91 protein-coding genes and 1 pseudogene (2 of these 92 cut by a window edge) are annotated in these 115,343 nt (G+C 36.8%); 80 read left to right on the plus strand and 12 right to left on the minus strand.

The genetic code is table 11. The features are described from left to right. The 20 genes and pseudogenes from MF646_RS03500 to MF646_RS03600 form a co-directional block, all read left to right on the plus strand. Nucleotides 1–121, plus strand: the end of a protein-coding gene (locus MF646_RS03500) for an alpha-glycosidase (protein ID WP_250095108.1). It extends 1,649 nt beyond the left edge of the window; only the last 121 of its 1,770 coding nucleotides appear in the window; the start codon falls outside the window, past its left edge; it ends in the stop codon at nt 119–121. Between the two features lie 17 nt (nt 122–138). Next, nucleotides 139–402: a hypothetical protein gene (locus MF646_RS03505; RefSeq protein ID WP_250095109.1), complete on the plus strand. Its 264-nt coding sequence runs from the start codon at nt 139–141 to the stop codon at nt 400–402. A 424-nt stretch (nt 403–826) separates the two neighbouring features. After that, nucleotides 827–2,614: a sensor histidine kinase gene (locus MF646_RS03510; RefSeq protein ID WP_250095110.1), complete on the plus strand. Its 1,788-nt coding sequence runs from the start codon at nt 827–829 to the stop codon at nt 2,612–2,614. Then, nucleotides 2,589–4,178, plus strand: a complete 1,590-nt coding sequence (locus tag MF646_RS03515) for a response regulator transcription factor (protein WP_250095111.1) — start codon at nt 2,589–2,591, stop codon at nt 4,176–4,178. Before MF646_RS03510 ends, MF646_RS03515 begins: the two co-directional genes overlap by 26 nt. Before the next feature lie 40 nt (nt 4,179–4,218). Further along, entirely contained in the window at nt 4,219–5,517 is a 1,299-nt protein-coding gene (locus MF646_RS03520; RefSeq protein WP_250095112.1) for an ABC transporter substrate-binding protein, read from the plus strand. A gap of 248 nt (nt 5,518–5,765) precedes the next feature. Continuing rightward, complete coding sequence (locus tag MF646_RS03525; RefSeq protein WP_250095113.1) at nt 5,766–6,395, plus strand: YesL family protein; 630 nt, start codon at nt 5,766–5,768, stop codon at nt 6,393–6,395. A 36-nt stretch (nt 6,396–6,431) separates the two neighbouring features. Next, nucleotides 6,432–6,647 carry a hypothetical protein gene (locus MF646_RS03530; protein WP_250095114.1) on the plus strand — a complete coding sequence of 72 codons (216 nt, stop codon included), beginning with the start codon at nt 6,432–6,434 and terminating at the stop codon, nt 6,645–6,647. A 134-nt stretch (nt 6,648–6,781) separates the two neighbouring features. Next, complete coding sequence (locus tag MF646_RS03535) at nt 6,782–7,648, plus strand: ABC transporter permease (RefSeq protein WP_250095323.1); 867 nt, start codon at nt 6,782–6,784, stop codon at nt 7,646–7,648. A gap of 15 nt (nt 7,649–7,663) precedes the next feature. After that, a complete protein-coding gene (locus MF646_RS03540) occupies nt 7,664–8,623 on the plus strand; it encodes a carbohydrate ABC transporter permease (protein WP_250095115.1) in 960 nt (319 codons plus the stop codon). A gap of 21 nt (nt 8,624–8,644) precedes the next feature. After that, the gene (locus tag MF646_RS03545) at nt 8,645–10,246 is read left to right on the plus strand and encodes an extracellular solute-binding protein (RefSeq protein WP_250095116.1); all 1,602 of its coding nucleotides are present in this window, start codon (nt 8,645–8,647) and stop codon (nt 10,244–10,246) included. Between the two features lie 17 nt (nt 10,247–10,263). Continuing rightward, on the plus strand, nt 10,264–11,709 hold the full coding sequence (locus tag MF646_RS03550; protein WP_250095117.1) for a glycoside hydrolase family 32 protein: 1,446 nt from the start codon (nt 10,264–10,266) through the stop codon (nt 11,707–11,709). 110 nt (nt 11,710–11,819) lie between these two features. After that, entirely contained in the window at nt 11,820–12,785 is a 966-nt protein-coding gene (locus MF646_RS03555; RefSeq protein ID WP_250095118.1) for a carbohydrate kinase family protein, read from the plus strand. A 69-nt stretch (nt 12,786–12,854) separates the two neighbouring features. Next, the gene (sda, locus tag MF646_RS03560; protein ID WP_250095119.1) at nt 12,855–13,022 is read left to right on the plus strand and encodes a sporulation histidine kinase inhibitor Sda; all 168 of its coding nucleotides are present in this window, start codon (nt 12,855–12,857) and stop codon (nt 13,020–13,022) included. Between the two features lie 68 nt (nt 13,023–13,090). Further along, nucleotides 13,091–16,705, plus strand: coding sequence for a GH32 C-terminal domain-containing protein (locus MF646_RS03570; RefSeq protein ID WP_420842475.1), 3,615 nt, complete (start codon nt 13,091–13,093; stop codon nt 16,703–16,705). Between the two features lie 567 nt (nt 16,706–17,272). Then, entirely contained in the window at nt 17,273–18,205 is a 933-nt protein-coding gene (locus tag MF646_RS03575; RefSeq protein WP_250095120.1) for a sugar ABC transporter substrate-binding protein, read from the plus strand. Between the two features lie 282 nt (nt 18,206–18,487). Further along, nucleotides 18,488–19,162: pseudogene (locus MF646_RS03580) on the plus strand (ABC transporter ATP-binding protein); the annotation flags it as partial. A gap of 1,226 nt (nt 19,163–20,388) precedes the next feature. Then, a complete protein-coding gene (locus tag MF646_RS03585; protein ID WP_250095121.1) occupies nt 20,389–21,684 on the plus strand; it encodes an ABC transporter substrate-binding protein in 1,296 nt (431 codons plus the stop codon). 93 nt (nt 21,685–21,777) lie between these two features. Next, on the plus strand, nt 21,778–22,710 hold the full coding sequence (locus MF646_RS03590) for a carbohydrate ABC transporter permease (RefSeq protein WP_250095122.1): 933 nt from the start codon (nt 21,778–21,780) through the stop codon (nt 22,708–22,710). Between the two features lie 20 nt (nt 22,711–22,730). Beyond that, a complete protein-coding gene (locus MF646_RS03595) occupies nt 22,731–23,567 on the plus strand; it encodes a carbohydrate ABC transporter permease (protein ID WP_250095123.1) in 837 nt (278 codons plus the stop codon). 141 nt (nt 23,568–23,708) lie between these two features. After that, complete coding sequence (locus MF646_RS03600; protein WP_250095124.1) at nt 23,709–24,323, plus strand: YesL family protein; 615 nt, start codon at nt 23,709–23,711, stop codon at nt 24,321–24,323. A 109-nt stretch (nt 24,324–24,432) separates the two neighbouring features. Here MF646_RS03600 and MF646_RS03605 read toward each other — a convergent pair whose 3' ends face one another. Continuing rightward, on the minus strand, nt 24,433–25,107 hold the full coding sequence (locus tag MF646_RS03605; RefSeq protein ID WP_250095125.1) for a YczE/YyaS/YitT family protein: 675 nt from the start codon (nt 25,105–25,107) through the stop codon (nt 24,433–24,435). A 330-nt stretch (nt 25,108–25,437) separates the two neighbouring features. Here MF646_RS03605 and MF646_RS03610 point away from each other — a divergent pair, with 330 nt between their 5' ends. Together MF646_RS03610 and MF646_RS03615 are read left to right on the plus strand one after the other, a co-directional pair. After that, a complete protein-coding gene (locus MF646_RS03610) occupies nt 25,438–26,286 on the plus strand; it encodes an AraC family transcriptional regulator (RefSeq protein WP_250095126.1) in 849 nt (282 codons plus the stop codon). Between the two features lie 335 nt (nt 26,287–26,621). Then, complete coding sequence (locus MF646_RS03615; protein WP_250095127.1) at nt 26,622–27,572, plus strand: sugar ABC transporter substrate-binding protein; 951 nt, start codon at nt 26,622–26,624, stop codon at nt 27,570–27,572. Between the two features lie 295 nt (nt 27,573–27,867). On the opposite strand, the gene MF646_RS03620 is transcribed toward MF646_RS03615, so the two are convergent. Further along, nucleotides 27,868–28,731, minus strand: a complete 864-nt coding sequence (locus tag MF646_RS03620; RefSeq protein WP_250095128.1) for an AraC family transcriptional regulator — start codon at nt 28,729–28,731, stop codon at nt 27,868–27,870. Nucleotides 28,732–29,117: 386 nt separating this feature from the next. On the opposite strand from MF646_RS03620, the gene MF646_RS03625 reads away from it, so the two are divergent. The 5 genes from MF646_RS03625 to iolG all read left to right on the plus strand — a co-directional run bounded on the left by MF646_RS03625 (nt 29,118) and on the right by iolG (nt 35,044). Beyond that, nucleotides 29,118–29,981 (plus strand): sugar phosphate isomerase/epimerase family protein, encoded by an 864-nt coding sequence (locus MF646_RS03625; protein ID WP_250095129.1) that lies wholly within the window; start codon nt 29,118–29,120, stop codon nt 29,979–29,981. Nucleotides 29,982–30,462: 481 nt separating this feature from the next. Continuing rightward, complete coding sequence (locus MF646_RS03630; RefSeq protein ID WP_250095130.1) at nt 30,463–31,905, plus strand: sugar porter family MFS transporter; 1,443 nt, start codon at nt 30,463–30,465, stop codon at nt 31,903–31,905. Nucleotides 31,906–31,992: 87 nt separating this feature from the next. Next, the gene (locus tag MF646_RS03635; RefSeq protein ID WP_250095131.1) at nt 31,993–32,856 is read left to right on the plus strand and encodes a sugar phosphate isomerase/epimerase family protein; all 864 of its coding nucleotides are present in this window, start codon (nt 31,993–31,995) and stop codon (nt 32,854–32,856) included. Nucleotides 32,857–33,094: 238 nt separating this feature from the next. Next, nucleotides 33,095–33,949 carry a sugar phosphate isomerase/epimerase family protein gene (locus MF646_RS03640; RefSeq protein ID WP_250095132.1) on the plus strand — a complete coding sequence of 285 codons (855 nt, stop codon included), beginning with the start codon at nt 33,095–33,097 and terminating at the stop codon, nt 33,947–33,949. 57 nt (nt 33,950–34,006) lie between these two features. Then, nucleotides 34,007–35,044, plus strand: coding sequence for a bifunctional inositol 2-dehydrogenase/D-chiro-inositol 1-dehydrogenase (iolG, locus tag MF646_RS03645; RefSeq protein WP_250095133.1), 1,038 nt, complete (start codon nt 34,007–34,009; stop codon nt 35,042–35,044). A 188-nt stretch (nt 35,045–35,232) separates the two neighbouring features. On the opposite strand, the gene MF646_RS03650 is transcribed toward iolG, so the two are convergent. Next, nucleotides 35,233–36,069 (minus strand): helix-turn-helix domain-containing protein, encoded by an 837-nt coding sequence (locus MF646_RS03650; RefSeq protein WP_250095134.1) that lies wholly within the window; start codon nt 36,067–36,069, stop codon nt 35,233–35,235. A gap of 215 nt (nt 36,070–36,284) precedes the next feature. Between MF646_RS03650 and MF646_RS03655 the strand changes: the two genes are divergently transcribed. The 11 genes from MF646_RS03655 (at nt 36,285) to MF646_RS03705 (ending at nt 50,838) form a co-directional block, all read left to right on the plus strand. Next, nucleotides 36,285–37,487, plus strand: a complete 1,203-nt coding sequence (locus MF646_RS03655; protein ID WP_250095135.1) for a Gfo/Idh/MocA family protein — start codon at nt 36,285–36,287, stop codon at nt 37,485–37,487. 837 nt (nt 37,488–38,324) lie between these two features. Next, the gene (locus tag MF646_RS03660; RefSeq protein ID WP_250095136.1) at nt 38,325–40,058 is read left to right on the plus strand and encodes a solute:sodium symporter family transporter; all 1,734 of its coding nucleotides are present in this window, start codon (nt 38,325–38,327) and stop codon (nt 40,056–40,058) included. Nucleotides 40,059–40,229: 171 nt separating this feature from the next. Further along, nucleotides 40,230–41,111 (plus strand): sugar phosphate isomerase/epimerase family protein, encoded by an 882-nt coding sequence (locus tag MF646_RS03665; RefSeq protein ID WP_250095137.1) that lies wholly within the window; start codon nt 40,230–40,232, stop codon nt 41,109–41,111. A gap of 268 nt (nt 41,112–41,379) precedes the next feature. Next, on the plus strand, nt 41,380–42,357 hold the full coding sequence (locus MF646_RS03670; protein WP_250095138.1) for a sugar ABC transporter substrate-binding protein: 978 nt from the start codon (nt 41,380–41,382) through the stop codon (nt 42,355–42,357). Nucleotides 42,358–42,511: 154 nt separating this feature from the next. Beyond that, nucleotides 42,512–43,375, plus strand: a complete 864-nt coding sequence (locus MF646_RS03675) for a helix-turn-helix domain-containing protein (RefSeq protein ID WP_250095139.1) — start codon at nt 42,512–42,514, stop codon at nt 43,373–43,375. Between the two features lie 233 nt (nt 43,376–43,608). Continuing rightward, entirely contained in the window at nt 43,609–44,532 is a 924-nt protein-coding gene (locus tag MF646_RS03680) for a sugar phosphate isomerase/epimerase family protein (RefSeq protein WP_250095140.1), read from the plus strand. Nucleotides 44,533–44,557: 25 nt separating this feature from the next. Next, complete coding sequence (locus tag MF646_RS03685) at nt 44,558–45,724, plus strand: Gfo/Idh/MocA family protein (protein ID WP_250095141.1); 1,167 nt, start codon at nt 44,558–44,560, stop codon at nt 45,722–45,724. Nucleotides 45,725–45,858: 134 nt separating this feature from the next. After that, a complete protein-coding gene (gene dcuS / locus MF646_RS03690) occupies nt 45,859–47,457 on the plus strand; it encodes a DcuS/MalK family sensor histidine kinase (RefSeq protein ID WP_338035468.1) in 1,599 nt (532 codons plus the stop codon). After that, the gene (locus MF646_RS03695) at nt 47,450–48,157 is read left to right on the plus strand and encodes a response regulator (protein WP_250095142.1); all 708 of its coding nucleotides are present in this window, start codon (nt 47,450–47,452) and stop codon (nt 48,155–48,157) included. The genes dcuS and MF646_RS03695 overlap by 8 nt, the downstream gene beginning before the upstream one ends. Nucleotides 48,158–48,283: 126 nt before the next feature. Beyond that, entirely contained in the window at nt 48,284–49,474 is a 1,191-nt protein-coding gene (locus MF646_RS03700) for an NAD(P)-dependent malic enzyme (RefSeq protein WP_250095143.1), read from the plus strand. 32 nt (nt 49,475–49,506) lie between these two features. Further along, nucleotides 49,507–50,838 (plus strand): 2-hydroxycarboxylate transporter family protein, encoded by a 1,332-nt coding sequence (locus tag MF646_RS03705; RefSeq protein ID WP_250095144.1) that lies wholly within the window; start codon nt 49,507–49,509, stop codon nt 50,836–50,838. A gap of 555 nt (nt 50,839–51,393) precedes the next feature. On the opposite strand, the gene MF646_RS03710 is transcribed toward MF646_RS03705, so the two are convergent. Both MF646_RS03710 and MF646_RS03715 read right to left on the minus strand, forming a co-directional pair. After that, the gene (locus MF646_RS03710) at nt 51,394–52,587 is read right to left on the minus strand and encodes a chromate transporter (protein ID WP_250095145.1); all 1,194 of its coding nucleotides are present in this window, start codon (nt 52,585–52,587) and stop codon (nt 51,394–51,396) included. 13 nt (nt 52,588–52,600) lie between these two features. After that, the gene (locus tag MF646_RS03715) at nt 52,601–52,909 is read right to left on the minus strand and encodes a PadR family transcriptional regulator (RefSeq protein WP_250095146.1); all 309 of its coding nucleotides are present in this window, start codon (nt 52,907–52,909) and stop codon (nt 52,601–52,603) included. Between the two features lie 354 nt (nt 52,910–53,263). Between MF646_RS03715 and MF646_RS03720 the strand changes: the two genes are divergently transcribed. The 9 genes from MF646_RS03720 (at nt 53,264) to MF646_RS03760 (ending at nt 65,230) form a co-directional block, all read left to right on the plus strand. Further along, nucleotides 53,264–54,844, plus strand: coding sequence for an ATP-binding protein (locus MF646_RS03720; RefSeq protein WP_250095147.1), 1,581 nt, complete (start codon nt 53,264–53,266; stop codon nt 54,842–54,844). Beyond that, the gene (locus MF646_RS03725; protein WP_250095148.1) at nt 54,841–55,500 is read left to right on the plus strand and encodes a response regulator; all 660 of its coding nucleotides are present in this window, start codon (nt 54,841–54,843) and stop codon (nt 55,498–55,500) included. Before MF646_RS03720 ends, MF646_RS03725 begins: the two co-directional genes overlap by 4 nt. A 188-nt stretch (nt 55,501–55,688) precedes the next feature. After that, complete coding sequence (locus tag MF646_RS03730) at nt 55,689–57,332, plus strand: SLC13 family permease (RefSeq protein ID WP_250095149.1); 1,644 nt, start codon at nt 55,689–55,691, stop codon at nt 57,330–57,332. Nucleotides 57,333–57,465: 133 nt separating this feature from the next. Continuing rightward, nucleotides 57,466–58,530: a tartrate dehydrogenase gene (locus MF646_RS03735; RefSeq protein WP_250095150.1), complete on the plus strand. Its 1,065-nt coding sequence runs from the start codon at nt 57,466–57,468 to the stop codon at nt 58,528–58,530. A gap of 246 nt (nt 58,531–58,776) precedes the next feature. Further along, nucleotides 58,777–59,667, plus strand: a complete 891-nt coding sequence (locus MF646_RS03740) for a carbohydrate ABC transporter permease (RefSeq protein ID WP_420842477.1) — start codon at nt 58,777–58,779, stop codon at nt 59,665–59,667. Then, the gene (locus MF646_RS03745; RefSeq protein ID WP_250095152.1) at nt 59,667–60,488 is read left to right on the plus strand and encodes a carbohydrate ABC transporter permease; all 822 of its coding nucleotides are present in this window, start codon (nt 59,667–59,669) and stop codon (nt 60,486–60,488) included. Before MF646_RS03740 ends, MF646_RS03745 begins: the two co-directional genes overlap by 1 nt. An 81-nt stretch (nt 60,489–60,569) precedes the next feature. Beyond that, entirely contained in the window at nt 60,570–61,862 is a 1,293-nt protein-coding gene (locus MF646_RS03750) for an ABC transporter substrate-binding protein (RefSeq protein WP_250095153.1), read from the plus strand. A gap of 100 nt (nt 61,863–61,962) precedes the next feature. Next, entirely contained in the window at nt 61,963–63,735 is a 1,773-nt protein-coding gene (locus MF646_RS03755) for a sensor histidine kinase (protein ID WP_250095154.1), read from the plus strand. Further along, nucleotides 63,713–65,230, plus strand: a complete 1,518-nt coding sequence (locus MF646_RS03760; RefSeq protein WP_250095155.1) for a response regulator transcription factor — start codon at nt 63,713–63,715, stop codon at nt 65,228–65,230. Before MF646_RS03755 ends, MF646_RS03760 begins: the two co-directional genes overlap by 23 nt. Before the next feature lie 306 nt (nt 65,231–65,536). Here MF646_RS03760 and MF646_RS03765 read toward each other — a convergent pair whose 3' ends face one another. Then, nucleotides 65,537–66,193 carry a hypothetical protein gene (locus MF646_RS03765; protein WP_250095156.1) on the minus strand — a complete coding sequence of 219 codons (657 nt, stop codon included), beginning with the start codon at nt 66,191–66,193 and terminating at the stop codon, nt 65,537–65,539. Further along, on the minus strand, nt 66,186–67,013 hold the full coding sequence (locus MF646_RS03770; protein WP_250095157.1) for an ABC transporter ATP-binding protein: 828 nt from the start codon (nt 67,011–67,013) through the stop codon (nt 66,186–66,188). The genes MF646_RS03765 and MF646_RS03770 overlap by 8 nt, the downstream gene beginning before the upstream one ends. A gap of 209 nt (nt 67,014–67,222) precedes the next feature. On the opposite strand from MF646_RS03770, the gene MF646_RS03775 reads away from it, so the two are divergent. From MF646_RS03775 to fba, 12 genes are all read left to right on the plus strand, one after another. Beyond that, on the plus strand, nt 67,223–68,230 hold the full coding sequence (locus tag MF646_RS03775; RefSeq protein WP_250095158.1) for an ABC transporter substrate-binding protein: 1,008 nt from the start codon (nt 67,223–67,225) through the stop codon (nt 68,228–68,230). Further along, on the plus strand, nt 68,230–70,191 hold the full coding sequence (locus MF646_RS03780; protein ID WP_250095159.1) for an iron ABC transporter permease: 1,962 nt from the start codon (nt 68,230–68,232) through the stop codon (nt 70,189–70,191). The genes MF646_RS03775 and MF646_RS03780 overlap by 1 nt, the downstream gene beginning before the upstream one ends. A gap of 51 nt (nt 70,192–70,242) precedes the next feature. Then, on the plus strand, nt 70,243–70,836 hold the full coding sequence (locus MF646_RS03785) for an MSMEG_1061 family FMN-dependent PPOX-type flavoprotein (protein ID WP_250095160.1): 594 nt from the start codon (nt 70,243–70,245) through the stop codon (nt 70,834–70,836). A gap of 415 nt (nt 70,837–71,251) precedes the next feature. After that, nucleotides 71,252–73,078: a UbiD family decarboxylase gene (locus MF646_RS03790; protein ID WP_250095161.1), complete on the plus strand. Its 1,827-nt coding sequence runs from the start codon at nt 71,252–71,254 to the stop codon at nt 73,076–73,078. A 691-nt stretch (nt 73,079–73,769) separates the two neighbouring features. Then, on the plus strand, nt 73,770–74,732 hold the full coding sequence (locus MF646_RS03795; protein ID WP_250095162.1) for a sugar ABC transporter substrate-binding protein: 963 nt from the start codon (nt 73,770–73,772) through the stop codon (nt 74,730–74,732). A gap of 83 nt (nt 74,733–74,815) precedes the next feature. After that, complete coding sequence (locus MF646_RS03800) at nt 74,816–76,363, plus strand: sugar ABC transporter ATP-binding protein (RefSeq protein ID WP_250095163.1); 1,548 nt, start codon at nt 74,816–74,818, stop codon at nt 76,361–76,363. Between the two features lie 55 nt (nt 76,364–76,418). Next, a complete protein-coding gene (locus tag MF646_RS03805; RefSeq protein ID WP_250095164.1) occupies nt 76,419–77,408 on the plus strand; it encodes an ABC transporter permease in 990 nt (329 codons plus the stop codon). A 564-nt stretch (nt 77,409–77,972) separates the two neighbouring features. Beyond that, entirely contained in the window at nt 77,973–78,788 is an 816-nt protein-coding gene (iolB, locus tag MF646_RS03810) for a 5-deoxy-glucuronate isomerase (protein ID WP_250095165.1), read from the plus strand. Between the two features lie 41 nt (nt 78,789–78,829). Next, nucleotides 78,830–79,825, plus strand: a complete 996-nt coding sequence (iolC, locus tag MF646_RS03815) for a 5-dehydro-2-deoxygluconokinase (protein WP_250095166.1) — start codon at nt 78,830–78,832, stop codon at nt 79,823–79,825. Between the two features lie 12 nt (nt 79,826–79,837). Next, entirely contained in the window at nt 79,838–81,751 is a 1,914-nt protein-coding gene (gene iolD / locus MF646_RS03820; RefSeq protein ID WP_250095167.1) for a 3D-(3,5/4)-trihydroxycyclohexane-1,2-dione acylhydrolase (decyclizing), read from the plus strand. A gap of 19 nt (nt 81,752–81,770) precedes the next feature. Continuing rightward, nucleotides 81,771–82,670, plus strand: coding sequence for a myo-inosose-2 dehydratase (gene iolE / locus MF646_RS03825; RefSeq protein ID WP_250095168.1), 900 nt, complete (start codon nt 81,771–81,773; stop codon nt 82,668–82,670). Nucleotides 82,671–82,744: 74 nt separating this feature from the next. Beyond that, nucleotides 82,745–83,617, plus strand: a complete 873-nt coding sequence (gene fba, locus MF646_RS03830; RefSeq protein WP_250095169.1) for a class II fructose-1,6-bisphosphate aldolase — start codon at nt 82,745–82,747, stop codon at nt 83,615–83,617. 81 nt (nt 83,618–83,698) lie between these two features. On the opposite strand, the gene MF646_RS03835 is transcribed toward fba, so the two are convergent. After that, nucleotides 83,699–84,454 carry a DeoR/GlpR family DNA-binding transcription regulator gene (locus tag MF646_RS03835; RefSeq protein WP_250095170.1) on the minus strand — a complete coding sequence of 252 codons (756 nt, stop codon included), beginning with the start codon at nt 84,452–84,454 and terminating at the stop codon, nt 83,699–83,701. Between the two features lie 365 nt (nt 84,455–84,819). Here MF646_RS03835 and MF646_RS03840 point away from each other — a divergent pair, with 365 nt between their 5' ends. From MF646_RS03840 to hpf, 5 genes are all read left to right on the plus strand, one after another. After that, nucleotides 84,820–85,812, plus strand: a complete 993-nt coding sequence (locus MF646_RS03840) for a LacI family DNA-binding transcriptional regulator (RefSeq protein WP_250095171.1) — start codon at nt 84,820–84,822, stop codon at nt 85,810–85,812. A gap of 590 nt (nt 85,813–86,402) precedes the next feature. Further along, entirely contained in the window at nt 86,403–87,425 is a 1,023-nt protein-coding gene (locus MF646_RS03845; RefSeq protein ID WP_250095172.1) for a LacI family DNA-binding transcriptional regulator, read from the plus strand. Between the two features lie 525 nt (nt 87,426–87,950). Continuing rightward, on the plus strand, nt 87,951–89,411 hold the full coding sequence (locus MF646_RS03850) for a CoA-acylating methylmalonate-semialdehyde dehydrogenase (RefSeq protein ID WP_250095173.1): 1,461 nt from the start codon (nt 87,951–87,953) through the stop codon (nt 89,409–89,411). A gap of 62 nt (nt 89,412–89,473) precedes the next feature. Beyond that, a complete protein-coding gene (locus tag MF646_RS03855) occupies nt 89,474–90,670 on the plus strand; it encodes an MFS transporter (protein ID WP_250095174.1) in 1,197 nt (398 codons plus the stop codon). Between the two features lie 170 nt (nt 90,671–90,840). Further along, complete coding sequence (gene hpf, locus MF646_RS03860; protein ID WP_250095175.1) at nt 90,841–91,398, plus strand: ribosome hibernation-promoting factor, HPF/YfiA family; 558 nt, start codon at nt 90,841–90,843, stop codon at nt 91,396–91,398. 79 nt (nt 91,399–91,477) lie between these two features. On the opposite strand, the gene MF646_RS03865 is transcribed toward hpf, so the two are convergent. Then, the gene (locus MF646_RS03865) at nt 91,478–91,681 is read right to left on the minus strand and encodes an alpha/beta-type small acid-soluble spore protein (protein WP_250095176.1); all 204 of its coding nucleotides are present in this window, start codon (nt 91,679–91,681) and stop codon (nt 91,478–91,480) included. A gap of 250 nt (nt 91,682–91,931) precedes the next feature. Between MF646_RS03865 and MF646_RS03870 the strand changes: the two genes are divergently transcribed. Then, on the plus strand, nt 91,932–92,321 hold the full coding sequence (locus tag MF646_RS03870; protein WP_250095177.1) for a hypothetical protein: 390 nt from the start codon (nt 91,932–91,934) through the stop codon (nt 92,319–92,321). Between the two features lie 62 nt (nt 92,322–92,383). Here the strand turns inward: MF646_RS03870 and MF646_RS03875 are convergent, their stop codons facing one another. Then, complete coding sequence (locus tag MF646_RS03875; RefSeq protein ID WP_250095178.1) at nt 92,384–93,760, minus strand: MATE family efflux transporter; 1,377 nt, start codon at nt 93,758–93,760, stop codon at nt 92,384–92,386. A gap of 545 nt (nt 93,761–94,305) precedes the next feature. Between MF646_RS03875 and MF646_RS03880 the strand changes: the two genes are divergently transcribed. From MF646_RS03880 to MF646_RS03950, 15 genes are all read left to right on the plus strand, one after another. Further along, nucleotides 94,306–95,595, plus strand: coding sequence for a sugar ABC transporter substrate-binding protein (locus MF646_RS03880; RefSeq protein WP_250095179.1), 1,290 nt, complete (start codon nt 94,306–94,308; stop codon nt 95,593–95,595). 115 nt (nt 95,596–95,710) lie between these two features. Next, nucleotides 95,711–97,036 (plus strand): carbohydrate ABC transporter permease, encoded by a 1,326-nt coding sequence (locus tag MF646_RS03885; RefSeq protein ID WP_250095326.1) that lies wholly within the window; start codon nt 95,711–95,713, stop codon nt 97,034–97,036. Between the two features lie 6 nt (nt 97,037–97,042). Next, nucleotides 97,043–97,888, plus strand: coding sequence for a sugar ABC transporter permease (locus MF646_RS03890; protein WP_250095180.1), 846 nt, complete (start codon nt 97,043–97,045; stop codon nt 97,886–97,888). 271 nt (nt 97,889–98,159) lie between these two features. Continuing rightward, on the plus strand, nt 98,160–99,176 hold the full coding sequence (locus MF646_RS03895) for a LacI family DNA-binding transcriptional regulator (protein WP_250095181.1): 1,017 nt from the start codon (nt 98,160–98,162) through the stop codon (nt 99,174–99,176). 300 nt (nt 99,177–99,476) lie between these two features. After that, nucleotides 99,477–101,135, plus strand: a complete 1,659-nt coding sequence (locus MF646_RS03900) for a glycoside hydrolase family 13 protein (RefSeq protein ID WP_250095182.1) — start codon at nt 99,477–99,479, stop codon at nt 101,133–101,135. A 218-nt stretch (nt 101,136–101,353) separates the two neighbouring features. Further along, nucleotides 101,354–103,021 carry a glycoside hydrolase family 13 protein gene (locus MF646_RS03905; protein ID WP_250095183.1) on the plus strand — a complete coding sequence of 556 codons (1,668 nt, stop codon included), beginning with the start codon at nt 101,354–101,356 and terminating at the stop codon, nt 103,019–103,021. Nucleotides 103,022–103,091: 70 nt separating this feature from the next. Continuing rightward, the gene (locus tag MF646_RS03910; protein WP_250095184.1) at nt 103,092–104,735 is read left to right on the plus strand and encodes a PTS transporter subunit IIBC; all 1,644 of its coding nucleotides are present in this window, start codon (nt 103,092–103,094) and stop codon (nt 104,733–104,735) included. Between the two features lie 3 nt (nt 104,736–104,738). Next, nucleotides 104,739–105,527, plus strand: coding sequence for an endonuclease/exonuclease/phosphatase family protein (locus tag MF646_RS03915; protein ID WP_250095185.1), 789 nt, complete (start codon nt 104,739–104,741; stop codon nt 105,525–105,527). A gap of 92 nt (nt 105,528–105,619) precedes the next feature. Beyond that, a complete protein-coding gene (locus MF646_RS03920; RefSeq protein WP_250095186.1) occupies nt 105,620–107,101 on the plus strand; it encodes a glycoside hydrolase family 32 protein in 1,482 nt (493 codons plus the stop codon). A 155-nt stretch (nt 107,102–107,256) separates the two neighbouring features. Next, the gene (locus MF646_RS03925; RefSeq protein ID WP_250095187.1) at nt 107,257–108,243 is read left to right on the plus strand and encodes a LacI family DNA-binding transcriptional regulator; all 987 of its coding nucleotides are present in this window, start codon (nt 107,257–107,259) and stop codon (nt 108,241–108,243) included. 311 nt (nt 108,244–108,554) lie between these two features. Further along, nucleotides 108,555–109,268 carry a ThuA domain-containing protein gene (locus MF646_RS03930; protein WP_250095188.1) on the plus strand — a complete coding sequence of 238 codons (714 nt, stop codon included), beginning with the start codon at nt 108,555–108,557 and terminating at the stop codon, nt 109,266–109,268. Between the two features lie 43 nt (nt 109,269–109,311). Next, nucleotides 109,312–110,337, plus strand: coding sequence for a Gfo/Idh/MocA family protein (locus tag MF646_RS03935; RefSeq protein ID WP_250095189.1), 1,026 nt, complete (start codon nt 109,312–109,314; stop codon nt 110,335–110,337). A 15-nt stretch (nt 110,338–110,352) separates the two neighbouring features. Beyond that, the gene (locus tag MF646_RS03940; RefSeq protein WP_250095190.1) at nt 110,353–111,411 is read left to right on the plus strand and encodes a Gfo/Idh/MocA family protein; all 1,059 of its coding nucleotides are present in this window, start codon (nt 110,353–110,355) and stop codon (nt 111,409–111,411) included. Continuing rightward, complete coding sequence (locus MF646_RS03945) at nt 111,408–112,376, plus strand: sugar phosphate isomerase/epimerase family protein (RefSeq protein ID WP_250095191.1); 969 nt, start codon at nt 111,408–111,410, stop codon at nt 112,374–112,376. The genes MF646_RS03940 and MF646_RS03945 overlap by 4 nt, the downstream gene beginning before the upstream one ends. Nucleotides 112,377–112,520: 144 nt before the next feature. Further along, nucleotides 112,521–113,489, plus strand: coding sequence for an ROK family glucokinase (locus MF646_RS03950; protein WP_250095192.1), 969 nt, complete (start codon nt 112,521–112,523; stop codon nt 113,487–113,489). 55 nt (nt 113,490–113,544) lie between these two features. On the opposite strand, the gene MF646_RS03955 is transcribed toward MF646_RS03950, so the two are convergent. Continuing rightward, complete coding sequence (locus MF646_RS03955; protein ID WP_250095193.1) at nt 113,545–114,645, minus strand: ABC transporter ATP-binding protein; 1,101 nt, start codon at nt 114,643–114,645, stop codon at nt 113,545–113,547. A 112-nt stretch (nt 114,646–114,757) separates the two neighbouring features. Continuing rightward, nucleotides 114,758–115,343, minus strand: partial view of a PucR family transcriptional regulator gene (locus tag MF646_RS03960; RefSeq protein WP_250095194.1) — the 3' portion only. 323 nt of this gene lie beyond the right edge of the window; 586 of the gene's 909 nt are visible here — the last part of the coding sequence; its start codon lies beyond the right edge, outside the window — the gene reads right to left on this strand; the stop codon is at nt 114,758–114,760.

Consider the following 115,343-nt stretch of genomic DNA (forward strand, 5'->3'; position numbering starts at 1 on the left):
TACAGATAAAAAAGGAATAGATCTATGGAGTAAAAAACAGATAAGAAGTTCCAAGGTAGAATTAGATCCATTTGGTTTTTCACTTATTCAAATTAAGGAACATAGACACATAATTCAGTAGTTGGTAGGTTGTTTCTAATGAACATCTGGATAGGAAAAATCAAAGGACATAATGCAGATGGGGAATATATTGGAACGTATCGAGCTGTCATTTCAAAAGAGGGTCATTTCCTGTTCAAAATGACCCTTCATTTTGATGGAACTAACAACTCTAGTAATAAGCCTTATAAAAAAGTAGAATTCATTAGTTCAAATGTTGATGTATTGAAGAGAAAGTTCAGGATGTCTTTGCCTACAAAAGAAAAAGAGAAAATACTTTGGATAAAGAAAAGTTTAAATTAATTTAGTCACTAGTTTTGATACGAGTAGAGATCATTATAACACAATGAGAAAAGTCCTTGGATAGAGGGCTTTTTTGTATTGGGTTAAAGAGTAGTATAGATAAGTGGATGGAAAGTTATATCGAAAAAATTTATCCTTTTAAATAATTAATGATTTTGAGCGTGGTTACTTTTCTGTTTTACATGAACACTGGCTCTCTAAAACTAATTAAGAACCACCTGCTAGCGGAGATTACTTTAAATTTCCAAGTGGTAAAATTGTGGGCGATATGCTAATGTTCTATACAAAGAATTTATAGGTAGGAAGACTTAATTTACTGATTGATCATTTAACACCGAATGAACTAGATTTATAGTGACGTATAAAATCTTAAGATAAAATGTAAGGGATTTCTTTTTTTATCTTATTGGGAAAGAAGGTTGAAATGTTTTTTACATTACGCAATCGTTTATTTCTTATTTTTACATGTTTGCTAACGATTCCATTTATTCTATTATCAATTATTATTCCAAGCTGGTTTACAACTATTATTAGAGATCAGGCACAAGATTTAACAATTGAAATGATGGATCAGTATTTGTTGTATGTTGACTCGATTACGACACAGGCCGAAGATTTAGGCAAGCAGGTGCTCATTAACGAAACGACTCAAGAGTGGTTAAGGCTTGAAAAAGAGAATAGTGCGGATGATGAGTCTTTGCTGGTGAAGAATGAACTAAGAAGATTGTTATCATCCATGATGGTGAACAATTCAAATTTTATGTCTATTTCGATACTTCTTTATGATGGTACTGGGATTTGGGGGAATAATCCAGACCTCGATGAGGAAGAGTGGTTCCAAGAATTTATTGAACATGAACAACAGTTTGCTAAGTCACATATTGACCAATTGCAGCCATATACAGGTGAAATAAACAGTTATATTTTGCCTCTCTTTGATACAAATACATTAGTTCCAAGCGGGGTTATCAAAGTTAATTTTCCATCTGACTTGCTAGAGATGGCTTTAAATAAAATTAAAATTGGACTAGAAGGTCGAGCCTATTTGATCGACCAAAAAGGGTCAAATGTTTTTGGAGGACAAGTCGATCTCCCTCATAATATTTTAAAACAAGGTTTGGCTGAAATAGAGAATGGTTATCAACAAAAAGGGTTAATCGAAGCGGACAATAATGGCGAAACTTACTTTATGTTTTTTCAAAAATTACCGGTAGGAGATTGGATTTTAATTAGTGAAGTGACTGAGTCTGACTTGTTTTCAAAAGTGAACAATTTGCAGCGCAACTTACTACTGACGAGTGTTGTTGTATTTATGCTAACAATTGTCGCTTCTTTTATGCTTTCTTCAACGATTACAAGACCACTTGGAAATTTGGCGAAAGCGATGGGATATATCGAACGTGGGGATTTTGCTGGGGCCAAACGCTTTATGCCGACAATAAAATCGCATAACGATGAAGTCGGTTATCTTATTAAAGTGTTCGATCGCACTATTGAACAATTAAAAAAGTTAATCGAAACAGAATACGAGACTAACCTGCGCCGGAAAGATGCTGAGTATAAAGCGTTATTACTGCAGATTAATCCACATTTTTTAAACAATACTCTAGAAATCATTGGGGGATTAGCCGTTCAAGGAAAAAATAGAGAGGTTATGAATGTCAGTGTTTATTTAGGCAGAATGATGAGGTATTCATTGAATACAAAAAGCAACGTCGTGAAGTTAGGTGAAGAAGTAAGTTATATTAAAAGTTACACAGACATCTTAAAGCTAAGATACGAGGATGCTATAAAAGTTGATATTGACGAGGACCTAGAAACAAAAAGATTCCCGATTATAAAATTTATTTTACAACCGCTCGTAGAAAATGCAGTGAAATATAGTTTTATTGAAAAATCGTCTGCACAAATCTATATAAAAACGGAAAAAGTTGGAAAAGACGTATACATTGTTGTTGAAGATAAAGGGATAGGAATGTCTGAGGAGGTTATTTCGAATTTAGCTAACGAAGAAATGGATGATGAAACGATGACTGTATTAGAGAGTAGGGGGAACAGTATTGGTCTTAAAAATGTAATTGGACGATTAAAGCTTTACTATGGAAAAGATTTTTCCTATCAAATAGAGTCTGAAAAGAATGTTGGGACACGCGTTACATTGTGTATTAATTTTAGGGGGGATATATGTGAGGAAGGTCATAATCACGGATGATGAGATTCAAGTTCGTAAAGGCTTACGGTTTAAAGTCGACTGGGAAGTAGAAGGCTTTGAAATTGTTGCCGAAGCTTCCAACGGTCAAGAAGCACTTGAATTACTAAAAAACATTGATGTGGATTTAATCATTACTGATATGAGAATGCCGATTATGGACGGAGTTGAATTAGCTAAACGATGTTACGAACAATATCCACATGTAAAGCTGATTGTTTTATCGGGATATTCTGATTTTGACTATGTACGCGGCTCAATGAAGGAAGGAGTTAGAGACTATTTATTAAAACCCGTTGCCCCTGATGAGTTAGAAGAAGCATTAAGAAGAATACGGAAAGAAATTGAGGAAGAGAAGAAAAGTCAAATTGAATCAGATCGGATGCGTCAGCTTGTCCATTCTCATCTTCAGCAAGTACAAGAACAATATTTTCTTCAATTAGTAAAAGGAGAATGGTTGCAACTTGGGATGGTGAAAGAGAGGCTTCTGCAGCTGCAGTTAGAGGAACTGGCAGATGAAAATGTAACAGTGCAGTTTGCAACGGTAGAAATTAGAGAATCGGAGGATAATCCGAATCGATTAAAGGAATTATGGCTTCCTTTTCAAATGTTATGTAAGGAAATAGCGAAAGAACATGAAGGAACGTACTCGTTTTACGATCCAAGTTATACGAATATGGTTCAATTCTTGCAGCTGCTCGATTCAAAAACTCCAGAGCAGACACCAAACTTAGTAAAGTCCATTCAAGAAAAGGTCAAGAAATACTTAAACTTAGAAACGGTCATAGGAATTGGAAATGTTGTAAAAGGTCTTGAAGAATTTAGAAATGGGTATATCTCTAGCTTGCTTTCTTGGAGTCAAAGTCAACTTGGCGGTCAATCACAAGTTATCGATGAGACGGCAGCGAGAGAGGCAGTTTTTGATTTTTCTCCTGATTTTGAACGAAAGTTAACAAATGCTATTGAAAATGTTGATATCGAGATGTTTAAAGAAAATCTTAACAATGTCCTTGGGGGAGCAAAGGCGCAATCTGTTTTATCTTTTACCTTTGTAGCCAACCGAGTACTCTTTCTATTAGGTTCATTGGTGAAGAAATACGATACCGAGACGAAAGATATCCAAAACACGATTTGGAATTGCCAACAAAGTATTTGGGAGCTAAATTCTCAAAATAGAGTAATCGAGTTTCTAATCCAATTAGCACAGTTAATTGTTGAAAAAGTACGATTAGCTCGTTTTTCAAACAGCAAATTAATTGAAAGTATACGACACTATTTGGACGAGCATTATGCTAATGAGATTTCGCTTACTTCATTATCTAAATTATTTCATATAAATAGTGCTTATTTATCAGAAACGTTTAAACATCAAGTTGGACAAAACTTTAGTGATTATCTCGTTCATTTACGAATGGAAAAAGCGAAGCACTTTCTTAAAGATCAACAGCTTAAAATCATTGATGTGGCTAATTTAGTTGGTTTTTCGAATTCAGGCTACTTTAGTACCGTTTTTAAAAAACATTTTGGGCAAACACCTGTGGAATTTCGTAAATCCGAATTGTCATAAATTGAATGCTTAAGGAAGGAAAATGAAAGGGGGAAACCAGGTGAGTAAAAGAGCTGTAATCGTCATTATTTTATGTTTACTTGCTGGGGTGTCATTCATTTATGTTGCCCCGTATTCTAGTGAGCGTGATGAAAAAAATGAGAAAGAACTAATTGAGCTTACGTTTTTACGTAATTTAGCGAACCCAGCGTCTAATCAGGCATATGAAGAGTTGGTTGCTGAGTTTGAAGAAGCTCATCCTCATATAAAGGTCAATATGCTTTCCATGCACTGGGCTAATGAATATGAACTCAGGCTCCGAACTGAGTTAGTTGCTGGAAACCATCCCGACATTATGTCCATTGATAGTCCTAACTTAGCTTTATATGCCAATGCCGGTACGCTATTATCGTTAGATCGATACATGAAAGAAGAAGGCAATATTGATGACATCTTTGAGCACACATTAAAAGGGTTAACCTATCAGGATGAAATTTATCTTGCCCCTATCGCCGAATCAAGTATTGCTTTATTTTATAATAAGCATCTATTAAATGAGGCTGGGATCCCTTTTCCGTCAAGTGAACAAGCGATGACATGGGACGAGGTACTCGAGATTGCCCAGAAAATTCATAATCCAGAACAGGGTATTTATGGGATCGACCCGGCTCAAGGCTTTGGTGAAGGAGAAGGCCCAGCTTATTTTAAATTGCCATTCCTGTGGCAGTTCGGAGCAGATGTATTAAGTCCAGATGCGACAACAGCTGATGGATATTTAAATTCTGAAGAAGCATTGGAAGCCCTTAAATTTTATCAAGATTTATATTTGAAGCATCGTGTAGCAACGGTCGAGTTGCCTCCAGCTCCATTTGAATCGAATCAGCTTGCTATGACGGTCATGGGATCTTGGCACTTAGTAGATTTTGAAAGTTATGGTTTGGTGTTAGGAGAAGACTTTGGGATCGCACCATTGCCAAAAGCTGATTACCAAGTTACACCAAATGGAGGTTGGGCTCTAGGGATTTCAGCAAAGTCTGAACATCCAGATGAAGCGTGGGAATTTATTAAATTTGCTACAAGCTATAACGCTGTCAAAAAGCATTCGGAGATCACAGGAGATATCCCTGCAAGATACTCCGTAGTCCAGGACCTGCCTGAGCTTAAAGAGTATCCAAAAAACATTTTTATTGAACAAGGACAAATCTATTCAAAGAACCGCCCAGTCACCCCAGCTTATCCAGTTATTAGTAACGCTATTAAGGAATTATTTGAGGACATTGTTCTCAACGAAAAAGACGTAAAAGAAGCTGCAGACGAAGCCGTAGAAAAAATTAATAACGCCCTCAACTCGACGCAATGAGCAAAGTTATATAGTTTTTAGCATCTCTAGCGGGCGAGCTTAGCCATTAGCAAGCTACGTTGACTAGAAAAACCCCTAGAATGATAGGGGTTTTTTTGTGGAGTCTTGCTAAGTATGCTGAGTGTGTTAGGACACCTGAATATTTTAAACATCCTTAACCAAAAATATTAAACTATTATCTTCAATGCTTTTGGTAAAGTAAAGAAGAGGTGGACAAACGAATGTTATCACAATGGAGGTGCACAAACATGTTTGAAAGGTCACCATGGTACATGCGAATAGGCACTTTGGCATTTAATTTAGTCTTATTAAACCTTTTATGGTTTATATTTTCTTTATTAGGTCTGTTTATAGTAGGTTTATTTCCAGCTACTGCAGCAATGTTTGCTGTTTTAAGACAATCGGTAATGGAGGATGAAGATATCTCTGTCATTAAACTATTTTGGAGCAAATTTAAATCTGAATTCATCATGTCCAACATTATTGGTTATCTTTTCTTACTTGTTGGCCTAATTCTATATATTGATTTAAGAGTATTACAATTATTAGATACCGGCCTTTTACAATTAACTCTAGCGAGCATCACAGTAGTTATTGGTTTTGTCTATTTATTAACGTTGCTTTTCATTTTTCCGCTATTTGTTCATTTCGATTTAAAGATTTGGCAATATCCAAAACATGCTTTAATTCTGGCTATTGCCAAACCGTTCCAAACGATTATGATGATTGGTGGGTTAGCGATCGTATTATATATATATATAAATTTCCCAGTATTAATCTTTATTTTTGGTATGAGTTTAATCAGTTTTGTGATGATGAAAATAGCATCGTACTCGTTGCCGAGAAAAGAGTTTACCTTGAATGAAGCAGTTGAATAAAGTGAAGTCCTCTAGTTAGCCACTAGAGGACTTTTTATGTCTAATTTGCAACCGTTTTCAAATGCCGAAAATATTAAACAAGTTAAACCAAAAATATTGAAATATAATCTTAAAACATTTTGCTATATTAAAGACAAGAAAGCGGTACCTTACTTTAAACACAAGGATTACAGCTTTTTTGAAACATTGATGCAAATCGAAAATGGTAGGAGGAATAAAAGTTTCCAAGATTCAAGAGTTAGCAAAAGATAAATCTATTTTAAGGAGGGGTTTTCATGGCTAAAGAGTTGGGCTCACCGGTTAAGGTTGCTGGTGTTTCTTCTAATAAGGTTCCTAATGTAACCAAAAAGAAACAAAGCCCTCTAAACTATATTAAGAATAATTATATGCTGTATGTATTTTTAGCACCTGCTGTCATCTTAGTATTTCTATTTAATTATATTCCCATGTATGGAGTGACAATTGCATTTAAGGATTTTAGTCCAACAAGAGGAATCATGGCAAGTGAATGGGTTGGTTTTGCACATTTTACGAATTTCTTACAATCACCCAACTTTCATCAAATTTTTGCAAATACGATAAAACTAAGTGCTTTTGAACTTCTCATCGGATTTCCTGTTCCAATTATATTAGCCCTTATGTTAAATCAGGTGAGAAGAGCAAATATCAAAAAGAACATTCAATTAATGATTTATGCACCACACTTTATATCAGCAGTTGTCATCGGCGGGATGATTTTTATCTTCCTATCACCAGCAGGACCTATTAATGCTATGTTATCGGTTTTCCTGGATCGCCCTATTTCGTTTATGTCTGATCCGGATTATTTTAGAACCATTTTCATTGCTTCTGGAATATGGCAAGGTGCGGGTTTTGCATCAATTATATATGTTGCTGCACTTTCAAATACGGATCCACAGTTACATGATGCAGCAACGATTGATGGGGCATCACTATTACAAAGAATTTGGCATATTGACGTCCAAGTATTAAAACCAACGATGGCTGTCCTTTTTATTCTTGCAGTTGGTGGAATCATGGGTGTTGGATTTGAAAAAGCATACCTTCTTCAAACGGACATGAACTTACCTGCTTCAGAAATCATTGATACCTATGTGTATAAACGTGGGTTACAAGCAGGGGACTGGTCATTTGGTGCAGCAGTTGGATTATTTAACTCAGTTGTAAGCTTGATGTTGCTTGTGTCTGTAAACTATATTGTCAAGCGATTTAATGGTGAATCACTTTACTAGAAAGGAGTTAGTAGGATGAGTAACTTAAAAAAAGAAGAACAAAGCAAAAGGACGAAAAAACGACTACTGCTTCAAAGTAACTCGAACCAAGATAGATTAATTAACAACTCTAAAACGGATCGTTTCATACTTCTTTTAAATAAAGTTGTACTAGGTTTAGTTGTATTAATTGTTATGATTCCTCTTTTATATGTGTTATTGGGTTCGTTTTTACAGCCTCATATTCTAGTAACTAGAGGAATCTCGTTTAATCCTGAACATTGGACAATAGACGGCTACGTTCGTATATTTACTGATGGTACCATCATGAGAGGCTTCCTAAATTCTATTTTATATGCTGGTGGATTTACTCTAATTTCGGTGGGGTTTTCGATTCTAGCAGGATATTCTTTATCTATTGATAATCTAGTTGGGAAAAAAGCTTTAATGATTTTCTTCCTTTTTACAATGTTCTTTAATGGGGGAATGATCCCAACCTATTTACTTGTAAGAGAGCTTGGGATGATTAATACACCTTGGGCAGTTATATTGCCCGGAGCTGTTACCGTTTGGAACATTATTTTAGCAAGAACTTATTTTAAAGCGTTACCAAATGAGTTGAAAGAAGCGGCAAGAATTGATGGTGCTTCTGACTTCAAAATATTCTTAAACATTATATTACCATTGGCTAAGCCTATTATTTTTGTACTCGCTCTATATGCTTTCATTGGGCAATGGAATTCATATTTTAACGCAATGATTTATCTGGAAGACAGGTCATTATATCCACTGCAGTTAATTATGCGTGACATCTTAATTCAAAACGAAGTACAGCCTGGAATGATTGCAGATCAACTTGCAAGAGCGGAGATGCAAAGGATAGCCGAGATGATCAAGTATTCGTCGATTGTTGTGGCAAGTTTACCGTTATTAATTATGTACCCATTCTTCCAAAAATACTTTGAAAAAGGTGTTATGGTCGGGTCATTAAAATAAAAAGAAAAGTGGGGGATTGTTATGAAAAAAATAGTTAAAACAGTGTCAGCAATGTTAATTGGAACGTCACTGCTCGTTGCATGTAGCGGCAATTCTGAAAAAACATGGTCTGAGGATTATGAGCTATCAGATATCTCATTTCCATTAGAAGAGGAAGTATCATTAAAATTTTTAACAGAAAGCTCACCGTTAGCACCTGAGGATCCAAATGATAAATTAATTTTTCAGCGCCTTGAAGAAGAAACAGGGGTTCATATTGAGTGGAGAAACTTTACAGGAGCACAATTTGGTGAAAGAAGAAACTTAGCGATGTCTAGTGGTGAAATGCCGGATGCAATACTTAATGCTGGCTATAGTGATTATGAATTATTAAATTTAGCAAAAGACGAAGCCATTATTCCTCTTAACGATTTAATTGATAATTATATGCCTAATTTACAAGCGGTGTTAGAGGAAGCACCACAGTATCGAGCAATGATGACGGCTCCAGACGGAAACATTTATGCTTTCCCTTGGATTGAAGAGCTCGGAGAAGGAAAAGAAAGTATTCACTCCGTTGACAATTTTCCTTGGATTAATGTGAAATGGTTAAATGAATTAGGATTAGAAATGCCAACAACAACTGAGGAATTAAAAGAAGTACTAATTGCATTTAGAGATCATGATCCAGCTGGTGACGGACAAACGATTCCAATGTCCTTTATCATTAATGATGGCGGACAAGATCCAGGATTCTTGTTTGGTTCCTTTGGTCTAGGTGATAACTGGGATCGTACAGTTGTAACAAATGATGGTGAAGTGAAACTAACAGCAGCAGATGAAGGATATAAAGATGCAATTAAATTCATGAATGAACTATATGAAGAAGATTTATTGGATATTGAAGGTTTCGAACAAGATTGGCCGAGATATGTTGCTAAAGGACAAGAAGGACGTTATGGTTTGTACTTTACGTGGGATAAAGGAAATATCTCAGGTATGAACGATGATTATGATTTAATGGCTCCACTAGCAGGTCCTGATGGTCACATAAATGTAACAAGAACAAATGGAATGGGCTTTGACCGTTCAAGAATGGTTATTACAAGTGCAAACCAAAATCTTGAATTAACAGCAAAATGGATTGATCAACTGTATGATCCGATTCAATCGGTACAAAACAACTGGGGTACGTATGGGGATGACTCGCAGCAAAACATTTTTGAATTCGATGAAAGCGCTCAAATGTTAAAGCACTTACCGTTAGACGGTACCGCACCTGTTGAATTGAGAGAGAGAACTTCTATTGGCGGCCCTTTAGCAATACTAGATAGCTATTATGGAACGGTTACAACGAAACCAGACGATGCTGCATGGAGACTAGGTTTAATGGAAGAAGTGATGGTTCCACATATGCAAGCAGAAAATATCTATCCTAGAGTCTTTCATAGCAGAGAGGAATTAGATCGACTTTCAACAATTGAAGCAGATTTAATGCCTTTCGTTAATAGAAAACGAGCAGAATGGATAACAAATGGAAAAGTAGAAGAAGAGTGGGAAGGTTATTTAGTAGAATTAGACCGACTTAATTTCCAAGAATGGTTAGAAATTAAACAAGCGGGTTATGATCGCGCAACAGAATAATAATGGAGGTTATGAAAATGACAATTAATTCCCTAGCAACATACAGACCTAAATTACACTTTGCTCCTAAAAAGAATTGGATGAATGATCCTAATGGTATGGTGTATTTCCAAGGAGAATACCATCTATTCTTTCAATATCATCCGGATGGAACAACGTGGGGGCCTATGCATTGGGGTCACGCGGTTAGTAAGGACATGATTACTTGGGAGGAGCTCGATATTGCATTATATCCAGATGAACATGGTACGATTTTCTCTGGTAGTGCTGTAGTAGATTGGAATAATACGTCTGGTTTTTTTCCAGACGAGCCAGGGTTAGTCGCAATTTTCACGCATCATTTAGATGGCACAGAAGAAAGGCCGCCAGTTCAAACACAAAGTTTAGCTTTCAGTCACGACAAAGGAAGAACTTGGACAAAGTACGAAGGGAATCCAGTTCTTGGTCCTGACACGAAAGTAGACTTCAGAGATCCGAAAGTGTTCTGGCATAAGGAAACAGAAAAATGGATTATGTCATTAGCAACAGGTCAAACGATCACATTTTATTCGTCACCAAACTTAATAGATTGGAAATTTGAAAGTGAATTTGGAGAGGGGATTGGTTCTCATGATGGCGTGTGGGAATGCCCGGATCTGTTTACATTAAAGATTGAAGATAGTGAGGAAGAGAAATGGGTTTTGATTGTGAGTATTGGAGACAATCCTGAATTTGACAGGGGATCCTTTACACAATATTTCACTGGCTCCTTTGATGGTTCCACCTTTACAGCAGAGCATGACTCGATCAAATTACTCGACGTTGGAAAAGACAATTATGCCGGAGTTAGCTTCTCTGATATTCCAGATGAGGATGGAAGACGCATTTATCTTGGCTGGATGAGTAACTGGAGATATGCCAACCAAGTTCCAACAGACGGATGGCGCAGTCAGATGACGTTACCAAGGGAGCTTGCCGTTCGTAAAGTTGGAGAAGACTATAAAGTTATTCAAAGATTGGTAGGAGAACTCAATTCTTATTTTTCTGAAAAGGTTGACATTGACGAGTGTATCGTAGAAGGAACAAAAACAATAAAAGTTGAAGAATCGTATGTTGATTTGACTTTAAATCTTGAGAGAGTGGATGCAGAACAGTTTGGCATCACTGTGCATCATACAAAAGAGCAACATACGACGATTACATTTGATTCAGCAAAGAACGTATTGGTGTTAGACCGTAAAAAGTCTGGACAAATTGATTTTTCGGATATGTTCTTACTCGATCAAGAGGTGAAGCTTGAGAATACAGACAATGTTCAACTGCGATTAGTTGTTGACTCTTCATCTTTAGAATTACTAGTTAATGGTGGGGAGTATTCTCTAACAAGTTTAGTGTATCCGGATAAGGCTTGTGAAGCGATCTCGATTCATACGTTTAATGGAACGATCAAAGCTGCTGGTTACGTCTCAATCCCTTGTAAATAAGTAGAGAAAAATGTAAGACATCAGGGAGGAAACGGTTATAGGAGGGTGAGTTATCCTCTCTATGTTTCCTCCTTTTTCTATCACATTAACGAAAACAGAGGTGAACAAGAATGAATTCAAACTCATCCGTCATTTGTATAGGAGAGTTATTAATAGATTTTTTCTGTACAGATATTGGAATTGATTTAGTCGGTGGGCAGAATTTTGAGAAACAGGCAGGTGGGGCCCCGGCTAATGTATGCGCGACGATTGTCAAACTTGGCGGTACGGCAATGTTTAGTGGGAAAGTTGGGAATGATCCGTTTGGTCACTTTTTAAAAAAGACACTAGATGACGTAAAGGTGGATACATCAATGCTTATGTTAGATGATGAAAATCCTACAACGTTAGCATTTGTCTCATTAAAGGAGAATGGAGAAAGAGATTTTGTTTTTAACCGAGGGGCTGATGCCTTTTTATCTGAAGAAGAGTTAGATCAAGACAGACTAAAAGAGGCGAGCATTTTGCACTTTGGCTCAGCGACAGCTCTATTAGAAGACCCGTTTCGTTCTACTTATTTGAACTCGATTCAATCGGCTAAAAAAGAAGGGCAGTTTATCTCATTTGACCCTAATTATCGCTCAGACCTCTGGAAAGGAAGAGAATCCATTTTTGTGGATCTCGTTAAGCAAGGAATCGCCCTAGCTGATTTTGTCAAAGTCAGTGATGAAGAACTGAGCATCATTTCTGGTGCTGACGAGTTAACAAAAGGTGTTCAAGTTCTCCATCAACTAGGAGCATGCTTAGTTGCTGTGACATTAGGGAAAAACGGAACACTGATTTCAAATGGAGAAAAGCAAGAGACCATTTCTAGTATAAAAGTTACTTCGATAGATTCTACAGGTGCAGGCGACGCCTTTGTCGGTGCTATGCTTTATCAATTAGCTAAGGAAGAAGAACCAAAGAAAACAATAGGGGACTTTGACCAAATCAAAAAGATCACGACACTTAGTAATAAGGTAGGAGCAATTGTTTGTACGAGAGTAGGAGCCATATCTGCGATACCAACAAATGAAGAGGTTTTTCAAAAAGGGTGACTCTCCCTTTTTGAAAAACCTCGACGAACTCCTAATGGTTTACTAAACATAAAAAGGAGACAATATTCGGTGTTAAATTATGTGGATGATGAAATCTTAATAGATGCATACAACAAAGCAATTGATAATGATATAAATGAAGATTTCATAAAGATCTTGGAAGAGGAGTTGTCAAAGAGGGTTTTTGTGAAAAAGCAATCTAGGAGTATAGAGAAAGTGTTAATTACGTGGGATTAACTTACAAATTCATACATCAGGTCAGACATAATTTTCCTAACTAAATTGAGATATTGGGAGGAGAATGTATGTTGTTTAAAAGATTTTTAGTGGTAGGGCTTGTGTTGTGTTTGCTTATAAGTTTACCGGTTAGTTCTGTAGCTGGTAGTGTAGATCCAGGTTATTACGATGAACCGTATCGGAATCAGTTTCATTTTTCACCTGAAGCGAATTGGATGAATGACCCGAATGGAATGGTCTATCATGACGGAGAATATCACCTGTTCTATCAATATTATCCATATGGACGCACGTGGGGACCTATGCACTGGGGGCACGCTGTCAGTGAGGATCTCGTTCGTTGGGAGCATTTGCCGCTGGCGCTAGCACCCGATGAGTACGGTGATATCTTTTCAGGTAGCGCTGTCATTGATCATGATAATACAGCTGGTTTTGGTAAGGATACGATGATCGCCATATTTACACACTCTGGTCCCGAGGGTCAAGTTCAAAGTATTGCTTACAGTCATGATAATGGACGTACATGGAGTAAGTATGAGGGCAACCCGGTCATGCCTGATCCACCTGTAGCTGATTGGCGAGATCCGAAAGTGTTCTGGCACGATGAAAGCGAACATTGGGTAATGGCCCTTGCTGCAGATGACCGCATTATGTTTTACACATCCCCGGATTTTAAAAAATGGGAAGATGCAAGTGAATTTGGTCCGGATGGTGGTATTCAAGCGAATGCATATCATGATGAGGAGATTTTCACATTATCTCCGCAGCGTGGTGGAGACTTCACCTATGAAGCCGATATCACTCTAGTCCTGAAAAATGGCCGTGAAGGTTCTGGTGGTCTTGTTTTCCGCTCCGACCAATATGGGGACAATGCGTATGTGGCGGAGTTAAATGCAAAAGAGAATGAAGTTAAGCTCATCAAAGTAAAGGAAGGTGAGAAACAAACACTTGCGAAAGAGTCATGGTCGCTGGAGACGTTTGAGACATATGCTTTACAAGTAAAGACGGAGAAGGATCAAATCCAAGTATTACTGGACGGGGAAACCATTATTGAGGAACAGGATGCTTCGTTTTTGAACGGGCAATTTGGTTTAATGGCATGGAATTCAACGGCAGAGTATCGGAACGTTCACTTTAATAACGAGACAAACTTTCTCACTAATTTGTCTGGTTTGCAAGAAGTAAGCGGGAATTGGGAAACGACGAATAAGGGTCTAGTGGCAGAGGACGATAAAGCTGCCTTATTAATGAGTGAGCAACAAGCAGATCAACTCTATTATGAAGTTGATGTGATCGTTGATAAAGGGACTGGTTCACTTGTTTTTCGAGCGGATGCTGATGCCAAGAACGGATATATGACTAGCTTGGATGCGGATGCGGATCAAGTTCGCATTGAAAAGATAGAGAATGGTGAAATTTCGGTCATTTCTAAACGAGATTTCTCAATTACAGATGGAGAATCATATCGTGTGAAAGTAAGTGCGGTGAATGATCAAATAAGTGTATCGATCAATAATGAGAAGTTGCTCGAGGTCGAGGATCAGGGCTTTGAAGCTGGGCATTTTGGATTACAAGTATCTAACGGTTCCGTAATATTTCAAAATGTGTACGAACGAAATTATATTAATACAGACTCAAGGGAAATAGAGAATAGTGATTTTGAAACAGGGGATTTAACGGGTTGGACCTCAGTTCGGGGAGATGCTTTTATGGATCATCATGTTACGGATGCAACCGAATGGTGGGGCGGAACATTTAATCATGAAGGAACTTACCATTACTGGGGTTACAATGGAGAGCACGGTGGGGACAGACCAACTGGCGTGATGCACTCATCGTATTTTACTCTTGACGGTTCTGGTGAAATCAACTTACTTATTGGTGGTGGATACAATCCTGATGATTTGTTTGTTTCGTTGATGCGGGCACCGGATGATCAAGAGTTATTACGACAGCCGAATACGAAATTTAATGGTGATGAAACGTATCGCCGTTATGTGTGGGACGCCTCTGAATTTTTAGGTGAAGTGTTGTATTTAAAAGTCGTTGATCGTGCAACAGGTGGCTGGGGTCACATTAATCTGGACGATGTGAATGTGTATAACATAGGTGATATTCCGAAAGAGGTAGATCAGGTTGCAAGTGAACCGGAACCATATATACACAGAACGGAAGGCCAGCTTACGGATTGGGATGCGCTTTCTGGTGACTGGGTCGATTCTACCTATGGAAATTACGGAGGCGTGTGGGAATGCCCTGCCTTGTTGGAGCTTCCAGTGGACGGTGACCCAAGTCAATCAAAATGGGTGCTGCAAGTAAGTGTGCAGGATGGCGCCATTGCAGGCGGTTCTGGAATGCAGTACTTTATCGGTGACTTTGATGGAACGACATTTACGAGCGATCACCCTCCAGAAGAAGTACTTTGGTCGGATTACGGATCAGATTACTATGCTGGAGTAGAGTGGAGTAATGTAGAAGGTGAAAACGGAGAACGCTATTGGCTCGCTTGGATGAGCAATTGGCAATATGCTAACGATACTCCAACGAGCAACTGGCGCAGTTCAATGAGTTTGGTGCGAAAGATGGAGTTGACTAATACAAAAGACGGTCTGCAATTACGCCAAACGCCGGTTGGCATGGAATCATTGAGAGAACAAAAGCAGCGCGTTAAATTGGATAATGAACGTATTTCGGGTGAAAGTGACTTGTTATCTGACTTCTCCGGTGATGCGTATGAGTTGATCGCGAAATTTGATGTCACGGACACAACAGCAACTGAGTTTGGTTTTCAAGTTCGAAAAGGAGATTCAAATGAGTATGCGCTCATCTCTTATGATGTTCTTGAAGAGAGTTTGTTTGTCGATCGTTCCAACTCGGGCGAATTTGATTTCGGGACAAATGTAAATGATCTTCAAGGTGCTCCAATGCAGGCTGATAATGGTACGGTCAAAATCCATGCATTTGTTGATCGATCTTCGATTGAAGTGTTTGGAAATGATGGTTTGCGCTCTATTACGAGTCAAATTTTCCCGCAAGAGGGAAGCGAAGGTTTGCAATTGTACAGTGAAGGTGGAGAGGTAACGCTAAAATCGCTTGAGCTCTACCCACTTAGATCAATTTGGGGCAAAAGTCCGGTGAAAACGAATTTGTCGAGTTGGAGTACTGTTAACGGTACATGGGCAGATACAATCAACGGAAAACAAGGTCAGGATCCTGAAGAAGACGCATTTATCATGACAGATCATTCTGGAGCAAATATTGTCTTTGAAGCAAGAGTTGAACTTCCAGATTCTGATAAAGTTGATAATCCAATTGGTGCTGGGGCACTCGTGTTCCATTCTGATGAAAACGCAGAGAATGCGTATGTCGCCAATGTAGATGTACGTAACAATGCAGTGAAGTTGCTGAAACGAGAGAACGGAAATGCGACTGAGCTTGTCGTGTACGACGATAAAGGACGTTTGGAGCTAGAACCTAATAAAGAATACCGATTGCAAGTGGTGACATCAGGTGAACGGATTCAGGTCAAGTTAGATAATGAAATTGTGATTGATACAATGGATGATACATTTACAAAAGGGTATGTCGGTTTAGGTGTGTCTAATACGACCGCGTTTTTCAATCATATTCAGATGCGTGATTATAAAGTAAATGGACGAGTGAATCGAAACAAAAATAATTAGGTCGCGACCCTATCAAGGAAGGATGCCGAACCAATCGGCATCCTTTTGTACTAAGAAGGAAACTGCCTCATCACTGTTATAAACGAATGCTGGAGGTATTTTTTCGTGAAAGTAAATATACATGATCATTTTTCCTTATCAAAAGTAGTAATCGGATGTATGCGAATGCATGAGTGGGATTTTCGATCCGGAACAAAGAATTGAATTTGTTGAATGGTGCATTGAACAAGGAATTACGGTAGAAGAAATAAGGCAGCCATAAGGAATTACTCTAGTTACGCAACTAGGGGATATTTTTTAGGCTTACGTGGTGCTGCGAGCATAGAGAAAGGGTCTTTCCTCTAAATTTATAATCGATTTTAACTCCCGAATATTTTAAATGTTTACATCTAAATAAATAGAAGTCTCCTCTCTAGCATTTTTGTTATAGTGAAAAACAAGACAAGAATAGAACTTAAGCGTTATCTTTTTTTAAATTAATTAACAGGTAAAGGTGTTTATGGTTATAATTTATTTCCTTATTAATGAAATAGCATTGCCTAGAAATATGAAATGACGGGGTATCATATGGTAAAAAGGTTATTCGTTCTGCCTCTAGTTATCGTTGCATTGTCTTTTATTCTTAATTCAATTGATGAAAAACCTACAGTAGTCGTTGTATTAAAAGATTTAGATTCGGAATATTGGAGGATTATTGAAGCGGGTTTGAGAAAAGGATTTGAGGATTTTGATATAGAGGGTGAAATTATTGCTCCCACTAACTTATCATTTTTAGAGCAGGTTGATATGTTAGAGCGTGTTCTAATAGAAAAACCTGATATCTTAATAATCTCCCCTATGTATCCAAATTATAGTATTCCTACTTTAGAACGGTTTATTGAAAAGGATATTCCTGTTTTTTTATTAGATACCGATCATCAATGGGATAATAAAACAACCTATATCGGTACGGATAATGTTGCTTTAGGTAGAAGAGCAGGAGCGTTACTTGGTTCACAGTTGCAGCCTGGAAATAAAGTAGCATTAATAGGAGTAGATTTATATAGTCCGGTTGCATCGGAACGGATGCAAGGAGCTACTTTAAGTTTAGAAGATGCAGGAATTGAAATTGTTGCGAAAAAAGTAAATGTATACTCTGAACCATTGAAAATTAAAGAGGAGATTGAAAAAATTATAGAAACCCATCCTAAAGTGAAAGGGATTATCGCTATCAATGACACATTGTCATTAACTGCTTTTGAGGTGATCGAAGCGTATGGGCTGAACATGCCAATTATAGGAACAGATGGAACGAACGATATGATTAAATTGATAGAAGAAGGAGAGCTACCTGGGACCGTAGCACAGAATCCTTATGATATGGGCTATTTAAGCGTTGAAGCCGTAAAGAAAGTGATAAATGGTGAAAATGTTGACAAACATATTGATAGTGGAGTCGACATCATCATTAAAGGCAATGCGAAACAAAGATTAGAATTCCAGAAAAGAATGTTGAAATGAAAGAGGCTATTGAAATTGTTAGTTTTCACCTTTCTCACTAATCTCTCTTGTTAAGAGGGATCTCTTTTGTGAAGACCTAGAGCTTGAATTTAACTGGTTGCAAAAAGAACTCAGTTCAAGTTCTAAAAGAAAAGTAGTTTCCAAAAGGCAGTCAATAGCAGCAGGGGATTCTAAATCAGTCATTCGAAAACTGGATAATTTGTTGATGTAAGAGTATATTTGAAAGTCGAAGGATAGATTTTATTTATACAATTAGACAATGACTACAACAACTACTATCACATCAATTTTAAGGTGAATCCAGGAGATACGATTGCGCTTGTTGGTGCAACCGGTTCGGGAAAAACAACGATTGTCAATCTAATTAGCCGCTTTTATGACGTGAAAAGCGGACAAATCAAAATAGACGGGACCGATATTAAAACGGTTACGCTTGCCTCTTTGAGAGAGAAAATGGGGATTATGCTTCAGGATCCATTTATTTTTTCTGGTACGATCATGGATAACATTCGTTATGGTCGACTCGGTGCAACGGATGAAGAAGTGATTCGGGCAGCTAAGGCTGTGCAGGCCCATGACTTTATCGATGGTTTAGAGGATGGGTATTTTACAGAAGTAAATGAAAGAGGCACAAGGCTTTCTTCTGGGCAAAGGCAGCTGATCTCCTTTGCAAGAGCATTACTCGCTGACCCGAAAATTTTGATTTTGGATGAAGCAACATCAAGCATCGATACGGAAACGGAGCTTGCCTTACAAAAAGGATTGGAGTCGTTGCTTTCTGGAAGAACATCCTTTATTATTGCACACCGTCTCTCTACTATTAAGAACGCTACCAAAATTTTTTATATTGAAAATGGTAGAATTATTGAAAAGGGGACTCATAATGAGTTAATGGAAAAGAAGGATCATTATTGGAAACTGTCTAATTCCCAAGGTCATTCTATAGAAGCTGGGTAAGTGTTCGATTATGGAAAGAGGGAAGACTTTGACATTTGTGTGTCATCGTTATTTTTCGGTAACTTGACAGGAGCTAAGACGATTGGCAAATGTCCCCAATGAACTAAGTCCTTAATTTTCACATGCCCGCAATGTATAGGACCCTTGCAAAAGTTCAGGCTGTCTTTGCCTACAAAAGAAAAAAGAGGAAATACTATGGATAAAGAAAACTTTTAATTAATTTGTCCAAACTGCTCTATTTTCAAAGGGTTACTTTTAATAAGCTAATATTGACACGTCTTGCACGTTTTGAGAGGCGTTTTTTTAGCTATAAATTTAACGAAAAACAGAGTAAACTCACTCTTGAACAATACCTGACGAGAATTATAGAATAAGAATTCAATTTTGAATAAAAAGCTGAATGAAATATCCAGAAGTGAAGGCCACAAAAACGGTCGCCATTTCAGTCGGATCATCCTATAAAAATGCAAGAGTGAGTGATTTTAAGTAATGAATAGCACGAATCCGTACAGTGAAAGAAGGAACCGCCATTACAGAGGTGGTTCCTTCTTTTGCTGTCTACATTAAAAGAGCAGATCAGAAACGTATGTTAAAAATACAAATTCATAATGGTGCCCATCCTTGTCACCACTATTGAAAAAAAATTAAAAAAACTTCGTTGATCCGATAGACAAACTAAGTTAATAGTGATACAATAATTTTGTAAACGAAAAACAATCAAATTAATGTAAGGTTTACTAGACTAACGTTGCAATACATAAAGATTGGTCTATTAAAAAGTTATATTTAATATGAAAGCGTTAACAATTAAAGGTTTGAAGGAGACTGCTATCAATTGCTGCATCGTTAAGGTGAATGGCGGGGTGTCTCAAAGCGGCTTATTCATTGGTGTTAGTTAGCCTTGCTAATTAATATAAAAAAAAGAAAAAACAGGAGGTCGATTGTGTTGTTTAAAAGGGAGGCTTACGTTGCTTCCACCTTAGCTTTATCGCTTGGCCTTATTGCTTGTTCATCTTCTAATGAATCAGGAGGGGCTGAAACTACTACTGATAGTTAAGAATTATCTTTAATATGAAAGCGCTACCAATTAGGGTCTAAAGGAGACTGCTATCAATTGCTGCATCGTTAAGGTGAATGGCGGGTTGTCTCAAAGCAAGTTATTCATTGGTGTTAGTTAGCCTTGCTAATTAATATAAAAAAACAGAAAAAACAGGAGGTCGATTGTGTTGTTTAAAAGGATTGCTTACGTTGCTTCAACCTTAGCTTTATCGCTTGGCCTTATTGCTTGTTCATCTTCTAATGAATCAGGGGGAACGGAATCTACTACTGATAGTTCAAACGCTTCTTCTGGTGAAAACGTCGAATTGACGATGTGGGCATTCCCTGGTATGGGTTTAGATGAACAAATTAAAAAATACCAAGAGGAAAATTCAAATGTAACGATTAAATTACAAGAAACTCCTTACGGTGACCATCACCAAAATCTAGTAACAGCTCTAGCAGCAGGTTCTGGAGCTCCAGATGTAGCGGTAATTGAGTCAGAATATATTGAAAGGTTAAAAGAAAATCAAAATCAGTTTCATAACTTAAAAGATTATGGTGCAGATGACATTGCAGGTGATTACCTAGAGTGGAGATGGAGAGAAGCATCTTCTGTTGATGGATCTTTTGTACTAGGTATCCCAACAGATGTAGGTCCAATGGCAATGGCTTATCGTGTTGATATTTTTGAAGAGGCAGGACTTCCAACTGATCCAGATGAAGTAAGTGAAGCTCTTAGCACATGGGAAGAGTATATTGAAGCTGGACGTCAGATAAAAGAAGCGACTGGTGGATATATGTTTAACTTCGCTTCTGATATGTTCCGCGTTGTGCGTGATCAAGGTCAAGAGCAGTACTTTGATATGGAAGGGAACTTTATCCTTGAAGAATCAGAACAAATCAAAAGAGCATGGGATCTAGCAGTAGAAGCACAAGATATTTCTGCAAATATCGAGCGTGAATCTACAGAGTGGGGTGCAGCGGTAGCACGCGGCGACTTTGCTACAGTATTCCTGCCACCTTGGATGTTACAACAAATTAAAGATAATGCACCTGAAACAGAAGGTTTATGGAATGTTACACAAATTCCTGAAGCATCAGGTAACTGGGGTGGATCACTATTATCGATACCAGCTCAAAGCAAGAATGCTGAAGCGGCATATGAATTCATTGCGTGGTTAAATGCACCAGAACAACAACTAGAAATCTTTAAAGAAAGAGGGAACTTCCCATCAACGCCAAGTGTTTATGACAATGAGGAATTACAATCTTTCTCTGATCCATTCTTCACTCGTGACGACTTAGGAAGCATGTTAGCAGAAGCTGCCGAGCGTGTTGAATACGTGTACAGATCTCCTGAAACAAGAGCCCTCAATATAATCATGCGTGATGCTGTAGCATCCATTGAAGATGGAACAGCAACAGCTGAGCAAGCATGGAATACAGCTGTAGAAGAAGCAAAGAGACAAATATCTCGTTAATGAAATTGTTCTAAATAGTAAATATAAGAAGCTGAGTTTACACAGCTTCTTATATTTTTAAAGAAATTTTGTCTAAAAAAGGAGGTTTTTGCTGTGGCAACAAAGAGCGCATTAGAGACAAGTACTACTAAACCGGTATCCGTTACGAAAAAGAAAAACCCTAAACTTTTTGATCAGCTCGCTGGCTATGCGTTTATATCACCTTTTTTTATCATATTTGCAATATTTGGTGTCTATCCTCTTTTTTTTACCGCGTATCTTTCTCTACATAGATGGGATATTTTAGGTGAGAAGGTATTTGTAGGTTTTGATAACTATATCGCTTTGTTCACGAATGATCCGTTGTTCTGGAAAGCGGTTGGAAATACATTTAGCATTTGGTTTATTTCAACGGTACCTCAGCTTATTCTTGCATTAGTGTTAGCCTTTTTATTAAATCAAGCGTTTTTAAAAGGAAAAGGACTATTTCGATTGGCAGTCTTTATGCCGAATATTACGTCTGTTGTAGCCGTTGCCATTATCTTCTCCGCGATGTTTGGAACGAATTATGGTGTCATCAACTATGTCGTGACTCTTTTCGGATTCGATCCTATCAATTGGAGCGGCTCTTATCTTGGAACACATGTTGCCATTTCTGCAATGGTTATGTGGCGTTGGGTAGGGTATAACACCATTATTTATCTTGCTGGTTTACAAGGGATTTCAAAAGATATGTATGAAGCGGCAACGATCGATGGAGCTAACAAAACACAGCAATTTTTCTTTATTACGATCCCACTAATGAAACCGATTATTTTATTTACAGTGATCTTATCAACAATCGGGGGAATGCAAATCTTCGCAGAGCCTTTCCTATTTGGACGCGGTGCAAGTAACCAAGGCTTAACGATGACTCTCTACCTCTATGAAGAAGCGTTTACTCGTTTTGCATTTGGATATGCATCAGCGATTGCATGGGTGTTATTCTTAATCATTATCATCTTCTCACTCATTAATCTGTTTATCACTCAACGGATTAAATCTTAGTCATTAGGGAGGGACAAACAATGAACGAAGCAGGACAAAGAAAGTTACCTAAAATAGCTCTTTATCTTTTTTTAGGCTTTACATCGATTTTGTCAGTATTTCCGTTTTACTGGATGTTTGTAATCGGATCGAATACGAATTCGGAAGTAAATAAAATTCCTCCAGTGCTACTTCCTGGGGAGCAATTTATGACAAATGTGGCGAAAGTGTTTGAGCGGATCGACTTTTTCGGAGCGCTTTGGAATTCGTTTGTGATTTCAACCGCCATTACATTTTTTGTACTATTCTTTAGTTCATTAGCAGGGTATGCTTTTGCCAAAATAGAGTTTAAAGGGAAGAAGTTCTTTTTTATCTTTTTGCTGGCAACGATGATGGTTCCACCGCAATTAGGTTTGATCCCATCGTTTATGATTATTAGTTCATTAGGATGGGTCGATACGCTACAAGCTGTAATCGTACCAGGTATGGTAAGTGCCTTTGGCGTGTTTTTCATGAGACAGTATGTTGCGTCATCGATACCGAACGATTTAATTGAAGCGGCAAAAATAGATGGTTGTAACCACTTACGAATCTATTGGAATATAATTGTACCTGCAATCAAGCCGGCATTTGCTACGCTAGGCATTATTACGTATATGAATGCATGGAACGACTTCTTATGGCCATTAATTGTTTTAAAAGACTCCAGCGTTCATACCATTCAAATCGCGTTACGAACATTAAACGATGCCTATACGACCGACTATCCAATGGTATTAGCAGGGACGTTTTTAGCAACGATTCCAATATTGATTGTCTTCTTAATTTTTAACAGACAATTTATTGCAGGAATTACAGAGGGTGCTGTTAAAAGTTAAGTGAAATGTAAAGATAGAAAGGGGATGCTAGACAGAAGAAAGAATCTAGCATCTTCCTTTCCTTTCCCTGTGATAGGCTATGCAAGGGATTGTTCTTTACGTTTAGGTATCCGTTTTTAATAGTTGAGAGGGGAATTTTCAATGTTTAAATTTACGACTTATGTTGAATGGCTGTGGGAAGTAATCAAGCTCCATATTCTATGGATTGGCTATTTGGTTAGAGGAGCGGTTGTACTTGGCTTCTTTCCTGCGACAACAGCCGTCTATGCGGTTGCTCGCTACTGGCTGAAACATGGAGATACGGAAAGGGTAAGCGTCTTATTTAAAAAGTTTTATAAAGAAAACTTTAAAACATCTAATTATCTAGGCTGGATTGTCTTGTTTGCGAGTTTCATTGTTTGTTTGAATTGGTTTTACATCCCGTATGTGGAGCAAATGTTGCTTAAATTCGTTATGTATGGGATTGTTATTACCTTTACCTTCTTGTTGATCCTAACAAGTTTGTATGTATTCCCTGTGATCGCAAACTATCAGCTTCAGCTCGTTCATTACGTCATTATTGGAGTAAAGATTGGTCTTACCTATTTCCCATATACCATTTTACAAGTCGTGCTGATAACAGGTTTAACGATGATGTATGTCAGGTTTCCACAGTTGACGCTCATCTTTGGAATTGTCCCTATTACATTCGTACAAATGTATATATGTAACCATGTGTTTAGAAGATTGAATCATGAGCAAATAAGTACGACGTAATAAAGAGAGGTAAGAGTGCCAGCGGTAATTCTCTGGGGGGGAACCCATATAGGTGGAGAAGCTGGATTATTTACATCTTGTGTTTAATAAGCTAGTAATGACACGCCTCTCACGTTTTGAGAGGCGTACTTTTTTTAGGTCTAAGTTTAACGAAAAACAGAGTAAATTCACTTTTAAACAACACCTGACGAGTATTATTGAATAAGAATTCAAATTTTGGATAAAAAAACTGAATGAAATATCCCGTAGTGAAGGCTACAAGCAAGGTCGCCATTCCCATCGCGCCATCGAAGAAAAATGCAAGAGTGAGTGCAAAACTTTCTGCAATTAATTTTGCGATTCTTAAACTAAAACCGAACCTTTCATGGATAACCTCCATCAAACGATCCATTGGGTTCGCAGGAAATTTTGCCTGCAGGTAGGTTGAAACTCCCATCCCTAAAATCATGATACCTGTCAACACGACCATAATTTGAACAATGAGATTTTGAGGATCAAAGTTTTTTAGACCGATTAACAGCCAAAAATCGATTAGAGATCCGGTCAAAAATATCGTTAAAACAGAAAGTATTTCTGGTTTTTTCTTTAATATTAAGGAATTAATTAATATAACAAAAACTCCATTAATCACCGCGCATGTACCGATTGTTAAATTCCATAATTGTGATTGCCCAATCGCAAGAGCTTCCCAAGGTGATGCCCCTAAACTCGCTTTTATAATTAACGAACACCCTAAGGTTAAAATAAATTGACCTATAAAAAAGAACATGATCCTTCTTAACAACATGGTAATCCCCTCTAATCTTCTAGTTATTTTATATGAAACATCTTGCTTTTCTTTCCGACTGTTTAATTACTCCGATAAACATTTATATCTTCTTCAGGATGAACGAAGTGATTGATTTAATCAGTTCAAGCCTCTTTAAAACGGTAATTGAGGAGGTTGAAAGTCGCTTTAAACTGAAATAATCATAAAAGGATTGAAGGAACAAAACAATTAAACATCTTGTTATTATGATTAAAATTGTTCCATATCTTGCTTTAATTTATAGAAAGGGTTTTCATAAAAGATGATACAATAGAGAGAGATTTAGGAACGAAAGAGGGGATTTACATGGAAAATAAAATGATTACTCAACCCCCTATCCTGGCATATATCGGGAAAATAAGTGATAAACCTAATTGGAGTTTCCCAAGCCACAAGCATGATGATCTTAGTGAAATCATTTATATATTTGGTGGAGAAGGAGAGTTCCGGATAGACGGTAAGCCATTTACTGCCCAAAAAGGGGATATGCTGATTTATAACAAAGGGGTACTTCATGAAGAAAGGTCTTCATCTGTGCAACCTTTAAAGGCTTTTTATTGTGGTGTTTCAAATTTAAAAATAGAAGGTTTTCCCGACTGTTTTGTTCTCCCAACCGGAGTGTCCCCGCATATTGAAAGAAACAAATACTCAGATAAGGTAGAGACCCTGTTTTCGATGATATTTGAAGAATCAACGATTCAGGCCCAAGGACACAAAGCGATTAGCGAAAACTTTTTAACTTCGATCATTCTTCTCATTCAAAGAATGGTTCAGCTGGATAACATTAATCCTACAAAAAGTGATACGGCCGTACTTGCGCTGCAAATTAAAGAATACTTGGATAAGAATTATCATAAACATTTGACCTTGAATGAAATAGCACGCGAATTTCATATGAACCCATATTATCTATCGCATGTATTTAATGACATGTACAACGATTCGCCTATTAACTACTTGATTTCTCGAAGAATGGGCGAAGGGAAAAGACTATTAATTAACACCAATATGAAAGTACGGGAGATCGCTAGTCTGCTAGGCTATGAAAACCCAAACTATTTCACAAGAATTTTCACAAAAACAATGGGTGAATCCCCTCTTCAGTTTAAAAGAAGTGAAACAAACGAACGTTTGGATATGAATGGAAAAACATAATAGGGAATGGTTTGATTTTCTTTGATCCCAAATTGGATTAAATATAAATATTCTTCGAAGGAACAGGCTTATGCTTGTTCTATTTTTTTACTCTGTCAAACCAAATATTCAAAATGAATATCCGTGACTTCATCTGCACTGTCTAAGACGTGACATTATACTAATTGACGGAAAAGGGTTTTCATATTAATATTATCAAAAATAACCAAAAGTTAATCAAAACATAACTATAATTCAATCATTTTTGTGGCTGATGTTATATTCTTCGGCTGAGCATGATATAGCCGGTTACAAATTCTATATCTACAAGTATCTAAAGAGAGTAGGGGGAAGAATTGAAGAAACGGTCGATATTTTTACTTATAACCTTCATTTTTACTGTTATTATAGTTAGCTTTATTTCGTTTAAAGAAGAAAAAGAAAAAACGAACGTTGTTGTTGTTGTAAAAGAGTTAAACTCACAGTATTTTCAAATTATCAAAGCTGGTGCTGAGAAGGGATTTCAAGACTTAGGATTAGGAGGGATTGTAATTGCTCCTATAGATGGTACTGTTGAAGAACAGGTGGAAATGTTAGAGAACGTTTTGAAAGAAAAACCGGATATACTAATTGTCTCTCCTATCTCTCCAGATCCGATAATACCAATTTTAGACCGATTTGCTGACCAAAATATACCAGTCCTTCTTTTGGATACGGATGACCCTTGGGAAAATAAGACGGCCTACATTGGTACCGATAACTATGATTTAGGTAGAAAAGCAGGGATGTTATTAGCATCCGAACTACAGCCTGGTGATAAAGTTGCCATGATAGGAGGAGATAATCCAGTTATATCAGGTAGACGTATGAATGGTGCAAAAATTAGTTTAGAGGCGGTAGGAATCCATATTGCATCAGAAAAGACGAGTATATCTGAATTATCCAATGATCCAATTCAAATAAAAGAAACAATAGAAGAAATTTTACAGAACCACCCTGATTTAGCTGGGGTTATAGCCGTCAATGATATCATTGCTATCCATGTATTGGAGACGCTAAAAGCAAATGGTTTAAACATACCGGTTATTGGAGCGGATGGAATTGTTGACATGCTTGAATTAATCGAAAAAGGCACGTTACAAGGTACTGTCGTACAAAACCCATATGATATGGGGTACTTAAGTGTTCTAACTGCATTAAAAGTAACGAATGGAGATATGATCGAAATGCATGTTGACAGTGGCGTTGATTTAATTGTTAAGGAAAATGCAAGGCGAAGGATAGACTTTTTAAAGAAATTGCTCTGATTTAGGCAGACAAAGTAATTTGCATCATCAAGTGATAACCAGCTAGAGCCCCTTAAAATGTTCTAGGGACGAGTCCCACAGGAAATGAGCCTCGGCACCTTCCCGCGGAAAGCGAGTGACTGAAGCGCAATGGCACGAACATGTGAAGGAAAACAACAAATTATGCGAAAACAGCCTTTAAAAATAAACAAAAGAAAGGGATGTCTCAAAGGTAAATAAACTTTTGAGACATCCCCCTTTTAGTTATTATTCAAAATTAAATTTACAAAAAACAAACTGCTTTAAAGAACGGTAATTAAAAGCAAACTTTTCTGAACTTCCCTGGAGTCATCCCCCCCGTAGATTTAGAGAATGCTTTAATAAAATGACCTATCCCATAAAATCCACAATCCTCACTTATTTGCTCTACGGAAAGATTGGTTTGCACTAATAAATTCTTAGCCTGAATTAAGCGATAATTTAGTATATATTGGTAAGGGCTAGTTCCCATATATTTTTTAAACGTTCGGCAAAAATGAGAAGTACTTAAGTTCGATATTTCGCTAAGCTTCTCGATCGTAATTTTAGATGAGAAATTTTCATTTATATGAGTCAGAGCTGCTTGAATTTCCGGTGGAACTTTGGCCATGTTTGCATCTCTACTTTCAAAAGTGTTACGTGTACTTTCTAATAAATTCCCTAACAACTCATAAATTTCTAAGGAAATGTTAAAGTCAATTTCTTGGTTTGATGCCAAGAGCGATAAAATATTAGGAAGATTGTTTTTATCGGAAGGTAGTGTAAATAGACAACCTTGTCTTTGGTATATCTCATTATATAAATCTTGTGTACCTTTTCCTGAAAAATGAATAAATTGGAACTCGGCTTCTTCTGTTACATGATAATTGTTTTTTTCTTTGCAATCTAATAGGACGATATCACCTTGTTTTGCAACAAATGATTGATCAAGATAATGAAAATGCATCGATCCTCTTTTAATAAAAAAAATGAGAAAAGAGTCCATATAATCACGCCTAATGCTGTAAGGCGCATCCACGATATATTCCCCACCCCATAGTACATAAAAATACAATTTTTTCGTTAATTCCGAAGGTTCATAAAAATATAATCCCTTTTTTGTCTTGAGTCCTGGTTCTACATTTGGAATGTAATAATTCATTTTTATCACCCTTAGAAATAAGTAAATTTCAAAATAATCATGTGTTCATTTAGTATATTTCATCAATAAAAGAATGTAAAACGCTATAGACAACTAAAAATAAAATAATCAAAAAGCAAGAATATACATTTTTCGAGCAAGGATTTACAGGGTAGTTAACGGAAATATAGATTAAACTAAAGTTGTAATTGCTGATGAGCACAAGAAAATGCATCTATTGAAATCGATTACACATCAAAGGGAGCTAAGGGCTTAATTAGAATTAAAGAATGAGACCTGTAATGATTATCGCTTTTATATGTTAAGTGTTTACATCAACAGATGAAAGTTAATTTTGGATTTTTTTATGGTGTGGATATTTTCCCACAAAGAAAGGAGTAGTTTACATGCGTTTAGCTTATGATCCGTCACATTATCGTGATAACACCAATTTAAAAGATACGATCGATGCCGTAGCTCGGCTAGGGTATGAATATGTAGAATTATCACCGCGTAAAGATTTTATTTGGTTTTATGAATATCCAAAGGTAGATAAGCAGCTAATCAAAGATCTAAAAAAATATTGTTCAGATGCTGGTGTGAAAATCTCTTCAGTCCTTCCTGTTCAACAATGGTCTTCTCCAAATGAAGAAGAACGTCAAGCTGCCGTGCGAAATTGGAAGCGTTGTATTGAAATCACTTCTGAATTAGGAGTCGATTTAATGAACAGTGAATTTGCCGGTGACATAAGCCGTCCGGTTGAAAGTGAAGCTGCTTTTGTAAAATCAATGTATGAATTAATGCCGCTTTTTGAAAAAGAAGGGATTAGACTTAATTTACAATCGCATCCGAATGACTTTATTGAGTTGAATACCGAAGCGATTCGAATGATTCGTGCGCTCGATAAAGATTGGATTAAGTTGGTTTATTCTGTTGCCCATGCGTTCTTCTATGATGATGGAATTGGTGATGTAGAGAAACACTTAGAAGAAGCAGGAGATTTATTAGATCACGTTCTCATTGCCGACACGCTTAATCATAAAGCGGCATTTGGATTGCGTTACATTGTGAATCCACCTGATGCAAAAGTTACGATTCACCAGCACTTAAATCCTGGTGAAGGAGAAGTAAACTTTGATGCATTATATCGCAAACTACGCGAAATGAAATTTGATGGAATTGTAACAAATTCAGTCTTCGCTTACCCTGATCGACCAGAATGGTCAAATGAGCTAACGCTGAAATCCATTAAAGAGGGATTAAACATTTAAGTAAGAATGTAATTGTATAGTATGATTTTATAAGATTAATGAAATTAAATATGGAGGAACACACTCCTTTCAAGTTTTTTGTAAATTAGCAAATTTATTGCTTCAGGGGTGTGCCAAAAGGACTGTTGTTAACCTTTTGGTACACTTTTCTTTATTAGTAGATATGATATTATATTTCATGTTCTAAAAATAAAGATAAAAAGCTATTAGAAAAGAAATTCTATATTTTTTATTCTATTAACGGAAAACGTTTTCATTAATTGAGAGGCTTTTTAGCAGAATTAAGGCTTCAGCCACTAACATAATAAATAATAATTTTGTTAATAATGGATATATTTGATAACGATTTCATTTAGTTTTAAGAGTTAGTTTGAAGCAAAACAACGGAATGAATTAATTGAAAAAAAAGTCTGTAAAAGTTACAAGAGATTTGGCAATTTGAAAATAAATAAAGGGGGGAGAAGGATTATCCTTCACTTTTATGATTAATAACAAACGATATTATATTTTATTTGTAGCCGCAGTGGCTTCTTTAGGTGGACTTCTTTTTGGTTACGATACAGCAGTTATTGCAGGCGCAGAACAATCCATACAATTATATTTAGTAGACAGTTTAGGGTTAAGTTCGTTTATTCATGGGCTTACTGTATCTAGTGCATTGATCGGATGTATTATCGGAGCAGTCATTTCTGGGATATTGTCCAATAGAATAGGACGACGCAATACTCTCGTTATTGCAGCTGCGTTATTTTTTCTATCGGCACTAGGCTCAGCATACCCAGAGATTCTATTCTTTACTGCAGGTGAACCTAGTCTTGCATTGTTAGTTACTTTTAATATTTATAGAATCATAGGTGGTATTGGGGTAGGTTTAGCTTCAGCCATCGCACCAATTTACATTAGTGAAATGAGTCCTCAAAATATTAGAGGGAAAATGGTTGTTTTATACAGTATGTCTGTTGTTTTTGGCCAAACGATTGTATACGTTGTCAACTGGCAAATAGCCTTAGGTAGGACCACTGAGTGGATCAATGACATTGGATGGAGATTAATGTTTGCTTCAGAATTAATCCCAGCCGCATTATTTTTCTTCCTGCTGTTATTTATTCCGGAAACGCCAAGATACTTGGCTCTTAAAAAGGAATATGATAAAGCATACAACTTATTAGAAAAGGTCAATGGATCTAAACAAGTAGCAAGTGAAACTTTACAACAGATCAAACAATCTTTAAATACAAAAACAGAAAAAGTCAGCTTGTTTTATTATGGAAAGTTAGTTTTGATCGTAGGTATGACTTTGGCAGTATTACAACAATTTATCGGCATAAATGTTATTTTATATTATGCTCCTCGGATCTTTGAAAACCTTGGTGCTGATCAGTCAACATCGATGTTCCAAACGATTTTTGTTGGAGCCATAGGAGTTCTTGTTTCATTCATATCTTTCAAACTCATTGATAAAAAAGGAAGAAAGTTCTTACTTCTTTTCGGTTCTGCAGGATGTGCCATTTGTTTAACTGCAGTAGCAGCACTTTTCTTTGCAGGTATTCAAGGGATTCTTACACTATTATTTATTTTAGGGTTTGTAGCTGTCTTCCAGATGACTTGGGGACCTGTTACATGGGTTATCCTCTCGGAGCTATTCCCTAATAAGATTAGAGGCCAGGCTGTTGCAATTGCTGTAACATTAGTATGGGGAGCGAATTTAGCTGCTTCTTCTACATTCCCGCCATTAAATGAAGCTTTAGGCACAGGAGTTTTCCTTATTTACGGCCTTATTAGTACGTTCGCCTTTTTCTTTGTACTGAAATTCGTTCCTGAAACGAAGAATAAATCACTTGAAGAAATTGAAGAGACTTGGCTCGCTGAAAAAAAAATTGAACTAGAAACAACAGATATGGCTCCTGATAGAAAAGCAAATTAGTCAAGATGTGCAAACACATTGTAATCAAATTAAATTAATTTTTGTAATGGGAATGTTTTTCCCACAAGTGAAAGGAGAATTTTAATAATGCGTTTAGCTTATGATCCATCACATTATCGTGATAATACCAATTTAAAAGATACAATCGATGCCGTAGCCAGATTAGGGTATGAATATGTAGAATTATCACCGCGTAAAGATTTTATTTGGTTTTATGAATACCCAAAGGTAGATAAGCAGTTGATCAAAGATCTTAAAAAATATTGTTCAGATGCTGGGGTGAAAATCTCTTCAGTCCTTCCTGTTCAACAATGGTCTTCTCCAAATGAAGAAGAACGTCAAGCTGCCGTGCGAAATTGGAAGCGTTGTATTGAAATCACTTCTGAATTAGGAGTCGATTTAATGAACAGTGAATTTGCCGGTGACATAAGCCGTCCGGTTGAAAGTGAAGCTGCTTTTGTAAAATCAATGTATGAATTAATGCCGCTTTTTGAAAAAGAAGGGATTAGACTTAATTTACAATCGCATCCGAATGACTTTATTGAGTTGAATACCGAAGCGATTCGAATGATTCGTGCGCTTGATAAAGATTGGATTAAATTGGTTTATTCTGTTGCCCATGCGTTCTTCTATGATGATGGAATTGGCGATGTAGAGAAACACTTAGAAGAAGCAGGAGATTTATTGGATCACGTTCTCATTGCCGACACGCTTAATCATAAAGCAGCATTTGGGTTACGTTATATTGTGAATCCACCTGATGCAAAAGTTACGATTCACCAGCACCTAAATCCTGGTGAAGGCGAAGTAAACTTTGATGCATTATATCGTAAGCTACGAGAAATGAAATTTGATGGAATTGTAACAAATTCAGTCTTTGCTTATCCTGATCGACCAGAATGGTCAAATGAGCTAACGCTGAAATCTATTAAAGAGGGATTATATATCTAAGTAAAAAATATAACTGTATAGTATGTTCCTTTACATTACCTTATTGTAAGCAGCTAGAGACAAACTCTAGCTGCTTTTAGCAGGTTGCAATAAATCAAAAGTTATCCAAAAAATAATCAAAAAAGCACTATTCTACAGTTTTCGAGCAAGATTTTATAGAGTGGAAACGAAGAATATGCATTAAACTAAAGCCAGATACAAAAACAATAAGCCTTATTATCGTGAGGGGGAGCTACCAATGAAATTAGCATTCAACGAAGGGACAACTTGGGAAAGTGCATCACTTCAACAAAATCTAGAGTATTGTGAAAAACATGGTTATGATTATATTGAAATTCGTGCTATTGACCAGTTAATTGACTATTTAAAAGAAAATACATTAGATGATTTAAAAGAATACTTTGACAGCCATAAAATTAAACCGCTTTCTTTAAACGCATTATGCTTCTTTAATAATCGTACAAAAGAAGACGAGGAAAAAATTATTGAAGAATTCAAAGACTATTTAGAGATTTGTAAAAAAATAAATTGTGAATATATCGCTGTCGTTCCTTCAAATATTGATGTAACGGAAAAAGGAAAAACATTAACAGAAGAAGTTAATGCAAGTTGTGTTCGAGTATTAACACAACTATCTGATTTAGCAGAGCCTTATGGAGTAAAGATTGCATTGGAGTTTATTGGAATTCCAGAAAATACGGTAAACACTTTTGGACAAGCATATAGCATTGTAAAAGAAATTGATAGAGATAATGTTGGCCTTGTGTATGATACGTTCCAATTCACTGGAATGGGATCAAGATTTGAGGATGTAACAGAAGAAACTGCAGAAAAAATATTTATTTTCCACATTAATGACGTAGATGGTTTTCCGGTTGGGCAAATGCGTGATACAGATCGTGTATGGCCAGGTCATGGTGTAATTGATTTAGAAGCTCATTTGAATAAATTGAAAGAATTAAACTATGATTTTGTAGCATCTGTTGAGTTATTCAGACCAGAATATTATCAAATGGATCCTGAAGAAGTGATTAAAAAGGCAAAAGAAACTACGTTGGAAGTATTGGAAAAGTATAATTACTCTCACGCATAAGTAAAGATTTTTACGATAAAAATGAAATCGTTTTAAATTATTAGGAGGAATATCATTATGACGGTAAAATTTGGTGTAGTAGGTACTGGTGCAATTGGAAGAGAACATATTAATCGAATTACAAACTCTTTATCTGGTGGAAAAATTGTAGCTGTAACAGATGTTAATCAAGATTCGGCAAAACAAACGGTTGAACAATACCAATTAGATGCTGTTGTATATCCGAATGATTTAGCATTAATTGCAGACGAGAATGTCGATGTAGTTGTTGTAACAAGCTGGGGACCTGCTCATGAAGCAACTGTATTAGCAGCTGTTGAAGCTGGAAAATATGTATTCTGTGAAAAACCTTTAGCAACAACTGCAGAAGGATGCTTACGAATTGTTGAAGCAGAAATGAAACAAGGCAAAAAACTAGTTCAAGTTGGATTCATGCGCCGTTATGACAGCGGATATGTACAATTAAAAGAAGCGATTGATAAAGGAGAAATTGGCCAGCCTCTAATGGTTCGTGCTGTGCATCGTAACCCAGAAGTAGGTGAGTCTTACGTGACAGAAATGGCTGTAGTAGATACATTAATTCACGAGATTGATGCATTACACTGGTTAGTGAATGATGATTATAAATCAGTACAAGTTGTATTTCCTAGAAAAACAAAATACGCCCATGATAAAGTACAAGACCCACAGCTATTTACAATTGAAACAAACAGTGGAATTGTAATGAATGTCGAAGTGTTTGTAAATTGTAAGTATGGCTACGATATTCAATGTGAAGTCATTGGTGAAGACGGTGTGGTTTATTTACCAGAATTCCCAAGTGTCGTTACGCGTAAAAACGGTAAATTAAGCTCTGGCATCTTGCAAGATTGGAAATACCGTTTTATGGATGCATACGATGTGGAAATCCAAGACTTTATCGATTCTGTTGTAAAGAAAGGTGAGCCTCAAGGTCCAACATCATGGGATGGCTATATCGCAGCTGTAACAGCTGACGCATGCGTGAAAGCACAGAAAACAGGTGAAAAAGAGTCTATTTCACTTCAAGAAAAACCTGCATTTTACAGTGGAAATGCTGTTTGTGAAACACTTTAATTAATAAAGCTATTTAATCTAAAAAGTATATTACGTTAGATCGTTTGTTGGCATGAGCCCGGTATTGTACTGGGCTCATGCCTTTTAAGTTTGAAGGTGTTTTTTAGAGGTCAGTTATATGAATTCTAGAGTCTGTTCAAAAAGGAAAGATCACCCCTTTTTAACAACCTTCTATTAAAGAGTAGATATTAAATGGTAAGATTCCGGAATTCCGTTGGAGTAAAACCGACCTTTTTATAAAAGATATTTATAAAGCCTGAGCTGCTGCTGTATCCTACTTGGTAAGCTATATCAGCTATAGCAAGCTTAGAAGTTTTTAATAGAGTTTTGGCCGTATCAATTCGGTTTTTTGTAGCAAATTCAATAGGAGCATATCCCGTTTCTAATTTAAAAATATGCGAGAAATAATAAGGGCTTAAATTGACATAGGTAGCAATCTCTTTTAATGTGATCTGTCTATCTATATTTTCTTTAATATAGTGAATCGCTTCGTCAACGGGTGATCTTTCATTTTTTTGTTTTTCGGGTTTTATCGTGAGACTATTAATCATTGTATAAATCAAACATGTAGAATCAGAGATGGACATTTCCTGATCATGATAATAGGTGTAGATCATTTGATAAAGTTGTTTTCCTACCTCTATATTGCGTTTATTTTGAAAGAAAAATCCGTGCTGCTTAACAATATAGCTACATAATTCATGTGAATTCGGCCCATCAAAGTGTATATAGATAAATTCCAGTCCATCAGTACCGTAATAATGGTGAGGTTCACGACAGTCAAGTAACAAGATATCCCCTTTTTTCGCCGTTACTGATTTATCTTGATAGTTTACATGAAGGTCTCCATTTCGAATATAGACTAATAAAAAGTAAGGGAAATAATCTCGTTTAATATTGTAGTCAGCATTACAATAATAATGACCGCAGCAGATCAAATGATAATAATACTTTTTGATTGTTTCAGATGGTGTAAAAAAATAATAATGGGAGCCATCTAGTACTCCGGGTTCATTTAGCAGCATTTTTTTCTCCTTTCGAACGTCTTTGAACTCATTATATGATTGCGTTTTCAGAAAAGCAAGAATGGTGAACGGAAAAGCAACTTCAAGTATTTTTGTTTCCGGTGATTATAGATATACTAAGATCAGTAATAGAACATCACTGCATATTTCATTAGGTTCCTTTAAGTTACAAAAAGCAATATTAAGATATTTATATGTGAAAGTGAGGAATTGGTATGTTGAATGGAGAGAAGAAAATTGCAAGACCTTTACGTTGGGCAATGATAGGTGGGGGAAGACTTAGCCAAGTAGGTTATAAACACCGTACCGGAGCACTTAGAGACAATACAGCTTTTCAATTAGTAGCAGGTGCATTCGATATCGATCCTGAAAGAGGAAGAGATTTCGGCGTGAATATTGGTGTTAAGGAAGACCGCTGCTATTCAGATTATAAAACGATGTTCACCGAGGAAAAGAAACGAGAAGATGGAATTGAAGTTGTTTCTATCGCGACACCAAATGGTACACATTATGAAATTTGTAAGGCAGCACTAGAGGCTGATCTTCATGTTATTTGTGAGAAACCTTTATTTTTCACTAGTGATGAGGTATTAGAAATTAAGAAACTCGCAGAAGAAAAAGGTAAAATAGTTGGTGTTACATATGGGTTCTCAGGTAATCAAATGCTGCTTCAAATGCGAGCGATGATTGAAAAGGGTGATATTGGAGAAATTCGTATGGTAGAGCTTCAATATACACATGGTTTTAATGCTACAGATGAAGCAGACAAATACAGTGCCGCACAGAAGTGGCGTGTTGATCCGAAGATTGCTGGTTCGAGTTTTGTTTTAGGTGATCTTTCCACTCACACTTATTATATGTCCCAATTAATTATGCCTAATATGAAAATTAGTAAATTGCTTTGTGACCGTCAAAGCTTTATCGAAAGTCGTGCACCACTTGAAGATAATGCCTATGTACTAATGCACTACGAGAATGGTGCAGTAGGAAGACTGTGGACGTCATCGGTTAATGCAGGGTGTATGGATGGCCATCGAATTCGTATTGTCGGATCAAAAGCTAGTTTAGAATGGTGGGACAGCAAGCCTGGTGAATTATCCTATGAAATCCAGGGCCAGCCAGCTCAAACGTTAATTCGCGCTATGCCTTATTTGGATGAAAGCTGCAATGCGGATGAAAGATTAGGAGCTTTGCATGTAGAAGGCCTATCTGATTCGTGGGCAAATATTTATCTTAAATTTGCAATTGCTATTGATGCTAAAAATCGCGGTGATCAAGAGGCGTTAGACTATCTTGTTTATCCTGATATTAACGCGGGGCTAGAAGGAGTTCGCTGGATTGAAAATTGTGTACGTTCAGCTGACCAAGGATCTACTTGGGTTGATTTTGAATATGAACAAAAAACGCAGTTAGTATAATAATCATTGCAAGCTAAAGAGAGGTATTCATCTCACGGAATATCACTTACTTAGCAGCAAACTATAATTTCAACTTGACTAAAAGACAAAGGAACAAAGGATAAAAAGCTATACCTATAAAGGTATAGCTTTTTTATACACTTATATTTAAGAATAATGGTCTTAGCCTCCCTATTTTACGTTAATAGCCGAAACTACATTTTAATAACAATTAAAATGTCCTTAAATTATAAAAGAAAGGCATTCACAGATAAATACAAGGAAAGAGAGTTCATGTATCTTTAATTTATTGAATCGCTTCAGAAATTATGGAGATTTATTAAGTACTTTGATTGCATGAAGAGATAATGTTACTGAGTATTAGGTTCAAGCACTTCTCCACATACAGTATATACTTCATATTGTAATCTGAATACCTTTTCAATTGCTACGTTTATGTCATTATTTCCCTAAAGAGTGGAGTAAGGAGTCATATATTCTAATCTTGAAAGGGAGTTTTAAATGGAGGGGGGACTAATCTTTTGTATATTTCGTAAAAAGTTTTTAAGAAATTTATTAGTAATTACTTAGGATAATATATGTAGGTTACATATTTGGATTATTGAAACGGTTTATTGTATGGATAATACAAATATTTCTAAATGAGATTTATATTATTAACTTTATAGCAGGTAGAAATTAATTTATAATATTATAAAATGAAATCGATTTCTTTAATAGATTTATCTATTTATATAGATAGGTACATAGTTCATTAAAGTAACTTAATATAACTTTAATTTGTACAGGAAACTATTTTCCGTTATTAAAAGACTAATAAAATGGAGGGTTTAAACAATGATTTGGGTAATATTTACTACATTTATGATTTATACCATCTTTGTTATGTGGTTTTCATGGTACAAAACGAAAGGTACTGACTTAAGTAGTCAAGATGGTTACTTTCTTGGAGGGCGAAGTTTACCCGGGTTAGTAATTGCGTGTTCCATTATTCTAACAAACTTATCGACAGAGCAAATCGTAGGGTTGAATGGTCAAGCCTTTGGCGAATCAATGGTTGTTATGGCTTGGGAAGTGTCTTCGCCGATTGCTTTAATTATTATGGCATTTGTCTTTTTGCCTCGTTACTTAAAAACGGGGATCACAACAATTCCAGACTTTTTAGAACAACGCTATGACTTAAGAACAAGACAAATCGTTTCAGTACTATTTATTGTAGGGTATGCAGTAGCTTACTTACCAACTGTCCTTTATTCTGGAGCATTAGTACTTGATAGTATTTTTTCAATAACAACAATTACTAGTATGTCGCCGTTTATGATTGTTTTGCTTATTTCAGTAGCAATTGGTTTAGTAGGGTGTGGATATGTCATTCTAGGTGGACTTAAAGCAACCGCAATGAGTGATACAATTAACGGTATTGGATTGATTGCTGGTGGCTTGCTTATCCCGATTCTTGGTCTCATTGCACTTGGTGGAGGGAATTTACAAGAAGGTGTTAATCATTTATTAACAGCGAATCCAACAAAGTTAAATGCAATTGGTGATCACAATGCTTCTGTTCCATGGGCTGTTTTATTAACAGGAATGTTATTTAATAATTTATTCTATTGGGCGACAAATCAATCAATTATTCAACGAAGCTTAGGGGCAAAAAACTTAGCAGAAGGGCAAAAAGGGGTACTTTTCGCTGGGATGTTTAAAGTGTTTGGGGTAACGTTCTTAGCGCTTCCAGGTATCATTGCCTTCTTTATGTATGGCAATACACTTGCTAATCCGGATCTTGCTTATCCTACACTAGTAGGAGATGTTATGCCGTTAGCACTTTCAGGTATTTTGGCAGCAATCTTATTCGGAGCGATCATGAGTTCATTTAATAATGCATTAAATGCCTCTATTACATTATTTACATTAGATATTTACAAGCCTATTTTTAAACCTCAAGCAAAAGATAAAGAGCTTGTAAAAGCAGGAAGGTTCTTTGCTGCAGGTTTGGCAGCAATTTCTGTTATCGTTGCACCATTTATTATTTTTGCACCACAAGGGTTATACGCTTATTTACAGGAAATGTTTGGATTTTATAGTATGCCTATTTTAGCAATGGTGCTTGTTGGATTCTTTAGTAAGCGCATTCCTGCTTTGGCTCCAAAGGTTGCAGTTGTAGTTCACGTTATTTTGTATGCAGCATCTAAAGTGGTTCTTGCAGATATCAACTTCCTATATGTACTATCTGTATTATTTCCACTTAACGTTCTAACGATGGTTATTGTTGGTAGGCTTAGACCGAGAGAAACACCGTTCGTATTACATGATGCGAATGTTGTTGACCTTAAACCGTGGAAATATGCGAAACCTTTCTCTATTTTTATGATCGTAGTAATGCTATCTGTATATACGTTCTTCTCCCCGGTTGGAGTAGCTGAAGTAAGTGTACCTTACTCACCTTGGTTATTTGTCTTCTTATTCGCTGTACTTGGATTAATTGCTGGTATTATTTGGTACTGGGTTAAGATGGAAAAGAGATATACTTGCTACAAAACCGATGAATCTAAGAAAGTTTCTTCTTTCTAGATTAATTTAAAGGAGTGAAAAAATGATAAAAAAATAAATTTAGGTACTCGAGTAAGTGTAATTAGACATTTACATGCTGGTTAAACTCTGGCTTGTTAAATTTGAAATTCATACTAAAAAAATTTTTACAGCGGGAATGCTTTTCCCACAGATGAGAGGAGAATTTTAATAATGCGTTTAGCTTATGATCCGTCACATTATCGTGATAACACCAATATAAAAGAGACGATCGATGCCGTAGCTCGGCTAGGGTATGAATATGTAGAATTATCGCCGCGTAAAGATTTTATTTGGTTTTATGAATATCCAAAGGTAGATAAGCAGTTGATCAAAGATCTTAAAAAATATTGCTCAGATGCTGGGGTGAAAATCTCTTCGGTCCTTCCTGTTCAACAATGGTCTTCTCCAAATGAAGAAGAGCGTCAAGCTGCCGTGCGAAATTGGAAGCGTTGTATTGAAATCACTTCTGAATTAGGAGTCGATTTAATGAACAGTGAATTTGCCGGTGACATAAGCCGTCCGGTTGAAAGTGAAGCTGCTTTTGTGAAATCAATGTATGAATTAATGCCGCTTTTTGAAAAAGAAGGGATGAGACTTAATTTACAATCGCATCCGAATGATTTTATTGAGCTGAATACCGAAGCGATTCGAATGATTCGTGCGCTTGATAAAGATTGGATTAAATTGGTTTATTCTGTTGCCCATGCGTTCTTCTATGATGATGGAATTGGCGATGTAGAGAAACACTTAGAAGAAGCAGGAGATTTATTGGATCACGTTCTCATTGCCGACACGCTTAATCATAAAGCAGCATTTGGGTTACGTTATATTGTGAATCCACCTGATGCAAAAGTTACGATTCACCAGCACCTAAATCCTGGTGAAGGCGAAGTAAACTTTGATGCATTATATCGCAAACTACGCGAAATGAAATTTGATGGAATTGTAACAAATTCAGTCTTTGCTTATCCTGATCGACCAGAATGGTCAAACGAGCTGACGTTGAAATCGATTAAAGAGGGATTATATATAAGTAAGAAATTAACTGTATAGTATGTTCCTTTAGATTACCGTAATGTAAGCAGCTAGAGAAGAAACTCTAGCTGCTTATTTCAGTTTCAAAACTCTATTAAGTAAATATGTCTTTAAATTATAAAAAAATGTCTTTCTAAGATAATTACAATGAAAGCGATTTCATTTAGAATAAATTTAATAGCTCGTAAATGTTTTAATAGTTAGGGAGGTGAGGACAATTAGGATTTGCTTTTGCTTATAAGAAGTTTGAATGTCAATTAAGTTTAAAAAGTAGGGGGAACATATTATGAACTTAAAAAAGAAATTACCTTTATTCATTAGTTTAATCTTTCTCGTATTAATTATCTCCGCTTGTTCAAATGAACAAGCAAATCAGAACGAAACGACTTCAGACAGTGGCGGAAATGGTGATAAAATCGTAATTGGAGCCTCTTTACCTACTTTTAGCGATGTTTGGTTAACATACCTGCATGATGGAATGAAAGACTATGCTGAGCAATTAGATGATGTGGAAGTAATTTATGTTGATGCCCAAAATGATGCATCACAGCAAGTGGCGCAAATTGAAACGTTCATCACACGTGGGGTAGATGCAATGGTAATTATGCCTGTTGATATTACTAGCGCACCGGATATGGTTGACCGAGCAAACGCAGCAGGTATACCAAATATTATTGTAAACCGTTATTTTGAAGGTGTAGAAGAGGCAACGGCATTTATCGGATCTGATTCTAAAACTTCTGGTCTTATGCAAATGGAAGAAGTAGCGAAACTCCTTGATGGAAAAGGGAATATTGCTATTATGAACGGAGAATTGGGGCAAGAAGCGGCGATTCAAAGAACAGATGGTAATAAAGAAATTATTGAACAATATCCAGAAATGGAAGTTATCCTTGAATCAACAGCAAAATGGGATCGTGCTGAAGCTATGAATTTGATGGAGAACTGGTTGAACTCTGGTAAACAAATTGATGCTGTTGTTGCTAATAATGATGAAATGGCAATTGGTGCTCTTATGGCAGCAGAGGCAGTAGGAAAGTTAGACGAAATTGTCTTTGCTGGAATTGATGCTACTCCGGAAGCATTAAAATACATCCAGGATGGCAAGCTGAGCGTATCAGTCTTCCAAAATGCCAAAGGTCAAGGTGCAGGAGGCATAGAAGCAGCGGTTAAAGCTGTGAGAGGAGAAGAGTTAGAAAAGGTTACTGATATTCCATTTGAGTTAGTAACAATAGATAATTTAGAAGAGTATATCCAAGAATAACTCAATTAGTCTATTAAAAGAGTCGTATATTTATTAATAAAAATTAAGTGACTGCCAATTACGCAGTCGCTTTCTGTTGTATTATAAAAAGTAGTTGAGCATGGTATGTTATTATAAACTTGGATTCCCACCCAGATTGGAGAGGAAGGATATTATGAATGTAAGTAAATCAGTTCGTAAACTGCAAGAGAGATGCATTCATCTTCCAGGAGAAAAAGTCTCTTTTCACATCTATTTTTGGGGAGCACATTCAAATCATTTAGATAATCCTTTACATAAACATTCTTTTTTTGAATTTTGTTATATAAACAGTGGAACGGGTCTTTACTTTGAGGATGGGCAAAACTATGAACTTAAGGAAGGAACCTTTATTTGTTCGCATCCTGGAAAGCTTCACAGAATCCACGAGGGTAAAAACCTTTCTATTTTTTGGGTTGGTTTTGAGGTCAATGAATCATCTTCAAAGAAAGAAGGGATTAGTCTCTTTAGACAATTAGCTAAGATAAATAAAAAAGTTATTCATAATGCTGAGTCCTCAGAGACAGCACAGTTATGGCATGTCTTAATGAAACATGGAGAAAACTCATATTCTCCAGAGTTGCTATGTTCTCTTGGTCATTCTTTATTGCTCTCGCTTCAAACATTATTTTGTGGATTTAATGAAATTGAAGATTTAGATAAATACGATTCTAGCAATAATGGTTTGATCGACCAAGCTCAATTGTTTATTAGGGATAATTTAACTATGCTACTTTCTCTAGAAGATGTAGCACAATACTTGAATGTATCTACAAGACATCTCTCTCGCTTGTTTAGTAATCATTTAGGATTGACGTTTACTGCTTTTTTACGGCGAGAAAGGATAGGAGCCTCGGTAGAAAAATTGCGAGACTCTGATCTTTCAATTAAAGCGATATCAGAACTTTATTGCTTTTCGTCTGTCCATTATTTTACTCGTGTATTTTCAGAAGAAACGAGTTTAACACCAGGTGAATATAGAAAACTGACCCGTGGATAAGGAGGAACCCTTTTTTGGGGTTCTTTTTATTTTCCAAACATTTTTTCATTTTGCGGCAGGATAAGAAAATGTCCTTAAATTATAAAAAGAGGGCATTCATAGATAAATACATAGTAGGTTAATTCTTGTAATCTTAAATTGTTGAAAACGCTTCAGTCAATGGAGGATGAATAAATCATCATGACGGAAGTCCTTTACAAGCTAGTACTTCAATGAAAACAGAGGTGATTTATATGAGTATAAAAATATCAGGAGCTCCTTGTTGTTGGGGGGTAGATGACCCAAAAAACCCTTATCTCCCACCATGGGAGAGGGTACTGCAAGAAGCATCTCAAGCAGGTTATAAAGGAATTGAGTTGGGACCTTATGGTTACATCCCAATGGACATAGAGAGAGTTCAAGAGGAACTTTCTAAAAATAATTTAACCATTATAGCTGGTACCATTTTTGATGATTTGGTGTCTGAATCGAATCTAGAAAACTTATTAAAACAAGTCGATGATATTTGTTCTCTTATTACAAAACTTCCACCAGCTCCACAGGAAGAAGGTCAGATCTTCCCTGCTCCGTATCTAGTAATCATTGATTGGGGACATGACGAACGAGATTACAAAGCCGGTCATCCAGATCAAGTTGAACGTTTACCTGCAGAAGATTGGAATAGGATGATGGATCATATTCGCGCTATTTCTGAGAAAGCATGGAAGCAATATGGAGTCCGCCCCGTTATTCATCCACATGCAGGAGGCTATATTGAGTTTGAAGATGAAATTAATAAACTTATGGAAGATATACCATATGAAACAGCAGGGCTTTGTTTAGATACAGGGCATTTATATTATTCAAAAATGGACCCGGCACAATGGCTGCGTGACTGTGCAGAACGAATTGATTACATTCATTTTAAAGATATAGATTTACAAATGTATGAAGAAGTAATGAACGAACACATTCGCTTTTTCGAAGCTTGTGGCAAAGGTGTGATGTGTCCGATTGGACAAGGAATCATTGATTATGATTCCATCCATCAATTACTTAAGGACATAAACTACCATGGCTACATCACGATTGAGCAAGAGCGTGACCCTAGAAATGCAGATACTAGTTTACAAGATGTTAGTCAAAGTTTGGCCTATCTAAAAAGTGTTGGTTATTAAGAAGAAAAGAAAAGGGGAATAGATTATGATTAATGGTGAAAAGAAAATTGAGAATCCTATCCGTTGGGCAATGGTAGGTGGTGGACGTGGAAGTCAAATTGGATATATCCATCGTTCTGCCGCTTTAAGAGATCATAATTTCCAATTGGTTGCCGGGGCGTTTGACATTAATGCTGAACGTGGGTTGGATTTTGGAGTTAATTTACATGTAGAACCAGAGCGTTGCTACCCTGATTATAAAAAGATGTTTGAAGAAGAAGCAAAGCGTGAAGATGGAATTCAAGCTGTATCTATTGCTACTCCAAATGGTACACACTATGAAATTTGCAAGGCAGCCTTAGAAGCTAATTTGCATGTAGTTTGTGAAAAGCCACTTTGCTTTACAACGGAAGAAGCGAAAGAATTAGAGGCGCTAGCTAAAGAAAAAAATCGTGTTGTTGGAATTACGTATGGATACTCAGGTCATCAGGCGATTGAGCAAGGACGTCAGATGATTGCAAATGGAGATTTAGGCGAAATAAGAATTATTAATATGCAGTTTGCTCACGGGTTTCATTCTGAAGCTGTTGAATTAGATAATCCAAGTACAAAATGGCGGGTTGATCCAAAGTTTGTTGGCCCAAGTTATGTATTAGGCGATTTAGGAACACATCCACTTTATTTATCTGAGGTTATGCTGCCAAACCTTAAAATTAAAAAGCTTATGTGCACTCGCCAAAGCTTTGTCAAAACACGTGCACCTTTAGAGGATAACGCTTATACGATTATGGAATACGATAATGGTGCGGTTGGAACAGTTTGGTCTTGTGCCGTGAATGCTGGTTCTATGCATAGCCAGAAAATCCGAGTTATCGGTTCAAAGGCAAGTATTGAATGGTGGGATGAACAACCGAATCAGCTTCGTTATGAAGTACAAGGGAAACCAGTACAAATCTTAGAACGTGGTATGAATTATCTTTATTCAGAAGCTTTAGCAGATGATCGTATTGGAGGAGGGCATCCTGAAGGGTTGTTTGAAGCATGGTCAAATCTGTATACGCGTTTTGCGCTGGCAATGGAAGCTGCTGATCAAGGAAGACAGTTAGAAGATATTTGGTACCCAGGAATAGAAGCTGGCGTAGAGGGCGTCAGATGGGTTGAAAATTGTGTCCGCTCTGCTGATAATGGGGCTGTTTGGGTGGAATACCAATAATTTAGGAAGAAGATTAAATATCGATTTTAAAGCCATACCCGATAAAAAAAGCGGTATGGCTATTTTTATTTATATTTGTATAAAACAAACCTATTGTTTATCATTATTTGTATAAAAAGGATAGGAGGACGCACTTGTTAATTAAAAAGTTTAAAATGCGCACGATCATCCTTTGGCTCGTTTGTATGGTTGTTCTTCTTTCCCTATTATTTACAGATCTTTTAGTAAGCAGATCGATTAATGATAATAGTGTACGTTATGAAGAAGAAAAAGCACTTACGGTCGCAAGGATTGTCGCACAATCAGAGATTGTCCAAAGTGGATTAGTAGAAGGAAGGGCTGAAGAGATTCAGCAATATGCTAATGACGTTCGTCAATCAGCCGACGTTCTTTTCGTTGTTGTTATGGATATGAGTGGGATACGGTATTCACATCCCAATCCTGAGTTAGTTGGACATCCCTTTGAAGGTGGAGACGAAGCTCAAGTTTTTGAAAATGAGGAGTATAGTTCGATATCTGAAGGGACTCTCACAACTTCATTACGTTCATTTTCTCCTGTTATGAATGAGAGGAATGAACAAATCGGTGCTGTTGCCGTAGGGATTTCATTAGAGCACATTCAAAAAATGATAAATCAAAACCACAAAAATATAATACTTGGATCACTTGTAGGGTTATTAGTAGGACTAATTGGTGCGCTACTCATTGTTAAATACATAAAGAAAACATTATATGGCTTAGAGCCTCCTGAAATAGCGAAGATATTAGAAGAAAGAAATGCAATGCTTCATTCCGTCCATGAAGGAATCATAGCAGTGGACAAAGACGGGAGAATTACACTCGTAAATAAATCTGCTTCAAAATTATTTGAAAAAGCTGGACTCCCACCCGAGCGAATAGGGATGAATGTAACGGAATATCTACCAATGAATGGTCTCGAGCGAGTATTAAAAACAGGAAAACAAGAGCTTGCAGAAGAAATTACGATTAATGATATCTCTATATTAGTGAACCGAGTTCCCCTCATTGTTGATAGTAAGGTTATTGGGGCAATTTCAACTTTGAGGGATAAGACTGAAGTCAATGAGCTTGCCGAACAGTTAACAGGTGTAAAGCTTTATGTAGATGCGCTAAGGGCGCAATCTCATGAGGTGAAAAATAACCTGCATGTCATCCTTGGAATGGTGCGAATCGGTGCATATGAACAACTAAAGACGTTTATTCTTGAATTAGTTAATCATAAAAATCATGAAATTGGGCAAGTGACAGATATTCAGGATGCCGTATTATCGGGATTTTTGTTAGGAAAATTGAGTTATGCTAGGGAATGTGGGGTTAAGCTTTCAGTAAAAAGTGAAAATGTTATTCCGAAACCGAAATCGGCTGATGTTAACCATGAAATCATTACGATTTTAGGTAATTTAATTAATAATTCAATTGAAGCAGTGGAAGATTGTACTTTTAAAAGAGTTGACGTCGTTCTAACATGTAAGGAATCCAAGTTAAAGCTGGAAGTGAAGGACACTGGTCCAGGGATTAAGACGGAGGAGTTAGAGGATATTTTTGAAAAAGGGTTTTCAACAAAAGGAGAAGAGCGTGGCTATGGTCTCGCTCTTGTAAAAGCAAGTATTGATGATCTTAATGGTAATATAACTATTGATACATTTACTGGTTTCGGGACAACCATTTCCGTTGAGATTCCATATGAAACAGAGGAGAATTCTATTGATTAAAGTATTAATTTTAGATGATGATCCAATGGTAGCTGAATTTAATAAACGGTACTTACAAGAAGTAGAAGGTTTTGAGTTAGTAGACATAGCTAAATCTTATAATGAAGCGTTGGAAGTAATCAATCATAAAGAAGTAGATTTACTGTTGTTGGATATTTATATGGCTGGGAAAAATGGATTAGAATTGCTTCAACAGATTCGAAAAAAAGACAAATGGAAGATCGATGTGATTCTTGTGACAGCAGCTGATGATGTGGACTCGATCCAGACGGCTTTACGGTACGGAGCGGTAGATTACATTATAAAGCCTTTTGAATTTGAACGGTTTAATCAAGCGTTAACGACCTATAGAGAAAAGAATCATTTGCTTAAAAAACAAAATTTTCTGAAACAGGAAGAACTAGACCGTAAAATTTTTCATCAAAATGAGAAGAAGCAGATGTCGTTACCAAAGGGGTTAACCGCCAATACTTTACAAGTCATTGTCAATGCGATACTGGAAAAGGAAGCCGAACCGTTTTCCACTGATGAAATTGCCGAACAAGTACAAGTATCGCGTGTCTCTGTCAGAAAGTATATAAAATACTTGAAGGAAATTGGTGTACTTGGAGAGAGGATGACGTACGGGGCGATTGGAAGGCCAGTCTATTTATATGTAAACAAAGATTTAACGAAATCAACATTTCAGAATCTATTTTAAGCAGCCATTGGCTGCTTTTTTTAATTACAAAAGGTTTCTTAAGTTTCATAAACTGTCACAAATTGTTCGAATTTATTAAACTAACTGTAGATTAGTTGGAAACGATTACAAGTAGGAGGAATTGAAATGAAGCATAATAACTTAAAAGAAAAAGCGATTCAATTACACCGAGATCATTCGGGAAAAATAGAAGTCGTAAGTAAAGTAGAAATAAATAGTGAAGCAGAGTTAAGTCTTGTCTATACACCTGGAGTTGGTGATGTATGTAAGGAAATTGAAAAGAAGCCTCATGAAATAAACAATCTAACTTCTAGAGGAAACATGGTAGCAGTAGTAACAGATGGAACGGCTGTACTAGGGTTAGGTGATATTGGCCCAGGAGCCGCGATGCCTGTAATGGAAGGGAAATGTATGCTGTTTAAGAACTTTGCTAATATAGACGCCTTCCCGATTTGTCTTGACACTAAAAATGTTGATGAAATTGTCGCAATAGTGAAAGCGCTACAACCAACATTCGCGGGTATTAATTTAGAAGACATTTCAGCTCCACGCTGTTTTGAAATTGAGGATAGATTGAAGAATGACCTTGATATTCCTGTATTTCATGATGATCAACACGGTACGGCGATTGTGGTGTTAGCTGGTTTACTAAACGGGCTAAAAGTAGTCGGGAAACAAATGAAAGCGGTCAAAATTGTCATAAATGGTGCAGGAGCTGCGGGCATTTCTATTGCTAAATTGCTTTTACATGCAGGCTTCACAAATATTACTCTTGTTAGTTTAGAAGGAGTTGTAAATAAAAGTGAAGATTGGTTAAACCCAAGCCAACAGCAAATTGCCATGGTGACCAATAAAGAAAATATTCAAGGTACACTAAAAGACGCAATTATAGAAGCAGATGTGTTTATTGGGGTTTCTGGACCAGCAGCACTAAAGACAGAACATGTAAAAAGTCTGGCTAAAGATCCGATTGTTTTTGCGATGGCGAACCCAATCCCAGAGATTTATCCTGAAGAAGCACTTGCAGCAGGAGCAAAAGTAGTTGGCACCGGACGATCCGACTATCCAAATCAAATTAATAATCTATTAGCATTCCCAGGTATTTTTAGAGGGGCGATTGACTCTGGTGCGTCAGATATCACGACAGAGATGAAAATTGCTGCTGCATATGCAATTGCAAACGTTATCCCGGAAAATGAGTTGAACTCATCTTATATTATTCCAAATGCACTGAACAAAGAAGTTCCAAAGGTCGTTGCAGAAGCTGTAGCAAAATCAGCGTTAAAAGAAGATCGAGTAACTGTTAAATCAAGTTAACTAGTAAATGAGATAGAGAGGAAGTGAGGAACATGGAACAGACAGCAAGAAAGCTTGAAAATAATGAAGTAACAAATCAAGAATCTAAAATATATGATCTTAATCCAAACAAACAAGTGAAAATAATGGGGCTGCCCATTTTATGGTTTGCTATCTTTTTGCTCATTACAATTGTAACCGTTTATACTGGGACATTGCCAACAGGAATGATTGGGAGTTTACTCGTAATGGTAGTGTTTGGTGAAGCGCTTGGTTGGATAGGTGACCGTCTGCCTATTATTAAGTCTTATTTAGGTGGAGGAGCGATTGTTGCAATCTTTGGTTCTGCTTATTTGGTCTATAGTGGTATCTTGCCTGAAAGTGTTTCGGCTGGTGTCGATGAGTTCATGACAACGGGCGGCTTCCTCGATTTCTATATTGCTGCATTAATTACCGGAAGCATTTTAGGAATGAATTCAAAAGTTCTCGTGAAAATTGGTGCACGTTATTTTGTTCCAATCATTGGAGCCGTATTCGGGGCGATGCTAATAGCTGGATTAGTTGGCTTATTAATTGGTTTTTCGGTCCAAGATGCTGTTTTAGTCATTGCCTTACCGATTTTAGGTGGTGGAATGGGGGCAGGTGCGATTCCAATGGCACAAGTATATTCGGAATTTTTAGGGAACCCGCCTAGTTATTACATCTCAATCCTAGTTCCAGCATTAGCACTTGGAAATGTCTTTGCTATTGTATTTGCAAGTCTTTTGAATAGTCTTGGTAATAAAGTTCCTTCGTTATCAGGAAATGGACAGCTTATTCCTGGGTTTAAATTGGAAGAGAAGAAGTCAACATTTGATATTTCTAAAATGGGAATTGGTTTGTTAGCTGCTTTGTTATTCTTTGCATGTGGACACTTACTAGGAGCTATTATTCCACTTCACCCTTATGCATTAATGATTATTTTGGTCGCCATTGCTAAAATTGCAAATCTGATTCCTGAAAACGTAGTAGAAGGAGCAAGTCAGTGGTATCAATTTGTCGCTAAAACGTGGACACTTGCGTTATTATTCGGAATTGGTGTAGCTTTTACTGACTTAAATGCTGTACTTGCTGCATTAAGTATCCAATATGTATTACTCGTAGCTGGTGTCGTATTCGGAGCTGTTTTAGGTGCAGCGCTACTAGGAAGGTTAGTAGGATTCTATCCAATTGAATCTGCTATTTCGGCAGGGCTGTGTATGGCAAACATGGGAGGTACAGGTGACGTTGCCGTATTATCAGCAGCAAAACGAATGCAGCTTATGCCATTTGCACAAATTGCTTCAAGGTTAGGTGGAGCTTTGATCTTGTTGCTTGCTGGTTTAATTATACCGTTATTTGTTTAAGTGATTTTAGAAGAAAAGATTTAAGCAACAACACGCTTTCCATTATGGGGGGCGTGTTGTTTTCAAATAATGATTTAATTATGGAGAACTATGTTATTTTCATGAACATTATGGGGAATAAGCAAAGTTCATACTCAGTTCACAATCATTTTTTATACTGAAAATGTACAAAGCTAGAAACAGTTTTGGAGGGTGATAAACCAATGAATTTTACTGATATGACCCATAGTGGTAATAGTGGAGTAAAAAGTACAATTGATAGCATTGTTAAATGCAAGCGAATGAAACCAGTAAAAGTAATTGTTGAAGAGCTGAAAAGTAAAGGGATAAATGTTGAATTGTGCAAAAGGATTTATTATGAGCTTTAGGAGCAGACGCTAAAATGCTAAGATCATCTTTTGTATGATGGTTATGGAGACCGTAAAAAAAACAAGCAGTGGAGTTAAATCCCAAAGCTTGTTTTGTTTGTAAAATGATCAATTATTTGTAGGGTATGCTAGCTCCATAGTACTAACTCTCACCAAATCAAATTTTATAAGTTTGTTTTTTATCGATTTAAAGTAAGGATAATAAAAAACCACCTAACGCACCAGTCACAACAATCACCCAAGGTGGCAGTTTCCAGAATACTAACATACTAAATAACAATGCTGCAAAAGCAAAGTCAACCGTTGACAAAATGGAGCTCGTCCAGATAGGTTGATAAAGGGCAGCAATTAAAATACCGACTACGGCAGCATTCACTCCCATTAAAGCTCCTTTGATTTTGGGGTTGCGGCGCAACGAGTTCCAAAACGGCAATGTCCCTAAAATGAGGAGAAACGCTGGCAAGAAAATAGCAACTGTTGCTAGCAATCCGCCTTGCCAACCATTTATGACTGCACCGATATAGGCTGCAAATGTAAATAAAGGTCCTGGAACTGCTTGGGCTGCACCGTATCCAGCAAGGAATTCTTCTGCACTTAGCCAACCATCTGGTACAAATTCACGCTCAAGTAATGGCAACACGACATGACCTCCACCAAATACAAGCGAACCAGCACGATAGAAACTATCAAACATTGCAATCCAATTTAGGTTCGTTGCTTCTCTTAGAAGTGGAAGGGCAATGAGCAATCCAAAAAATAAGGTTAAACAAATAACGGCAAAGCGATGAGAAATAGGGAAGTGACTCTCATCTGAGTGATCATCCATCGTATGATGCCTGTAAATGAGAAATCCAACCAATCCAGCTACAATAATAATCCCCACCTGTGTAAAGACAGTTTGCCATAGTAACGTGACGACAACAGCAAATAAGGCGATCGTTTTTCTTTTTACATCGGGTGTCAAATTTTTCGCCATACCTAAAATGGCATGAGCTACAACGACCACAGCAACAATTTTTAACCCGTGAATCCATCCTGCGTCAGTAAAACCAAAGCTGTGAAGCACTAAAGCAAAGATGATTAAAGCAAGGACAGACGGTAAGGTAAATCCTATAAATGAGACAATCCCGCCTAATATGCCAGCGCGCATTACTCCTATCCCAATCCCTACTTGACTGCTTGCAGGGCCAGGTAAAAACTGACATAGTGCTACCAAATCAGCATAACTTTTTTCATCCATCCACTTTCTTCGTCGAACGTATTCGTCATGAAAGTATCCTAAATGAGCAATTGGACCACCAAATGAAGTGAATCCAAGCCGAGTAGAAACAAGGAGTATTTCCAATAACCTTCTAACAATGTTTTCTTTCTGATCTTCCATTGTACCACCTCTTCTATTCTTTTATTTCTTTAAAAAGCTCAAATGCTTTTGCTCTAGCCTCGTTTAGAACAGTATCGCCTTTGGCTGTTGTTGAGTAATACTTTCTAATTTTCCCTTCAATTTTTCGCTCTTCTTTAACTAAAAGACCATCCGCTTCCATCTTGTGTAGGATCGGATACAATGTTCCAGCACTCATGTCATAGCCATGTTCCCTTAGTTCTTCAAGCATCCATAATCCAAAGATAGGATGTTCTTTGGCATGGTGTAATATATGTATTTGAATGAATCCAAGAAAAAGCTTACGTAATACTTTAGCTTCCAATTGATCACTCCTCTAACGAAATGTAATATCGAAAACCGATATTACAAACTTAACAAAGGTGAGAGTGATAGGCAATAAACTAAATGAAATTTAACAATATCTTTACAGTTTCATGCAATGAAGGAGTGGGTCCTCATGGCTTTGCTTTGTAAACCTATAGGACAACTCCAGGTAATCAATATTAGAAAGATTTTTCAACACAGAAGGTTCTCCGGAAATCTTGTTTGAATAACTACATCATTAAATCAGTTATTTCTTTACGAGAATTTCTTTATGAAAATTGGTCAATCCTTTATTATTTAAATAAGGTAACATAGTTTGGGCATTTTAATTAACCTATTAAGGATGAAATCAATGAAAATAAGCTTACGCATTAAAATGTTACTCATGTCTTTTGTCATTGTGATCACTTCTGTTATGACGATTGGCTGGAATATGATTCACAATATTACAGATGCATTTGAAAATGAAATTGGAGAGCGAGCCGTTGCTATTGCGAGGACTGTGGCGCAAATGCCTGATATCCGTCAGCATGTCGGGATAGAGGGAGGAGCAACGGTGATTCAACCAATCGCTGAGCGAACAAGAAAGGCAACGAATGTTGACTATATTGTCATAATTGATATGAATAGTATCCGTTACTCTCACCCTAATAAAGAGTTAATTGGCGAAATGTTTGTAGGTGGGGATGAACTAGAGGCATTAGCCAATCGTGAATATGTATCTATCGCAGTAGGAACTTTAGGCAATGCGACGAGAGCCTTTGTGCCAATTATGGATGAAGAAGAAGCTGAACAAGTAGGTGTAGCTGTAGTTGGTATATTAACGCCAACCCTTCAGGCAATCATTGCAACTTATAGTCAGGATATATTCACTGCACTTATTTGGGGGTTATTGATTGGTTTAGTTGGTTCTTATTTATTAGCTCGTAGCGTAAAAAAACAGACCTTTGGCCTTGAACCATACGAGATTGCAAAGTTAGTGGAAGAACGCTCAGCGGTCATGCAGGCTATGAACATCGGTATTATCGCATTGGATGAGCAGGGGCAAATTACTTTTATGAATCGCTTAGCGAAAAGATATATAAAAGGTGAGGAAAGAAACTTTCTATTGCATTTACAAGACGTGTTCCCGCAATCATGGGAAGCGAATGAGCCGATAGAACAAATGATTAACCGGAATGTTGTTTTTTTTGATAAGAACTATCTTATCTCAATATATCCTATCCATGTAAAAGCAACCTATGCAGGAACACTAGTAACGATGATTGATCGAACGGACGCGACACGTCTAGCAGAGGAACTAACTGGAGTTAAAGCTTTAGTTGATGCACTTAGAGCTCAAAATCATGAATATATGAATAAGCTCCATAGTATTGCTGGTCTTATCCAATTAGAACGGACGGAAGATGCTTTAGATATTATCATAGATGAAACAGTCGATGAGGAAAGTATTATCCTATTTCTAAAAGAACGTTTTACAGATTACTCAGTCTCAGGTCTTTTACTTGGAAAACGGTCAAGGGCAAAAGAACTTGGAATTACATTTTTAATAGATCAGAATAGCTATCTAACTGAAATATATGGTAGCCTAAGTTCAGGAGAGATAGTGACGGTTATAGGGAATTTAATTGAAAATGCTTTTGAATCCTTCGAAAATAGTGATGATGATAAAATAGTTGAATGTCTAATCGAAATAGACAAAAATCATTTAATGATAAGTGTAAGAGATAATGGGAGCGGTATGACAAAAGAAATACAAAAAAAGATTCTCACATATGGATTTAGCACGAAAGGAAAAGAAGGTCGAGGTATTGGACTGGCACTCGTTCAACAAATTGTATCGGCGCATAATGGGAAAATAACCATTGATTCAGAAGAAGGTTTGGGAACCGAGATGATTATTGAAGCTAGAAAAGAGGGGGGAAATGAATGATTAAAGTCTTTATTGTTGAAGATGATCCAATGGTATTGGAAGTGAATACTGGTTTTTTAGAAAAGGTTCCACCTTTTCGCTTATGCGGAACAGCTACAAATGGAGCAGATGCTGAAATTGGGATACTTGAAACGAAGCCAGATGTCGTGTTATTGGATATGTTTTTACCAGATAAATCAGGGCTTGATGTGTTAAAGTCTCTCCGAAGCCAAGAGCTCGAATGTGATGTCATTATGATAACAGCTGCTAGAGATGCAGCAACAATTCATGAAGTGTTTCGTTTAGGGGCCGTTGATTATTTAGTTAAGCCTTTTAGGTTTGATCGCTTTAAGACAGCTTTAGAAACATATCATAAGATGTGGTACAAGTTAAACAATACTCCTTCCTTAAGTCAATCAGACATTGATGAAATGAAACAGATTAAGCAACGCAATCAATCATTGCCAAAGGGGTTAAGTGAGACTACGATGAAACAAATTTTGTTGAAACTCGTTGATTTATCCGAACCTGTAACTGCTGAACAATTAGCTTCTGCTTTAGGTATGGCACGAGTCACTGTTAGAAGATACTTAGAACATCTAGAACAAATTGAAAAAATTCAAGTGCAAGTCAAATATGGAAGTGTAGGACGCCCAAGTCATTATTATTTTGTATAATGACTTGGGTGTTTTTTCTTAACTTTTTATTTGTAATTTAAGTAAGAACTTAAAGACCAAAAAGAGCAGTAAGGACTTTATATTGTTGTAATTTTGAAAGCGCTTTATAATCAGAATAATTAATCAACCGGGTGGTATGTTGCCAATTAGTTGATGATCTTGTTTTTTATAAGATAGGGGGAGTTTAAATGAAAGCAAGTATTTCTTCAGTTTGGAACCAACTATGGAATTCACATAACCAGTCAAAAAAATTACTTTTGTTTTCTTTGCCAATTAGATCAAACAAAAAAATGGAAGTTGTTGAGCAGGATCAAAATGAGTCTTATAAACCAAAGCCTCCTAGTTACAGACCATCACAAAAGGTTGGTTTAATACTAGGCCCATTGCTTTTCATGGCTGTTGTGCTCTTTTTCTTTCCTGAAGGATTAAGCTACGAAGGACGCATGGTCTTGGCAACGACTTTATGGGTTGCAACATGGTGGATTACAGAAGCGATCCCGATCCCAGCAACATCCCTTTTGCCAATTATTTTATTGCCGATTACCGGTGCACTAAATGGTGATACGGTTACGGCCGCTTATGGAAATCCGATTATTTTCTTATTCTTAGGAGGATTTTTGATTGCTCTTGCAATGGAGAAATGGAACCTTCATAAACGAATTGCCTTAAACATCATTTCATTTATTGGAACGAGCCCGTCGCGAATTGTTTTTGGTTTTATGGCAGCGACAGGTTTCCTATCGATGTGGGTCTCTAATACAGCAGCTGTTATGATGATGCTGCCAATCGGAACTGCGATTACGTATCAAGTAGCGGAAGCGCTAAAAAATAAAGAGAATCTAGCAAATGAAGAAGAAAAGTTTTCAAAGGTTTTAATCTTTGGTATTGGTTATGCTGGAACAATTGGTGGGCTAGGAACGTTAATTGGAACACCACCTAATATTATTCTAGCGGCAACTGTTCAAGAGCTGTTCGGTGTTCAAATTTCATTTGCTTCATGGCTATTCTTTGCAGCGCCGATTGTTATAATCTTGCTTATTAGCAGTTGGTTGTTTTTAACCAGAGTCGCTCATCCAATCAAGTTAAAAGAGTTACCTGGTGGAAAGGCGCTTATTGAAAATGAAAAGAAGAAGCTAGGAAAAATTAGTTTTGAAGAAACTGCTGTATTAGTAGTCTTTACATTTGCTGCTTTCATGTGGATTTCAAGAACGTTTTTATGGGAAGGCCAAATTATGACCATTCCAGGTCTTAATGATACGATGATTGCCATTTTTGCAGCTGCGTTATTGTTTTTAATTCCTTCTATTAATAAAGGAGGACGTATTCTAGATTGGAATGTATCTAGAGATGTTCCTTGGGGAATCTTGCTATTATTTGGTGGAGGTTTAGCGATTGCTGCTGGGTTCCGTGAATCAGGTTTGGCTGATTGGATCGGCGGGCAATTAACCGTTTTAGAAGGCGTGAACTTCATCTTAATTATTGCTCTTACGACAGCTCTTGTGTTGTTCTTAACTGAAATTACATCTAATACAGCAACGGCAACGATGATTTTACCAGTGTTAGCTGCTTTAGGATTAGCGCTTGGAATTCATCCATTTGCGTTAATGGTTCCAGCAGCAATTGCAGCAAACTGTGCGTTCATGTTACCAGTTGGAACCCCTCCAAATGCAATTATCTTTGCATCAGGGAAGTTGAAAATATTTGAGATGGTGAAAAACGGTTTCTGGATAAATATCTTATCCATCATATTAATAACACTTGCAGTCTATTTCTTACTTCCGTTGTTATGGGGGATTGACTTAACGGTTTATCCATCTGAGTTTAGGTCTTAAAGTATTCGTAAAAGTATAAAGGAATAACGATTAAAACATAGAAAGGGATAGAGTTTAGTTCTCATAGTATACAGTCTTGTATTATGAAAACTAGTATCTGTCCCTTTTATAAGTTATGGAGGAGAAAGTTAATATGTCAAAAATTAAAATTTCCGTAATTCCAGGAGATGGGATTGGTCAAGAAGTTGTCCCTGAGACGTTAAAAGTACTAGATACATTAGCAGAGATTCATGGAGGAGTATCCTTTCAATATGAAACTCACCCGTGGAGCTGTGAGTATTATCTTGAACACGGAATTATGATGCCAACTGATGGAATGGCTAGGCTTCATCAAACAGATGCGATTTATTTAGGGGCTGTCGGGAACCCGAAGCTAGTTCCTGATCATGTTTCACTATGGGGCCTCTTAATTAAGATTCGCCGTGAGTGTGAACAAGTGATTAACATTCGCCCTGCTCAGTATATTGAAGGAGTAACATCACCATTAGCAGAACCAAACAATTTTGATTTTATTGTTGTTCGTGAAAATAGTGAGGGAGAGTATAGTGAAGTAGGCGGTAGAATTCATAGTGGTGAAGACGCAATTGCTATTCAAAATGCAGTATTTACTAGGAAAGCAACAGAGAGAACGATTCGTTATGCATTTGAATTGGCACAGAAACGAAAAGGCCGGGTTACAAGTGCAACGAAATCAAATGGAATTGTTCATAGCATGCCATTTTGGGATGAAGTTTTTCAAGAGGTTGCAAATACTTATCCAGAGATTGAAACAGAAAGCAATCATATCGATGCTCTAGCAGCATTTTTCGTTTCAAAGCCGCAACATTTTGATGTGGTGGTGGCGAGTAACCTATTTGGAGATATTCTTACCGACTTAGGAGCAGCGATCATGGGGAGCATCGGCATTGCACCCGCTGCTAATATCAATCTGAATGGCAAATATCCGTCCATGTTTGAACCCGTACACGGCTCAGCACCAGATATTATTGGGAAAGGGATTGCCAATCCGATTGGTCAGCTTTGGACAGCCAAAATGATGCTTGATCATCTTGGCTTTGAAGAGTTAGGTTCAATGTTATTTAGAGCAATCAAAGAAACGATTGGAGAAGGGATCAAAACGAGGGATCTTGGAGGATCAGCCAATATGAAAGAAGTAATTGACCATATTATTGGAAAGCTACGATTATATTCTAAATAACGTTAGTAGCTTTGCTATCACGCGCCTCCTCAGTTCTTGAGGGGCGCGTTTTCGTCGTAAAAATTCAATTGTAGGCAATAGCTTATCATGTCACAAAAGTGCACCTTTTCCGTCAATATTGTTACTATTTTCTCTTATTCTTACAATCTATAATAAGAATTAAGAAAACGGTTACAAATTAAAAGGCGGTGATGGTTGTTGGAATCAACAGTAGCAACAAAAGTGAAAGCGGATACGAAGTTAAAAATTGGCTCTACTAGAAAACTGAAGCTAAAGAAATTATTATCTTATGCGGCTTTTGTGGGACCTGCACTTTTATTCTTTATTGTCATTCAAATCATTCCATTTTTGATGGGCATCTATTATTCATTTACCTCGTGGAATGGGATTAGTTCTTCCATTGAATGGGTTGGACTTGAAAACTACAAACGAATATTTTCAAATGACCAAAGATTCTTTGATTCATTTCTATTTACGACAAAGTTTATGTTTGCAGCCGTTTTAATCAGTAATATAATAGGATTTTCGTTTGCATTAATTTTAAATACGGCGTTAAAGACACGAAACTTGCTAAGAACAGCTTTCTTCATTCCTAATGTTATTGGTGGTTTATTACTAGGATTTATTTGGCAGTTTATCTTTGTAAGAGGTTTCGCAGCGATTGGAGAGTTAACGAATATCTCTTTTTTCCTCAAGCCTTGGTTAGGGGATGCAACGACAGCCTTTTGGGGGATCGTTATCGTATTTGCTTGGCAAATAAGTGGATATATGATGGTTATCTATATTGCGGCATTACAAGGAGTGGATACTTCATTACTTGAAGCTGCTAAAATTGATGGGGCTAATGCGTTTACGACGTTAAGAAAAATTATTATCCCATTGATTCTTCCGGCGTTTACAATTTGTTTCTTTTTAACCATTTCGATGGCATTTAAGATTTTTGATTTGAATCTATCGTTAACGGGTGGTGGCCCATTCAACTCCACTCAATCAGTTGCCATTAACATTTATCAAGAAGCGTTTACGAATAATAACTATGGCATAGGTTCAGCGAAGTCAATCTTATTCTTTTTAATTGTCGCTATATTTACAACGATTCAAGTTATGATTACGAAGAAGAAGGAGGTTGAGGCGTAGTGAAGTATACGAAAAAAACGTTTGTATTAGAAATATTTGCAATATGTATCGCTATTCTCTTTCTCGTTCCTTTCTATTTCGTCATTGTTAACTCGTTAAAAGGATTCTCTGAAATATTGATAGATGCTGCTGCGTTACCAAGTGAATGGTTATTCTCAAACTATGTTAGAGTGTGGGAAATTCTTGATTTCCCAAGAGCATTTTTTAACTCACTTGTCATTACAGTGTTTAGTAATATTGGCCTTGTTGTTATCAGTTCGATGGCAGCTTGGAAAATGGTTCGAACACCAGGGAAATTCAGTAAGATTTTGTTCATTTTATTTGTATCAGCAATGGTTATTCCTTTCCAAACGGTTATGATTCCACTTGTAAAGCTTGGTGGAATGTTAGGAATTATGAATAGCATACCAGGTATCATCATCATGTACTTTGGCTTTGGCGTGCCGCTTTCACTTTTCCTTTATCATGGGTTTGTAAAAACGGTTCCGATTGAAGTGGAGGAATCAGCGCGAATTGATGGTTGTTCTCAGTTCGGTCTCTTTTGGAGAATCGTGTTCCCGCTTTTAAAGCCAATTACCGTAACGGTTATCATCTTAAATACACTATGGATTTGGAATGATTACTTGTTACCACTATTAGTATTACAAGATGCATCGTTAAGAACGATTCCACTTGCAACAAGTTCATTCTTTGCTCAATATACAAAACAGTGGGATATGGGATTAGCAGCACTTGTTTTAGGGATTACACCAGTAATTATCTTCTTCTTGTTCTTACAGAAGCACATTATTAGAGGTATTGCTTCAGGTTCAATTAAGTAAAGTTGGATTCAAATTTTGTAGCAATCGCTGCAAAAGTTTAAAAATAGGAAGTAAAAAATGGGGATTAGGGAGGCAATTACTATGAAACGTTTCTTATTGCTTTGTGTGTCGATGTTGTTAGCAGTTGGTATTATCGCAGGTTGTTCATCAAATAACAAAGAAAGTTCTAGTTCAGATGCTGGAGGCAATTCTGACTCAGGCGGTAGTGACGAGGTTGTAACATTAAATTTCTTCCAATTTAAAGTCGAAATTGCAGATCAGTTGCAAGAAATGTTAAAAGAATTTGAAGCTGAGCACCCAAATATTAAAGTGAAGCTTGAAACAGTAGGTGGCGGTGCGGATTATGGTGCAGCATTAAAGGCGAAATTTGCTTCAGGTGAAAAGCCAGACATCTTTAATAACGGTGGATTCAATGAGTTAGAACTTTGGAAAGAGCATCTAGCAGATCTTTCTAATGAGCCTTGGGTTGATCACTTATTACCAATTGGGAAAGTCCCTATGACAGATGCTGATGGCAATCTTTATGGAATGCCTGTTAACTTAGAAGGGTATGGATTTGCATATAACCAAGATTTGTTCGAGCAAGCTGGTATTACGGAAGTTCCAACAACGATGTCTGAATTGCAAGAAGCGGTAGAAAAGCTAGAAGAAAACGGAATTACAGCATTTGCAGCTGGTTATGGTGAGTGGTGGGTAATTGGCCAGCATTTATTAAATATTCCATTTGCTCAACAAGATGATCCTGCTGCCTTTATCGAAGGATTATCAGAAGGAACAGAAACATTTGTTGGAAACAAGCACTTTGAAGAATTTAAGCAAGTGATTGATACAGAGATTGGCTATGGAAATACAAACCCGTTAACAACTGATTATAATACACAAGTTACATTATTTGCTTCAGGTGAAGCAGCAATGATTCAACAAGGGAACTGGACTGAGAACATGATTTACCAAATCAACCCTGATATGAATATGGCGTTCTTACCTATTCCATTAAATGATGAAGCAGAAGCAAATGCTATTCCTGTAGGAGTACCAAATAACTGGGCTATTAACAAAAACTCAGAAAATCTTGAAGAAGCAAAATTATTGCTTGATTGGATGGTTTCCTCTGAAACTGGCCAACGTTACATGACAGAAGAGTTTGCCTTCATTCCGGCATTTGATAATATTGAACCAGCAGGATTAGGAGCTTTAGGAGAGTCAATTCTAGAGTACTCAGTAGCAGAACAAACGATTCCTTGGACATGGTTCATGTGGCCAGATGGTGCAAACCAAGATTTTGCTGCAGCTATCCAAGAATACGTAGCAGGACAAATTGAGTATGAAGAAGTATTAGAAAAATTCCAAGCTACGTGGGATAACTTGAAATAACAGGATTTAACTACCATATTAAAACAGAAAGCATATCTATACGTAGATATGCTTTCTGCTATATACTCTAGAAAGAACTAAAGCTTCGGGGGAGATATCGTTGTTTAAAACAAGTATAAGAAATAAACTGATTGTTCTATTATTATTAATAACGATTATCCCTTTTGGTAGTTCAATTGTCGTGACCTATATTTATACAAAGGAATCCTTGAAGGATCAGACGATAGAGGAAAATGTGAATTTGCTTTATCAAGGAAAGGTAAATATAGAAAACTATTTAAGAGAACTAAATAATTATACGTTGTCTTTCTATAGCAATCCTGATTTTATGAGCTATTTAAGAAAAACATATAGTAGTAATGATTATTTGTCGATGGGAACCGTGCATAATGTGTTACGAGCTCTTTTGTATAGTGATGATAGCATTAACCAAGTTAACATGGCTATTGTTGGCGATCAGCAAACGGTGTCACTGTCAAGGAGATCTACGCTGGTGTATTCAAAACAAGCAGACACAAACATAGAAGCATATCAGAGAGCAAAGGAAAATCCAAATAATATTTATATTGAACCGACAGATCAATCATTTTTCATTCACCGTGCATTTCGGAATGTACCGGCTAATCATATTCTTGCCTATATAACGTTGGAAATTAGACCAGGAAAAATAAATGAGTTGAGTCATTATCTGTATAATGATAATACAGAGGAATTTTATATAATGACACCGGATGCGGACTTCATATATCATTCAAAAGCAGACGTACGAGATGATCAATACTCAGAATGGATAGATGAGATCAATGGATTAGAGGAGCAAAGTGGAACATTTGAGTGGAAAGACGCAACGTTTCAAGGCGTGGTCGTTTTTGATCGGCTTTCCGATGCTACGGGAAGTTGGCTTCTAGTAAAAAGAATCCCGCACACCACCTTGTATGAAAGCGCGTACGGTGTTGCTTTGATTAATATTATCTTTGGAGTTGTTGGATTAACACTAGTTATATTGGCAACCTTTTTTGTCTCTTTTAAGATTACCTCGCCCATTAGGGTGCTCGTACAAAATATTAAGGAAGTTGAAAAAGGGAATATGCAACCTCAATTTCATTCACTTGGTAACGATGAGATTGGTATTTTAGGACAAAGATTCAAGATGATGATTGAAAGAATCAATCATCTAATTAACCGAGAATACAAGTTAGAACTTGAAAATAAGACGAATCAATTAAAAGTATTGCACTCACAAATAAATCCACACTTTTTATACAATACATTACAATCAATTGGGACGATGGCGTTGAAAAACAAAGCACTTGATGTCTATTCCTCTCTAACTGACCTTTCTCAAATTATGAGATATAGTATGAATATGGATCAAGATATTGTCCCTTTAGAGAAAGAGATTAATTATACAAAAGCGTATCTTCTCTTGCAAAAGCAAAGATTCGGGGAAGATCTAAATTATATCTTGGAAGTAGAAGAAGGTGCCCTAGATATACAAGTGCCAAAGATGATTTTACAGCCAATTATTGAGAACTATTTCAAGCATGGATTTGACACAAGAGAAGAATTAGGTGAAATTAAGGTCGTCTGTAAGAAGAAGGAATCGTATCTATTTATTGCGATTCGTGATAATGGTGTTGGAATACCTGAAAAACGACTAAAGGAAATACAAAATCTTCTATATACAAATAAAGAAAGTGCGAAAAGTGATTCTTCAATTGGATTAAAGAACGTTTATGCCAGACTACAGCTTTATTATTCCGAACAAGCAATCTTTAAAATTCAGAATCGCAGCACAGGTGGCGTTCAAGTAACCATAAAGTTACCATTAGAATTGGAGGGTGGATTACATGAAAGCAATTATAGTCGATGATGAAAAACATGTCCGTGAAGGATTAATGCTGTTAGCTGAATGGGATAAATTCGGAATTGAGACGATCTTTGAGGCAGCAGATGGAGAGGTAGCCATGAAAATAATTTCAGAGCAACAACCTGAAATTATTTTTACAGATATGAATATGCCAAGATGTGACGGGATTGATTTACTAAAGTGGATACACTCCTCTGATTTTCATTCTAAAACAATAGTAGTAAGTGGTTATGATGACTTTAAATATACAAAAAATGCGATTACCTATGGTAGTTTTGATTATATATTAAAACCAATTAATCCAAATGAATTGAATGAAACATTATCACGCGCAGTGGTGGAATGGCAGGAGCAAAATAAAAAGAGATTATCTGTTTTAGAAAACGATAAAGTTATTTGGGACCACCTTTTTTCAAGCGCTCTAAATAACGGAAATCTTTCCAATCGGTTGGTAGAACAGTTAGAAAGTGAATTTGGGGTGCGAATTTCCAATCGACCTTGTTTTATTGCGATCCTTCCAATGAAAATACTTATATCTTCTAAATATGAAGGTGATGCTGATCGAGCGTTTACCTCAGTGCTATTGAAGTGTAATGACATACTAGATAAAAATGGCATTGCATTTCGAAATATAAACAAGGAAGAAGAAATAGTTCTGCTTTTATGGGAGAAGGCTGCAGTAAAAAAGGTAATTCGAACAGTTTCAAAAAGCATAGGATGTCCAATAGAAATTGGTGAACAACATGCAAGCTTTATACATGCATATGAAACTGCAAGTAGTAATTTGAAGAATTATAATCTTCTAGAGAATGGAATGCAAGTTGTGAATTCTCTTTCGCCTGTTTATTTATTGGATTATTCCGAGGAGATAAAATGGGCCATTCAAAGTGGAAGTATGGAACAAATGAACGAAATTTTAGACCGTATTTTTAAAACATTTGAAGAAAACAACTATTTCCCTTATGAACAGATCAACATCTGGGAATCGCAGTTTGCTATTTTAAAAGATCACTGGTTAAAAGAGTATGAGCTAAAAAAACGTGATTTATTGTATAGAGGGGTTCATTACTGGAAAGATAATGGAGGATTCTCTTTTTGTAAATTTAAAGAAGAAAAGAAAAAAGAGTTTGATCATCTTATCAAGATGGTATCTGGTTGCAAATTCCAAAAAGAGAAAAATAGTGTCCAAATGATAGAAGAGTTTATTAGGAAAAACTATCAAAAGGATATTAAGCTTCAAGATATTGCAGATCGCTTCTTTTTAAGTAGAGAATACATTTCGAGGAAATTTAAGCAGGAATATGATGAGACAATCACCGATTACTTGATGAAAATTAGGATTGAAAAAGCGAAAGAATTACTTAAAAACCCATACCTTAAAATTTATGAAATATCAGATTCAGTCGGTTACCAAAATGATAAATATTTCATTAAGGTTTTTAAAAAGAGGGAAGGGATTACCCCGAGTGAGTTCAGAAATACGTTGAAAACAAATTGAAATGAGATTTATGAAAGCGTTGATAAAAACTAGATACTGCATATTTATCAAGGTGAAGAAATTGGTATGACCAATGTAGCCTTCGATTTAATCGATGATTATCGTGATCTTGAAATACTAGATATGTATGACAAAACAGTGCCTTTTCTAGTTGAGAAAAGGCACTGTTTATTATGATTTAAGATTCTGGTCAGAAGAGAGAGAAGATTATTTCAGAAACAGGTATTTACTGTAAGACTATTTTGTGAACAAAAAAAGCCTTGAGGTAGTCTTTTACAAAATATAGAAAGGGTCACCAATGATAAACTAAACTCTTACATGCGGACAATACGGACAACAATCATTGCCTGGCAATTCTTTATATAAACAACAAGTAACACGTTGAAATTCATTTTTTGATTCCAAAATAGAGCGCCCATCAAGAAACTTCTTAAACATGGAACGACGAATTTCAGGCTGCCAAATATCATCGAGCAATAAAGTATTCAAATCCTCTGTAGCTTGCTTTGTTTCAGTCGAACCATACATCCATAAGACATAGCCCCATATATTCTCCCATAAAATAAACTTTGAAATGTTTGCCTTTACTGCTAATGCATTAACAACAGTGTGTCCATATTTTTTCAATATTAACTCTAAATCTCCAGTTTGTTCATCCCTTATGAAGCGTTTATCAATTTGAAACACAAGACCATTTTCAGTTTGAGAAAGATGAATCGCTTCTAGTGGACCGTCCCAAACTTTATGCAAGGTTTTTAAATAAAGTTGTGCTGCAATAAAAAAGCCGTATCGACGCATAAAGACTGATGTCGCTACAGCTGTCGTTGGAGATCCTGTTGAATGCTTTATAATGGAAATGAAACGATCAAAGCCATTAGTAAGGCTGGTATGGACAGTCATAAAACCTATAGGGTCATTCACAATATGAACTTGAAATCTTTTCAGGTCTTCTAAGTTAAGCACCAGAAATCGCCTCATTCACTTTTGGTATGACACAACGACCTTTACCAAAAGGAATACAATGAGGGGTACCAAATAATGGATCTGTAGCAACTTGACATTCCATACCAAACACAGCACGTACCAGTTCGCAGTTAATAATCGATTCAGGCGTTCCTTGGTTGAAAACAGCCCCATCTTTTATTGCGATAATATTGTGTGCATATCGAGAAGCTAAATTAATATCATGCAATACCATTATGATTGTTCGGCCATGTTTTTCGTTTAAGTCGAATAATAGGTCTAGAATTTCTATTTGATGAGTCATATCTAAATACGTTGTAGGTTCGTCTAATAAAATAATGTCTGTATCTTGAGCTAATGTCATAGCAATCCATGCTCGCTGTCTTTGCCCACCTGAGAGTTCATCAACAGGTCGGTCGCGCAATTCGTCTACACGGGTTGCTTTCATCGCTTCTTCAACTTTCTCGGAGTCTTCTTCACTCCATCGTTTTAACCAAGATTGGTGGGGGTAACGTCCTTGTTTTACTAGGTCATGAACGGTTAACCCTTCAGGTGAAATAGGAGATTGAGGAAGGATTCCCATTTTTTTTGCGACTTCACGAGATGACATACGATGGACATCTTTTCCTTCTAATAAGACCGAACCATCTGTCGGTTTTAATAAACGTGCGACTGAACGAAGAAGGGTCGACTTCCCACAACCATTGCTTCCTACAAATACAGAAATTTCACCACGCGGGATCGTTAAATTTAAATTTTCAAAGAGTAAGTGATCGTGATACCCGATGGATAACTCTTTTGTTTGAATAGAAGTCTTCATTTCAGCATTCCTCCACATTTAGCTCATTGATATTCTCTCTCAATACTTACATCTTATCACAGATTAAATGCAAGTGAGAATGATTTTTAATAACAATTGAAATTTATCTTTACAAAAGAGGGAACAACCTTTAAACTAACATTGTATTGATAATGATTATCAAATTCGATAAGAGAGAAACTAATATTATATTAATTTGGGGGTCCAACATGAAAAAAGTAACTGCCTTAGCACTTATCCTTTTTGTATTTTTGTTAGCAGCGTGTTCTTCCGGTAATGAAGAAACGATTGCGAATGAGGAAGAATTAACAAATGATGAAGCGTCGTCAAATGAAGAAGTAAGTGAAGTAATTATAGAGGGTGTTAATGGAGAAGTGACATTAGACGCTCCTGCCAAAAAGGTTGTTGTACTCGAATGGACATATGCGGAAAACCTTCTAGCTTTAGGAATGCAGCCAGCAGGTATGGCTGATATTGAAGGGTACGGAGACTATGTAAACATTGAACCGCAATTAGACGAAAGTGTAACAGATGTTGGAGGGCGTCAAGAGCCTAACTTAGAAGCTATTGCTTCAATTGATCCAGATTTAATTATTGGTGTTAGCTTCCGTCATGATGGCATGCTTGATCAACTAGAGTCCATTGCACCAACTGTTATTTTTAATCCTTATCCAGAAGATGAGAGTATTAATTTATATGAAGAAATGGAAATAACGTTTAATGAAATGGCAAAAGCGGTTGGCAAAGAAGCTGAGGCACAACAAGTGTTAGCTGACCTTGAGGCACATTATGAGGAAGCAATAGCAAAAATTGAAGCTGGTAATCTTTCAACAAATGATGTGATCTTAACTCTAGCTTATTCAGGACCTCAAGCACCTGAAATCCGAGTTTTTACACCGCATTCAATGGCTTCAATTATTTTAGAAAAAATCGGTTTGAACAATATCCATGAGCCAGATCAATTTGAGATTTTTGGTTCAAGCACATTTAATGTTGAAGGTCTAGTAAAATATGAAGACGCTAATTATTTATACACAGTGCCGGATACAGATAATATTTATGAAAATCAGTTAAAAGGCAATAAAGTTTGGGAGAACTTATCATTTGTAGAAGAAGACCGACTTTATGACTTAGGAGCTGATACGTGGTTATATGGAGGACCGTTATCAGCAGGTACATTGGTTGATCAAATTACAGCTACAATGGTGAATGAGTAATGTTTGGGAAGTCGCTGAATAAGTCCTTTGTCATTCTGACAGGGGGCTTCTTCCTGCTTATTTTATTATCGCTTATCCACTTAACACAAGGACAAGCTGAATACTCCATTTCTGAATTGCTTAGTGAAGTTTGGGTGGAAGGTCGAATTCAAGATATTGTTCTATCATTTCGTCTCCCGAGGCTAGTCATTGGTATATTAGCAGGAGGAGCACTTGCCGTCTCTGGTGCTCTCTTACAAACCTTGACGAAAAACCCGTTAGCAGCACCGGGTACATTAGGAATTAATGCAGGGGCATTTTTCTTTGTAGTTGCTTCAACGATTTTCTTTCCTAGCTTAATAGGGAATTATCCATTTTTAACAGCGTTACTTGGTGCGGTTGTTTCGTCGGTCATGGTTGTCATGTTAGCTGGACGACAAATGGAACCTGTACGCGTTGCGTTAACAGGAATGATTATTTCTTTAATGTTTGCCTCTGTTACTGGAGCGTTACAGTTGTTATTCGAAAATAAAACAAATGGTCTCTTTTTATGGGGGGCTGGAACCCTTGTTCAACTAAATTGGAATGGTATCACATTCGCTGCACCTGTGATTGTTATTGCGTTTGGCTGTGCTTTGCTTTTAGCAAAACCGCTAGATACCTTATCACTTGGTGAAGATATTGCTACTTCACTTGGCCAGAAGGTTTCTACTGTTAAATTAGCTACATGGGGGGTAGCGATTGTCTTAGCTGCTGTAACTGTTAGTGTAGTTGGCCCCATTGGTTTTATTGGATTAATGGCTCCACATATTGTACGGATGCTTGGTGTAAAAGGGCATGTGATGATAGTGATCCATTCGTTTTTATGGGGTGCGATCATGATGATCGGAGCAGATGTATTAGGCCGTATTATCCAGCCGGGACAAGAAGTTCCCGTTGGAGCAATGACCGCGTTGATTGGTGGTCCTTGGCTTCTCTATTTAGCGTGGAAGACTGCACGTTCGATCAAGCGATCGGATCGGCAAATGGGAGGAACCACCTCGCCAATTCGATTAAAAGTGATGATCCCAATATTAATGGCAATGATTACTTTAAGTGTTGTTATTGCTTTTTCTTATAACGGAACAGAATGGTCGCATAATTGGACGAACCCATATATTTGGAATTTCCGTATTCCTCGTGTGTTGACATCGTTTATTGTGGGAATGATTCTTGCAGTTACAGGAGTCCTCTTACAAGGAGTGTTACGTAATCCACTTGCAGATGCTAGTGTAATTGGTGTCACATCGATGGGTGGGGCAGGGGCAATGTTGTTACTAGTGATGTTCCCAGCAATCCCGGCTGCGTTTATGCCACTAGGTGCCATTATTGGTTCTGTTGCAGCCCTGCTAATTATATTAGTTACCGCATGGAAAAATAATTTCCAACCAATGTTAGTCGCGTTAATGGGAATTGCCATTTCAGCGTTTGGATCGGCGGCTACTCAAGTATTTGTCGTGAAAGCAAAACTTGCTGTAGCGGCAGCACTTGTCTGGTTATCAGGAAGTACGTATGGAAAAGGGTGGGATGACGTTTACTATGCTCTCATTTTGTTCGCTCTTTTCATAGGACCTGCGATTTACATGACTCGTAAGCTAGATACATTAACTTTTGGTGACGATGTTGCGTCAGGTTTAGGAGTTTCGGTTAGATCAGCAAGAGTTTGGGCATTAGTAATTGGAGTTGCTTTAAGTACAATTGCGGTTTCGTTAGTAGGAACAATTGGTTTTATTGGGCTTGTTGCACCGCATATTGCAAGAAGGTTAGTTGGATATCGTCATCTTCCGCTAATTTTAGTATCAGGCTTGCTAGGCGGATTATTACTTGTTACAGCGGATTTACTAGGTAGAATACTAATTACACCAAATGAAATTCCAAGCGGTCTAATAGTCGCAGTGATTGGTACTCCTTATTTGTTATACCTATTAAGGAAAATGAAATAGTATTATTTTATTTCCTATATTAAAATAACGATAGGAAGGAGTGGTGTTTTTATGATAGTAAATTTTGCTGAAAGTGCAATTACAACCGAAGAGGAACTAAGGAATATTGTAGGATCTCCCCATAAGAACGTCGTCAATAAAACAATATCCGTTATTGATGAGCATTGCAAAAACTTTATTGCCAGATCACCTTTGCTATTTCTAGCGACAGCGGATTCAAAAGGACATTGTGACGTTTCGCCAAGAGGAGATGAGCCAGGAACAGTACTTGTGTTAAATGATCATCAGCTAGTTATACCTGACCGACCGGGCAATAAAAGATTAGATTCGATATCGAATATTTTGTCAAACCCTCAAATTGGTTTGCTTTTTCTGATCCCAGGTTTGGACGATGTACTTCGTATAAATGGTCGGGCAACGATTATTAAGAACGATGATATTTTAAATCAAATGAGTCTAAAAGGGAAAAAGCCTTTACTAGGTATTGGTGTTGATGTAGAGGAAGCTTTCATTCATTGTCCTAGGGCATTAAATCAATCAAACATTTGGAATCGTGAATCCTGGGAAGATAAAGAAGCTTTACCAACATTGATGGAAATTTTTCATGCTCATTTGAAAATTAACGGAGTAGAAGTCAAAGCATAACACTGATCTCTCAAAAACAACTAAGAATGACCCCATGTTCTCTAGGAATTTGGGGTTTTATTTGAATTAAGTAATTTCCCGGTGAATAATGTCGCCAATTGTACTTTTCTGTCTTCAACCCAATTAACCGTTCAATTGGTATATTTAGAGGGGGAAATAAATAGGTAATTATAAGCACTCCATATGATTTGCGTCTAAAACAAAAAAATTGTCAGGAATGTCTGTCCGAATTTAAACTTATTTATATTTGTTGATGCGTCTCTTTCTTTTTAAGAGGTGCATTTTGTTATGGTTTTTAAATTAGGTTCCTGAGAGGGTGTCGTATTTCACTACATTGGCACCTCTAAAGAAGACAGTGTACACTAGAACAAGTATAATGAATGTAGTAAGTAATAAAAATAGGAGCTAATGTACTATGTATCGTAATTTAGAAGAATGCATTTTGGATTTGGAGAGAGACGGACAATTAGTAAGAATTAAAGAAGAAGTGGATCCTCACCTTGAAATGGCAGCTATTCACTTAAAAGTTTTTGAAGCTGGTGGTCCTGCTTTGTTATTTGAAAATGTTAAAGGTTCAAAGTTTAAAGCAGTATCCAATTTGTTTGGAACGATTGATCGAAGTAAGTTTATCTTTCGTAAAACGTTAGAAGCAACACAAAGTGTCATCGCATTAAGAAATGATCCAATGAGTCCATTAAAAAACCCTTTTAAACATATAGGAGCAGGATTGGCTGCTACCAAAGCACTTCCAATAAAAAAGACAAGCAGCATCCCAGCAGATTTTAAGGAAATCCAAATTTCTGATCTTCCACTTATCCATCACTGGCCAGATGATGGAGGGGCCTTCGTTACTCTTCCTCAAGTTTATTCAGAAGATCCGGAGAAACCGGGGATCATGAATGCAAATCTTGGGATGTATCGTATTCAGCTTAGTGGCAATGAGTATGAAATGAATAAAGAGATTGGTTTACATTATCAAATTCATCGTGGAATTGGGGTACATCAAGAAAAAGCCAATAGACTAGGAATTCCATTAAAGGTAAGTATTTTTATTGGAGGACCGCCTTCTCATACGTTAGCAGCTGTGATGCCGCTTCCAGAAGGGTTAAGTGAAATGACATTTGCTGGCCTATTGGCAGGACGGCGTTTCCGGTACAGCTATGTGGATGGTTACTGTATCAGCCATGATGCTGACTTTGTCATTACGGGAGAGGTCCATCCTGAAGAGACGAAGCCAGAGGGACCATTTGGCGATCACTTAGGATATTATAGCCTTACGCATCCATTTCCAGTCATGCGTGTTCATAAGGTGTACGCAAAAAATAATTCGATCTGGCCGTTTACAGTTGTTGGTCGTCCACCTCAAGAAGATACAGCTTTTGGAGATCTTATTCACGAGTTGACAGGTGATGCAATTAAGCAAGACATTCCTGGCGTACAAGAAGTTCATGCTGTTGATGCGGCTGGCGTACATCCACTACTATTTGCAATTGGGAGTGAACGCTATACCCCTTATCAAAAAGTGAAGCAGCCAACCGAATTACTGACACTTGCTAACCGAATTTTAGGGACAGGCCAGTTAAGTTTAGCGAAGTATCTCTTTATTACAGCAGAAGAGAAGCAACCGCTAGCAACTCGTCGGGAAGAGGAATTTCTAACTTATATTTTAGAACGAATTGATCTAAGACGTGATATTCACTTTCAAACAAACACGACCATTGATACATTAGATTACTCAGGAACGGGGCTAAATACAGGAAGTAAAGTCGTATTTGCTGCTTATGGAGATAAGAAAAGAGATCTATGTAAGGAAGTTCCCAATTCTTTAATAGATTTACAGGGCTTTGATCAACCGCATCTTGTTATGCCAGGAATTGTTGCTATTCAAGGACCTAAGTTTACTACCTATGACCAGGCACAACAACAGTTAAAAAAATTAAGTGATGCAATTAGTGAGAGAGGTGCATTGCCTTCTTGTCCAATGATCATTCTCTGTGATGAAAGTCAGTTTGTCAGTGAGTCAACAAGTAATTTTCTTTGGGTAACATTCACAAGAAGTAATCCTTCGCATGACATATATGGAGTGAATAGTAAATATGAATTTAAACATTGGGCTTGTGATAACGTCATTATTGATGCAAGGACGAAGCCTCATCATGCTCCGCCACTAGTTCCTAATGCTAATGTAGAGAAAAGTATCGAGCGATTTTTTGAAAAAGGTGCGAATTTAGGTCATATTTAACTAAGAATGGACTGTATTCAGCTAATTATTAATAGAGGGGATCTCAAAGGTATGTTTTGACTTTTGAGATCCCCTCATTTTTATGAGTTAAATTCAGTTTCTATATATTAAGGATCTCTTAAAGAAGCTCGTATGATGTGAGAATATGTTGTTTTACAGCTAACGAAAATGACGTTATTCTATTTGACTGTCGTAGCGACAAACCGAAATCTGAAATCGATTACCTGTTATATTTGAAAGGAAGCCAGAAAAAGTTCACATATTCCAGTAAATACCATCCAAAAGAGAGAAAAGTGGTTCCTGTTCCTTTCCTTACACTAATATTTTTTGTAATCATTTTCAGTTCAAACTACTTATAAAATAAGGATTTTTTGAAAAAAGTAAGGAAAATTGAAGAAATAAAAAAAATCTTCAAAAAAAAGCGTTTACAAATTTGACACAATCATGTATCTTTAAATTACCAAATGAAAGCGCATTCGAAGCGGTAATATAAAAGTGTAATCGATTGCAAACTTTCAGGAGATTGCGAAATTTATACTTATTTATCTGATTTTTCAAACAATGTTGTTTATTAAGAAAAGGAGGATGATAGTAATCAAAATTGGTCCTTTCTGTATATAGTCGTTGTTGCATTTGAGGGTTTAGTTGAAAACGATTACAAAAATTAAATGTTTATCAGGGGGAATTACGAATGAAATTCGGGAATTCAGTATTAACTTTTGTCGGTTTAATCATGCTATTATTCTTAGCTGCTTGCGGAGGTGGGAATGAACCTAGTTCGGCAACAGAAGGCTCTGGAGATAAAAAGACAATTGGTGTTTCAATTTCTAATTTAGACGAATTTCTAACTTACATGCAAGACGCGATGAAAGAAGAAGCAGAAAATCATCCTGATTTTGAATTTATTTATAGTGATGCACAAAATGACAGTGCAAGACAAATGGACCAAATTGAGAACTTTATCACACGTCAAGTTGATGCAATCGTTATTAACCCTGTAGATACAACAGCTGCAGTAGACATTATAAATATGGTTAATAATGCGGGCATTCCGATTGTTGTTGCTAACCGTACATTTGAAGGAGTAGAAGAAGCGACAGCCTATGTTGGTTCTGAATCAATTCAATCAGGTCTTCTGCAGATGGAAGAGGTAGCTGAGCTTTTAGGTGGAGAAGGTAACATCGCTATTATGGAAGGTGAATTAGGCCACGAAGCACAAATTAAACGTACAGAAGGAAATGTGCAAATTATTGAAGAACATGCAGGCTTAGAAATCGTTCATCAAAATACAGCGAAATTCGATCGTTCTGAAGGTATGAGATTAATGGAGAACTGGTTAAACTCTGGTACTCACATCGATGCGATCGTTTCGAATAACGATGAAATGGCTCTTGGAGCAATTTTGGCACTTGAAGCAGCTGGAAAACTAGATGAAGTGTTAGTTGCGGGTATCGATGCAACACCAGCAGCTTTAGAAGCAATGAAAGCAAGTAAACTAAGTGTTACAGTATTCCAGGATGCAAAAGGTCAAGGAGCAAATAGTATTATTACTGCTGTAAAAGCAGCAAATGGTGAAGATGTAGAAGATGTTTTAGTGCCTTATCAACTTGTGACACCTGATAATGTAGATGAGTATGTCGCTAAGTACGAGTAATACTTAAGAAACAGGTAATGAAAGGAAACCTACTGGTTTCCTTTCATTAAATGAATATCCTATTAAAAATGGGAGGGTACAAAATGAGTGAATACATTTTACAAATGGAAAACATCACAAAAGAATTTCCTGGTGTAAAAGCATTAGACGACGTCCAATTAAAAGTTAGAAAAGGTACTGTTCATGCTCTTATGGGTGAAAATGGAGCAGGAAAATCGACTCTTATGAAAATCATTATCGGGATGTACACACCAGATACGGGAAAAATCATCTTTGATGATGAAGAGTTGAAATTAACCAATATTAATGATTCTTTGGATAAAGGGATATCTATGATCCATCAAGAGTTAAGTCCTATTCCGGAAATGACTGTTGCAGAAAATATTTATTTGGGACGGGAACCAACTTATGGGAAAAGTGGACTCGTAAATAATCGTAAGTTATATCAAATGACTAAAGATCTTTTGAACAGTCTAGAAATAAATCTTGATCCCAAAACAAAAATGATTGATTTAAGCATTGCTAATACACAAATGGTTGAGATTGCAAAAGCGATATCCTTTGATTCAAAGTTAGTCATTATGGATGAGCCAACTTCTGCAATTACAGAAAAAGAGGTTGCTCAACTTTTTAAAATGATCCGCTCATTAAAAGATAAAGGTGTTGGAATTATTTATATTACTCATAAGATGAGTGAGTTGTATGAAATTGCAGACGATATATCGGTATTTAGAGATGGTCAGTTTATCGGTACTGATACGGCAGCGAATATGGAAAGAGATAGATTAATTAAGATGATGGTAGGACGAGAATTAAATCAAGTATTCAATAAGCCTGAACCTATTATTGGAGAAGTGGCATTATCAGTTAAAAATTTAAGTCATAAAGGTTGGTTTGAAGACGTGAATTTCGAAGTCCGGAAAGGAGAAATCGTCTGTTTTGCAGGTTTGATGGGGGCAGGGAGAACAGAAGTACTTGAGACCATCTTTGGTGTTAAAAAAGCGGACCAAGGTGAAGTATATGTTCATGGTGAAAAAGTCAAAATTAATACTCCGATAGATGCTATTAAAAGTAATCTAGGTTTTTTAACCGAAGACCGGAAATTGACAGGTTTGTTTTTGCCTCTATCAGTTAGAGAAAATATGATTACTGTCAATATTGACCGATATATTTCATCGGGCTTATTGAACTACAAACAAGTTAAATTTGACTGCTTAGAGCAAAAAGAAAATCTTAAAATCAAGACACCAAGCATTGATCAAATTGTTGAAAATTTAAGTGGTGGGAACCAGCAAAAAGTGTTATTAGCAAGATGGTTATTGAAAAACCCAGATATTTTATTTCTAGATGAACCAACTCGTGGAATTGATGTTGGAGCGAAATCAGAATTTTATAACATAATTTTTAAATTAGCAAGCCAAGGAAAAGCAATAGTCGTTGTTTCTTCTGAAATGGCAGAAATATTAGGTTTGTGTGATCGCGTATTAGTTATGCATGAAGGTCGAATTACTGGTGAATTAAGCAGAGAAGAAGCCAACCAAGAAAAGATTATGCAATATGCTACTGGTCAACAAAATATTAGTACGAAAAATACTAGTCAAAGCGAAACGCGACAAGCCGTAACTAACTAATATCGGAATGTGGAAGAAGTGTCTAGTGAATTTATTCAGTTTGGAGGAACGTAAGATGGGTCTAGAGCTAGAAAAGACGGAATCAAAACAAGTGAAGAATAATCAAGGTAAAGAACTAGCAATGAATATATTAAAAAAATATGGTATATTTATCATTCTAATTTTACTCATTGTCTTAATGTCCATTTTAACACCCCATTTTCTAAGTGCTACTAACTTGATAAACATTGTAAGGCAGATGTCCATTATAGGTATTATAGCAATAGGGGTTACACCTATCATTATTACAAAAGGGATAGATTTATCTTCTGGTTCAGTAATTGCATTAGTTTCAGTTGTAGTGGCAACATTTGCTCAAGGAGATTATCCGTTAGTTGTTCCGATTTTAGTAGCTCTAGGTGTCGGTTTATTAGCTGGTCTTATTAACGGAACACTTGTAGCAAAAGGAATGCTAGCTCCTTTTATCGCTACATTAGGAATGATGACAGCTGCACGTGGAGCTGCGATGCTTTATAGTGATGGTCGACCAATTGGTGGTATTTCTGAATCATTTACATTTATCGGTCAAGGTATTGTTTTTGGGATTCCAGTTCCAGTTATCATCTTTGGATTAGTCGGTTTAGTGACATGGGTACTTCTTAACAAAACAAAGGTTGGTAGATATGTTTATGCAATCGGAGGAAATGAACAAGCGGCTGTTACAGCTGGTATTAATGTAAGTAGAATTAAGTTAATGGTTTATGCATATGCTGGTCTTTTAGGTGGTATTGCCGGTATGATTCTAACATCAAGGATTGCATCTGGTCAGCCACAAGCAGGTATTATGTTTGAGCTAGATGCAATTGCTGCAGCAGTAATTGGAGGTACTAGTTTGTTTGGTGGGATTGGTACAGTCGGTGGAACAATTATTGGAGCCTTAATTATTGGTGTTATGAACAATGGTCTAGACCTTTTAGGTGTAAGTTCATATTGGCAGCAAATCGTAAAAGGTGCAATTATCGTTGCGGCTGTATATATTGATTCTAGAAAGAACCGTAAAAAATAACACTATTGATCTCTGTTTGAGAAAGGGGGCTGTCCCAAAAGGTCAAATACAGACTTTTTGAGACACACCCTTTGTTTTTTTATTTGAATCACTAAAAAATGTTAGAAAGTATGAAAAAAAGTAAGTATACTGTTGAAAGCGTTTTATAATAATGTTATTATAAAACTATGTTAATAGACTTGTTACCAAAGTTAAGAAGGGGGTTTGGTTCCGGAGAGACTTTACTTTTTTGCTTGAAATGAAATCGATTGCAAATTAATTCTCAAAGATAACTCAAATACTAATAGAGTGTAGTGCCTTAGGTGATAGTAAGTGTTGAAGGTTAACTTTTTGGAACCTAATAAGAAAATTGATTAAAAAAGTATTGACTGAAAACGCTTTTAATATTATTCTGTAACAGAAGTTATCAAAATATAACCAAAACATTACAATTAGTGCAAGGTTATTACAGTCATAGAGGTTCTGATTTTGATACAATTAAATAAAGAACTTACAAAAAAAATTTAGCGTTAATGAAATCGATTTCATTATTTAGAGTTAACTGATTTTTAGGAGGTAGACGTAATGAGCAAATTGCTTCGTAAGCCAGAAAATGCGGAAATTAAAGATGGTGTAACACTCGTTCATAATGTTACATCTGAAAATTCATCTCTTGAGTATGTAAATTTTAAGATGATTGATTTAGCTCCTGGAGCCACATATTTAGAGGAGTTGGGAAAGCAAGAGTGTTGTATTGTTGCTGTAACGGGGAAAATCAATGTGACTGATCAAGAAGTTACGTTTGAAAATTTAGGAACACGTGAAACTGTATTTGAAAAAGTACCGACAGATAGTGTTTATGTTTCAAACGATCGCACGTTTGAAGTCGTTGCAGTAAGCCAAGCGCGTGTAGCTCTTTGTTATTCACCTTCAGATAAGCAATTACCAACGAAGTTAATCAGTGCTGCAGACAATGGAGTAGAGCATAGAGGAACAGGAAACAACAAGAGAATGGTTCACAACATTTTACCAGATTCGGACCCTTCAGCAAATAGTTTGCTAGTTGTAGAAGTGTTTACAGAAAGCGGGAATTGGTCTAGTTATCCTCCACACAAACATGATCAAGATAACTTACCAGAAGAGTCATTTTTAGAAGAAACATATTATCATGAGATGAACCCTTCACAAGGTTTTGTATTCCAACGTGTTTATACAGACGACCGCTCACTAGATGAAACGATGACAGTTGAAAATGGAAACATGGTCATCGTTCCAGTAGGATATCATCCGGTAGGTGTTCCTGAAGGGTATACTTCATACTATTTAAACGTAATGGCAGGTCCAACTCGAATTTGGAAATTTTATAACGACCCTGATCACGAGTGGATTCTAAAAGGCTAAAACTAAAAACAATAAAACTACTAAGAGGAGTGTTAGATAAAATGAATTATAAATTTAATGAAAACAGAGAATTCGATATTATTGCAATCGGTCGAGCGTGTATTGATTTGAACGCAGTTGAATATAATCGCCCAATGGAAGAAACAATGACATTTTCTAAATATGTTGGTGGTTCACCTGCTAATATCGCAATTGGAAGTTCCAAACTTGGTCTTAAGGCAGGATTTATTGGGAAGCTTGCAGATGATCAACATGGCCGTTTTATCGAGCAGTACATGAGTGGAGTTGGGATCGACACATCCAATATGGTTGTTGATAAAGAAGGACATAAAACTGGATTAGCATTTACGGAGATTAAAAGTCCAGAAGAATGCAGCATTTTAATGTATAGACAAGATGTAGCAGATCTTTATCTTGACCAAAGCGAAGTAAATGAAGAGTATATTAAAAAATCTAAAGTTCTTCTAGTTTCAGGTACAGCTTTATCAAAAAGCCCATCTCGCGAAGCGGTATTGAAATCAATTAGCTTAGCGAAGAAAAATGATGTAAAGGTTATCTTTGAGCTAGATTATCGTCCATATTCTTGGAATAATGCAGAAGAAACTGCCGTGTATTATTCATTAGTTGCTGAACAATCTGATGTTGTCATTGGTACTCGTGAAGAATTTGATGCGCTTGAAAATAGAACAACAGAAGGCAATAACGAGGATACAATAAACTACTTATTCAAACACTCACCTGATTTAGTTGTTATTAAGCATGGTGTTGAAGGTTCATATGCTTATGCAAAATCTGGAGAAGTGTTCAGAGGTTTAGCATATAAGACAAAGGTACTAAAAACATTTGGTGCAGGTGATTCGTATGCATCGGCATTCTTATTCGCACTAATTAGTGGTAAGGATATTGAAACGGCCCTAAAATATGGAAGTGCTTCAGCTTCTATTGTAGTGAGCAAGCATAGTTCATCAGATGCAATGCCATCTGTTGAAGAAATTGAAGGATTAATTGAAAAGAATGAAACCATTTCAGTGGGATAGAGGAGAACGCTTATGAAAACGATTAGATTAACGACAGCTCAAGCTTTAATCAAGTTTTTAAATCAACAATATATTCATGTTGACGGAGAAGAAATTCCATTTGTAGAAGGGATCTTTAATATCTTCGGTCACGGAAATGTTTTAGGGATAGGTACAGCTTTAGAAAGTGATCCAGGCCATTTAAAAGTGATTCAAGGGAAAAATGAACAAGGTATGGCACATGCTGCGATTGCTTACAGCAAGCAATTACTTCGTAAAAAGATTTATGCGATTACAACGTCAAGCGGTCCGGGATCCGCTAACTTAGTAACAGCTGCAGGAACAGCCCTTGCTAATAATATTCCAGTATTACTAATTCCAGCAGATACGTATGCTACTCGTCAGCCAGACCCTGTATTACAGCAAATAGAACAAGAGCATAGTCTTGCTATTACAACAAATGACGCATTAAAACCAGTATCTAGATATTGGGATCGTGTAACGCGCCCTGAACAGTTAATGTCAAGTTTAATTCGTGCGTTTGAAGTAATGACGGATCCAGCTAAAGCAGGTCCTGCAACGGTTTGTATCTCACAAGATGTTGAAGGGGAAGCGTACGACTTTGACGAAAGATTCTTTGAAAAGCGTGTTCACTATATCGATCGTAAACCGGCAAGTGACCGTGAGTTAAAAGGTGCTGCTGAATTAATTAAAGAAAGTAAGAAGCCTGTAATCGTAGTTGGTGGTGGAGCGAAGTATTCAGAAGCTCGCGATATTTTAGTAGAATTCTCAGAGAAATATAATGTGCCAATAGTAGAAACACAAGCTGGTAAGTCTACTATTGAGCATTCATTTAAAAATAATCTTGGCGGTCTTGGTATTACAGGTACACTTGCAGCTAACAAAGCAGCTCAACAAGCAGACCTTGTTATTGGTGTAGGAACAAGATATACAGACTTTGCTACATCATCAAAAACGATCTTTAATTTTGATGAAGCTAAGTTTTTAAATGTGAATGTCAGCCGTATGCAAGCTTATAAGCTTGATGGATATCAGGTAGTAGCCGATGCAAGAACAGCTTTTGAAGCATTAACACCAATGCTTGAAGGATATGTAAGTGAATTTGGCGACACGATTACTGAACTGAAGGAAGAATGGCTAGCAGAGCGTGACCGCTTAAGCGAAGTAACATTTAGCCGTGAAGGCTTTGTTCCCGAAATTAAAAACCATTTCTCTCAAGAAGTGATGAATGAATATGCAGATGCATTAGGAACTGAATTTGCTCAAACAACAGCATTACTAACAATTAATGACACGATTGATCCTGATAGTATCATCATTTGTGCTGCAGGTTCTCTCCCAGGAGACCTACAACGTTTATGGCATTCATCTGTTCCTAATACGTACCACCTTGAGTATGGGTATTCATGTATGGGATATGAAGTTTCAGGTACACTAGGCTTGAAATTAGCTGAACCAACAAAAGAAGTATACACGATGGTTGGTGATGGTAGTTTCTTAATGCTTCACTCTGAGTTAGTAACAGCAATTCAATATAATAAAAAGATTAACGTCTTATTATTTGATAACTCTGGTTATGGATGTATCAACAACCTGCAAATGGATTTTGGCGGCGGAAGTTACTTCTGTGAATTCAGAACAGACGACAATCAAATCTTAAATGTAGATTATGCGAAAGTCGCTGAGGGTTACGGAGCAAAAGCATATCGTGCTAATACTGTAGAAGAACTAAAGGCAGCTTTAGAAGACGCAAAGAAACAAGATTGTTCTACGTTAATAGAGATGAAAGTCCTTCCTAAAACGATGACAGACGGTTATGAAGGAAGCTGGTGGAACCTTGGAGTTTCTGAAGTATCTGATCGTGAGGGAATTCAAAAAGCATATGAATTCAAGCAAGAAAAACTAAAAAATGCAAAGCAATATTAATAATAGAAGGTGAATGCTAATGAGTAATCAAGATATTCTATGGGGAATTGCTCCAATTGGCTGGCGAAATGATGATATTCCAGAAATCGGTGCAGAAAATACATTACAACATTTATTAAGTGACATAGTAGTAGCGGGTTTTCAAGGAACTGAAGTCGGAGGGTTCTTTCCTGAAGCTAAAGTTCTAAACAAAGAACTTAGTTTACGTAACTTAAAAATTGCAGGACAATGGTTCTCAAGCTTCTTGATTCGTGATGGACTAGAAGAAGTAGCTAAGGATTTTCACAAGCATTGTGCAAATTTACAGCAAGTAAATGCAGCTGTTGCGGTTGTTTCAGAACAAACATACAGCATTCAAGGTACAAAAAAGAATGTATTTACAGATAAGCCTTATTTTACGGATGAGGAATGGAATACGTTATGCCAAGGCTTAAATGAGCTTGGAAAAATCGCTGAACAGTATGATTTACATTTAGTATTTCACCACCATATGGGAACAGGTGTACAAACGTTAGAGGAAATCGATCGTTTATTAGAAAATACAGATCCTAATCATGTTCACCTTCTTTATGATACTGGGCACATTTACGTTTCAGATAATGACTATATGACATTATTAAAAAAGCATATGAATCGCATTAAACATGTCCACTTTAAAGATGTAAGACCGAACAAGTTAGAAGAATGTAAGGCAGCAGGAAATTCGTTCTTAGATTCATTTTTAGATGGTATGTTTACTGTACCAGGTGATGGTTGTATTGATTTCACAGAAGTATATCAAACATTACTTGATCATAATTACAAAGGATGGATTGTCATTGAAGCTGAGCAAGATCCAGCAAAGGCCCATCCATTAGAATATGCTTTAATCGCGCGTAAGTATATTGACGAAAAGTTATTTCAAAAAGTGACCGTCTAACTAGATAAAACCGGGTCTTTCGATTAGAGAGACCCAGCTTTTATAATTAAAAGATATAAGGAGGTGCCTGGTAATTGGCATTAGTATCTATGAAAGATATGCTCAAACACGCAAAAGAAGGAAACTATGCAGTTGGGCAATATAACATTAATAGTTTGCAGTGGGCGCAAGCAATCCTACAAGCGGCTGAAGAAGAACAAGGACCAGTTATTGTGGCAGCTTCCGATAGACTCGTTGATTATCTAGGTGGGTTTAAAACAATAGCAGCTATGGTGAATGCGCTTGTTGAGGAAATGGAAATCACAGTTCCAGTTGCATTGCACTTAGATCATGGAATGAATGTGGAGAGATGTAAACAGGCGATCGATGCAGGGTTTACATCCGTGATGATTGATGGATCCCACTATTCTATTGAAGAAAATATCGCTATGACTAAAGAAGTAGTCGATTACGCTCAACTTCACCAAGTATCTGTAGAAGCAGAAGTAGGAACAGTTGGTGGAATGGAAGATGGACTTATTGGTGGTGTAAAATATGCCGATCCTTATGAATGTTTGCGTCTTGTTGAAGAAACGGGAGTGGACGCATTGGCAGCCGCTTTAGGATCTGTTCATGGGCCATACCAAGGTGAACCGCAACTCGGCTTTGATGAAATGAAACAAATATCAGAAATGACTGGTATTCCATTGGTTTTACATGGAGGGTCAGGAATTCCGGATTACCAAATTAAAAAAGCGATTGAATTTGGACATGCAAAAATTAATGTGAATACTGAATGTTTACAAGCATGGGCAAAAGCTGTCCGTGAAGTATTAATAAACGACAGTGATATTTACGATAATCGTGCGATTACTACACCAGGTAAAGAGGCGATCGTTGCTACAGTAAAAGAGAAGATGAGAGAATTTAATACAAGTAATAAAGCTCCTGAAAAATCTAACGTCTAGAAAAGTGTTATTGAAAGACCTGTCACGAAAACAGGTCTTTTTTCTATATAAAAAGGTCTTCTAGATTGTCTAGTTTTGATGTTAATCTGCAATAATCAGCTGAATATTATGTTCTTGAGCATATTCTGTATATTTATTGGGAGGAACAGTGTCTGTAATTAAAACATCTATATCCTGTAAATCACAGTAGGTCATTACAGCATGCTGATCAAATTTATTGTGATCAACTAAAAGAAACACTTCGGAACTTCTTTCAACAACTGTACGTTTGAGATCGCTTTCAAGAGGGCTTGAATTTGTTATTCCGTTCTTTATTGAAACACCAGCAGAAGCCATAAATGCTTTGTTGATATTATGTGATTTCAGAATATCTTGTTTAATGAAACTAGCAAATGATTTGGTCTTACGTTCTAATACACCACCAGTTGAAATAACATTTAAGTTTTCAAATGGAAGAGCGTGAATGATGAAATCAAGATTATTCGTTATAATTGTCAAATCAAGTGTTTTTATAAACTCGACTATTTCAAGGATCGTTGTTCCTGAGTCGATGAATATAACATCTCCATCTACTATATAACTAGCGGCTTTTTTAGCAATCAGTTGCTTTTGGTGCAGATTGCGTGTTTTTCTATCTTGAAAAGGTTCAAGTCGTGTTCGGTTTACACTAACTCCGCCATATACTTTTTTATACTCGCCGGATTCAACCAATTCTTGTACGTCTCGCCGAATAGTATTTTTCGAAACTCCAAAAACTGTTACCAAATCATCCAAAGAAACCGTTTGATGTTGATTAATATAGTCAGAAATTTGATTGATGCGTTGTGTCTTTAACATATTTACCAACCCTTATTTTAAAAATTGAAAGGGAATACCTTTCCCTAGTTTTATGCAATGTACCCATTGTCGTTTTTTACATTTGAAAACTTATACATATTATATCAACATTTAATCAAGACATCACCATCTATTTTATAAGAAAATCACAAATGACTTCCACTTTTTATAATATGTTAGTAACCGTTTTCATTACGTGGTAAAATAGTGATATACTACTTTGTTTTGACAAAGGTTTGAAGATTACTTATAATATTTTATTACTCTTATGACATATCTCAATTGCTAGAAAAATACGACCAAAAATTAGACATTCCCAGTAAAAATAATTTTACAGTGGAAGGAAGGTGAGGTGTTATAAAAAAATGAAAATGAGCGATGTTGCCAAATTGGCAAATGTATCAGCTGCAACAGTTTCAAGGGTGCTAAGTCACCCGGATAAGGTTAGTGCAGAGACAAGACAAAGAGTTATGGATGTCATAAATAAAGTTAATTACAAACCACATATTGTTGCAAGGCAATTTAGAACACAAGAAACGAAAATCATCTTAGTTGTTGTTCCTGATATTACGAGTGCCTTTTTTTCACAAGTATTAAGGGGGATTGAGCATATAGCTGTAAACAATGACTATCAAGTAATTTTAGGGGATACAGAAAACGATATTGAGAGAGAAAATAGCTATATTAACCTATTACTTCAGAAACAAGTGGATGGAATGGTACTATTAACAGCTCGACTAGATAAAAGTAAACTAGAAGAACTAGCTAGTGAATTTCCATTAGTTCTCGCGTGTGAATATGTAGATGGGTTGAATGTTCCTACTGTATCAATCGACAATGTAAGTAGTGCTCGTAAAGCAACGGAACATTTAATTCAATTAGGTCACACAAAGATTGCTCATATTACAGGGCCTATTAGTGTTATCCTAAGTCGAGATAGGTTAAAAGGATATAAACAAGCGATGATTAGTAACGATCTAGAGATCGATCCTGCATATATACAAGAGGGAGAAGTGAATTTTGAATCTAGTTATAATCAAACTTTAAAACTGTTGTCATTATCAACCCCACCTACAGCTATATTTGTTTTTAATGATGAAATGGCTATGGGTACAATTAAGGCAGCTAAAGACAGTGGGTTAACTGTGCCAGATGATTTGGCAGTAGTAGGCTTTGATAATATAAAAATGTCAACGGTATTTGAACCTAATTTAACGACGATTGACCAACCGAAGTATGAAATTGGAAAAAAAGCGATGGAGTTATTGCTTAAATTAATAAATGGTGAGCCGCTGAAAAAGAAGAAATTTGTTATGAAAGATGAATTGATAATAAGAGAGTCTAGCCGTATTGAGTAAATAAATGAAAAAGTGTTCGGGGGTGTCTCAAAGGTCTGTTTTTGACCTTTGAGACACCCCCGAAGCAATGAGCGGAGTCGCTACTCTTTTAAGAGCCGAGGCCACTGAAAAAGGTACGGTTTTGACCTTTTTCAATGGCCTTTAAGCAATGAGCGGAACCGTTGCTTTGTCTTAAAGCCTGCTATGAGTGGTTTTCTCATAGCAGGCGCGCAACGTGTGGAGCCATTGCTGCTTCCTCGAATCCGCTAAAAAGGACTTTTTCAGTGGCTTCTTAAGAGCCTTGAGAGGAGCCATTGGCCAACTCTATTCCCGACTTTTCTTTTCGTAAAGATTGTTGCTGTGAAGAAATGTGTTTTGTCCGTAGTGAAATGGAGCGCAAGGGAACGAACATGTGAAGGACACGTAACCCTATAAAAACAACAAAGTATGCGAAAACAGCCATTTACAAAGAAAACTAAATAATATAAAATAAAATAAGAAGTATTTTCAAGTGCTTTTTTGTAAGCGAGACAAATACTGATTTTTTTTGGAAGTTGGTGTAATCGTTTTCAGTTATAAACTTGAAATATGGGAGGTGAGTTTCTAAAAATATGAAGATGAGTGATGTAGCGAAACTAGCGAATGTGTCACCTGCAACAGTTTCAAGGGTACTTTGTCACCCAGAACTTGTGAGCAAAGAAACAAAACAAAAAGTCATGGATGTAATCAACGAGGTTAATTACAAGCCTCATGCAGTTGCAAGGCAATTTAGGACGAAGGCAACGAAAATCATTCTTGTTGTTGTCCCGGATATTACAAGTGCCTTCTTCTCTGAAGTGCTTAGAGGTATAGAGCACGTTGCTGTTAGTTGTGGGTATCAAGTAATATTGGGAGATACTGAAAATAACATTGAAAGAGAAGCTGAATATATTAACCTATTATATCAAAAACAAGCTGATGGAATGATTCTTTTAACTGCTCGTTTAGATAAGGATAAATTAGAGGAGCTATCTGAGCAGTACCCACTTGTGCTAGCCTGTGAATATATGGATGGTTTGAATGTTCCAACTGTTTCTATTGATAATATAAGTAGTGCAAGAAAGGCTACGGAACACTTGATTCAATTAGGCCATACTAGGATAGCTCATATTACAGGTCCAATAAATATTGTCCTTAGTCGAGACCGCTTAAGGGGTTACAAGCAAGCGATGATTAGCCATGATTTAGAAATTGATTCAGCATATATTCAGGAAGGGGATCAAACCTTTGATTCTGGGTATAATCAAATGCTGAAGCTATTGGCACTAGAAACCCCGCCTACTGCAGTCTTTGTTTTCAACGATGATATGGCAATGGGTGTAATAAAGGCAGTAAAGGACTGTCACCTAAATGTACCTGAAGATATTGCTGTTGTTGGTTTTGACCATATAAAAATGTCATCAATACATGAACCGAACCTAACGACGGTTGCTCAACCAAAGTATGAAATAGGGAAAAAAGCGATGGAGTTATTATTAAAACAAATAAATAGTGAGCAAATGCACAAAAAGAAAATAGTAATGAAGGATGAACTAATTATTGGAGATTCCTGTGGATCGAAATCCAATGCTCTAAAGGCTCTAGAAAGAATTTAGTAGTGAAGGGCTGAAATCGATTGCAGTGTTTTTGGCAAGCTCAACTTAATTATTCATTTGAAAATAGGAATTCTTTCTATGAAAAAACTTCACTTAAATTTGTTGTTCTCTGTAGGATTCCGATTGAAAAAATATTGAAAAACTCAATGTTATCAAGGGATATCATGATAAAAATTAACATTAAAAAAAGTGAAAAAAAACTAGAAAAAGCATTTACAAAAAAAACTGAATGCTATACAATAAGAATTGTAAGAGGAAGTCAAAACTAATTTAGATGTAATCGATTTCAGTATATTACAGTTTTGCTTCTACTAAATGTAAACGGTCTCGGTTGTGGGCGGGTACAGATCCAGTGGATTCTAGAAACCTAAAATTTAGTAGAGTCTCTGGGGAGAAGGAGTAGTGCTACCTATTTTGAAAAGGATTTCATTGTGAGATAGGATGATGTTAGCTATATAGGTCCTGTTCCATTTAAAAGGTAGCAAAGAAAAATTATAGAAGCAAATATTGAGAGGAGTAATCACTATGTCAAATGCAGTAACTGTACAAAATCTTAAAAACTATATTGGAGGTCAATGGGTAGAATCAACTTCTGGAAAAACAGATGCGGTTCCAAACCCAGCTACAGGTGAAATTATTGCACATGTACCGATCTCAAGTCGTGAAGATGTAGATCAAGCAGTAGAAAACGCAGCAGCAGCATTTAAAAAATGGAGCAAAACAGCTGTACCTCGTAGAGCTCGTATTCTATTTAAATACCAACAATTATTAGTAGAGAACTGGGAAGAGTTAGCTCGTCTAGTAACATTAGAAAATGGAAAGAGCTACAGTGAAGCATACGGCGAAGTTCAACGTGGAATTGAGTGTGTTGAGTTTGCAGCAGGAGCTCCTTCATTGATGATGGGTAAGCAATTACCAGATATCGCTACAGGAGTTGAGTCAGGTATGTACCGTTACCCAATCGGAGTAATCGGTGGAATTACACCATTTAACTTCCCGATGATGGTACCATGCTGGATGTTCCCGCTTGCAATTGCATGCGGTAACACGTTTGTATTAAAGCCATCTGAGCGTACACCATTACTTGCGAATCGCTTAGCTGAATTATTTACAGAAGCTGGACTTCCTGAAGGTGTATTAAACATCGTACATGGTGCACATGACGTGGTTAACGGACTTCTTGAGCACCCAACAGTAAAAGCAATTTCATTCGTAGGATCTCAACCGGTTGCGGAATACGTATACAAAACAGCGTCTGCTCATGGTAAGCGTGTTCAAGCGTTAGCTGGTGCGAAAAACCACTCAATCGTTATGCCGGATGCGAATTTAGATGGTGCAGTTAACCAAATTATGAATGCAGCGTATGGTTCAGCAGGTGAAAGATGTATGGCAGCTGCAGTTGTAGTAACTGTTGGTGATGTAGCAGAGCCATTCATGGAAAAATTAGTTGAAGAAGTTGATAAGATTACAATCGGTAATGGAATGGAAGAAGGAATATTCCTTGGCCCGGTTATCCGTGACTCTCATAAAGCAAAAACTGAGCAATACATTGAGCTTGGTGAAAAAGAAGGTGCTACTTTAGTTCGTGATGGACGTAAAGATGCAGCGAGTTCAGGTGCTGGATACTTCGTTGGACCGACAATTTTTGATCATGTAAATACAGAAATGACTATTTGGAAAGAAGAAATCTTTGCTCCTGTTCTATCAGTCGTACGTGTGAACACACTGGAAGAAGCAATTGAGTTAACAAACCAATCAGAATTTGCAAATGGAGCGTGTATTTATACAGATAGCGGAAGTGCTGTTCGTCAATTCCGCGAAGACATCGACGCGGGTATGCTTGGAGTAAACTTAGGTGTTCCAGCTCCAATGGCGTTCTTCCCATTCTCTGGTTACAAAAAATCGTTCTATGGTGATTTACATGCAAATGGTACAGATGGGGTTGAATTCTATACACGTAAGAAAATGCTAACGACTCGTTGGTAATTAAATGGAGGTACTAAGCATGGATGCTTAGTACCTTTCCTTTTTAAAAATGGAGTGATAAATTGAGTACTCATATTTCAAACAAAGAGAAATATATCTTTTTGCTTGTTTCATTTATGATTTGGTTTCCGCATTTTATCTACCTTCCAATATTGTCCCCCTATATGGAATCAATGGGTGGGACATATGTCTTTATTGGAATTGTGTTAAGTAGCTATGGTCTAATGCAATTTCTATTCAGGCTACCTATAGGAATAAGTTCAGATTTATTAAAGATACGTAAACCGTTTATCATTTTAGGCTTATTAATAAGTACTGTTAGTTGTTTTATATTTGCACTAACGGATAGTTTAGGTTGGATACTTTTCGCTCGTTCTTTAGCAGGATTATCGGTGGCAACATGGGTGGTGTTTGCCGTTTTATACTCTATTTATTTTGCTGATCGTGAAGTTCATCGAGCGATGAGCAGTATTTCCTTTGTGGTTGTGTTAGCTCAACTGTTAGGTATGATTTTTAGTGGCTATGTCGTTAACGCGTGGGGCTGGCATGCTCCATTTTGGATAGGTGGAATAGTTGGATTGATAGGAATAGCACTCGCCTTCTTTATCTATGAACCGAAAGAGGGTGTACCGAAAGCTCCGGTAAGACTGCAGGATCTTACATCCGTTATGAGAGAACCACAACTTTTAAAGATCTCATTACTATCAATTTTAGCTCATAGCATTATTTTTACAACCATGTTTGGATTCATTCCCACGTATGTTACGAGCATTGGATTAGAGGCAAAGGACATTAGTTTAATTGTTTTTGCTTTTATGATCCCTCATGCTTTAGCTACCCTTTATTTAGGGAAATTAGTTGTACCACGATTTGGGAAATGGAGATCATTAAAATATGCATTTTTAGTAACAGCGTTATTTACTTTGATAACTCCTTTTGTTGAGTCGAAATGGTTACTTATCGTCGTGCAAGGAGTTAATGGCTTTGCACTTGGAGTATTGTTTCCGTTGTTATTAGGGATGTCAATTGAATCAATATCTCATGGTAAAAGAGCAACTGCTATGGGTGTATATCAGGCTGTGTACGCAATTGGGATGTTTTTAGGTCCATTTTTAGCAGGTATCTTGAATTCTAGTTTTGGCATTGCTACTGGCTTTTACTTTGCTGGAATGTTAGGTTTAATTGCGAGTGGTTTAATTGTTGTATGGGGAAGGAAAAGGTCCCAAAAACAAGTGGGAAAATATCAAATAAGCAGTTAATCTTTTCATTATCTAAGGAGAAACTGGTCGCATCAAAAATGCAGCCGGTTTCTTTCTTGTTTATACTTTTTGTGATACACATCACAGCAGAAATATCAGACTATTAGTATGATAAAAGCATAGAAAGAAAGATCTTCTATTTAGAAAACGGATTCAGGAGGAGATTACTAATGAGATTTAACATTCGTGGTGAAAATGTAGAAGTAACAGTAGCCTTAAGAGATTATATTATAAAAAAAGTAGATAAGTTAGAAAAATACTTTGACGAAATTATTTTAACAGAAGTTCAAGTAAAGTTAAAAGTATATGAAAAAGATACCAAAGTAGAAATTACTATCCCTTTAAAATCTTTAGTCCTTCGTGCAGAAGAGCAACATGAGAATATGTATGCTGCTATTGACTTAATTGTCGATAAATTAGAACGTCAAGTTCGTAAATATAAAACGAAAGTAAATCGTAAACCTCGTCAGGTAAAAGCTATTAGCAAGAGTGAAGCGAATGCAGTTCAACTGCTCGAGCCAGAAGTGGAAACTTTTGACCAAGTAGAAATGTTTCAAGTTGTAAGAACCAAACGCTTTAATTTAAAACCTATGGATATAGAAGAAGCAATTTTACAAATGAATATGCTAGGGCATCAGTTCTTTGTTTTTACAGAAGCAGAAACATTAGAAACGAATATTGTTTACCAAAGAAATGATGGAAAGTACGCTGTAATTGAGATTGACTGATATTAAACAATTAGAAGAAAAGCACCTTGAGATTAAAATCAAGGTGCTTTTTACAGTGGAGGCAAGGAGAATTTTATTTTTAGAATCTAGAGCCTTGCATTTGCTGTTCGGCCATTTGAACTAAACGTTTCGTAATTTCTCCTCCAACGGAACCGTTAGCACGAGCCGTTGAATCCGCTCCTAGCTGTACTCCAAATTCTTGAGCAATTTCAAGTTTCATTTGATCAAGTGCTTCTTCTACTCCTGGAACTAAAAGGTTGTTGCTGCTGTTGTTTTGTGTCATATCTAATCACCTCTTTATTAGTTTCGAGCTTAGTATATGAGCCACCTTAAATATTATACATAAGTTAAACATAGATTATATTTTACTGAAATAAAAGAACATTTTTTATCTTCATTTTACAAGAAATCATAAAACATTTTAAATCGATCGATGGTTGTGCACATCTTAGTAGAAAAACGTGATAAGATAGAGATGGACATTAAGTATGAAAAAACAGTATACATAAACTTTAAATTAAGGAGGGAATACATTGTCACTATTACGAACAATTACTGGTATTTGGAAAAGTCATGAAGAAACTGGCGAGAAACCAAAATTAGAAGGGTTAAATACACGTTACTATAAAAAGAGCCGTGAAGCTATGATTGACTATGTACATAAGATTGTAAATAATAACAAGTTGCCGAATTGGCAAGTTACAAATGTTGATGAAGAACGTGGAGAAGTCGTTTTAGAAAAGAAAGGTGTATCATCAAGCGTTATGGTTATCACCGTATTTAAAATTACACCAATAAAATCAGCTGTAGATGTATACTGTTCTAAACAAGGGGCTTTTGGGGATTTGGGAAGTAGTTATAAAAATATACTCGCATTTTTTAAAGCGCTTCATACAGAGGTGCAGCCAGAAGATCAGCGGTAAAAAAGTAAGGAAGGGGTGTTTCAAAAGGTCTGTTTATTGATCTTTTGAGACATCCCCTTTTTTTACGATGCGTCGTTTTTCTTTACGAAAGCCATTCTTTGCCATTTCCTACCGCGCCATCTCCATAACATTAATAAACCTCGTAGCCATTCATCTAAAGTAAAGGCAATCCATACACCAATTAAACCTAAGCCGAAATAAATTCCTAAAGTATAGGAAATTGTGACAGAAACACCCCACATTGAAAGAATCCCCATATAGACAGGGAAGCGAACATCACCTGCTGCTCGCAATGAATTTATTACAACAAGATTAAACGCTTTTCCGGGTTCTAAAATGATTGTTAGTAATAGTAATAAACTACCTAGACCGATAATTGATTCATTTGAAGTGAATAAGGAGAAGATCGGTTTACTTAAAAAATAAAAAAGAATAGCCATTGTAGCTGAAACGGTGATGGCTATTTTTAAACTTCTCATACAACGTCTGTAGGCTTCTTCTATTTTGTTGGCACCGACTTGATGACCGATTATTATTTGAGTACCTTGGCCAATTGCTACTGAGAAAAGTAATATAAACATCATAATGTTTTGTGCATACACTTTCGTTGTTAAAGCCTCTGTCCCCATTGTTGCAATAAAATAAGTAATCACTAATTGAGATCCGGTATAAGAAAGGTGTTCTCCGGCTGTTGGAATCCCTATCTTCAACAATGACTGAACCTCAAGCTTTGGAAAAGTACGTAAAAAGGAGAAGGGAAGTTTCCCGTCTAAACGTTTATATAGAAGGTAAAGAAGTATAATGACTCCTATTGATCGACTGAAAACAGTTGCAATGGCAACACCCGTTACTCCTAAAACAGGGAAACCGAATGCGCCAAAAATTAAAACATAATTACCGAAAATGTTAACAATATTCATTCCAACAGTGACATACATAGCATCTTTTGTAAAACCATGACTTCGAATAATCGCGCCAATTGTCATTATGAGAGCTTGGACAAAGGCGAAACCTCCGACGATTCGTAAATAAGTTACAGCGCTATCCATTAATTCTTTTGGCAAGCTCATTAATCGTAAAAATGTCTCACTAAAAAATAGAAGGATAATACTTAATAACAGACCAATGACCACATTAGCAGCGAGAGAGACAACGGCAAGCTGACTAGCTTTCTTCTCCTTTTTAGCTCCTAAAAATTGTGCAATTAAAATACTTGTGCCAGTTGCAATAAATCCAAACATAACGATGATAACAGACATAAGTTGATTGGAAACACCAACAGCTGCTACGGCATCATCAGAATATTGACTAAGCATAAGTGTATCGGCATTACCCATAATCATATGAAGCATAATTTCAATAAAAATAGGCCATGTAATGGCAAAAAGTGTTAAATTACGTTTTGTCTGTTTTGGTTTATTTGTCTCAATAACGTTCATCTCCTTTAGGAAGTTCCCCAGCCGGGTCTATTATAGAGCCTTATGTTCTTTAGGCATCAGAACCACTCCTTAAAAATCACTTTATACAAAATAAAATAATATTTCGAATTTAAAAACAACATACTAACAATAGTAGATGAAGTCAAGCGTTTGCGCAGTTTTGTGCAACGAGTTAAAAAATGTCAAATGATTAAACATCTACTTTTTTTAAAAAAAGTATTGTCATTTAAGGATTAGCGTTTTATAATGAAACCAATCAACTGGAACCGTTTACAACTAACAGTTCTTTTTTTATTGATAATTGCGCAATCGCTTGCGCTATAATGCGAGAAGTTTGCATTTCATTTTATGTTACTTAAATCTATTTGTTAAACCATGCAATAAGTATCTTATTTTGGTAATGATAAGCAAAAGAGAGCAAACCAGAGAATTCATGATAACCAAAAAACAAAGGAGATTTACCTTAGTGGGGGGGTGAGAAATCAATTCATAGGTAGTAGCAATTATAATTATGAAATTAATTATTTATAAGGGGGACAAATAAAATGTTCAAAAAAACAAAGTACGTAACTGCAGTATTAGCTTTAACTTTAGGTCTGGCTGCTTGTGGGGCGCCTGCTGAGGAAGCTCCGGAAGAGACAGTTGATGAAGGAACAGGTGAAGAAGCGGTAGATTTTGAGATTGTTCCTGAAGAAGGCGCAGAGCTTTTATTATGGAGCGATGGTGACGAGCAGCTTAAATGGGCTGAACAAATGGCTGAAAAATTTGAAGCTGAATACGGTGTTCCGGTCCAAGTTGAGGAAGTGAACCAAGAGGATGCACCAGAACGTTTAGCGACTGATGGTCCACAAGGGCTAGCAGGTGACGTATTTGCTTCAACTCATGATCGTATTGGACGAGCTATTTCTGCCGGATTAGTTCTTGAAAACTTCTGGCCGGAAGAATATGAAGAAGAGTTTATGGAAGCTGCTATTACAGCAACATCATTCGACGGAGAGCTATACGGGTATCCATCAGGAATTGAAACGTATGCACTTTATTACAACACAGATTTAGTAGAAGAAGCTCCTGAGACAATGGACGAATTGTTTGAAGTAGCCAAAGAGTTAACAGAAGGCAACCAGTATGGGTTTATGATGGAGCCTGAAAATCTATACTTCATGTATGCCTTCTTAGGCGGTTACGGAGGTTATGTTTTTGGTGATGAAGGTACGAATCCAGAAGATATCGGCCTAAATAACGAAGGTGCTGTTCAAGGTACAGAGGAAGTACTAGTTCGTATGCGTGATGAATTATTGCCTGGATTTGCAAATGAAGATATCACTTATGACGTTCGAACTGCATTATTTGAAGGCGGAGATTTGGCATTTGATATTAACGGTCCTTGGGCTGTTCGTGGGTACGAGCAAGCAGGTGTTAATTTCAATGTTGCGCCTCTTCCATTACTAGGAAATGGTGAAAACCCAACTAGTTTCTCGGGTACTCGCGGTTTCTATGTAAATGCATATACAGAGTATCCTGATGCTGCTTCATTATTAGCACAATTTATTACGAACGAAGAAAACTTGTTAGAGGCTTATGAAATTACTGGTGCACTGCCGCCACGTTTAGCATTAACAGATCATGAAACAATTCAAGATAATGAAATTTCTGTTGGTTTCTTAGAGCAGGCTACACATGCTGTACCAATGCCAAATATTCCTGAAATGCCTCTTGTTTGGGATCCGGTGGCTGCAGCATTCACAGAAATTTGGAACCAAAATGCTGATGTTCAAGAGTCGTTAGATCGAGCAGTTAGAACGATTGAACAAGCAGTTCAAGAGCAACAACAATAAACATCATTGAATGGATCAGTGAGTGTGGTATATAGGAATCCCCCTAAACCACCTCACTGAAGATCCATTATTTAGAAAATATTAGTTAACAATTGAAGGGGGAATTATTGTGTCTATGAATGCACAAACTCAAGCGTCGCATAAAGGTAAAAGTTACAGCAAAACCGCAGCTTTGCTGTCTGTTCTCTTTATGGGACTTGGTCAAATATATAACAAGCAATATTGGAAAGGGATAGCATGGGCTTTATTAGAGCTTATTGTCCTAATTTTCTATGTGAAACCGATCATAAATGGTTTACATGGTTTAATTACGTTAGGTGAGACACCTCAGGTTAGAGAAAGAGGGCGTATTGTTGATCCTGGTGACCATTCAATCTTACTGATGGCTGAAGGACTTATGATGCTAATTGTACTTTTAGCTATTTTGGGGCTTTACTATTTAAGTGTTCGTGACGCTTATCTTGTTGGAAAGCTTCGTGAGTTTGGACAGAAAGTACCGAACTTTAGAGAAACGATTCGCAATGTATGGGACAATGGGTATGCATACATTTTAATTACGCCAACTGCAATTTGTATGTTGTTATTAACCGTTTTTCCACTTGTCTTTACTGCCTTAATTGCGTTTACTAATTTCTCGTCGCCCAACTATTTGCCTCCAAGGGCTTTAGTTGATTGGGTCGGAATTGAGCAATTTATTCGCTTATTTACAATGGAATCTTGGAGAGGTACGTTCCTTGGAGTTTTCTCATGGACTATTATCTGGGCAGTACTATCGACTTTACTCGTTGTGTTTGCCGGATTATTTGTAGCTGTTGTTTTATCACAAAAGGTCGTGAAATATACGAAGTTTTGGAGAAATATCTATATTATACCATGGGCAGTTCCTGGATTTGTCAGTATTTTAATCTTTAGAAATATGTACAATGGGCAGTTTGGAGTTATTAATCAAATGTTACAGTCTGTTGGCTTGAATCCAATTCCTTGGTTATCCGATCCGATGTGGGCTAAAGTAGCGGTATTACTAACAAACCTCTGGTTAGGATTTCCTTTTTGGATGGCTTTGTTTACAGCAGTACTTACAACTATTAGTAAAGAGTTATATGAAGCTGCAGAAGTCGATGGAGCGACTATTGTTCAACAATTTCGCAATATAACATTCCCAATTGTTATGGTTGCTGCTGTTCCGTTAATGGTCTTTACGTTTGCGTTTAACTTTAATCAGTTAACATTTATCTACTTAATGACAGAAGGTGGACCAACAAACGCAAATTATAACTATGCAGGTCATACCGATATCTTATTATCATGGATCTTCAAAATGACACTAGATAATGGTCAATATGCGATAGCTTCTGCAGTTGCCTTAGTCGTCTTCTTGATCATTGCTGGGTTTGCGTATTTCAACTTGCGAAATACAAAATCCATGAAAGGGGATGTGTGATAAATTATGCTTAGTACTAAAGCGAAACGCACAATAAATTACATTATAGTCTATAGTATTTTGATTTTGTTAGCGATTATTTGCTTATTTCCTGTCTATTTCATTTTCATTGGTTCTGTGAATCCAGGTTCATCCTTGCACTCTTCGCAAATCTTTCCGAGTCCTGCTGATTGGAACTGGGGGCATTACCGAGCTTTATTTGAAGAACATAATTACGTAACTTGGTATAAAAACACAATGTTTATTGCCGTATCCAATATGCTTATTTCAACATTGTTTGGTGTGTTTTCTGGCTATGCCTTTTCGAAGTTTAGGTTTAAAGGGAAGAAGCAAGGTTTGATGGCCATTATTATTTTGCAAATGTTCCCGACGATTATGGGGATGATTGCGATTTATACGTTGCTTGGAGCTTTCAACCTTTTGGATACGCACCTTGGCTACATTTTAGTATTAGCAGCAGGAAGTGTCGCTTTTAATACATGGATTGTAAAAGGATTTTTTGACGGGATTCCAAATAGCTTAATGGAAGCAGCGCGAATTGACGGAGCTACAAATTCAGAAACGTTCTTTAAGATCATGCTTCCATTAGCTATGCCAATTATTACATTTGTTGCATTTAATAGTTTTATTGCAGCAAGTATGGATTTTATCATGGCTGAAGTAATTCTGAGATCTAGTAGCAATTGGACTTTAGCTCAAGGGTTGTTTACGTTAGTATCAGGGCAAGCGAATAACAACTTTACGGTGTTCGCAGCTGGAGCTGTGCTCATTTCAATCCCACTTATGGTATTATTCTTTGTTTTCCAACGATATATCGTAGAAGGAATGACAGCTGGAGCAGAGAAAGGATAACGCTTCGCTAGGAAGGTGATTCTCATTGTTCGGGAAGTATAAAGTATTATCAATTATATTAATATTGCTAGCCGTAGGCATGTTTTTATACTCTGCATTGTTACTTTGGATTGTAACAACAACATAGAGTCACCATATACAATGGGGCATTATCTGTCTATATCTGGATAAGATAATGCCCTGTTCAATTATTTTTTGATATCAATGGATTGTCTAAAGGGTATGTAAGCGCTAGAATAAAAGAAACAAAAGGAGTGGGAGGTGGATACCGATGGCGGTCACCATTAAGGATGTCGCTAAGCGGGCTAACGTAGCACCGTCGACGGTATCTCGAGTTATTGCAAATAGCTCGCGTATTAGTGAAAAAACGAAAGAACGAGTAAGAGAAGCAATGAAGGAATTAGGGTACCATCCCAACTTTAATGCTAGAAGTCTAGCTAATAAAAGTACGAATACGTTAGGGGTTGTTATGCCAAATTCTGCAAAAATTGCGTTTCAAAATCCGTTCTTCCCAGAGGTTATTCGGGGAATTAGTACAAAGGCTTATCAAGAAGGATATGGGCTATATTTATCAACGGGTCAAACGGAAGCAGAGATTCTTGAAGAAGTAAAGCAAATGGTTTATGGGGGCCGAGTAGATGGAATCGTACTCCTTTATTCAAGAGTGAATGATAAGGTTATGCCGTTTCTTATCGAACAGGACTTTCCGTTTGTGTTAATAGGAAGACCCTACAATATTAATGAAAATGAAGTTACATTTGTGAATAATGACAATTTTAAAGCAGCAAAAACGGTAACTGAATATTTAATGTTATTAGGCCACGAAAGAATAGGGTTTATTGGTGGAAATCTAGATTATGTTGTGACAATTGACCATATGAAAGGATATAAACAAGCGTTAACTAATGCTCATATCCCGTTAAGGCAAGATTATATTGTCCACCACGAGGAAGTCAAAGAAGGTGGGCAAGATGCAGTTATTGAACTCATGTCCATTGAAGAGCGACCGACAGCACTTATCGTTGCAGACGATATTATGACTTTTGGAGTACTTAGAATGCTTGCAGATATGAATGTTCATGTTCCAAGAGACATCTCTATTGTCAGTTTCAATAATGTCATGATCTCTGAACTATCTTCGCCAAAGATGACAACGGTCGATATTCATATTTATGAATTAGGATTTGAAGCGACAAAATGCTTAATTAATAAAATAAAAGAACCAGATATTGGCGAAAGAAAAGTCATTGTTCCGCATAGACTAATTAAAAGAGAATCTTGTAAATAAAATGAACGAGTTATCCAAATTCTGGCCTAAAAGTGAATTATTCCAATAGGAGAAGGGGGATACTTTGAATAGAGCTTAGTGGAAAAAGCAATTTGTACTAAGTGTACGGGAGGAGTTTTTACGCACAGATGGGCATGGGGATTAGTGTAGATTCCCATCTTCCATCGGTTCGGCTTTTTCCATGACTTTAATATTACTCAGACCTCAAGAGCGATGAAAAAGGAAAGATCATACAAGGTTATGAGTATGTACATCAATGCAAGCGATTGCATGAAATTAATGATTTTAGGGGGAGAAAAAATGAAAAAAACATGGTGGAAAGAAGCAGTTGCATATCAAATTTATCCTCGCAGCTTTATGGATTCAAATGGCGACGGAATTGGTGATATCCAAGGAGTTATTTCAAAACTTGATTATATAAAAGATCTCGGGATTGATGTTATTTGGATTTGTCCGATCTTTAAATCTCCGAATGATGATAATGGATACGATATAAGTGATTATCAAGATATCATGGAAGACTTTGGAACAATGGAAGATTTTGATCAGCTTCTCGACGAAGTCCACAATCGAGGGATGAAGTTAATATTGGATCTTGTTATTAATCATACTTCGGATGAGCACCCTTGGTTTGTTGAATCTCGTTCCTCTAAAGACAATCCATATCGTGATTATTACATTTGGGATCCTGGAAAGAATGGAAAAGAGCCGAACAATTGGGAATCAATCTTTGGTGGTTCCGCTTGGGAATATGATGAGAAAACAAAAGAATATTTTATGCACGTTTTCTCTCGCAAGCAGCCTGATTTAAACTGGGAAAATCCAAAAGTTCGTCATGATTTATATGCTATGGTTAATTGGTGGTTAGATAAGGGAATTGATGGATTTCGGGTTGATGCAATTTCTCATATTAAGAAATTAGAAGGATTTCCTGACTTGCCAAATCCGAAGAATAAGAAATATGTACCTTCTCTTGAGGGTCATATGAATCAAGAGGGGATTCATGTTTTTCTAGAAGAATTGAAAAACGAAACGTTTAATAAATATGATATTATGACCGTTGGTGAAGCCAACGGAGTAAAGGTCGATCAAGCAGAAGAGTGGGTAGGAGAAGACAGCGGTTGTTTTAATATGATTTTCCAATTTGAACACTTAGATCTCTGGGGGAAAAGTACAGAGGGAGGTCTAGATTTACCTGCTTTAAAAGAAACGTTGACAAGATGGCAAAAAGGTCTTGAAGGCATGGGGTGGAATGCTCTGTTTTTAGAAAATCACGATCAACCACGATCGGTATCAACATGGGGGGACAGCGAAAAATACCGTGATAAATCAGCTAAAGCATTAGCGACAATGTATTTTTTGATGCAAGGAACTCCATTTATTTATCAAGGGCAAGAGATCGGCATGACGAACGTTAAGTTTGATTCGATTGAGGATTATAATGATGTCGCTATTAAAAATCTCTATCGAAATGAAAGAGAAGAAGGAAAAAGCCATGAAGAGATTATGGAAGTGATTTGGAAAAACGGCCGAGATAATTCAAGAACTCCTATGCAGTGGAATGATCAAGAAAATTCAGGTTTTACAACGGGAACACCATGGTTAAAAGTGAATCCAAATTACAAGACAATTAATGTGCAACAATCGATTGGTGATTCGCATTCAATTTATCATTACTATAAGAACCTTATTCAACTGCGTAAAGAAAATGATGTGTTAATATATGGAGAATATGATTTAGTTTTAGAAGATCATGAGCACGTATATGCCTATACAAGAACGTTAGACAACGAATATGTGTTAGTAATTGCAAACTTATTTGCCGAAAAAACTACGCTTGAATTACCAGACATTGCACTGGAGATAAAGCTAAGCAATTATGAAGTAAAGACAGACGTGAGTGCACGAGAAATTGAATTACAACCATATGAAGCAAGAGTATATAAAGGAAGATTATAACAGATAAACTTAAATAGAGAGGTTGTCTCCAAATCAAGTCTTAGCCTATAGGTAGGACAGATTCTGTGAGATGACCTCTTATTTTTTATCCCTTGCCTGCTGATTATTTAATATAAAATGACGGCTAAATAAATATAAAACAAGAATAAAATTTAATGCAATCGGTTGCGCAATATTTAAATCTATGATATTTTATTGATAGATAAGGAGGAGCAATCATGAAAAAAACTTGGTGGAAAGAAGCAGTAGCTTATCAAATTTATCCGCGTAGCTTTATGGATTCGAACGGAGATGGGATTGGTGACATCCAAGGTGTCATTTCAAAATTAGATTATTTGAAAGCGCTTGGAATTGATGTGATTTGGATTTGTCCAATCTTTAGTTCGCCTAACGATGATAACGGTTACGATATTAGTGACTATAAAGGAATAATGGCTGATTTTGGAACGATGGAAGATTTCGATCAGCTGCTTGAAGAAGTACATAAGAGAGAAATGAAATTAATCCTCGACCTTGTTATTAATCATTCTTCTGATGAGCATCCTTGGTTTATCGAATCACGCTCTTCAAAAGACAATCCATACAGAGATTACTATATTTGGCATAAAGGAAAGAAAGGGCAAGAGCCAAATAACTGGGAGTCAATTTTTGGAGGTTCGGCTTGGGAGTATGATGAGCGAACGGAAGAATACTTCATGCATGTGTTCTCACGTAAACAACCAGACCTGAATTGGGAAAATCCAAAGGTGAGAAATGAGCTTTATGACATGGTTAATTGGTGGTTAGATAAAGGAATTGATGGATTTCGTGTAGATGCGATCTCTCATATAAAGAAAGTCGCTGGTTTTCCTGATTTGCCTAATCCAAAGAAAAAGAAGTATGTATCGTCGCTCGATGGACATATGAACCAAGAGGGGATTCATGTTTTTCTCGAAGAGCTAAAGCGAGAAACATTTGATAAATATGATATTATGACGGTCGGTGAAGCCAATGGAGTAAAGGTGAATCAGGCAGAGCAATGGGTCGGAGAAGAAGATGGTTGTTTTGATATGATCTTTCAATTTGAACATCTAGATCTCTGGGGCAAAAGTACAAACGGGGGGTTAGACTTACCTGCTTTGAAAAAAACGTTAACAAGGTGGCAAACTGGTTTAGATGGAATGGGATGGAACGCCTTATTTCTAGAAAACCATGATCAGCCACGTTCCGTTTCTACTTGGGGAAATAGTGAAGAGTACCGTGATCAATCGGCTAAAGCATTAGCGACGATGTATTTTCTAATGCAAGGAACCCCGTTTATTTATCAAGGTCAAGAAATAGGGATGACAAATGTAAAGTTTACTTCTATTAATGATTATAATGATGTTGCTATCAAAAATTTATATCGAAATGAAAGAGAAGAAGGCAAGTCACATGAGGAAATCATGGAGGTTATTTGGAAAAATGGCCGAGATAATTCAAGAACCCCAATGCAATGGAGCAATGGCGAAAATGCCGGGTTTACGACTGGTAGTCCTTGGTTAAAAATTAACCCGAATTATCAAGATATAAACGTTGAACAATCAATAGAAGATCATTCTTCAATTTACCATTATTATAGAAAGCTTATTCAACTTAGGAAAGAAAACGATGTTCTTATTTATGGTAGTTATGATCTTGTCCTTGAAGACCATGAACAAGTATATGCTTACACTAGAACGATGGACGATGACATGTTTCTCATTCTTACCAACTTATTCGATGAGGAAGCAAAGGTTAAGTGGCCAACGAGTCTAAAAGGAAAAAATAAAGAGTTATTGATTAATAATTATAAAGTTGATTTGAATGAAGAGTTTTCTAATATAGTGTTAAAACCATATGAAGCAAGGGTTTATAAACTTAAATAGTATGTTTCACCCTTCTGTGCAAACGGTTGCCTGATCCCAGAAGGGTGATGATTAATTGGGGGAAAAAGAAATGAAAATCACATCGTTTGATTTTTGGCAAAAGTTTGGGAAGGCCTTAATTGTGGTGGTAGCTGTTATGCCAGCTGCAGGTATTATGATTTCATTAGGTAAGATGATTGCGATGTTTGAAGTGGATTTGGCTTTTGTTCAAACGAGCGCTGTTATTTTAGAAGAGCTAGGTTGGGCAATTATTGGGAATATGCATATTTTATTTGCAGTCGCAATTGGGGGATCTTGGGCGAAGGAGCGTGCAGGAGGAGCATTTGCTGCATTAGTTGCTTTTATTTTGATTAACCGTGTGACAGGTGCGTTTTTTGGAATTAATAGTAGCATGCTAGGAGATCCTGACGCTACCGTAACATCAATCTTTGGAAGTGAATTAATTGTACAAGATTTCTTCACAGATGTCCTTGGTGCACCAGCTTTAAATATGGGAGTGTTTATTGGGATTATTTCTGGATTCCTTGGTGCTGTTATCTTTAACAAATACTATAATTATGATAAATTACCACAAGCATTATCATTCTTTAATGGAAAGCGCTTCGTTCCGTTTGTTGTTATTTTATGGTCAGTTGTGACCGCATTAGTTCTTTCATTAGTCTGGCCAGTTATACAAGGCAGTTTAAATGACTTTGGTCGTTGGGTTGCTACATCTAGAGATACTGCTCCATTTCTAGCTCCATTTATTTACGGAGCAGTAGAAAGATTGTTGCTTCCTTTTGGATTGCATCATATGTTAACGATACCAATGAACTTCACAAACCTTGGTGGTACATATACCATTTTAACAGGGACAAATGCAGGACAGGTTGTTGCTGGTCAAGAGCCGCTTTGGTTTGCATGGATTGCTGATCTGAATAATTTAAGAGCCGCAGGTGATCTTGCCGCTTATAACCAGTTATTAGCTGAGGTGACCCCTGCTCGTTTTAAAGTAGGACAAATGATTCTTTCTACTGCTGCCTTAATGGGGATTGCGATCGCGATGTATCGTAATGTCGACCCAGATAAACGAACAAAATACAAATCCATGTTCTTTTCTGCTGGACTTGCAGTCTTCTTAACGGGAGTAACGGAACCGATTGAATTTATGTTTATGTTTATTGCTCCTGTTCTATATATCGTGTACGCGCTTATGACTGGGCTTGCTTTTGCAGTCGTTGATCTTGTTGATATTCGTCTTTCATCTATGGGGATGTTGGAGCTATTAACGAGAACTCCGATGGCAATTAGAGCAGGATTATGGTTAGACTTTGTTAACTTCATTGTTGCTTGTGCCGTATTTTTTGGGTTGAATTTTGTCGTTGCTAATTTCATGATTAAGAAGTTTAAATTTGCTACTCCAGGTCGTTTGGGGAACTATATTGATGAAGGAAGCGATCAAAATACTCAAAAAGGCAATGGCAAACAACCTGATGAGTCTTTAGCTAGCTCCATTATTGCATTACTAGGCGGTAGAGATAATATTGAGGAAGTCGATGCGTGTATGACAAGACTTCGTGTAACGATAAAGGATATTAATGCCGTTGCATCTGAGGAAGAGTGGAAGAAAAACGGTGCATTAGGTTTGATTGTTAAAGGTAAGGGTGTTCAAGCAATCTATGGTCCAAAAGCGGATATTATTAAATCTGATATTCAAGACCGAATAGGAGCGTAATACATGAAACTGTTAACATTAAATTGCCATGCATGGCAGGAGGACAATCAACTAGACAAGATAAAAACGTTAGCAAAAGTGATTAAAGAAAATTCCTATGATGTTATTGCTTTACAAGAAGTGAGTCAGTCAATTCAAGAAGAAACTATTGAAGGTGCTGTAAAAAAAGACAATTATGTTTTAGTGTTGCTGAATGAGTTAAAGGCACTCGGTGTTTGTGACTATGATTATGTGTGGGATTTTGCACATATTGGATTTGAAGTATATGAAGAAGGTCTGGCGATAGTAACAAAACATAAAATCGAAAAAGAACACTCTTTCTTTATTTCTCAATCTGATGATACGAATAACTGGAAAACAAGAAAAATTGTTGGTGCGACGATTTCTTACAACGAGGAGCCCATTACTTTTTATTCTTGCCACCTCGGCTGGTGGAACGACGAAGAAGAATCGTATTTGCATCAAGTCGACTCACTCTATTCAATTGTTCGAAAGAATGAACGTTACTTCTTAATGGGAGACTTTAATAATGATGCTAGCGTAAAAGAGGAAGGCTATGATTATATTCTTGGGAAAGGTCTTTTCGATACGTACCAGCTAGCAGAAGAAAAAGATAAAGGTACAACCGTAGAAGGAAAGATTGCTGGCTGGGATCAAAACAAGCGTGATTTACGAATTGATTATATTTTTACGAACGCTCTAGTTGAAGTGAAAAAATCCAATGTGATTTTTAATGGGGTGAATCAGCCAATCATTTCAGATCACTTTGGTGTAGAAGTTGAAACGATCTAAACAATTGATATTATGTTATTCATTAGTTTTATTAGTGAATGAACATATCTGTCTTAAGAGCTAGTAGGAATAAAAAATATTTGGAGGCAGACATGGATAAGCATCAACAGCAAATTGAAAAAGCTAATCAAGAAGTAAATAAATTAAAAGAACAAGTTAAAAGCCACGAATGGAACTTACAGTACCATGTGATGCCGCAAGCAAATTGGATGAACGATCCAAATGGGTTCTCTTTCTTTATGGGAGAGTATCACCTTTTTTATCAACATCATCCATATGATCCTAAATGGGGCCCGATGCATTGGGGACATGTCAAAAGCAAAGATCTTGTTCATTGGGAACATTTACCTATTGCCTTGGCTCCTAGTGAGGATTATGACAAAGACGGTTGCTTCTCTGGTAGTGCAATTGAGAAAGATGGAAAACTCTATTTAATGTACACAGGGAATGTCTGGATTGAAGGAAAACTAGATGAAGATTTAAAACAAGTACAGGCCATAGCCGTAAGTGACGATGGGATACATTTTGAAAAGATAAAAGAAAACCCTGTTATTTCAGAAGTGCCTGAAGGGGATATTAATATTTTTCATTTTCGAGATCCAAAAGTATGGAAACATGAGGGGGCTTACTATTGCGTTTTAGGGTCTAAGACGAAAAGCAATACAGGACAAGTATTGTTATACCGTTCTTCTAACTTAATTGATTGGGAGTTTGTATCCGTCATGGCAAAGGGGGAGGGCAATTTCGGATTTATGTGGGAATGTCCCGATCTGTTCGAGCTTGAAGGAAAAGAAGTTTTGGTGATGTCTCCACAAGGGGTTAAGCCTGAAGGTAACGATTATCACAACCTACATCAAGCTGGTTATGTAATTGGTCAGCTTAATTACCAAACTGGAATCTTCCAATATGGTCCGTATTACACATTGGATCATGGCTTTGATTTTTATGCTCCGCAAACGATGGTTGATGATAAAGGACGGAGAATTCTTATTGGATGGATGGATATGTGGGAAAGTGATATGCCGACCCAAGAATTTGGCTATTCAGGTGCAATGACAATTCCGAGAATCGTGTCATTAAGAAATGATAGATTGTATACATTACCAGTTCCTGAACTAGAAGATCTGCGTGAAGAAGAAACGTACTATTCTGATGTTCTGATTGAAGGGGAAACGTCATTAAAAGGAGTTCACGGAGACTGCTTAGAATTAAAAATGAAAATTGATGTCAAAGATGCGACAACCTTTGGTTTAAAGGTAAGGCAGGATGCTGTAACAAAACAAGAGACAGTATTGACATTTGATAAACGCGATGGTCTCGTTATACTTGATCGTACGAAAGCTGGGAAAGGTCCAGGTGGAGTTCGTAAAACAACGGTGTCTATGGTTAAGACTATCACCTTGCAAATCTTCATTGATAAATCGTCAGTAGAAATATTTATTAATGAAGGAGAAAAAGTAATGAGTGCTAGAGTTTTCCCAACGAAAGAGGCGCAAGGTATCACGTTCTTTGCTGATCATTCAGTTGAAATAAAAAGCTTATCTAAATGGAGTTTAAAGAAAGCGATTAAGTAGTTTTTGGACCCTTATCTAAGAAGGGTAGGGGTCCATTTTTTCTGCAAATAAAGGTTGTTTTTTACTGTTGTTTATTTTAAAATATAGGTAATTCAGTATTGTGAAAACGCTATCGTTAAAGCGTCATCACTCCTGAGAAAAGAAAGGAGGATACGATGGCAACGATTGAAGATGTAGCTAAATTAGCTGGATTATCAAGATCTACGGTCTCTCGAGTGATTAATAATCACCCGTATGTTACGGAGAGAAAAAAACAGCTTGTTTATCAGGCAATGAAAGAATTAGATTATTATCCTAACTCATCTGCGCAACGTCTGAGAAAGCAAAAAACCGACACGATTGCTGTACTTGTTCCAAGTCTGACGAATCCATTCTTTCCTTTTCTTATTGAAGGGTTGGAAACAGTAGCTGTGGAGAATGGGTTGCAATTGCTCATTTGTCAAACACATCAAAATAAGGACAAGGAGCGAAACTACTTGCAACTATTACAAACTAAGCAAGTAGATGGTTTGATCTTTACTTCTTTAGAAAATGATTGGGATTCCATTGCACCATTTAAGGAATCTGGTCCGATAATTATGTGTAATGAATATCGATCAGAGGCAACGGTTCCAGTCGTACGACTAGACCAAGTAAAGGGAAGTTATCTGGGGGCAAAGCATTTAATTGAAAGCGGACATAAGAAAATTGCCTATTGTGGAAATAACAAAGGTGAGCTTGGCGCTGATCGGGAAACAGGGTTTCTTGCTGCATTAGATGAATATAACATTGAAATGAATAATCAGTGGATTTTCAGAGATACACCTAGTATTGAAACTGGCAAAAGGATCTTAAGAACGATTCTATCTCTTGAAGATCAACCAACAGCCGTTTTTGCTGGAAGTGATGAAGTAGGGGCAGGTATTATTAAAGAAGCTAAATTACAAGGCATGCAGATTCCAGAGGATTTAGCTGTCATTGGTTTTGATGATCTACCAGTTGCTCAATTGATGGAACCATCTTTGACTACAGTGAAGCAGCCAATTAAAGAAATGGGACAAAAAACGATGGAGATTATGGTGTCCATGTTAACAAATCAAGATAAAGTCAACGAAGATGTAATTGAGCTTCCTATTCAATTAATTAAGAGAGAATCGGTCTGATGTGAGATCGATCTCACATCAAACCTCATTGAATAGAAGGCTAATATTTTAATAGAATATATGAGAACGATCTCATAAACTTTACTTTTTATTTAATATGAGAATGATCTCACAAAACTTCATTTTTTATTTAATATGAGAATGATCTCACAAAACTTCATTTTTTATCGACCGTATGAGAACGATCTCATATAGGAGGTGTTTAGTCTTCTCGATTAGTAAATTACTAAAATTCTGGAGAAAGTAACACTAAAGTCAATCAGGTAAGCAATTAAATAATAAATCAGTTAAGAATCAGAGGAGGAAATATGATGGTAAACGTAACAGTATGGAATGAAAATCGTCATGAACAAAAAAACCCGGTTGTGCGAGACATTTATCCTGAAGGTATTCATGGTGCTATTGCAAATTTCTTAAAGGAAGATCAAGTGCAAGTGAAAACAGCAACACTTGATGATCCAGAACACGGTTTGACTGAGGAGGTACTCAACTCAACCGACGTCTTAATCTGGTGGGGACATTTGGCTCATAATGAAGTTGATGATGTGATTGTTGAAAAAGTAAAACAGAGAGTGCTTGAAGGGATGGGGCTTATCGTCCTTCACTCAGGACATTTCTCAAAAATTTTTAAAACATTAATGGGAACGACTTGTGATTTGAAATGGCGTGAAGCAAATGATAAAGAACGTTTATGGATTATAGACCCAAGTCACCCTATCGTAGAGGGCATCGGTGAGTTCATTGAACTAGAAGAAGAAGAAATGTATGGAGAGCATTTCGATATTCCAGCCCCGGATCAATTGATTATGATGAGTTGGTTTAGTGGTGGAGAAGTATTTAGAAGCGGTTGTACGTATCAAAGAGGGAAAGGGAAGATCTTCTACTTCCGTCCTGGACATGAGACGTATCCAACGTACCATAACGAAGAAATACAAAAAGTTATCAAGAATGCTGTTAAGTGGGCGAAGCCAACAGATCGAAATATGCCTGTTTATGGAAATGCAAAACCGTTAGAAAATATTTAAATAATAATTTGATTAATAATTTAATTAATAGGGGGAATTGTACATGAGTAAAGTAAAAGTTGGGGTTATTGGTTGTGGAAGTATTGCAAAGCATCGTCATTTACCGGAGTATGCAAATAATTCTGAGGTAGAAATTGTAGCTGTTTGTGACATCGTAGAAGAGCGAGTCCATGAATTAGCAAAAGTTTATAGTGCGAAGGCTTATACAAATTACGAAGAGTTACTTTCAAATCCAGAAGTCGATGCAATAAGTGTTTGTACACCAAACTACTTACATGCTCCTATCTCAATTGCTGCGTTGAAAGCAGGAAAGCATGTCCTTTGCGAAAAGCCGATGGCAACTTCACGTGAAGATGCGGAAAAAATGATTGAGGCTTCAAAAGAAAATAATAAAAAATTAATGATTGCACATAACCAACGTTTTGTTCCTTCACATCAAAAGGCAAGACAATTAATTGAAGCAGGTGAAGTAGGGAAAATTTATAGCTTCCGCACAGCATTTGGCCATGGTGGTCCTGAAGGCTGGAGTGCAGATGGAAGTGAGAGCTGGTTCTTTAAAAAGGAAGAAGCATTTATTGGTGCCATGGGTGACCTCGGTGTTCATAAAACCGATTTGTTACGCTTTGTTCTTGGAGAAGAATTTGTAGAAGTAGGCGCATTTATTGAAACAAGTGCAAAGCAAAACGCAGATGTAGATGATACAGCGGTATGTGTACTTAAAACAGAAAGCGGCATTATCGGAACTCTTGCTGCTAGCTGGTCATATGTAGCGGGTGAAGACAATTCAACAATTATTTACGGGGAAAAAGCGATTTTGCGTTTAGAAGATGATCCCGTTAACTCTTTAATCGTTCAATATAAAAATGGTGAAGTTGTTAAGTATGAGCTAGGCGGTATTCAAACAAACGAAGCTGGTGGTCAAAACAATACACAAGTAATTGATCAGTTTGTGAGTGCAATTATAGAAGACAAGGCCGTTCCTGTCTCAGGAGAAGAGGGAATGAAATCTCTTCAAGTCGTACTAGCAGCTTTAGAGTCAAATGAAACGAAACGAATTACTAGCTTGTAATTGAGGGAGCATGATATGCAAAAACTTAGAATGGGAATCATTGGAGCGGGTGGGATTGCTCAGGATCGTCATATCCCTGCCTATCAACTTATTTCAGACAGAGTCTCAATAGAAGCTATTTGTGATGTGAATCTAGATACAGCGAAAGCTGCTGCAGAAAAGTTTGACATTCCTAAAGTCTATTCTGACTACTGGGACCTTTTTAGTGAGGTAGATGCTGTTACTATTTGTACGCCAAATAAGTTTCATGCCGAAATTACCATTGCAGCACTTGAAGCGGGAGTTCATGTTCTTTGTGAGAAGCCAATGGCTATGAGTGCGGATGAATGTAATGCAATGATTGAAGCGGCAAATGAATCAGGCAAAGTTCTGTCTATTGGCTATCACTACCGCTTTATGAAAGAATCACAGGCTGCAAAAAAGGTCATCTTAGAACAGGAAATTGGTGAACCGATTGTAGCAAGAGCACAAGCGCTAAGAAGACGCAAGGTTCCGGGCTGGGGTGTATTTACGAATAAAGAGCTCCAGGGTGGCGGGAGCTTGATAGACTGGGGCTGTCACTTTTTAGATTTATCACTTTGGTTGCTTGGCAATCCAAAACCAGTTCAAGTAATGGGAAAAGCGTATAATCACCTTAGTAAAATTCCTGGTCAAGTGAATGAGTGGGGAGGCTTTGATCATGAAACATTTGATGTAGATGATCATGTTACAGCCTATATTACGTTTGAAAATGGTGCAACCATGTTGTTTGAAACATCCTGGGCAGCAAATATTAAAGAAGATGTAGAAAGTGTTAGTATTTCGGGCTTACAAGGCGGTATTGACTTGTTTCCGTTTGAACTTAATCAAGCAAAACACGGGATGCTTTTAAATAGTCAATCGACCTGGATTCCAGGTGAAGACAATCCAGGTCTCGCGCAAGTTAGTAATTTCGTAGACACGTGTTTAGGTATGGATGAGCTTATTGTAAAGCCAGAAGAAGCAATGCAAGTGTCTCAAATTATCGATGCAATATACAAAAGCAGTGAAACAGGTCAAAGTGTAAAGATAGAAAATAGGGAGGACTTTGTATGAAGGTAGGCGTATTTACTGTATTGTTTTCTCAAAAGAAATTTGAGGAAATGCTAGATTATGTCAAGGACGCTGGAGTAAAAGCTGTAGAAATTGGTACGGGGGGCTATCCTGGAAACGCTCATTGTGATATAGATAACCTTCTAGAAAGTGAAGAGTTACGTAAAGAATATATGGAGAAGGTAACGTCACGCGGTTTAGAGATTAGTGCGTTCAGTTGCCATGGGAATCCAATTTCCCCAGATGAGGCTTTTGCGAAGGAATCACATGAGGCTTTGGTAAAAACAATCAAGCTAGCTAGCTTGATGGGAGTTCCTGTTGTCAACTGTTTCTCTGGTACGGCTGGAGATCATGATGGCGCAAAATATCCAAACTGGCCTGTCACTCCTTGGCCAAATGAATATGGCGATATTTTAAAGTGGCAATGGGAAGAAAAACTCATTCCTTATTGGAAGGAATGGGGGCAGTTTGCGAAGGATCATAATGTAAAAATTGGGTTAGAGCTTCATGGTGGCTTCTTAGTTCATACTCCATACACGTTATTAAAGTTAAGAGAAGAAACATGTGATGCAATTGGAGCAAATCTTGATCCAAGTCATTTATGGTGGCAAGGAATTGATCCTGTCGCCGCTATCAAAATTTTAGGGAAAGAAAATGCTATTCATCACTTTCATGCAAAAGACACATATATTGATCAGGATAACGTAAATATGTATGGGTTAATCGATATGCAGCCATACGGAGAAGTTCAAACGAGAGCTTGGACGTTTAGATCTGTTGGTTGTGGTCATAGTGTTCAAGAGTGGTCAGATATGATTAGCGCCCTCAGAACATATGGATATGATTATGTTGTAAGTATTGAGCATGAAGACCCAATTATGTCGATTGAAGAAGGATTTGCAAGAGCGGTTAAAAACCTTAACTCAGTCGTAATTGAAGAAAAGCCATCTGATATGTGGTGGGTGTAAAAATTCTACGGTAAAGGATACTGGAAACGGTGTCCTTTTGCCGATTAAAATAATTTATTAAAGAGTTATCTAAACATTCATCGTTATGTGATAGGATAATAGTATCGGCTACATAACAAAAAAATAGGATAGGGATGGGTACATGTGGAAAATAAATGGCTAGTTGGTGTAGATATTGGCGGTACGACAATTAAAATGGCGTTCTTAAATCAGGATGGAGAAATTGTATCGAAATGGGAAATTGATACAGATACGACTCAAAATGGACAACAAATTCCTACTGATATAGCAAGGTCGATTGAGGAAAAATTAGAAGAGTTAGACCAATCGAAAAGTAATTTGGCAGGGCTAGGAATCGGTGCTCCTGGGCCGGTTAACTTTGCGACTGGAGCAATTGAAGTAGCTGTTAATTTAGGTTGGAAGAACTTCCCGCTCAAAGAACTCTTAGAGAAAGAGAGCGGTTTGCCAGTTGTTGTTGACAATGACGCGAATCTTGCAGCTCTAGGAGAAATGTGGACAGGTGCTGGTGAGGGTGCTAATGATTTAATCTTTGTCACATTAGGAACAGGAGTAGGAGGCGGTATCATCTCTAATGGGAAAATTATCCATGGGGTGAACGGAGCCGGAGGAGAAATAGGACATATTACATCGATTATCGAAGGTGGCGCCCGTTGCAACTGTGGGAAAGATGGCTGTCTAGAAACGATTGCTTCAGCAACAGGTATTGTTCGTCTAGCAATAGAAGCACTACAAGAAACGGATACAAATAGCCAACTTAGAGATTACTACGAAGAACATAAAACAGTAACAGCCAAACTCGTTCTTGATGCTGCAAAAGAAAATGATGAAGTTGCAAAACGAGTAATGAATCAAGTTACTTTATATTTAGGGCTTGCTTTGGCTAATTTAGCGAATGGACTTAACCCAGAGAAGATCGTTATTGGCGGAGGGGTATCAAAGGCTGGAGAGACGTTATTAGCCCCAATAAAAGAACAATTCTCACGTTTTGCGTTTCCAAAAGTGTTAGAAGGTGCCGAGTTGACGATTGCAACACTTGGAAATGATGCCGGTGTAATAGGCGGAGCTTGGTTAGCAAAAACGAAATTAACATAAGTAATTTAATAGACATAAATCCCCTTAACAGTTCGTTAAGGGGATTTGATTTATTTTATTTAATTCTTAATTCACTTTCGATATCAAAGAAGTGTACTTTGTTCATATCGAATGCTAGATCAACTTTTTGTCCCATCTTTACATCAGAACGAGCATCGATACGAGCGATAAAGTCTTGACCATCAACTTTAGAATAAAGGTATGATTCCGCACCTAATAACTCAGATACATCAACAGTTGCTGTCAACTTTGTCTCAGGAGATGATTCTAGGAATAGAAGTTCATCATGGATGTCCTCAGGACGAACTCCAAGGATTATTTCTTTATTAATATAGTTTCTTTCTTTTAACGTTTTTAACTTCCCTTCAGGTACTTTAACTTGTACGTCTCCCATTTTAAAGAAACCATCAGCAGTAAGTGAACCCTTAAAGAAGTTCATTGCCGGAGATCCAATAAATCCACCAACAAAGACATTATCTGGATTGTCATATACTTCTTTTGGTGTACCAACTTGTTGAATGATTCCGTCTTTCATAATAACGATTCGAGACGCCATTGTCATCGCTTCAGTTTGGTCATGTGTTACATAAATTGTTGTTGTTTGTAAGCGTTTGTGTAATTTCGTAATTTCGGCACGCATTTGTACACGAAGCTTAGCATCTAAGTTTGATAACGGCTCATCCATTAAGAACACTTGAGGATCACGAACGATTGCTCGTCCTAAAGCAACACGTTGGCGCTGACCACCAGACATTGCTTTTGGCTTACGTTCTAGCATTTCTGTTAAACCTAGAATTTTAGCTGCATCTTTTACTCTTCTATCAATTTCATCCTTTTTAAATTTACGTAGTTTTAAACCGAACGCCATATTATCATATACATTCATATGAGGGTAAAGAGCGTAGTTTTGGAATACCATTGCGATATCACGGTCTTTTGGTGCAACATCATTTACGCGACGGTCGCCGATATAAAGGTCTCCTTTAGAGATATCCTCAAGTCCTGCAATCATACGTAACGTTGTAGACTTACCACAACCTGATGGACCAACGAATACGACAAACTCTTTATCTTGAATATGCAAATTAAAATCAGTAACAGCGGTTACATCCCCATCATAAATCTTGTAAACATTATCTAATCTAATTTCACCCATGTCGATCTCTCCTTTGAATATCTTTAATATAGATAAAGTGTAACGCTTGTAACCGTTTTCGTATACGGTAAAAGTGCATAAAAAAGAATGCATTGTTTTTGTGCACAATGCATTAATGGATGTTTTTTTCTATTAATAGTGATAGATAGATGGAAACAGCGCTTCGAAAATGTCGAATATCAACTCCGGTCTTTTCAATGAATTTATCAACCCGATATTGTAATGTATTTCGATGTAAATATAGTTTTTTAGCAGCGAGAGAGACATTCATATTGCAATCCAAATAGACTTTGATAGTTTGAATTAAATCAGGATCCTCAATAACTTGGTTTAATGTCTGTTCTTTCATTTTAACTAGAGTGTCAGGGCGAGTCTCTCCGATAAGCAGGAATGGAAGTACTTCTGCTCCTTTATATACCTTTTTTTTGTCTATCTGTTTAATCGTTTGGAAATTAGATTTTTCCCAATAATAACGGGTATTTGCCTCAGCTATTGTTACATTGCTAATTCCTATATACATCACGATCTCTAAAAAAAAGTCACTGATGATATTATCAACGATGGATTCAAATAAATTCTCAATTGTATCTGTCATTTTTGGATCAAGATCAATGACCACTCCTGATGATTCGTTTTCCCATAGAATGATTGTTTTTGAAGGAAACATATTTCTGATGGCCTCTGTAAATGCTTCCCGT

It is taken from the genome of Halalkalibacter alkaliphilus (assembly GCF_023555415.1).
Lineage (GTDB): Bacteria > Bacillota > Bacilli > Bacillales > Bacillaceae_D > Halalkalibacter > Halalkalibacter alkaliphilus.

Coding starts and splice junctions, on each gene's coding strand:
- MF646_RS03725 (WP_250095148.1), top strand. CDS start 54,841: ATGATTAAAGTCTTTATTGTTGAAGATGATCCAATGGTATTGGAAGTG.
- MF646_RS03640 (WP_250095132.1), top strand. CDS start 33,095: ATGAAATTAGCATTCAACGAAGGGACAACTTGGGAAAGTGCATCACTT.
- MF646_RS03845 (WP_250095172.1), top strand. CDS start 86,403: ATGAAGATGAGTGATGTAGCGAAACTAGCGAATGTGTCACCTGCAACA.
- MF646_RS03875 (WP_250095178.1), bottom strand. CDS start 93,760: ATGAACGTTATTGAGACAAATAAACCAAAACAGACAAAACGTAATTTA.
- MF646_RS03790 (WP_250095161.1), top strand. CDS start 71,252: ATGTATCGTAATTTAGAAGAATGCATTTTGGATTTGGAGAGAGACGGA.
- iolB (WP_250095165.1), top strand. CDS start 77,973: ATGAGCAAATTGCTTCGTAAGCCAGAAAATGCGGAAATTAAAGATGGT.
- iolE (WP_250095168.1), top strand. CDS start 81,771: ATGAGTAATCAAGATATTCTATGGGGAATTGCTCCAATTGGCTGGCGA.
- MF646_RS03575 (WP_250095120.1), top strand. CDS start 17,273: ATGGTAAAAAGGTTATTCGTTCTGCCTCTAGTTATCGTTGCATTGTCT.
- MF646_RS03925 (WP_250095187.1), top strand. CDS start 107,257: ATGGCAACGATTGAAGATGTAGCTAAATTAGCTGGATTATCAAGATCT.
- MF646_RS03760 (WP_250095155.1), top strand. CDS start 63,713: ATGAAAGCAATTATAGTCGATGATGAAAAACATGTCCGTGAAGGATTA.
- MF646_RS03780 (WP_250095159.1), top strand. CDS start 68,230: ATGTTTGGGAAGTCGCTGAATAAGTCCTTTGTCATTCTGACAGGGGGC.
- MF646_RS03595 (WP_250095123.1), top strand. CDS start 22,731: ATGAACGAAGCAGGACAAAGAAAGTTACCTAAAATAGCTCTTTATCTT.
- iolD (WP_250095167.1), top strand. CDS start 79,838: ATGAAAACGATTAGATTAACGACAGCTCAAGCTTTAATCAAGTTTTTA.
- MF646_RS03700 (WP_250095143.1), top strand. CDS start 48,284: ATGAAGCATAATAACTTAAAAGAAAAAGCGATTCAATTACACCGAGAT.
- iolG (WP_250095133.1), top strand. CDS start 34,007: ATGACGGTAAAATTTGGTGTAGTAGGTACTGGTGCAATTGGAAGAGAA.
- MF646_RS03680 (WP_250095140.1), top strand. CDS start 43,609: ATGAGTATAAAAATATCAGGAGCTCCTTGTTGTTGGGGGGTAGATGAC.
- MF646_RS03835 (WP_250095170.1), bottom strand. CDS start 84,454: ATGTTAAAGACACAACGCATCAATCAAATTTCTGACTATATTAATCAA.
- MF646_RS03800 (WP_250095163.1), top strand. CDS start 74,816: ATGAGTGAATACATTTTACAAATGGAAAACATCACAAAAGAATTTCCT.
- MF646_RS03915 (WP_250095185.1), top strand. CDS start 104,739: ATGAAACTGTTAACATTAAATTGCCATGCATGGCAGGAGGACAATCAA.
- MF646_RS03930 (WP_250095188.1), top strand. CDS start 108,555: ATGGTAAACGTAACAGTATGGAATGAAAATCGTCATGAACAAAAAAAC.
- MF646_RS03920 (WP_250095186.1), top strand. CDS start 105,620: ATGGATAAGCATCAACAGCAAATTGAAAAAGCTAATCAAGAAGTAAAT.
- MF646_RS03945 (WP_250095191.1), top strand. CDS start 111,408: ATGAAGGTAGGCGTATTTACTGTATTGTTTTCTCAAAAGAAATTTGAG.
- hpf (WP_250095175.1), top strand. CDS start 90,841: ATGAGATTTAACATTCGTGGTGAAAATGTAGAAGTAACAGTAGCCTTA.
- MF646_RS03675 (WP_250095139.1), top strand. CDS start 42,512: ATGAATGTAAGTAAATCAGTTCGTAAACTGCAAGAGAGATGCATTCAT.
- MF646_RS03545 (WP_250095116.1), top strand. CDS start 8,645: ATGAAAAAAATAGTTAAAACAGTGTCAGCAATGTTAATTGGAACGTCA.
- MF646_RS03735 (WP_250095150.1), top strand. CDS start 57,466: ATGTCAAAAATTAAAATTTCCGTAATTCCAGGAGATGGGATTGGTCAA.
- MF646_RS03525 (WP_250095113.1), top strand. CDS start 5,766: ATGTTTGAAAGGTCACCATGGTACATGCGAATAGGCACTTTGGCATTT.
- MF646_RS03795 (WP_250095162.1), top strand. CDS start 73,770: ATGAAATTCGGGAATTCAGTATTAACTTTTGTCGGTTTAATCATGCTA.
- MF646_RS03905 (WP_250095183.1), top strand. CDS start 101,354: ATGAAAAAAACTTGGTGGAAAGAAGCAGTAGCTTATCAAATTTATCCG.
- MF646_RS03940 (WP_250095190.1), top strand. CDS start 110,353: ATGCAAAAACTTAGAATGGGAATCATTGGAGCGGGTGGGATTGCTCAG.
- MF646_RS03650 (WP_250095134.1), bottom strand. CDS start 36,069: ATGCTGCTAAATGAACCCGGAGTACTAGATGGCTCCCATTATTATTTT.
- MF646_RS03885 (WP_250095326.1), top strand. CDS start 95,711: ATGAATGCACAAACTCAAGCGTCGCATAAAGGTAAAAGTTACAGCAAA.
- MF646_RS03705 (WP_250095144.1), top strand. CDS start 49,507: ATGGAACAGACAGCAAGAAAGCTTGAAAATAATGAAGTAACAAATCAA.
- MF646_RS03710 (WP_250095145.1), bottom strand. CDS start 52,587: ATGGAAGATCAGAAAGAAAACATTGTTAGAAGGTTATTGGAAATACTC.
- MF646_RS03600 (WP_250095124.1), top strand. CDS start 23,709: ATGTTTAAATTTACGACTTATGTTGAATGGCTGTGGGAAGTAATCAAG.
- MF646_RS03510 (WP_250095110.1), top strand. CDS start 827: ATGTTTTTTACATTACGCAATCGTTTATTTCTTATTTTTACATGTTTG.
- MF646_RS03505 (WP_250095109.1), top strand. CDS start 139: ATGAACATCTGGATAGGAAAAATCAAAGGACATAATGCAGATGGGGAA.
- MF646_RS03620 (WP_250095128.1), bottom strand. CDS start 28,731: ATGAATTATTACATTCCAAATGTAGAACCAGGACTCAAGACAAAAAAG.
- MF646_RS03750 (WP_250095153.1), top strand. CDS start 60,570: ATGAAACGTTTCTTATTGCTTTGTGTGTCGATGTTGTTAGCAGTTGGT.
- MF646_RS03900 (WP_250095182.1), top strand. CDS start 99,477: ATGAAAAAAACATGGTGGAAAGAAGCAGTTGCATATCAAATTTATCCT.
- MF646_RS03890 (WP_250095180.1), top strand. CDS start 97,043: ATGCTTAGTACTAAAGCGAAACGCACAATAAATTACATTATAGTCTAT.
- MF646_RS03770 (WP_250095157.1), bottom strand. CDS start 67,013: ATGAAGACTTCTATTCAAACAAAAGAGTTATCCATCGGGTATCACGAT.
- MF646_RS03865 (WP_250095176.1), bottom strand. CDS start 91,681: ATGACACAAAACAACAGCAGCAACAACCTTTTAGTTCCAGGAGTAGAA.
- MF646_RS03555 (WP_250095118.1), top strand. CDS start 11,820: ATGAATTCAAACTCATCCGTCATTTGTATAGGAGAGTTATTAATAGAT.
- MF646_RS03630 (WP_250095130.1), top strand. CDS start 30,463: ATGATTAATAACAAACGATATTATATTTTATTTGTAGCCGCAGTGGCT.
- MF646_RS03625 (WP_250095129.1), top strand. CDS start 29,118: ATGCGTTTAGCTTATGATCCGTCACATTATCGTGATAACACCAATTTA.
- MF646_RS03660 (WP_250095136.1), top strand. CDS start 38,325: ATGATTTGGGTAATATTTACTACATTTATGATTTATACCATCTTTGTT.
- MF646_RS03665 (WP_250095137.1), top strand. CDS start 40,230: ATGCGTTTAGCTTATGATCCGTCACATTATCGTGATAACACCAATATA.
- MF646_RS03535 (WP_250095323.1), top strand. CDS start 6,782: ATGCTGTATGTATTTTTAGCACCTGCTGTCATCTTAGTATTTCTATTT.
- MF646_RS03685 (WP_250095141.1), top strand. CDS start 44,558: ATGATTAATGGTGAAAAGAAAATTGAGAATCCTATCCGTTGGGCAATG.
- MF646_RS03805 (WP_250095164.1), top strand. CDS start 76,419: ATGGGTCTAGAGCTAGAAAAGACGGAATCAAAACAAGTGAAGAATAAT.
- MF646_RS03530 (WP_250095114.1), top strand. CDS start 6,432: ATGTCTAATTTGCAACCGTTTTCAAATGCCGAAAATATTAAACAAGTT.
- MF646_RS03850 (WP_250095173.1), top strand. CDS start 87,951: ATGTCAAATGCAGTAACTGTACAAAATCTTAAAAACTATATTGGAGGT.
- MF646_RS03720 (WP_250095147.1), top strand. CDS start 53,264: ATGAAAATAAGCTTACGCATTAAAATGTTACTCATGTCTTTTGTCATT.
- MF646_RS03570 (WP_420842475.1), top strand. CDS start 13,091: ATGTTGTTTAAAAGATTTTTAGTGGTAGGGCTTGTGTTGTGTTTGCTT.
- MF646_RS03540 (WP_250095115.1), top strand. CDS start 7,664: ATGAGTAACTTAAAAAAAGAAGAACAAAGCAAAAGGACGAAAAAACGA.
- MF646_RS03550 (WP_250095117.1), top strand. CDS start 10,264: ATGACAATTAATTCCCTAGCAACATACAGACCTAAATTACACTTTGCT.
- MF646_RS03785 (WP_250095160.1), top strand. CDS start 70,243: ATGATAGTAAATTTTGCTGAAAGTGCAATTACAACCGAAGAGGAACTA.
- MF646_RS03935 (WP_250095189.1), top strand. CDS start 109,312: ATGAGTAAAGTAAAAGTTGGGGTTATTGGTTGTGGAAGTATTGCAAAG.
- MF646_RS03610 (WP_250095126.1), top strand. CDS start 25,438: ATGGAAAATAAAATGATTACTCAACCCCCTATCCTGGCATATATCGGG.
- MF646_RS03840 (WP_250095171.1), top strand. CDS start 84,820: ATGAAAATGAGCGATGTTGCCAAATTGGCAAATGTATCAGCTGCAACA.
- MF646_RS03670 (WP_250095138.1), top strand. CDS start 41,380: ATGAACTTAAAAAAGAAATTACCTTTATTCATTAGTTTAATCTTTCTC.
- MF646_RS03910 (WP_250095184.1), top strand. CDS start 103,092: ATGAAAATCACATCGTTTGATTTTTGGCAAAAGTTTGGGAAGGCCTTA.
- MF646_RS03775 (WP_250095158.1), top strand. CDS start 67,223: ATGAAAAAAGTAACTGCCTTAGCACTTATCCTTTTTGTATTTTTGTTA.
- iolC (WP_250095166.1), top strand. CDS start 78,830: ATGAATTATAAATTTAATGAAAACAGAGAATTCGATATTATTGCAATC.
- MF646_RS03635 (WP_250095131.1), top strand. CDS start 31,993: ATGCGTTTAGCTTATGATCCATCACATTATCGTGATAATACCAATTTA.
- MF646_RS03955 (WP_250095193.1), bottom strand. CDS start 114,645: ATGGGTGAAATTAGATTAGATAATGTTTACAAGATTTATGATGGGGAT.
- MF646_RS03655 (WP_250095135.1), top strand. CDS start 36,285: ATGTTGAATGGAGAGAAGAAAATTGCAAGACCTTTACGTTGGGCAATG.
- MF646_RS03880 (WP_250095179.1), top strand. CDS start 94,306: ATGTTCAAAAAAACAAAGTACGTAACTGCAGTATTAGCTTTAACTTTA.
- MF646_RS03730 (WP_250095149.1), top strand. CDS start 55,689: ATGAAAGCAAGTATTTCTTCAGTTTGGAACCAACTATGGAATTCACAT.
- MF646_RS03895 (WP_250095181.1), top strand. CDS start 98,160: ATGGCGGTCACCATTAAGGATGTCGCTAAGCGGGCTAACGTAGCACCG.